This window comes from Micromonospora sp. NPDC085948, from assembly GCF_040686315.1.
GTDB lineage: Bacteria > Actinomycetota > Actinomycetes > Mycobacteriales > Micromonosporaceae > Micromonospora.
Map to the genome: position 1 here is coordinate 1 of NZ_JBFBJW010000002.1, position 111,446 is coordinate 111,446.

111 protein-coding genes, 3 tRNA genes, 1 other RNA gene and 1 pseudogene (1 of these 116 running past the window's edge) are annotated in these 111,446 nt (G+C 70.3%); 58 read left to right on the forward strand and 58 right to left on the reverse strand.

The genetic code is table 11. From position 1 onward, the window contains the following. Positions 1–214: 214 nt before the first annotated feature. A complete protein-coding gene (locus AB0O48_RS05695) occupies positions 215–463 on the forward strand; it encodes a hypothetical protein (protein ID WP_357255585.1) in 249 nt (82 codons plus the stop codon). Between the two features lie 20 nt (positions 464–483). Here the strand turns inward: AB0O48_RS05695 and AB0O48_RS05700 are convergent, their stop codons facing one another. Beyond that, on the reverse strand, positions 484–2,298 hold the full coding sequence (locus AB0O48_RS05700; protein ID WP_365063359.1) for a VanW family protein: 1,815 nt from the start codon (positions 2,296–2,298) through the stop codon (positions 484–486). Positions 2,299–2,479: 181 nt separating this feature from the next. Here AB0O48_RS05700 and nudC point away from each other — a divergent pair, with 181 nt between their 5' ends. From nudC to AB0O48_RS05715, 3 genes are all read left to right on the forward strand, one after another. Then, positions 2,480–3,397: an NAD(+) diphosphatase gene (nudC, locus tag AB0O48_RS05705; protein WP_357255581.1), complete on the forward strand. Its 918-nt coding sequence runs from the start codon at positions 2,480–2,482 to the stop codon at positions 3,395–3,397. Positions 3,398–3,738: 341 nt separating this feature from the next. After that, complete coding sequence (locus AB0O48_RS05710) at positions 3,739–4,362, forward strand: DUF6230 family protein (RefSeq protein ID WP_357255580.1); 624 nt, start codon at positions 3,739–3,741, stop codon at positions 4,360–4,362. 77 nt (positions 4,363–4,439) lie between these two features. Then, positions 4,440–5,888 (forward strand): DUF6114 domain-containing protein, encoded by a 1,449-nt coding sequence (locus AB0O48_RS05715; RefSeq protein WP_365063364.1) that lies wholly within the window; start codon positions 4,440–4,442, stop codon positions 5,886–5,888. A 61-nt stretch (positions 5,889–5,949) separates the two neighbouring features. Here the strand turns inward: AB0O48_RS05715 and AB0O48_RS05720 are convergent, their stop codons facing one another. Then, positions 5,950–7,620: a DUF885 domain-containing protein gene (locus AB0O48_RS05720; RefSeq protein WP_365063367.1), complete on the reverse strand. Its 1,671-nt coding sequence runs from the start codon at positions 7,618–7,620 to the stop codon at positions 5,950–5,952. 131 nt (positions 7,621–7,751) lie between these two features. On the opposite strand from AB0O48_RS05720, the gene AB0O48_RS05725 reads away from it, so the two are divergent. Next, a complete protein-coding gene (locus AB0O48_RS05725) occupies positions 7,752–8,756 on the forward strand; it encodes a DMT family transporter (protein WP_357255575.1) in 1,005 nt (334 codons plus the stop codon). 278 nt (positions 8,757–9,034) lie between these two features. Here AB0O48_RS05725 and AB0O48_RS05730 read toward each other — a convergent pair whose 3' ends face one another. Together AB0O48_RS05730 and AB0O48_RS05735 are read right to left on the reverse strand one after the other, a co-directional pair. Then, positions 9,035–10,105 carry a PHP domain-containing protein gene (locus AB0O48_RS05730; RefSeq protein ID WP_357255573.1) on the reverse strand — a complete coding sequence of 357 codons (1,071 nt, stop codon included), beginning with the start codon at positions 10,103–10,105 and terminating at the stop codon, positions 9,035–9,037. 29 nt (positions 10,106–10,134) lie between these two features. Next, positions 10,135–10,911 (reverse strand): peptidoglycan DD-metalloendopeptidase family protein, encoded by a 777-nt coding sequence (locus tag AB0O48_RS05735; protein ID WP_357255571.1) that lies wholly within the window; start codon positions 10,909–10,911, stop codon positions 10,135–10,137. 70 nt (positions 10,912–10,981) lie between these two features. Between AB0O48_RS05735 and AB0O48_RS05740 the strand changes: the two genes are divergently transcribed. The 3 genes from AB0O48_RS05740 (at position 10,982) to AB0O48_RS05750 (ending at position 12,864) form a co-directional block, all read left to right on the forward strand. Then, the gene (locus AB0O48_RS05740; protein ID WP_365064337.1) at positions 10,982–11,365 is read left to right on the forward strand and encodes a hypothetical protein; all 384 of its coding nucleotides are present in this window, start codon (positions 10,982–10,984) and stop codon (positions 11,363–11,365) included. A gap of 379 nt (positions 11,366–11,744) precedes the next feature. Beyond that, positions 11,745–12,272: a tRNA adenosine deaminase-associated protein gene (locus tag AB0O48_RS05745; RefSeq protein WP_357255569.1), complete on the forward strand. Its 528-nt coding sequence runs from the start codon at positions 11,745–11,747 to the stop codon at positions 12,270–12,272. A gap of 145 nt (positions 12,273–12,417) precedes the next feature. Then, positions 12,418–12,864 (forward strand): nucleoside deaminase, encoded by a 447-nt coding sequence (locus AB0O48_RS05750; protein WP_357255594.1) that lies wholly within the window; start codon positions 12,418–12,420, stop codon positions 12,862–12,864. Positions 12,865–12,874: 10 nt separating this feature from the next. Here AB0O48_RS05750 and AB0O48_RS05755 read toward each other — a convergent pair whose 3' ends face one another. Both AB0O48_RS05755 and AB0O48_RS05760 read right to left on the reverse strand, forming a co-directional pair. Further along, on the reverse strand, positions 12,875–14,029 hold the full coding sequence (locus AB0O48_RS05755) for a HAMP domain-containing sensor histidine kinase (RefSeq protein WP_365063371.1): 1,155 nt from the start codon (positions 14,027–14,029) through the stop codon (positions 12,875–12,877). Further along, complete coding sequence (locus tag AB0O48_RS05760; protein ID WP_357255565.1) at positions 14,026–14,682, reverse strand: response regulator transcription factor; 657 nt, start codon at positions 14,680–14,682, stop codon at positions 14,026–14,028. The genes AB0O48_RS05755 and AB0O48_RS05760 overlap by 4 nt, the downstream gene beginning before the upstream one ends. A 143-nt stretch (positions 14,683–14,825) precedes the next feature. Between AB0O48_RS05760 and AB0O48_RS05765 the strand changes: the two genes are divergently transcribed. The 4 genes from AB0O48_RS05765 to AB0O48_RS05780 are packed head-to-tail and all read left to right on the forward strand — an operon-like array spanning position 14,826 to position 18,311. Then, positions 14,826–15,338: a hypothetical protein gene (locus tag AB0O48_RS05765; protein WP_357570718.1), complete on the forward strand. Its 513-nt coding sequence runs from the start codon at positions 14,826–14,828 to the stop codon at positions 15,336–15,338. After that, the gene (locus tag AB0O48_RS05770; protein ID WP_357570719.1) at positions 15,335–16,420 is read left to right on the forward strand and encodes a peptidoglycan-binding domain-containing protein; all 1,086 of its coding nucleotides are present in this window, start codon (positions 15,335–15,337) and stop codon (positions 16,418–16,420) included. Before AB0O48_RS05765 ends, AB0O48_RS05770 begins: the two co-directional genes overlap by 4 nt. Next, positions 16,417–17,112 (forward strand): ABC transporter ATP-binding protein, encoded by a 696-nt coding sequence (locus AB0O48_RS05775; RefSeq protein WP_357255559.1) that lies wholly within the window; start codon positions 16,417–16,419, stop codon positions 17,110–17,112. The genes AB0O48_RS05770 and AB0O48_RS05775 overlap by 4 nt, the downstream gene beginning before the upstream one ends. Continuing rightward, complete coding sequence (locus AB0O48_RS05780) at positions 17,112–18,311, forward strand: ABC transporter permease (protein ID WP_357255557.1); 1,200 nt, start codon at positions 17,112–17,114, stop codon at positions 18,309–18,311. Before AB0O48_RS05775 ends, AB0O48_RS05780 begins: the two co-directional genes overlap by 1 nt. A 159-nt stretch (positions 18,312–18,470) precedes the next feature. Here the strand turns inward: AB0O48_RS05780 and deoD are convergent, their stop codons facing one another. Further along, positions 18,471–19,178 carry a purine-nucleoside phosphorylase gene (gene deoD / locus AB0O48_RS05785; RefSeq protein WP_030328147.1) on the reverse strand — a complete coding sequence of 236 codons (708 nt, stop codon included), beginning with the start codon at positions 19,176–19,178 and terminating at the stop codon, positions 18,471–18,473. 75 nt (positions 19,179–19,253) lie between these two features. Between deoD and AB0O48_RS05790 the strand changes: the two genes are divergently transcribed. The 3 genes from AB0O48_RS05790 to AB0O48_RS05800 all read left to right on the forward strand — a co-directional run bounded on the left by AB0O48_RS05790 (position 19,254) and on the right by AB0O48_RS05800 (position 21,575). After that, positions 19,254–19,340: transfer RNA gene (locus AB0O48_RS05790), tRNA-Ser, on the forward strand. Positions 19,341–19,621: 281 nt separating this feature from the next. Beyond that, positions 19,622–20,398 carry a phage Gp37/Gp68 family protein gene (locus AB0O48_RS05795; protein WP_365063378.1) on the forward strand — a complete coding sequence of 259 codons (777 nt, stop codon included), beginning with the start codon at positions 19,622–19,624 and terminating at the stop codon, positions 20,396–20,398. An 82-nt stretch (positions 20,399–20,480) separates the two neighbouring features. After that, entirely contained in the window at positions 20,481–21,575 is a 1,095-nt protein-coding gene (locus AB0O48_RS05800) for a three-Cys-motif partner protein TcmP (RefSeq protein ID WP_365063381.1), read from the forward strand. Positions 21,576–21,641: 66 nt separating this feature from the next. Here the strand turns inward: AB0O48_RS05800 and AB0O48_RS05805 are convergent, their stop codons facing one another. From AB0O48_RS05805 to AB0O48_RS05870, 14 genes and pseudogenes are all read right to left on the reverse strand, one after another. Further along, on the reverse strand, positions 21,642–22,859 hold the full coding sequence (locus AB0O48_RS05805; protein WP_365063384.1) for a tyrosine-type recombinase/integrase: 1,218 nt from the start codon (positions 22,857–22,859) through the stop codon (positions 21,642–21,644). A gap of 16 nt (positions 22,860–22,875) precedes the next feature. Then, on the reverse strand, positions 22,876–23,085 hold the full coding sequence (locus AB0O48_RS05810) for a helix-turn-helix domain-containing protein (protein ID WP_365063387.1): 210 nt from the start codon (positions 23,083–23,085) through the stop codon (positions 22,876–22,878). Between the two features lie 481 nt (positions 23,086–23,566). Next, the gene (locus tag AB0O48_RS05815) at positions 23,567–25,126 is read right to left on the reverse strand and encodes a hypothetical protein (RefSeq protein WP_365063390.1); all 1,560 of its coding nucleotides are present in this window, start codon (positions 25,124–25,126) and stop codon (positions 23,567–23,569) included. Continuing rightward, the gene (locus AB0O48_RS05820) at positions 25,123–26,094 is read right to left on the reverse strand and encodes a bifunctional DNA primase/polymerase (protein WP_365063393.1); all 972 of its coding nucleotides are present in this window, start codon (positions 26,092–26,094) and stop codon (positions 25,123–25,125) included. Before AB0O48_RS05820 ends, AB0O48_RS05815 begins: the two co-directional genes overlap by 4 nt. A gap of 32 nt (positions 26,095–26,126) precedes the next feature. Next, positions 26,127–26,426: a hypothetical protein gene (locus tag AB0O48_RS05825; protein ID WP_365063395.1), complete on the reverse strand. Its 300-nt coding sequence runs from the start codon at positions 26,424–26,426 to the stop codon at positions 26,127–26,129. Continuing rightward, positions 26,426–26,680 (reverse strand): hypothetical protein, encoded by a 255-nt coding sequence (locus tag AB0O48_RS05830; protein WP_365064340.1) that lies wholly within the window; start codon positions 26,678–26,680, stop codon positions 26,426–26,428. The genes AB0O48_RS05825 and AB0O48_RS05830 overlap by 1 nt, the downstream gene beginning before the upstream one ends. 38 nt (positions 26,681–26,718) lie before the next feature. Continuing rightward, positions 26,719–26,958 carry a hypothetical protein gene (locus AB0O48_RS05835; RefSeq protein ID WP_365063397.1) on the reverse strand — a complete coding sequence of 80 codons (240 nt, stop codon included), beginning with the start codon at positions 26,956–26,958 and terminating at the stop codon, positions 26,719–26,721. 147 nt (positions 26,959–27,105) lie between these two features. After that, positions 27,106–29,286, reverse strand: coding sequence for a cell division protein FtsK (locus AB0O48_RS05840; protein WP_365063400.1), 2,181 nt, complete (start codon positions 29,284–29,286; stop codon positions 27,106–27,108). Between the two features lie 98 nt (positions 29,287–29,384). Then, a complete protein-coding gene (locus AB0O48_RS05845; RefSeq protein ID WP_365063403.1) occupies positions 29,385–29,594 on the reverse strand; it encodes a hypothetical protein in 210 nt (69 codons plus the stop codon). Positions 29,595–29,909: 315 nt separating this feature from the next. After that, positions 29,910–30,710 (reverse strand): DUF2637 domain-containing protein, encoded by an 801-nt coding sequence (locus AB0O48_RS05850; RefSeq protein WP_365063406.1) that lies wholly within the window; start codon positions 30,708–30,710, stop codon positions 29,910–29,912. Positions 30,711–30,726: 16 nt separating this feature from the next. Further along, a complete protein-coding gene (locus AB0O48_RS05855) occupies positions 30,727–31,395 on the reverse strand; it encodes an NUDIX domain-containing protein (protein ID WP_365063409.1) in 669 nt (222 codons plus the stop codon). Continuing rightward, a pseudogene (locus tag AB0O48_RS05860) lies at positions 31,395–31,707 on the reverse strand (hypothetical protein). The gene AB0O48_RS05855 and the pseudogene AB0O48_RS05860 overlap by 1 nt, the downstream one beginning before the upstream one ends. Before the next feature lie 26 nt (positions 31,708–31,733). Continuing rightward, positions 31,734–32,108: an RRQRL motif-containing zinc-binding protein gene (locus tag AB0O48_RS05865; RefSeq protein WP_365063412.1), complete on the reverse strand. Its 375-nt coding sequence runs from the start codon at positions 32,106–32,108 to the stop codon at positions 31,734–31,736. Continuing rightward, positions 32,108–32,353, reverse strand: a complete 246-nt coding sequence (locus tag AB0O48_RS05870; RefSeq protein ID WP_365063414.1) for a DUF6284 family protein — start codon at positions 32,351–32,353, stop codon at positions 32,108–32,110. The genes AB0O48_RS05865 and AB0O48_RS05870 overlap by 1 nt, the downstream gene beginning before the upstream one ends. Before the next feature lie 400 nt (positions 32,354–32,753). On the opposite strand from AB0O48_RS05870, the gene AB0O48_RS05875 reads away from it, so the two are divergent. The 3 genes from AB0O48_RS05875 to AB0O48_RS05885 all read left to right on the forward strand — a co-directional run bounded on the left by AB0O48_RS05875 (position 32,754) and on the right by AB0O48_RS05885 (position 35,689). Next, positions 32,754–33,167, forward strand: coding sequence for a helix-turn-helix transcriptional regulator (locus tag AB0O48_RS05875; RefSeq protein WP_365063417.1), 414 nt, complete (start codon positions 32,754–32,756; stop codon positions 33,165–33,167). 73 nt (positions 33,168–33,240) lie between these two features. Continuing rightward, positions 33,241–34,728, forward strand: coding sequence for a helix-turn-helix transcriptional regulator (locus tag AB0O48_RS05880; RefSeq protein ID WP_365063420.1), 1,488 nt, complete (start codon positions 33,241–33,243; stop codon positions 34,726–34,728). Between the two features lies 1 nt (position 34,729). After that, positions 34,730–35,689, forward strand: coding sequence for an NAD-dependent epimerase/dehydratase family protein (locus AB0O48_RS05885; RefSeq protein WP_365063423.1), 960 nt, complete (start codon positions 34,730–34,732; stop codon positions 35,687–35,689). An 87-nt stretch (positions 35,690–35,776) separates the two neighbouring features. Here AB0O48_RS05885 and AB0O48_RS05890 read toward each other — a convergent pair whose 3' ends face one another. From AB0O48_RS05890 to AB0O48_RS05900, 3 genes are all read right to left on the reverse strand, one after another. Then, entirely contained in the window at positions 35,777–36,049 is a 273-nt protein-coding gene (locus tag AB0O48_RS05890) for a hypothetical protein (protein WP_365063426.1), read from the reverse strand. Positions 36,050–36,190: 141 nt separating this feature from the next. Next, on the reverse strand, positions 36,191–36,604 hold the full coding sequence (locus AB0O48_RS05895; RefSeq protein WP_365063428.1) for a hypothetical protein: 414 nt from the start codon (positions 36,602–36,604) through the stop codon (positions 36,191–36,193). Positions 36,605–37,192: 588 nt separating this feature from the next. Beyond that, complete coding sequence (locus tag AB0O48_RS05900; protein ID WP_365063430.1) at positions 37,193–38,062, reverse strand: YDG/SRA domain-containing protein; 870 nt, start codon at positions 38,060–38,062, stop codon at positions 37,193–37,195. A gap of 271 nt (positions 38,063–38,333) precedes the next feature. Between AB0O48_RS05900 and AB0O48_RS05905 the strand changes: the two genes are divergently transcribed. Further along, complete coding sequence (locus AB0O48_RS05905) at positions 38,334–39,833, forward strand: hypothetical protein (protein WP_365063434.1); 1,500 nt, start codon at positions 38,334–38,336, stop codon at positions 39,831–39,833. A gap of 230 nt (positions 39,834–40,063) precedes the next feature. On the opposite strand, the gene AB0O48_RS05910 is transcribed toward AB0O48_RS05905, so the two are convergent. From AB0O48_RS05910 to AB0O48_RS05920, 3 genes are all read right to left on the reverse strand, one after another. Next, positions 40,064–40,552 (reverse strand): SLATT domain-containing protein, encoded by a 489-nt coding sequence (locus tag AB0O48_RS05910; protein ID WP_365063438.1) that lies wholly within the window; start codon positions 40,550–40,552, stop codon positions 40,064–40,066. After that, positions 40,549–42,051: an RNA-directed DNA polymerase gene (locus AB0O48_RS05915; protein WP_365063441.1), complete on the reverse strand. Its 1,503-nt coding sequence runs from the start codon at positions 42,049–42,051 to the stop codon at positions 40,549–40,551. The genes AB0O48_RS05910 and AB0O48_RS05915 overlap by 4 nt, the downstream gene beginning before the upstream one ends. A 745-nt stretch (positions 42,052–42,796) precedes the next feature. Further along, entirely contained in the window at positions 42,797–43,261 is a 465-nt protein-coding gene (locus AB0O48_RS05920) for an SUKH-4 family immunity protein (protein ID WP_357255555.1), read from the reverse strand. Between the two features lie 150 nt (positions 43,262–43,411). Here AB0O48_RS05920 and AB0O48_RS05925 point away from each other — a divergent pair, with 150 nt between their 5' ends. Together AB0O48_RS05925 and AB0O48_RS05930 are read left to right on the forward strand one after the other, a co-directional pair. Then, positions 43,412–44,029 (forward strand): hypothetical protein, encoded by a 618-nt coding sequence (locus AB0O48_RS05925; RefSeq protein ID WP_357255553.1) that lies wholly within the window; start codon positions 43,412–43,414, stop codon positions 44,027–44,029. After that, entirely contained in the window at positions 44,026–45,144 is a 1,119-nt protein-coding gene (locus tag AB0O48_RS05930; protein WP_357255551.1) for an NYN domain-containing protein, read from the forward strand. The genes AB0O48_RS05925 and AB0O48_RS05930 overlap by 4 nt, the downstream gene beginning before the upstream one ends. Here AB0O48_RS05930 and AB0O48_RS05935 read toward each other — a convergent pair. Continuing rightward, positions 45,111–46,238, reverse strand: coding sequence for an ice-binding family protein (locus tag AB0O48_RS05935; protein WP_365063445.1), 1,128 nt, complete (start codon positions 46,236–46,238; stop codon positions 45,111–45,113). The genes AB0O48_RS05930 and AB0O48_RS05935 overlap by 34 nt on opposite strands. Before the next feature lie 124 nt (positions 46,239–46,362). Then, positions 46,363–47,307, reverse strand: coding sequence for a TetR/AcrR family transcriptional regulator C-terminal domain-containing protein (locus AB0O48_RS05940; RefSeq protein ID WP_357255546.1), 945 nt, complete (start codon positions 47,305–47,307; stop codon positions 46,363–46,365). 180 nt (positions 47,308–47,487) lie between these two features. On the opposite strand from AB0O48_RS05940, the gene AB0O48_RS05945 reads away from it, so the two are divergent. Then, entirely contained in the window at positions 47,488–49,113 is a 1,626-nt protein-coding gene (locus tag AB0O48_RS05945; protein WP_365063449.1) for a carboxylesterase family protein, read from the forward strand. 33 nt (positions 49,114–49,146) lie between these two features. On the opposite strand, the gene AB0O48_RS05950 is transcribed toward AB0O48_RS05945, so the two are convergent. Together AB0O48_RS05950 and AB0O48_RS05955 are read right to left on the reverse strand one after the other, a co-directional pair. Beyond that, positions 49,147–49,641, reverse strand: coding sequence for a hypothetical protein (locus AB0O48_RS05950; protein WP_365063452.1), 495 nt, complete (start codon positions 49,639–49,641; stop codon positions 49,147–49,149). Between the two features lie 69 nt (positions 49,642–49,710). Beyond that, positions 49,711–50,367, reverse strand: coding sequence for a TetR family transcriptional regulator (locus AB0O48_RS05955; protein ID WP_365063455.1), 657 nt, complete (start codon positions 50,365–50,367; stop codon positions 49,711–49,713). A 90-nt stretch (positions 50,368–50,457) separates the two neighbouring features. Here AB0O48_RS05955 and AB0O48_RS05960 point away from each other — a divergent pair, with 90 nt between their 5' ends. Continuing rightward, positions 50,458–51,330: an SDR family NAD(P)-dependent oxidoreductase gene (locus AB0O48_RS05960; RefSeq protein WP_365063458.1), complete on the forward strand. Its 873-nt coding sequence runs from the start codon at positions 50,458–50,460 to the stop codon at positions 51,328–51,330. Between the two features lie 51 nt (positions 51,331–51,381). Here AB0O48_RS05960 and AB0O48_RS05965 read toward each other — a convergent pair whose 3' ends face one another. Then, entirely contained in the window at positions 51,382–51,936 is a 555-nt protein-coding gene (locus AB0O48_RS05965) for a hypothetical protein (protein ID WP_365063461.1), read from the reverse strand. Positions 51,937–52,026: 90 nt separating this feature from the next. Continuing rightward, complete coding sequence (locus tag AB0O48_RS05970) at positions 52,027–52,722, reverse strand: alpha/beta hydrolase (RefSeq protein WP_365063464.1); 696 nt, start codon at positions 52,720–52,722, stop codon at positions 52,027–52,029. 85 nt (positions 52,723–52,807) lie between these two features. On the opposite strand from AB0O48_RS05970, the gene AB0O48_RS05975 reads away from it, so the two are divergent. Continuing rightward, the gene (locus AB0O48_RS05975; RefSeq protein WP_365063467.1) at positions 52,808–53,377 is read left to right on the forward strand and encodes a TetR/AcrR family transcriptional regulator; all 570 of its coding nucleotides are present in this window, start codon (positions 52,808–52,810) and stop codon (positions 53,375–53,377) included. Positions 53,378–53,480: 103 nt separating this feature from the next. Here the strand turns inward: AB0O48_RS05975 and AB0O48_RS05980 are convergent, their stop codons facing one another. Beyond that, a complete protein-coding gene (locus AB0O48_RS05980; protein WP_357570726.1) occupies positions 53,481–53,675 on the reverse strand; it encodes a DUF397 domain-containing protein in 195 nt (64 codons plus the stop codon). Continuing rightward, entirely contained in the window at positions 53,666–54,433 is a 768-nt protein-coding gene (locus tag AB0O48_RS05985) for a helix-turn-helix transcriptional regulator (RefSeq protein ID WP_365063470.1), read from the reverse strand. Before AB0O48_RS05985 ends, AB0O48_RS05980 begins: the two co-directional genes overlap by 10 nt. Before the next feature lie 200 nt (positions 54,434–54,633). Between AB0O48_RS05985 and AB0O48_RS05990 the strand changes: the two genes are divergently transcribed. Beyond that, positions 54,634–54,873 (forward strand): flavin reductase, encoded by a 240-nt coding sequence (locus AB0O48_RS05990; protein ID WP_357255530.1) that lies wholly within the window; start codon positions 54,634–54,636, stop codon positions 54,871–54,873. Between the two features lie 76 nt (positions 54,874–54,949). On the opposite strand, the gene AB0O48_RS05995 is transcribed toward AB0O48_RS05990, so the two are convergent. Then, positions 54,950–55,786 carry a class I SAM-dependent methyltransferase gene (locus AB0O48_RS05995; RefSeq protein ID WP_357255528.1) on the reverse strand — a complete coding sequence of 279 codons (837 nt, stop codon included), beginning with the start codon at positions 55,784–55,786 and terminating at the stop codon, positions 54,950–54,952. Positions 55,787–56,173: 387 nt separating this feature from the next. After that, positions 56,174–56,258: transfer RNA gene (locus AB0O48_RS06000), tRNA-Ser, on the reverse strand. Positions 56,259–56,340: 82 nt separating this feature from the next. On the opposite strand from AB0O48_RS06000, the gene ffs reads away from it, so the two are divergent. Next, positions 56,341–56,430, forward strand: an RNA gene (gene ffs / locus AB0O48_RS06005) — signal recognition particle sRNA small type. Between the two features lie 203 nt (positions 56,431–56,633). Continuing rightward, positions 56,634–59,564 (forward strand): DNA polymerase III subunit gamma and tau, encoded by a 2,931-nt coding sequence (locus AB0O48_RS06010; RefSeq protein ID WP_365063474.1) that lies wholly within the window; start codon positions 56,634–56,636, stop codon positions 59,562–59,564. A 58-nt stretch (positions 59,565–59,622) separates the two neighbouring features. Here AB0O48_RS06010 and AB0O48_RS06015 read toward each other — a convergent pair whose 3' ends face one another. Next, positions 59,623–60,294: a DUF998 domain-containing protein gene (locus tag AB0O48_RS06015; RefSeq protein ID WP_365063477.1), complete on the reverse strand. Its 672-nt coding sequence runs from the start codon at positions 60,292–60,294 to the stop codon at positions 59,623–59,625. A 202-nt stretch (positions 60,295–60,496) separates the two neighbouring features. Here AB0O48_RS06015 and AB0O48_RS06020 point away from each other — a divergent pair, with 202 nt between their 5' ends. The 8 genes from AB0O48_RS06020 to AB0O48_RS06055 all read left to right on the forward strand — a co-directional run bounded on the left by AB0O48_RS06020 (position 60,497) and on the right by AB0O48_RS06055 (position 68,191). Next, the gene (locus AB0O48_RS06020; protein ID WP_238433593.1) at positions 60,497–60,805 is read left to right on the forward strand and encodes a YbaB/EbfC family nucleoid-associated protein; all 309 of its coding nucleotides are present in this window, start codon (positions 60,497–60,499) and stop codon (positions 60,803–60,805) included. An 8-nt stretch (positions 60,806–60,813) separates the two neighbouring features. Then, on the forward strand, positions 60,814–61,407 hold the full coding sequence (recR, locus tag AB0O48_RS06025) for a recombination mediator RecR (protein WP_357255522.1): 594 nt from the start codon (positions 60,814–60,816) through the stop codon (positions 61,405–61,407). 96 nt (positions 61,408–61,503) lie between these two features. Continuing rightward, a complete protein-coding gene (locus AB0O48_RS06030; RefSeq protein WP_357255520.1) occupies positions 61,504–61,956 on the forward strand; it encodes a hypothetical protein in 453 nt (150 codons plus the stop codon). A 239-nt stretch (positions 61,957–62,195) separates the two neighbouring features. Next, positions 62,196–63,866, forward strand: coding sequence for an ABC transporter substrate-binding protein (locus AB0O48_RS06035; RefSeq protein WP_357255518.1), 1,671 nt, complete (start codon positions 62,196–62,198; stop codon positions 63,864–63,866). Positions 63,867–63,962: 96 nt separating this feature from the next. Then, positions 63,963–64,970, forward strand: a complete 1,008-nt coding sequence (locus AB0O48_RS06040) for an ABC transporter permease (RefSeq protein WP_357255516.1) — start codon at positions 63,963–63,965, stop codon at positions 64,968–64,970. Between the two features lie 65 nt (positions 64,971–65,035). After that, a complete protein-coding gene (locus AB0O48_RS06045; protein WP_357255591.1) occupies positions 65,036–65,995 on the forward strand; it encodes an ABC transporter permease in 960 nt (319 codons plus the stop codon). Between the two features lie 112 nt (positions 65,996–66,107). Further along, a complete protein-coding gene (locus AB0O48_RS06050) occupies positions 66,108–67,094 on the forward strand; it encodes an ABC transporter ATP-binding protein (protein WP_357570733.1) in 987 nt (328 codons plus the stop codon). Beyond that, positions 67,091–68,191, forward strand: a complete 1,101-nt coding sequence (locus tag AB0O48_RS06055; protein ID WP_357255513.1) for an oligopeptide/dipeptide ABC transporter ATP-binding protein — start codon at positions 67,091–67,093, stop codon at positions 68,189–68,191. The genes AB0O48_RS06050 and AB0O48_RS06055 overlap by 4 nt, the downstream gene beginning before the upstream one ends. 86 nt (positions 68,192–68,277) lie before the next feature. Here the strand turns inward: AB0O48_RS06055 and AB0O48_RS06060 are convergent, their stop codons facing one another. After that, positions 68,278–68,667 carry a hypothetical protein gene (locus tag AB0O48_RS06060; protein WP_357255589.1) on the reverse strand — a complete coding sequence of 130 codons (390 nt, stop codon included), beginning with the start codon at positions 68,665–68,667 and terminating at the stop codon, positions 68,278–68,280. Next, positions 68,661–69,302 (reverse strand): HNH endonuclease family protein, encoded by a 642-nt coding sequence (locus tag AB0O48_RS06065; RefSeq protein ID WP_357255512.1) that lies wholly within the window; start codon positions 69,300–69,302, stop codon positions 68,661–68,663. The genes AB0O48_RS06060 and AB0O48_RS06065 overlap by 7 nt, the downstream gene beginning before the upstream one ends. Before the next feature lie 107 nt (positions 69,303–69,409). Between AB0O48_RS06065 and AB0O48_RS06070 the strand changes: the two genes are divergently transcribed. Beyond that, positions 69,410–70,903 (forward strand): MFS transporter, encoded by a 1,494-nt coding sequence (locus AB0O48_RS06070; protein WP_365063486.1) that lies wholly within the window; start codon positions 69,410–69,412, stop codon positions 70,901–70,903. A 30-nt stretch (positions 70,904–70,933) separates the two neighbouring features. Here AB0O48_RS06070 and leuA read toward each other — a convergent pair whose 3' ends face one another. Both leuA and AB0O48_RS06080 read right to left on the reverse strand, forming a co-directional pair. After that, positions 70,934–72,685: a 2-isopropylmalate synthase gene (leuA, locus tag AB0O48_RS06075; RefSeq protein WP_365063489.1), complete on the reverse strand. Its 1,752-nt coding sequence runs from the start codon at positions 72,683–72,685 to the stop codon at positions 70,934–70,936. 237 nt (positions 72,686–72,922) lie between these two features. Beyond that, the gene (locus AB0O48_RS06080; RefSeq protein WP_365063492.1) at positions 72,923–74,194 is read right to left on the reverse strand and encodes an MFS transporter; all 1,272 of its coding nucleotides are present in this window, start codon (positions 74,192–74,194) and stop codon (positions 72,923–72,925) included. A gap of 77 nt (positions 74,195–74,271) precedes the next feature. Here AB0O48_RS06080 and AB0O48_RS06085 point away from each other — a divergent pair, with 77 nt between their 5' ends. Beyond that, positions 74,272–75,258, forward strand: coding sequence for a DUF5937 family protein (locus tag AB0O48_RS06085; RefSeq protein WP_365063495.1), 987 nt, complete (start codon positions 74,272–74,274; stop codon positions 75,256–75,258). A 13-nt stretch (positions 75,259–75,271) separates the two neighbouring features. Here AB0O48_RS06085 and AB0O48_RS06090 read toward each other — a convergent pair whose 3' ends face one another. Both AB0O48_RS06090 and AB0O48_RS06095 read right to left on the reverse strand, forming a co-directional pair. Beyond that, positions 75,272–75,823: a nitroreductase family protein gene (locus AB0O48_RS06090; protein ID WP_365063497.1), complete on the reverse strand. Its 552-nt coding sequence runs from the start codon at positions 75,821–75,823 to the stop codon at positions 75,272–75,274. 85 nt (positions 75,824–75,908) lie between these two features. Continuing rightward, complete coding sequence (locus AB0O48_RS06095) at positions 75,909–76,697, reverse strand: hypothetical protein (protein WP_357255500.1); 789 nt, start codon at positions 76,695–76,697, stop codon at positions 75,909–75,911. A 256-nt stretch (positions 76,698–76,953) separates the two neighbouring features. Here AB0O48_RS06095 and AB0O48_RS06100 point away from each other — a divergent pair, with 256 nt between their 5' ends. Together AB0O48_RS06100 and AB0O48_RS06105 are read left to right on the forward strand one after the other, a co-directional pair. Then, the gene (locus AB0O48_RS06100) at positions 76,954–78,219 is read left to right on the forward strand and encodes an aspartate kinase (protein WP_357255498.1); all 1,266 of its coding nucleotides are present in this window, start codon (positions 76,954–76,956) and stop codon (positions 78,217–78,219) included. 5 nt (positions 78,220–78,224) lie between these two features. Beyond that, positions 78,225–79,286, forward strand: a complete 1,062-nt coding sequence (locus AB0O48_RS06105; protein ID WP_357255496.1) for an aspartate-semialdehyde dehydrogenase — start codon at positions 78,225–78,227, stop codon at positions 79,284–79,286. 205 nt (positions 79,287–79,491) lie between these two features. On the opposite strand, the gene AB0O48_RS06110 is transcribed toward AB0O48_RS06105, so the two are convergent. Further along, entirely contained in the window at positions 79,492–80,856 is a 1,365-nt protein-coding gene (locus AB0O48_RS06110) for a sensor domain-containing diguanylate cyclase (RefSeq protein WP_365064346.1), read from the reverse strand. A 250-nt stretch (positions 80,857–81,106) separates the two neighbouring features. Here AB0O48_RS06110 and AB0O48_RS06115 point away from each other — a divergent pair, with 250 nt between their 5' ends. The 6 genes from AB0O48_RS06115 (at position 81,107) to AB0O48_RS06140 (ending at position 84,349) form a co-directional block, all read left to right on the forward strand. Continuing rightward, on the forward strand, positions 81,107–81,448 hold the full coding sequence (locus AB0O48_RS06115; protein ID WP_365063502.1) for a helix-turn-helix domain-containing protein: 342 nt from the start codon (positions 81,107–81,109) through the stop codon (positions 81,446–81,448). Beyond that, positions 81,449–81,676, forward strand: coding sequence for a hypothetical protein (locus AB0O48_RS06120; RefSeq protein ID WP_357255492.1), 228 nt, complete (start codon positions 81,449–81,451; stop codon positions 81,674–81,676). Next, positions 81,673–82,263: a CDP-alcohol phosphatidyltransferase family protein gene (locus AB0O48_RS06125; RefSeq protein WP_357255490.1), complete on the forward strand. Its 591-nt coding sequence runs from the start codon at positions 81,673–81,675 to the stop codon at positions 82,261–82,263. Before AB0O48_RS06120 ends, AB0O48_RS06125 begins: the two co-directional genes overlap by 4 nt. Further along, positions 82,260–82,760: a hypothetical protein gene (locus AB0O48_RS06130; RefSeq protein WP_357255488.1), complete on the forward strand. Its 501-nt coding sequence runs from the start codon at positions 82,260–82,262 to the stop codon at positions 82,758–82,760. Before AB0O48_RS06125 ends, AB0O48_RS06130 begins: the two co-directional genes overlap by 4 nt. A gap of 147 nt (positions 82,761–82,907) precedes the next feature. Continuing rightward, positions 82,908–83,687 (forward strand): phosphodiesterase, encoded by a 780-nt coding sequence (locus AB0O48_RS06135; protein ID WP_365063508.1) that lies wholly within the window; start codon positions 82,908–82,910, stop codon positions 83,685–83,687. An 11-nt stretch (positions 83,688–83,698) separates the two neighbouring features. After that, positions 83,699–84,349, forward strand: coding sequence for a histone deacetylase (locus AB0O48_RS06140; RefSeq protein WP_365063510.1), 651 nt, complete (start codon positions 83,699–83,701; stop codon positions 84,347–84,349). A gap of 60 nt (positions 84,350–84,409) precedes the next feature. On the opposite strand, the gene AB0O48_RS06145 is transcribed toward AB0O48_RS06140, so the two are convergent. Continuing rightward, complete coding sequence (locus tag AB0O48_RS06145; RefSeq protein ID WP_365063513.1) at positions 84,410–85,207, reverse strand: alpha/beta fold hydrolase; 798 nt, start codon at positions 85,205–85,207, stop codon at positions 84,410–84,412. 282 nt (positions 85,208–85,489) lie between these two features. Here AB0O48_RS06145 and AB0O48_RS06150 point away from each other — a divergent pair, with 282 nt between their 5' ends. Next, positions 85,490–87,196, forward strand: coding sequence for a bifunctional metallophosphatase/5'-nucleotidase (locus AB0O48_RS06150; RefSeq protein ID WP_365063516.1), 1,707 nt, complete (start codon positions 85,490–85,492; stop codon positions 87,194–87,196). 450 nt (positions 87,197–87,646) lie between these two features. Here the strand turns inward: AB0O48_RS06150 and AB0O48_RS06155 are convergent, their stop codons facing one another. Next, complete coding sequence (locus tag AB0O48_RS06155) at positions 87,647–88,930, reverse strand: MFS transporter (protein ID WP_357253037.1); 1,284 nt, start codon at positions 88,928–88,930, stop codon at positions 87,647–87,649. Positions 88,931–89,081: 151 nt separating this feature from the next. Between AB0O48_RS06155 and AB0O48_RS06160 the strand changes: the two genes are divergently transcribed. Next, entirely contained in the window at positions 89,082–89,555 is a 474-nt protein-coding gene (locus AB0O48_RS06160) for a hypothetical protein (protein ID WP_357253034.1), read from the forward strand. A gap of 67 nt (positions 89,556–89,622) precedes the next feature. Here the strand turns inward: AB0O48_RS06160 and AB0O48_RS06165 are convergent, their stop codons facing one another. From AB0O48_RS06165 to AB0O48_RS06175, 3 genes are all read right to left on the reverse strand, one after another. Next, positions 89,623–90,447, reverse strand: a complete 825-nt coding sequence (locus tag AB0O48_RS06165) for a class I SAM-dependent methyltransferase (protein ID WP_357570747.1) — start codon at positions 90,445–90,447, stop codon at positions 89,623–89,625. Positions 90,448–90,557: 110 nt separating this feature from the next. Beyond that, the gene (locus tag AB0O48_RS06170) at positions 90,558–92,018 is read right to left on the reverse strand and encodes a hypothetical protein (protein ID WP_357570748.1); all 1,461 of its coding nucleotides are present in this window, start codon (positions 92,016–92,018) and stop codon (positions 90,558–90,560) included. Beyond that, positions 92,015–92,581: a SigE family RNA polymerase sigma factor gene (locus tag AB0O48_RS06175; RefSeq protein WP_365063522.1), complete on the reverse strand. Its 567-nt coding sequence runs from the start codon at positions 92,579–92,581 to the stop codon at positions 92,015–92,017. The genes AB0O48_RS06170 and AB0O48_RS06175 overlap by 4 nt, the downstream gene beginning before the upstream one ends. Before the next feature lie 258 nt (positions 92,582–92,839). Here AB0O48_RS06175 and AB0O48_RS06180 point away from each other — a divergent pair, with 258 nt between their 5' ends. Both AB0O48_RS06180 and AB0O48_RS06185 read left to right on the forward strand, forming a co-directional pair. Next, entirely contained in the window at positions 92,840–93,598 is a 759-nt protein-coding gene (locus tag AB0O48_RS06180; RefSeq protein ID WP_357570750.1) for a DUF2071 domain-containing protein, read from the forward strand. Between the two features lie 62 nt (positions 93,599–93,660). Further along, complete coding sequence (locus AB0O48_RS06185) at positions 93,661–94,017, forward strand: DUF1731 domain-containing protein (RefSeq protein ID WP_357570751.1); 357 nt, start codon at positions 93,661–93,663, stop codon at positions 94,015–94,017. A 15-nt stretch (positions 94,018–94,032) separates the two neighbouring features. Here the strand turns inward: AB0O48_RS06185 and AB0O48_RS06190 are convergent, their stop codons facing one another. The 3 genes from AB0O48_RS06190 to AB0O48_RS06200 all read right to left on the reverse strand — a co-directional run bounded on the left by AB0O48_RS06190 (position 94,033) and on the right by AB0O48_RS06200 (position 96,138). After that, on the reverse strand, positions 94,033–94,965 hold the full coding sequence (locus AB0O48_RS06190) for a GNAT family N-acetyltransferase (RefSeq protein ID WP_365063526.1): 933 nt from the start codon (positions 94,963–94,965) through the stop codon (positions 94,033–94,035). A gap of 97 nt (positions 94,966–95,062) precedes the next feature. After that, positions 95,063–95,139: transfer RNA gene (locus AB0O48_RS06195), tRNA-Pro, on the reverse strand. 105 nt (positions 95,140–95,244) lie between these two features. Continuing rightward, the gene (locus tag AB0O48_RS06200) at positions 95,245–96,138 is read right to left on the reverse strand and encodes a metallophosphoesterase (protein ID WP_357570753.1); all 894 of its coding nucleotides are present in this window, start codon (positions 96,136–96,138) and stop codon (positions 95,245–95,247) included. A gap of 25 nt (positions 96,139–96,163) precedes the next feature. Here AB0O48_RS06200 and AB0O48_RS06205 point away from each other — a divergent pair, with 25 nt between their 5' ends. After that, complete coding sequence (locus AB0O48_RS06205) at positions 96,164–96,619, forward strand: GatB/YqeY domain-containing protein (protein ID WP_357253009.1); 456 nt, start codon at positions 96,164–96,166, stop codon at positions 96,617–96,619. Between the two features lie 119 nt (positions 96,620–96,738). Here AB0O48_RS06205 and AB0O48_RS06210 read toward each other — a convergent pair whose 3' ends face one another. Continuing rightward, positions 96,739–99,159, reverse strand: a complete 2,421-nt coding sequence (locus tag AB0O48_RS06210; protein WP_357570754.1) for a transglycosylase domain-containing protein — start codon at positions 99,157–99,159, stop codon at positions 96,739–96,741. A gap of 407 nt (positions 99,160–99,566) precedes the next feature. Here AB0O48_RS06210 and AB0O48_RS06215 point away from each other — a divergent pair, with 407 nt between their 5' ends. Further along, positions 99,567–99,887: a WhiB family transcriptional regulator gene (locus AB0O48_RS06215; protein WP_365063532.1), complete on the forward strand. Its 321-nt coding sequence runs from the start codon at positions 99,567–99,569 to the stop codon at positions 99,885–99,887. Between the two features lie 6 nt (positions 99,888–99,893). Here AB0O48_RS06215 and AB0O48_RS06220 read toward each other — a convergent pair whose 3' ends face one another. From AB0O48_RS06220 to AB0O48_RS06230, 3 genes are read right to left on the reverse strand one after another with little or no spacing between them, the layout of a single operon-like run. Beyond that, on the reverse strand, positions 99,894–101,042 hold the full coding sequence (locus tag AB0O48_RS06220; protein WP_357253000.1) for an ArsA-related P-loop ATPase: 1,149 nt from the start codon (positions 101,040–101,042) through the stop codon (positions 99,894–99,896). A 56-nt stretch (positions 101,043–101,098) separates the two neighbouring features. Beyond that, on the reverse strand, positions 101,099–102,076 hold the full coding sequence (locus tag AB0O48_RS06225; RefSeq protein WP_357252996.1) for an ArsA-related P-loop ATPase: 978 nt from the start codon (positions 102,074–102,076) through the stop codon (positions 101,099–101,101). A gap of 26 nt (positions 102,077–102,102) precedes the next feature. Continuing rightward, positions 102,103–102,798: a hypothetical protein gene (locus tag AB0O48_RS06230; RefSeq protein WP_357570952.1), complete on the reverse strand. Its 696-nt coding sequence runs from the start codon at positions 102,796–102,798 to the stop codon at positions 102,103–102,105. 435 nt (positions 102,799–103,233) lie between these two features. On the opposite strand from AB0O48_RS06230, the gene AB0O48_RS06235 reads away from it, so the two are divergent. The 7 genes from AB0O48_RS06235 to AB0O48_RS06265 all read left to right on the forward strand — a co-directional run bounded on the left by AB0O48_RS06235 (position 103,234) and on the right by AB0O48_RS06265 (position 111,148). Beyond that, positions 103,234–103,716 carry a hypothetical protein gene (locus AB0O48_RS06235; RefSeq protein ID WP_357570756.1) on the forward strand — a complete coding sequence of 161 codons (483 nt, stop codon included), beginning with the start codon at positions 103,234–103,236 and terminating at the stop codon, positions 103,714–103,716. A 45-nt stretch (positions 103,717–103,761) separates the two neighbouring features. Continuing rightward, on the forward strand, positions 103,762–103,917 hold the full coding sequence (locus AB0O48_RS06240) for a DUF4177 domain-containing protein (protein WP_007466198.1): 156 nt from the start codon (positions 103,762–103,764) through the stop codon (positions 103,915–103,917). After that, positions 103,914–104,375, forward strand: a complete 462-nt coding sequence (locus AB0O48_RS06245; RefSeq protein WP_357252990.1) for a RidA family protein — start codon at positions 103,914–103,916, stop codon at positions 104,373–104,375. Before AB0O48_RS06240 ends, AB0O48_RS06245 begins: the two co-directional genes overlap by 4 nt. Before the next feature lie 122 nt (positions 104,376–104,497). Then, positions 104,498–105,334 carry an MBL fold metallo-hydrolase gene (locus AB0O48_RS06250; protein WP_357252987.1) on the forward strand — a complete coding sequence of 279 codons (837 nt, stop codon included), beginning with the start codon at positions 104,498–104,500 and terminating at the stop codon, positions 105,332–105,334. Then, positions 105,331–108,948 (forward strand): adenylate/guanylate cyclase domain-containing protein, encoded by a 3,618-nt coding sequence (locus AB0O48_RS06255; RefSeq protein WP_365063540.1) that lies wholly within the window; start codon positions 105,331–105,333, stop codon positions 108,946–108,948. Before AB0O48_RS06250 ends, AB0O48_RS06255 begins: the two co-directional genes overlap by 4 nt. A gap of 169 nt (positions 108,949–109,117) precedes the next feature. Next, a complete protein-coding gene (locus AB0O48_RS06260) occupies positions 109,118–109,621 on the forward strand; it encodes a hypothetical protein (protein ID WP_357252982.1) in 504 nt (167 codons plus the stop codon). 30 nt (positions 109,622–109,651) lie between these two features. Continuing rightward, the gene (locus AB0O48_RS06265; protein ID WP_357252979.1) at positions 109,652–111,148 is read left to right on the forward strand and encodes a serine/threonine-protein kinase; all 1,497 of its coding nucleotides are present in this window, start codon (positions 109,652–109,654) and stop codon (positions 111,146–111,148) included. Here AB0O48_RS06265 and AB0O48_RS06270 read toward each other — a convergent pair. Next, positions 111,135–111,446: the 3' portion of a hypothetical protein gene (locus AB0O48_RS06270; protein ID WP_357252976.1), read on the reverse strand. 30 nt of this gene lie beyond the right edge of the window; only the last 312 of its 342 coding nucleotides appear in the window; its start codon lies beyond the right edge, outside the window — the gene reads right to left on this strand; its stop codon occupies positions 111,135–111,137. The two genes, AB0O48_RS06265 and AB0O48_RS06270, sit on opposite strands and share 14 nt — an antisense overlap.

Sequence of the window (111,446 nt, forward strand, 5' to 3'; positions counted from 1 at the left end):
GGCAAGGTCACGCTCGAACCAGAATCTGGTGCTGTCCCCGACGTGCTGACCCCACTACAACCAGGATGTTGCGCGACCCTGCGGCCTGCGGCCGGTCTTGCCCAAAACCGAACAGCCGCCAGGCGTCGACGTGTTGCCGCACGTGCCGACATCGGCGCAGCTGGCCGACACCGGGGCACCGGCGAGGGCTGAGGCTCGCCGCTACGCTCAGCGGGTGGGCGACGCGCTGATACTCCTGGTCTTCTCCGGCTGCGTGGCAGCGATCCTGGGGATCCTGTGGTGGCTGGCGTCCCGGGTACGGCGCCGCGGTATCGGTGGTGAGGTCATGGGCCCGTTCGAGGAGATCTGGCATCCGGCCGCACACCGTTTCCGTGCCGAGATCCGAGTGCAGGACGCACGGGTGGTGCCCATGCCACCGCAGGGTGGCCGGCGCCACGGCCAGGGCCGTGACGCCGGCGAGTAGACCTCGGAGCGGGTGCGACGTCAGGAGGGCTTGGGCCCGCAGACGTAGCGGGGTTCCGCGTCGTAGCGCCAGGTGAACTTCTCCCGCTTGACCACCGCGCCGTCCTTCTTGATGACCCGGAAGGCGTCCTGGGTGAAGCCGTTGATGCCATTGGTCGCGATGCACGAGGGACCGGGTTCCAGGTGGATCAGCTTCGGCGTGGTGATGTTGCGACGCGGCCCGTACTCCGTTTTCACGCTGTCGTAGATCTTCGTGCTCCAGATCGACACGGTGATCGTGCTCGACGTGTACGAGGTGTCGATGAGGACGCCGTACTCCGTGTTGTTGCGGAATTTGAAGTCCAGGTCCGGCCAGAAGATCGTCGACTCGATGACCGCCGGGTAGCGGTCGAACCAGTACGAGTGGGGCTTGTGCTCGACGTCCTCCAGTCCGGCGTAGTACGTCGCGTTGAACAGCGTGGTGGTGAACTGTGAGGTACCGCCGCCGACACCCGGCACGAGCTTGCCGCCGAGGATGACCGGAGCGTCCCGGTAGCCCTGGGCGTAGCCGCGCTCGCCGGTGTGACCGTTCAACGAGAACGTCTTCCCGGGCAGGACGACAGTGCCGTCCACCTGCTTCGCGATGGTCGCGATGTTCTGGCTGCGCGACGAGGCCATACCGCCGGTGAAACGGGTGGTGAAGGTGGACACCCGCTCCTTGATGCCCAGGCCGGCCAGCTTCTCCGCGGTCAGCTCCGGCGGCGTCGGCTTCAGCTCGCCGGTCACCTCGCGGCCGTCCGCCTTCGGCAGGACCGCCAGCAGGTCCCGACCCAGGGCCGCGGTGTCCAGCTGCTGACCAGGTCGCCCATCCTTGGTGGTGGGCCGCCCGCCGGCGATGGCCATCGTGGCGTTCTTCGGTGGCGCCTCAATGGCGGCCAGGCCGTCGCCGAGCGCCGCCCGCAACCGCTTGACGTCCACCGACGGAGTCAGCTTGCCGGCCTTGTCGGCCGTGAATCGCAGGCTCTTCGCGATGGCGGCGGGCGGGACCTGCACGGAACCCTTGTCGGTACGCAGGATGACCGGTTTGGCGACCGCAGGCTTGGCCAACTCGGTGACCAGCCGGTCCAACTCCTCCGGGGTGGTCGCCGGGTGGCTCTCCACGAGTGGCACGGTGACCGGGGTGCCGGCCAACCAGCCGGCGCGCACCACCTCGGCCGAGCGTTGCGGTTCCAGGCTCAGCCCCGGCTTGGGCTGCACGACCTTCGGCGTGGTGCCCTGGTAGGTGATGGCCGGCATCGTCATTCCCTGGGCCTGGTTGCCGAGCACCTTACGGAGCGCGTCGTCCAACCGGTCCACGTCGACGGTGACCACCGGGTCGACCGTGCGGGAGCCGACCAGGCGGCTGACCGCGTGCGCGTCGGCGGCAGCCGCTGCCGCGACGGTCGCCGGCACGTCGACCGCCAACCCCACCTCGGCCGGGTTGATCTCGGCGGTCCGCCCGTCGACAGTGATCTTCAACGGGCCGGCTAGAGCCGCCGCCCGCCGGTCCAGCTCGGCCCGCAACTCCCGGTCGGCGTCCGCGCGGCTCCGGCCACCCAGTTCGGTGCCGAGCACGGTGGTGCCACGAGGAACGTCACCGGCGTACGCCCAGGCGCCGGCACCCGCCACGGCGGCGAGGACGCCACCGGTGACACCGGCGGCGAGCAGCATCCGTACCCGGCGGGGCCGGCTCGGGCCACCCTCCGGCTCGCCCGGGGCGGAGGTCGTCACCGAACCGTCGTCCGGCCAGGTGACCGCGGTGACCTGCACGGTGGGCCGGTCGTCGGCGGGGGGACTGTTTTCGCCGTACAGCGTCACTGCAACCTCGATCGCCAGGGTGCCGCGGGAGGTACGCCCTCCCGGAGGCACCTACGGTAACCAATACCCGGCCGTCCCTGCGGTTGCGCCCATCCGGTGCTGCTGGCGCGTGTCGCCCGGCGTGTCGTCGGGGCGCGGGGGCGGTGCCGGCGGCGAACCGCAGACGTGGCACGGTGACCGGGTGGACACTGCGGAGCGGGTGTTGGCGTACGGCGGCGGTTGGTTGGACCGGGCGGGTCCCCTGCGCACCGATCCGGCCCGGTTGAGCGCGCTGCTCGCCGAGTCGGGCACCGTGGTGTTGGCCCTGTGGCGGGACCGCTGTCTCGTCGACGCGGACGGGCCGGTCCGCCTGAGCGCGGAGCGGGCTGCGCTCGTCCGGTCCGCCGCGGGTGAGACGGTCTTCCTGGGGCTCGACGGTGACGTGGCCACGTTTGCCGTGGACCTGTCCGCACTCTCCGAGCGGGCCGCCGTCGAGATGGCCGGTGCGGCACGTTCCGTCGACGTGCGGGCCCTGGTCGGGCGGCTCGAACCGGGTGACGCGGCCGTCCAGGCGTACGCCCGGGGTTTGTTGCACTGGCATCGGCAGCAGCGATACTGCGGGGCGTGCGGGTCGCCGGCCGTCGCGGACGGCGGCGGACACATGCGCACCTGCACCGGCGGTGACTGCGGGCGTCTCCTCTTCCCCCGGATCGAACCGGCGATCATCGTGCTGGTCGAGGCGCCCGGCCCACCGGGTCGGTGTCTGCTGGCCCGGCACGCGGGCGCGGCCGAGGACGCGTTCTCGACGCTGGCCGGCTTCGTGGAGGTCGGCGAGAGCCTGGAGGACGCGGTTCGTCGGGAGATGGCCGAGGAGGCGGGCGTGACCGTCACCGACGTGACCTACCAGGGGTCGCAGGCGTGGCCGTTCCCCGCCGGCCTGATGGTGGGCTTCCGGGCCACCGCCACGTCCGACGAGGTACGCGTCGACGGTGAGGAGTTGCTGGAGGCGCGCTGGTTCACCCGGGCGGAGTTGCGGGAGCGGGTGGCCTCCGGCCGTACGCTCGGGCGGGTGGACGCCATCGACCACCGCCTTCTCGAGGACTGGTTGGCCGGGGTCTGACCGGTTGGACCGCTCCTGAGCTGCGTCAAACCACCCGCTGCGCGGTCGTTACATTATTGTAATCGGGCGATGTCTCGTCACGCTCCGCAGCAGTTCCGGCGAATCGCGCCGCTCTCCGTCCTTTTTGCCTTCTTTATCGACGGCTTCCGCAACCCAGCGTGATGCGGTGCCGGTGTCGACGCGGGCCTCTATTACTGCCCGGTAATCGGGGGGTTGTGACCTACGCCCCAACGGGTGCACCATCAACCCCGATCGTTACCCGCCGGTAACAGTGCCGAGCCCGGCACGGGGCCGCCAGTTCGTCACCGGCAACCGCGCGCATCCACCTCGAGGAGGAACCCGTGCAGGATCGGTTGAACAATCAGGGTCGTACCCGGTGGCGGCGGTTCGCCGCGATGGCGGTACCCGCCACGGCCGCCGCGGGCGCCATCCTGTTCGGAATGTCGACGGGCGCGATCGCGTCCGACATCACGGTCTCCGGCCAGACCTTCAAGATCGGCGCCGAGCGCCTCGAGGGTGACGGCTTCAAGCAGTACGGCGGCATCGTCCGGGAGAAGGGCAAGGACGGAAAGGCCGGTCAGGTCCACCCGATCGCGCTCTCCGAGATCAGCAGCGCCGAGTTGTACAGCCTCTGCCAGTCCGTCCGCGCCGACCTGCCGGGCCTGCCGGTGGTGCTCACCATCAACGCCGGCGAGGGCAAGGAGCCCGCGCGGGCCAAGGACCTGCTGATCGCAATGGACTCGCTCAACGGCAACGCGACCTTCACCAACATCAAGATCGGTCGGGACGCCACCGACCTGAACCCGACGGCGCAGGCCGGCTCGTTCGGCCAGAACTCCGACCACGTCACCATCACCAACCTGCAGCAGGTGTCCCGCTACACCACGGCGGCCACGTTCAACCTGGTCGGGCTTCGACTGAAGGTCAACGTGGGCGACGACGCCAAGGGCAAGGAGTGCTTCTGAGGTGAGCCGAGGCCCGCGGCGCGCCACCGCCGCGGGTCCGGCCCGTGTCCGTTTCCCCGCGTGGCCAGGAGGAGTACGTGACAACCGCGAACCCGTCCCACGCCCGGCCCGGCGGTCCGGCTCAGGCGTGGCGGCTCTTCCGCCGATGGCGGCGCAGTCGACCGTTCTACGGAGGCCTGCTCACCGCCCTGGCCGGGCTGGAGATGCTTGCGTCCACCCGGATGACCCTCAACGGCCTCAGCTTCCACAGTGGGGCGAGCGGCCTGCTCTCGCTGCTGATCCCGGTCATCCTGGTCACCTGCGGTCTGCTGCTGTGGTTCACCCCGGCGCAGCGCCTGTTCTACTCGGTCGTCGCGGCGGTCACCGCGGTCTACTCGCTGATCGGGCTCAACCTCGGCGGCTTCTTCGTCGGTCTGCTCCTCGGCATCGTCGGCAGCGCCCTCGCCTTCGCCTGGACGCCGGCCACGCCACCGGCTGGCGATGAGCGGTCGGCTGGTGGGCTTGGCGGCGTCGAGCCGGCTGACGATGAGCGGTCGGATGCCGAGCCGGCTGGCGTCGAGCGGGCCGTTCTCCCGACGACGGCCCAGGTGGCCGACGACGGCGAGCCGCCCGCGCGGCCGGGACCGTCGACTGACCCCCACCGGACGTACGGCATCGTTCTCGTGGTGCTCGGCCTGGCCGCGGGTGGGCTGGCGATCCAACCCCGAGTGGTGCGAGCCGCCCCGAGCCGGCCGGCGGCGACCGCCTGCCCCACCCCGTCCCGGGAGGCCAGCCCGTCGCCCAGCCACACCCCGGCCACACCGACCCCGAGCCCGGACGGCAACGTGGTCACCGACCTCCTGGACGGCATCGGTGATCTGCTGGGTGGTGGGCGCCGCGAGGAGCCCTCGACGAGCCCGGCCGCCCCGCCCACTCTGGGACCGACCGGCACCCCGACGGACGGCCCCGGCAACTGCCCGCCGCCGGCCCCGGGCGGGCCGGGCACGGCGACCCCCGAGGGGCCGGGCGGACCAACCCCCGACCGGCCGGGTACGCCGAACCCCGACAGGCCGGGCGCGGTCGAGCCGGGCAAGCCGCTGCCGCGCATCGCCGCCGATCCGACCCTGCCGACGGTGGCGCAGACGCCCTCCAAGCTCACCGGATCGTCGGTCCGGATGACCGGGCTGCGGTTCGAGGGAACCACCGACCTGCGTACCGTCAAAGGCGACCTCAAGGTGCTGAAGTTCAGCATGCGTGAGGCGGTGACCGACGACTTCCTGCTCAGCGCCGACGGCCCCGCTGGGCGCAACCAGCGGTACGCGACGGACCGGCTGACCGTCAGCGGAGACGTGGCGTTCTACGCCACCCGGTTCGTCGGCCGGCTACTCGGCATCAAGATCACCCTGACGCCGGATCTGCCGCTGCCGGACGGTGTGCCGGTCACCTCGCCCATCCCGATCACGTTCACCGACCCGGTCATCGACCTGGCGTACGTCACAAGTGACACGCTGACCGCCCGACCGGCGTTGGCGCTGACCCTCGGCTGAACGGCACGGCGGGAAGCGCCGGCGGTACGTCGTACCGCCGGCGCTTGAAGCCTTTGCTGGCTCAGAGCCGGGCCAGCGCCCGGCGCAGCGGGTCGAGACCCAGCGCGCCCAGGTCCAACGCCTGGCGGTGGAACTCCCGCAGGTCGAAGTCGGCGCCCTTGCGGGCCTTGGCGTCCTCGCGGGCCTGGAGCCAGATCCGCTCACCCACCTTGTACGACGGCGCCTGCCCCGGCCAACCCAGGTAGCGGTTCAGCTCGAAGCGCAGATTCTCGTCCGGAACCCGGCAGTGCGCCCGCATGAACTCCCAGCCCAGCTCGGGCGTCCACCGCTCGCCCGGGTGGAAGTCGAACGGATTGTCCTTGGGGATCTCCAGCTCCAGGTGCATGCCGATGTCGACGATCACCCGTGCCGCGCGCATCGCCTGGCCGTCGAGCATGCCCAGTTTGTCGCCCGGGTCCTCCAGGTAACCCAGCTCGTCCATCAGCCGCTCCGAGTAGAGAGCCCAGCCCTCGCCGTGCCCGGAGACCCAGCAGAGCAGCCGCTGCCAACGGTTGAGCAGGTCGGCGCGGACGGCGGTCTGCCCCACCTGGAGATGGTGACCGGGCACGCCCTCGTGGTAGACCGTGGTCACCTCTCGCCACGTCGAGAAGTCGCTGATGCCCTGCGGCACCGCCCACCACATCCGACCCGGGCGGGAGAAGTCCTCACTGGGGCCGGTGTAGTAGATCGCGCCGTCGCTGGTCGGGGCGAGGCAGCACTCGATGCGCCGGACCTGCTCCGGGATGTCGAAGTGGGTGCCGTGCAACTCGGTGATCGCCTTGTCGGCGAGGGCCTGCATCCAGTCCCGGAACGCCTCCTTGCCCTGGATGGTCCGCGCCGGGTCGGCGTCCAACCTGGCCACGGCCTCGTCGACGGTGGCACCGGAGCCCGCGATGCGTCCCGCGACGACCCGCATCTCCGCCTCCAGGCGGGCCAGCTCCGCGAAACCCCAGGCGTACGTCTCGTCCAGATCGACCTTGGCACCGAGGAAGTACTGCGAGGCGAGCTCGTAGCGCTCCCGGCCAGCGGCCTGCTTGTCCCGCCCGTGCGGGGCCAGTTCGGTACGCAGGAACTGGCCGAACTCGGCGGTCGCCGCGGTTGCCGCCGCCGCGCCCCGCCGCAGTTCCGCGCCGAGCGAACCCTCAGCGCCCAGCCGCTCGACCAGCCCGTGGAAGAAGTTGTCGCCGGTCGGGTCGACCCAGATGTCGCACTGCTTGGCCACCTCGACCAGCTGCACCTTCGAGCTGACCTGACCGGAGGCGAGCGCCTCACGCAGGGTGGTCTTGTAGCCGTCCAGCGCGGCGCCGAAGCCGTTGAGCCGGGCGGCGATGTTCGCCCGATCGTCGCTGGTCGCGGTCGGCATCAGGTCGAACACCATGCGGATCTCGTGCAGCCCGCTTTCGATCACGCTGATGCCGCTTGTCGTCTCGCCGGAGTCGTACCGGGCCAGGTCCAGGCCGAGCCGTTCCTGCATGGCCTCCTTGGCGATCCGCTCGGACTCGGTCTGCGGCTCGGTCACCTCAAGCTCGGTAAGCGTCCGGCGGGTGAGGTCCGCGCGCGCCCGGTAACCCTCAGGTGAGAGATCGTCGAGTTGGTCTTCATGGCCGGCGATGCCGACGAAGGTCGCGCCGGTGGGGCTCAACGGCGCCCACTCGGCCACATAACGGTTGGCGATTTCATCGATTCGTCCCACGCAGCGACCCTACGTGACCACCCCGCCCTCGTGTCGACGACGTTTGGCGTGTTCAGACCACTGACGTGACGAGCGGCGCAACGGCCGAAAGGCGCGCGACTTTGTCGGAGGGGTCCGGCAGAGTGTCAGGGGTGACTGCCGATACCACTCCTGACAAGGCACCGGTTCGCGCCTGGCTGCCAGGCTTCGTCGCCCTCGCCGTGATCTGGGGTTCCAGCTTCCTGTTCATCAAGGTCGGGGTGGCCGAGCTGCACCCGGTCCAGCTCACCCTCTACCGGGTCGTCGCCGGCGCGTTGACCCTCTTGGTCGTCCTCGCCGTGCTGCGCGACCGGCTGCCTCGCGAGCCCCGGATCTGGGCGCACCTGACCGTCGGCGCCGCGTTCGGCGTGGCCGTGCCGTTCACCCTCTTCGGCTACGGCGAGCAGCGGGTCGAGTCGATGCTCGCCGGGATCTGGAACGCCACCACGCCCCTGATCGTGCTGCCGCTGGCGGTGCTCGTCTTCCGCACCGAGCGGCTGACCGTGCGCCGCGCGATCGGGCTCGGCCTCGGCTTCCTCGGGGTGCTCGTGGTGCTGGGGGTCTGGGAAGGCATCGGCGGTGCGCACTTCACCGGGCAGTTGATGTGTTTCGGCGCGGCCGCCTGCTACGGCGTCGCCATCCCGTACCAGAAGCGGTTCGTCGCCGGCAGCTCCTACTCCGGCCTGTCGCTCTCCGCGGCGCAACTGCTGCTGGCCGCCGTGCAACTGGCCATCGTCACCCCGTTCGTCGCCGGCCTGCCGCCGCTGCCCACCGAGTTGTCCGCCGGGGTGGTCGCGAGCGTGCTGACCCTCGGCGCGCTCGGCACGGGGCTCGCCTTCGTCATCAACATGCGCAACATCCGGGTGGCCGGCGCGAGCACCGCGTCCACCGTCACGTACCTGATCCCGATCTTCGCGGTGCTGATCGGAGCCATGGCGCTCGACGAGCGGCTCAACTGGCACCAGCCGGTCGGCGCGCTCATCGTGCTGCTGGGGGTCGCGGTCGCGCAGGGCGCGTTCGGGCGCCGGAAGTCCCGCCCGGTGGTCGGTGTCGGCGCTCCCGCCGCCCCAGCCGCCGAGCCCACCGCCACCCCCGCCGCCGAGCCCGCCCACCACTGACCGGCCCGGCCCGGCTCCGCGCGGCGCGTGATCGACTCGGCCCGGCTCCGCGCGGCGCGTGATCGACTCGGCCCGGCTCCGCGCGGCGCGTGATCGACTCGGCTTCATTGGAGTCGGGGTGTCCAAGGCAGTAGGACAGGCCGATTTCCTTGAAGTCGAGTCGATCAAGGCCGAGCGGCCGGTCGGGCGATCTGCGCCGAGCGGCCGGGTCGGGCGATCTGCGCCGAGCGGCCGGGTCGCCGGGCGAGCAGAGCCGCCGTGGTTGGACGCGACGTTGGTCAGGCTCGCTCGTGCGTCCAGGCGACCAACTGTTTCGCCGGCCAGGTGTTGACCACCGAGTCGACGGGGACGCCGCAGAGGGCGGCCCGCTCACAGCCGAACCGCTGCCAGTCGAGTTGGCCGGGCGCGTGCGCGTCGGTGTTGATGGCGAACCGGCAGCCAGCCTCCAGCGCACGGCGGATCAGGCGCTTCGGCGGATCCTGCCGTTCCGGCCGGGAGTTGATCTCGACGGCGGTGTCGTACTCGGCGCAGGCGGCGAAGACGGCATCCGCGTCGAAGTCGCTCTCCGCCCTGGTCCGGGCGCGGTGCCCCCGGTCACCCGGCCCGGTCACCCCGGCCGGGCGGGACGAGACCATCCGGCCGGTGACGTGACCGAGGATGTCCAGGTGCGGGTTGGCGACCGCGGTCAGCATGCGACGGGTCATCTTCGACCGCTCGTCCTTGAGGCCGCTGTGCACCGAGCCGACCACCACGTCCAGCCGGGCCAGCAGCTCGTCGTCCTGGTCGAGGGAGCCGTCGGCGAGGATGTCCACCTCGATGCCGGTGAGGATCCGGAAGCCCTCGGGCAGCGCCGCGTTCACCTGCGCCACGTGGTCGAGCTGCCGGCGCAGGCGGTCGGCGGTCAGCCCCCGGGCCACCGTCAGCCGTGGTGAATGGTCGGTCAGCACCAGGTATTCGTGGCCCAACTCGACCGCGGCCAGTGCCATCTCCTCGATCGGCGAGCCGCCGTCGGACCAGTCCGAGTGGGTGTGGCAGTCGCCCTTCAGGGCGGCGCGCAGCGCCGTGGCCTCGGCGTCGAGGTCACTGCCCTCGGTCGCCACCAGTCGGCGCAGGTAGACCGGCTCCTCACCGGCCAGCGACTCCGCCACGCATCGGGCCGTGACGTCGCCGACCCCGGCCAACTCGGTGAGCGTGCCGTTGTCCGCCCGCGCGGCCACCTCGGTCGCCGGCAGACCCGCCAACGCCTTCGCCGCCGACCGGAACGCTCGAACCCGGTACGTCGCCTCGTTCGCCCGCTCCAGCAGGAAAGCGATGCGGCGCAGGTCGGCGATGGGGTCCCGGGCCTTCATCCCACCGAACCTAGTCGCTGCGGGGCCGGTCAGGGAGCCTTCGGGCAGCCGTTTTTGCGCTGCCACGCGACGACCTCGGCGGCCGGTTCCCGATTGCCACCACCGCGCCAGGAATCCAGGTACCGAGCCGGCCAGAGCACTCCACGCCGGATCCACCAGCCGTCCTTGCCCTTGCACGGTGGCGAGATGCCGAAGTGCACGTGGCAGACGTTGTTGGCGTTGCCGGTGCGGCCCACCTTGCCGAGCTGCTGCCCGGCGCGGACCCGCACGCCGGCGTCGACGCCGCTGGACACGACGCTCAGGTGCGAACCGTAGTAACGCACCCCGTCGTCGCCCAGCAGGGAGACCGACAGGCCGCCGTTGTCCGGACCCTGCGGCCCGCCCTTCGTGTACCTGTCGACGCGACTGACCTCAAGCACCGTCCCGTCGGTCACCGCGACGAACGGTTCACCGCAGTTGGCGAAGAGATCCGTGGCGGGGTACGCGCCGTGTGTCGGGTGGTAGTCCACGTTGCCGGCGCGTACCGGAAAGACATGCCGCACCCCGGCGCGGGGTGCCGTGGCCGACGGGCTGGCCGACGACGGCTTCGGGCGGGCCGGACCGGTCGCCGTCGGCGTGGCCTTCGGCGCGGCTGTCGGCGACACCGCCTGGTCGGCGGTCGCCCAGACCGCCGACGGCGTCGTCGGAGCGGCGTCGGTCGGCGCTCCCGGTCGGGTGGTCGCGCAGCCGGCGGCCAGCACCGGGGCGAGAAGCAGCAGGATCGGGTACACCGGACGCGCGCGGCGGCTGATCGTCGGCGAGGGCATCCGGTCATCCTTCCAGAGCCGGTACCGTGAGCACGAGTGGCGCGCGTGAGGGAGGGCAGCGACGGTGACCATCGCCCGACCCGATCCTGGCCCGGATCCTGGTGCCGCGCACCAGGTGGCGCGTCTCCCGTCGGGGCTCTTCCCGGCCGGTCCCCCGTCCCGCCCCACCTACCGCGAGCCGCACCCGGTCAGCGGCGGTGGCGTCGCCGCCGGCGGTGGCGCGGCGGCCACCTGGCTGCTGCTGTTCGGCCTGCTCGGCACCGATGTGACGAGCTACGCGTGGTGGACGGTGTTGGCGGGTCTGCTGGCGTGGGTGACCGCGTTGGTGCTGGTCCGCTACGGCGATCGTGGGGTCGCCACCGGGGTGGCCATCGTCACGGCGGGTGGCTGGAGCATCGCCGCTGCCGTGGTGGCGGTCCGCTGGGCCACCAGCGGTGACTGGCCGCTGTGGTGATCCGGGGGTTGCAGACGATTGCGCCGTGTGCCCGGTTGGCTGCGTAGCGAACGCTGTCTTGACGTAGCCGCCGAGACTCGGCACGCTCGGGACCATGGCCTGGACCACCCCGCGACAGGACCCCGATCGCAGTCGACGCCGCCTGCAGTTGCTTGCCGAGTTGGCGGGCGCCCGCGCGGTCCGTCAGCGCAGCCGACCCCAGCGGCAGCGCACCGAGCGTCTGCGCGAGCTCATCGCTACCCGCCGTCGAGTAACCGGCTGATCCGACTTTGTCAGGAATGACCGACCTCTCGGGGCGTTGACGAGTCGCCTGCCGACCCGACCGGCTAACGTGCACGCGTAACGAGTCGACGCTGTGTCGAGGGCTATTGGGGGGACCGTGTCGTACTTCGCTGCGGCCGTGGTGCGCGACGACAGTGGCTGGACCGCCGCCGAGGTCAGCCTGCGTGGCGCCACCGACATCGACGAGGTCGCCGAGCGGCTGCGTGACGTCGACCAGGAGGCCGACGTGTCGCTGCTCTTCGTCGAGGCCGATGACGCGTACCTGGTGATCCTGCGTCTCGACGAGGGCGAGGACCTGCGGGTGTTCGGTTCGGATTCCGCGTACGCCGAGGAGTCTCCGCTGGGCGCGCTGCTGGTCGGTGACCTCAAGACCTCGGTCACCGGGCTCGACGGCGACGAGGAACCACGCCCGGCGTCCACCGGTGACGAGGAGAGCGAGCAGCCCGCCGTCGATCCGGAGGCCGATCCGGTGGGTGAGGCCGACCTGCTGACCAACCTGGGCATCTCCGCGCAGAAGCTGCTGACCCTGTGCACGCACGAGGGGATGCTGCCGGCGGATGTCACTTCCGAGATCTGCCAGGTGCTCGGCTGCGCCGACGAGGTCGAGGAGCTGCGTGAGGTCTGAGCCGGCGGACGCCACCGACCCGGCACTGGAGACGATCCGGCCGGGGCAACCGACTCCCGGTGTGGTGGGACGTGCCGGACCGGGCGCGCACGAGGGCCTGGCCGACCCGGGTGCGGTCGGCCGTCGCCAGCGGCACGAGCTGTGGATGCGCCGCGCCCTGGAGGTCGCCGTCACCGGCACCGCCGGCGCGGCGGCGGGCACCACCGACGTCGACGACGTGCCGGTGGGCGCGGTGCTCTACGGGCCGGACGGGACCGAGTTGGCCATCGGGCGCAACGAACGGGAACTGACCGGCGACCCCACCGCCCACGCCGAGGTGCTGGCCCTGCGCCGGGGTGCCGAGCGGGCCGGCCGCTGGCGGCTGGACGGCTGCACCCTGGTGGTCACCCTGGAACCGTGCACCATGTGCGCGGGGGCGCTGGTGCTGGCCCGGGTCTCCACCGTCGTCTTCGGCGCGTGGGAGCCCAAGACCGGCGCGGCCGGATCGCTCTGGGACGTGCTCCGCGACCGCCGGCTGAACCACCGCCCCGAGGTCTACGGCGGGGTGCTGGAGACCGAGAGCGCCGCCGTCCTGCGCGCCTTCTTCCGCTGAGGTCGCCGGCTCAGGCCGCGGGCAGGGTGACCGTGACGATCAGGCCGCCCGCGGGGCGGGGCTGTGCCTCGACGGTGCCACCGTGTGCGCGGGCCACCGCGCGGACGATGGACAACCCCAACCCGAAGCCCCGCGCACCGGCGACCCGCTCCCGCGACAGCCGGCGGAACGGCTGGAACATCGGTTCGATGTCGTAACCGGCGATCGCCGGACCGGTGTTGGTCACCGTCAGGGTGACCTGGCCGTCGGCCCGGCCGGTGCGCACCTCGACCCAACCGTCGGCGCGCAGGTTGTGCCGTACCGCGTTCTCCACCAGGTTGACGGTGAGCCGTTCCACGAGCACCGGGTCACCACTGACCGGGGCCGGTGCCAACGACCGGCGTATCGGGACGTCGGGTGCCTGCTTCACGGCCTGGTCGATGACGTGCGCGCAGACCTCGGCCAGGTCGATCGGCGTACGGTCGGTCAGCTCGTTCTCCGAGTCGGCAAGGGTCAGCAGGCCGTCGATCAGCCGTTCGTGCCGCTCGTTGATCGCCAGCAACGACTCACCCAGCCGACGCGTCTCCGCCGACGCCTCCGGCCGGCTGACCGCCAGCTCCACCAGGGCACGGTTGAGCGCCAGTGGGGTACGCAGCTCGTGCGAGGCGTTCGCCACGAACCGGCGCTGCCCGTCGAAGGAGCGGTCCAACCGTTCCAGCATCTCGTCGAACGTGTCGGCGAGTTCGCGTACCTCGTCGCGGGGGCCGGTGAGCGCGATCCGCTCGTGCAGACCACGGCCGGCGGTGTCCGCGCCGGCGATCCGCCGGGCCGTGTCGGTGACCTGGTGCAGCGGCTGCAACGCTCGGCCGGCGAGCAGCCAGCCGAAGGCGACCGCCACCGCCGACACCACGATCAACGCGATGCCACCCTGGGTGAGCAGGGACTCCAGGGCGTTGCGCTTGGCCTCGTCCTGCGCCTCCTGCAACAGGGCGCGCACATTGTCGATGTTCTGCCCGCTGGGCGTCGTGGGGGCGGTCTTCGGCAGGTCGCTCAGTTTCACCCCGAACGGCTGGGGCATCCGCTGATCCACGAGCACGTACGTGACGGCCAGCAGGACCACACCGGCCAGCAGGAAGAGCCCGCCGTAGATCAGGGTGAGTCGGGCGCGGATGGTCAGGCGCTTCATCGGATCTGATACCCCGCTCCGGGCACCGTCTCGATCACCGGCGGGTCGCCGAGCTTGCGGCGCAGCTTCATCACGGTGACCCGGACGACATTTGTGAACGGGTCGATGTGCTCGTCCCAGGCACGTTCCAGCAGGTCCTCGGCGGAAACCACGGCGCCGTCGGCGCGCAGCAACTCGACGAGCACCGCGAACTCCTTGCGGGACAGCGCCACGTGCCGGTCGTCGCGGCGTACCTCGTGCCGGGCCGGGTCGAGCTGGATACCGGCGCGACGCAGCGTCGGCGGGGCCGCCGGACGGGCGCGCCGGGTCAGCGCGTGCACCCGCGCCGACAACTCGACAAGGGCGAACGGCTTGGTCAGGTAGTCGTCGGCGCCGAGCGCCAACCCCGCCACCCGCTCCCGGACCGCTGCCGCCGCGGTCAGCATCAGGACCCGGGTCTCCCCGCCCGCGTCCACGATCGCCCGGCACACGTCGTCGCCGTGCACCACCGGCAGGTCCCGATCCAGGACCACCACGGCGTACTCGTTGACGCCGAGCCGCTCCAGCGCGGCGTCACCGTCGTACGCCACGTCGACCGCGAACGACTCCCTACGCAGCCACTCCGCGATGGCGTCCGCCAGCACGGTCTCGTCCTCGACAACCAGCACTCTCACCCCTCCATGGTCCTCGGGGTGCGGTAACGGCGGCATAACCGCTGACGGTAACGCCGGGGATACGCCCGCTGCCGTGCACTGGGTGTCGACGTCCGACGAGTCGCGTCGGACCCACAGCGGAGGCGGACACCATGCGGCGACAGATGCTCGCGATACCCGTCCTGCTCGCCCTGGCGGTGGCCGGGTGCGGTGCGGGAGGCGACGACGGCGGCGGGGTGGCGACCGCCGGTGGGGCGACGGCGAGCGCCACGGCGAGCGGCGCACCGGTCAGTGATTCGGACAAACAGCTCGCGTTTGCCAGGTGCATGCGGGAGAACGGAGTGGACCTGCCCGACCCGGAGGCGGGCGGCCGTCCCGGCTTCCGGTTCGGCGCGGACGTGGATCGGCAGAAGGTCCAGGCGGCCATGGAGAAGTGCCAGGACAAGCTGCCCAACGGTGGGCAGGGACCGCAGCTCAACCCCGAGCAGGCCGAGCAGATGCGCGCGCTCGCGAAGTGCATGCGGGAGAACGGGGTGCCGGACTTCCCGGACCCGGACGCCGACGGGAGGGTCCGGATCGGGCAGGGCGGCAACGCGATCGACATCAGCGACCCGGCCATGAAGGCCGCGATGGAGAAGTGCCGGCAGAACGCACCACAGTTCGGGGGCGGCCGGTGACCGGCGTTTCCCGACGCGGGCGGCTGCGCGCCGCCGTCATCGGCGGCGTCGTCCTGCTGCTCGCCGCCGTGGGCGTGAGCGCCGCGGTGGGCTTCGGCGGCGGCGGAGACCGTGCCGAGGCCGGCAGCCCACCACCGGCCACCGCGACCGTCACCCGGCAGACCCTGGCCGACTCGGAAACCGTCGAAGGCGAGTTGGGGTACGGCGCGACGCGTACCGCCACGGCGAAGCTCGGCGGCACCGTCACCGCGTTGCCACCGACCGGGTCGACGGTGCAGCGGGGGCGGGCGCTCTACTCGGTCGACAACGAGAAGGTGGTGCTCCTCTACGGCGGGTTGCCCGCGTACCGGACCCTCGCCCCCGGGGTGGAGGGCGCCGACGTCGCGCAGTTCGAGCGGAACCTCAAGGCGTTGGGATACACCGGCTTCACCGTCGACGACGAGTACACCGGCTCCACCGCCGACGCCGTCCGGGACTGGCAGGAGGACCTCGGCCTGCCCGAGACCGGCCGGGTCGAGGCGGGCCGGATCGTGTACGCCGACCGGGAGGTCCGGGTGGAGAGCCACCAGGCGGACGTCGGTGATCTCACGCAACCCGGCCAGGCGGTGCTCGCCTACACCGGTACCAGCCGCCTGGTCACCGTCGAGTTGGACGTGGACGACCAGCGGCTGGCCAAGCGCGACGCGAAGGTCACCGTGCGGCTGCCGGACGCCCGGACGGTGGCGGGCACGGTCAGTACGATCGAGACCGTCATCCAGGCCGGCGCCGCCGGAGAGAACGGGCAGTCCGGCGACGCCGAGACGAAGATCGAGGTGACCGTCGCGGTCGCCGACCCGAAGGCCCTGGCCGGCTTCGACCAGGCCAGCGCCGACGTCGTGTTCACCGCCGCGGAGCGCCCGGACGTCCTCACCGTGCCGGTGTCGGCGCTTCTCGCGCTCGCCGAGGGTGGGTACGGCGTCCAGGTCGCCGAGGGGGAGGCGAGCCGGATCGTCGCCGTGACCACGGGCCTGTTCGCCGACGGCCGGGTGGAGGTCACCGGCGCGGACCTCACCGAGGGCACGACGGTGGTGGTGCCGAGATGACCGGCGAGGTGATCGTGCTCGACCGGGTCAGCAAACGGTACGCCGGCGACGTCGTCGCGTTGGACGACGTGTCGTTGCGGATCGGCCACGGCGAGCTGGTGGGGATCGTCGGCCCGTCCGGGTCGGGCAAGTCGACGATGCTGCACCTGATCGGCACCCTGGACCGGCCGTCGTCGGGCAGCGTGCTCATCGACGGGTACGACGCGGCGAAGCTGACCGACCGGGAGTTGTCCGCCCTGCGGGCCAGCCGGATCGGCTTCGTGTTCCAGCAGTTCCACCTGGCCCCCGGCGTTCCGATCGTGGACAACGTGGCCGACGGGTTGCTCTACTCCGGCGTACCCCTGCGGCGGCGGCGCGAACGCGCGCAGGCCGCGTTGGTCCGGGTTGGCCTGGGCCACCGGCTTGGGCACCGGCCGCACGAGCTGTCCGGCGGGGAACGGCAGCGGGTGGCCGTGGCGCGGGCGGTGGTCGGCGAGCCGACGGTGCTGCTCGCCGACGAGCCGACCGGCAACCTGGACTCCGCGTCCGGTGCCGGGGTGCTGGAGTTGCTGCACGAGCTGCACCGGTCCGGCACCACCGTCCTGGTGATCACCCACGACCGGGAGATCGCGGAGGGGCTGCCCCGGCAGGTGCGGATGCGCGACGGCGCGGTGCGGCACGACTCGGCCGGTACGCCGGGCGGGGTCGGCTGATGGCGACGTTGACGCCGGCCCGGCTGGGACCGGCGGACATCCTGCGGGTCGGCGGGGTGGGCCTGCGGACCCGTCCGCTGCGGGCGTTCCTCTCCGCGCTGGGCATCGCCATCGGTATCGCCGCGATGATCGCGGTCGTCGGGATCTCGTCGTCGTCCCGGGCGGAGCTGGACCGCGCGCTCGACGCGCTCGGCACCAACCTGCTCACCGTCGAGCCGGGCAACACCCTGTTCGGGGCGGACGCCCAACTGCCCGACGAGTCGGTCGCCATGATCGGACGGATCGGCCCGGTGACCGAGGTGTCGGCGACCGGGCAGGTCGCCGACGCCAAGGTCTACCGTTCGGATCGGATCCCGGCCGCGGAGACCGGTGGCATCGCCACCCGGGCGGCCCGTCTGGACCTGCTCGGCACCGTCGGGGCCGAGCTGACCAGCGGTACGTGGCTCAACGAGGCGACCGCCCACTACCCGGCGGTGGTACTCGGCGCCACCGCGGCGCAACGGCTCGGGATCATCGCGGCCGACCCGCAGGTGCAGGTGTGGCTGGGTGGGCGGGGGTTCACGGTGGTCGGCATCCTCGCCGCCGCGCCACTGGCTCCGGAGCTGGACACCGCGGCGTTGGTCGGCTGGCCGGCGGCGACCGACTACCTGGGCTTCGACGGGCACCCCACCACCATCTACACCCGGGCGCAGGAGGCGCAGGTCGAGGCGGTCCGCTCGGTGCTCGGCGCGACCGCGAACCCCGGGGCGCCGAACGAGGTCGAGGTGTCCCGTCCCTCCGACGCGCTCGCCGCCGCCGAGGCGACCGACGACGCGTTCACCGGGCTGCTGCTGGGCCTGGGCGCGGTCGCCCTGCTGGTCGGCGGGGTCGGCGTGGCGAACACCATGGTGATCTCGGTGCTGGAACGGCGGGCCGAGATCGGCCTGCGCCGTTCGCTCGGCGCGACCCGTGGACAGGTACGGACCCAGTTCCTCGCCGAATCGCTGCTGCTCTCCGCACTTGGCGGGATCGGCGGGGTGTTGCTGGGCATCCTGGTCACCTCGGGGTACGCGTTCTCCCAGGACTGGCCGACAGTGGTGCCGGCCTGGGCGATGCTCGGCGGCGTCGGCGCGACCCTGGTCATCGGCGGTTTCGCGGGCCTGTACCCGGCGGTGCGCGCCGCCCGTCTCGCGCCGACGGAGGCGCTGGCCGCCGTCTGACCGCCGTGCCGGCGTGCGGGTCGGGCCGGGGTGGCGCGGGTCGGGGTGGCGTGGGCGGGGCCGGCGCGGGTCGGCCCCAGGCAGAAAAGCGTGATGACTGTGAGGCATCAATATGCCCCACAGTCATCACGCTCTTCGCGGTGACACCCGACCGACGGGTCAGGCGATGATCGTGTCGAGGGCGATCTCGACCATCTGGCTGAAGGTCTGCTCCCGCTCCTCCGAGGTGGTCTTCTCGCCGGTCTTGATGTGGTCGCTGACGGTCAGCACGGTCAACGCGCGGGCCTTGAACCGGGCGGCGATCGTGTAGAGCGCCGCCGACTCCATCTCCACCGCCAGCACGCCGTAGTCGGCGAGGGTGTCGTAGAGGTCCGGCCGGTCCGTGTAGAAGGCGTCCGCCGCCAGGATCGGCCCGACGTGCATGCTGATGCCGCGCCGCTCGGCCACCTCGACCGAGGTACGCAGAAGCCCGAAGTCGGCCACCGGCGCGTAGTCGATCAACCCGTCGAAGCGCATCCGGTTCATGTTCGAGTCGGTGGACGACCCGATCGCGGCCACCACGTCGCGCAACTGGAGGTCGGTGCTGAGGGCGCCGCAGGAGCCGACCCGGATCAGCGTCTTCACGCCGTACTCGTTGATCAACTCGTGGGCGTAGATGGAGGCCGACGGCATGCCCATGCCGGAGCCCTGGACGGAAACCTCGACGCCGTTCCAGCGGCCGGTGAAGCCCAGCATGCCCCGGACCGTCGAGTAGCAGGTAGCGCCCTCGAGGTAGGTCTCCGCGATCCACTTGGCCCGCAGGGGGTCGCCCGGCATCAGGACCCGCTCGGCGATCTCGCCCGGCTTCGCGCCGATGTGCGTACTCATGGCAAAGATCCTGCCAGGCCGGCGCGGGCGATACCGGTTCGGCGTCCGAACCGGCGGTCCTGTACCCTCGTCGGCGGTGGCGTGTCCGAGCGGCCTAAGGAGCACGCCTCGAAAGCGTGTGAGGGTTAACGCCCTCCGAGGGTTCAAATCCCTCCGCCACCGCTCTGAGATGCAGGAACGCCCGGTTGATCCGCGAGGATCAACCGGGCGTTCCGCTTGTGGTCTCAGTTTCGGTCTCAGTTGGGATCCTTCGGCGCCAGACCCCGCCCGCCTGCTGCTTCGGCCGGCCGTATGGCTAGTCCGGTCGAACGCGCTGCCCTCGGCCCCGTGAGGCGTTGTACGGATGACAAAGCCATCTCACACCCGCATGAGACGTGACGGTAGGTGACCCTTCCGTTCCGTACGGATGTTCGACAAGATGTGTGATCAGAGGAGGTGATGACGTGGCGGATCGTAGTTCCATCGAGTGGACAGAAGCTACGTGGAACCCTACGACCGGATGTGATCGCATCTCCGCGGGTTGCGACAACTGCTACGCCCTCGCCCTGTCCAAGCGCCTCAAGGCCATGGGCTCGGCTAAGTATCAGAATGATGGCGATCCACGAACGTCTGGGCCGGGATTTGGCGTGACGGTCCATGCGGACGCGTTAGAGATCCCGCGTCGGTGGCGAGACCCGCGGCTCGTGTTCGTCAACTCGATGTCTGATTTGTTCCATGCCCGGGTGCCGTTGAGTTACGTGCAGCAGGTGTTCGAGGTTATGCGTGAGACGCCTCGCCATACATACCAATTGCTCACCAAGCGGGCCGCAAGGCTGACGAAGGTGGCCCACCAGCTCGACTGGCCCTCAAATGTATGGATGGGCGTTAGCGTCGAGGACGCCAGCGAGGTGGGTCGCATTGATGGCTTGCGGGAGGTGCCCGCCGCCGTGCGCTTCGTCTCCGCTGAGCCCCTGCTAGGCCCGCTCCTTGATCTGAATCTGGACGGTATCGATTGGCTGATCGCCGGCGGCGAGTCTGGGCTCAACTGCCGTCCGGTGGACGCGGCATGGGTGCGAGCGCTGAGAGATCAGTGCGTCGCAGCCGGTACTGCCTTCTTCTTCAAGCAGTGGGGTGGCCGCACGCCGAAGGCCGGCGGCCGGCGTCTCGATGGGCTTGAACACTCTGCGATGCCCGCGGTTGGCTGTAGGGGTGCTCAGGAGATGGAGGCTGCCCGCAGCTGAGACGTGCAGCCCTAATCGGGAGTTCCATCGGAGCGATTGCGGTGGGACACTGATCCATGACCTTGAGTAGTCAGGAGGGCTGATGCCGGTCAGCGGTGAGGTTCCATGGCCATGTGCGCCGCATACGGGTGCTAAACACGACATCTACCGCCGCTATCTTGAGCGATGGTTCCCGATCCTGCTCGCCGGCTCTAACGCATACCCGTCGGTCACCTATGCGGAGGGCTTCTCTGGCCCAGGCGTCTACAGCGGTGGCGAAGACGGTTCGCCCGTCATCGCGATGCGGGCGCTCATTGAGAAGGTCCCGCCGAACAAGGGTGTTGCTCGCTTCGCCTTCGTCGACGATGACCAGCGCTGCGTCTCGATGCTGTGGGACACCCTCAGGGCCGCCTTCCCTGACCGTCCGCGGCCTGGCGAGGCGATGCCAGTGAAGATCGTCGAGGGAACGTGTGCCACACACTTGGAGGCGACTCTCGACAGCATGAAGGCATGGGGCCAGCCGATTTTTGCGAACCTTGACTCCTGGGGCAACGCCCCTGTGCCGTATCGGCTTCTAAGGCGTCTCGCCGCGAACGTCTCAAGCGAGGTCATCGTCACCCTGTTCCCTCAGCACTTCGTTCGCTTCGTCAGCAACCTGGGCGAAGCGGCTGATGAGGTGTTCGGGGGAGATTCAAGCTGGCGAACGGTCGCCGACCTGGCTCCCGCAGCAAAGAGTCGGCATATCCTCACCTGCTATCGCCAAGCACTGCACAACGCGGGCTTTCCGTACTTACTGGACTTCGAGCTCATCCCCCAGAAGGGGCAACCTCTCTATCTCGTCTTCGGCACTCGCCACCGTCTCGGGATGCAGAAGATGAAGGACAGCCTCTGGGAGGTCGACCGTGCCCAAGGCGTCGGCTTCCGCGATCCTCGGGACGAGCAGGCCGAGACGTTGTTCGCCTTTGATGAACCCCAACTCGGGCCACTGACCCGGCTGCTTGCTCACAAACTTCGGGAGAGCGGACCTGTGCGGGTGCAGGAACTGCGCGACTTCGCACTGTTTGAGACCGTTTACCGACCGGAGCACGTCATCGAAGCGTTGAAGCCGCTTAGGGACCAAGGCGCGCTCAACGTCGATGGTGGGGGCCCGTTGCGGATAGCATCACTGGTCTCGCTGGCGCCAGCACCGTCCCGCTAGGCCCTAGCCTTACCGCTCCAGTGGCCTGGGCTAGCACCAACGCTGCCAGCCCAGGCCGCCCTTCTGCTAGTCGCCGGGGGCTTCGGCGTCCCAGAGCAGGCCGCCAATCCGTTGAGCGATGTCTCGTCGGACTTGAGCAGTGAGGTGCTGATATCGGGTCGCCATTGCAGAGTTGGACCAGCCCATGATGCCCATGACGGCCCGCTCGGCGACGCCGAGAATCAGCAGCACCGTGGCCGCGGTGTGCCGAGCATCGTGTAAACGGCCGTCTCGCAGCCCGGCAAGCTTGAGCAGCCGTTTCCACTCGTCATAGTCGGTGCGTGGGTTGACAGGGGTGCCGGTCGGCGTGGCGAACAGCCAGTCACCGTCCTCCCAGAGTTGGGCGGCGGTGAACCGCTCCTGGTCTTGCTCATCACGGTGCCTGCGGAGCAGCGCCACCAGCTCGTCGGGGAGCCCGATGCTGCGCCGACCTGCCCGAGACTTGGTCTCGGCGGTGTCCGCGCGCACCTGGCGACGGTCGGGGCAGTGCCCGCCGTGCTTCCGGCCGCATGGTGAGCGGCACCCGTGCTCCCACCTTGGCCGCTGCCGGCCACGCCGTACGGTCAGGGTTCCAGCGCCGAGGTCGACGTCCGACCAACGCAGGCCGAGCGCTTCCCCTTGGCGTAGGCCGAGGGCGAGTGCGACCGCCCACCGCACGCTATTGCGCCGGCCACGGGTGGCGGCCATGAGCCGCTGCACTTCGGCGACCGTGTACGGCTCGATCTCGCTTTCTGGCAGGCGTGGTGCCTTGGCGAGGCTGGCCGGGTTCTTGGCCAGGTGGCCCCGGCGCACTGCCTCGTTGAGCGCGGTCCGGACCGTGCGGTGTACTTGGTGAGCGGTCGCCGGGGCGCTGCCAGTCTCTTGCATCCGGCGGTAGAACCGTTCCAGATGCTCGGGCTCCAAGCGTTCGATCCGGTGGGCACCGAGACCGGGAATGAGGTGCCGGTAGACAGCAACGCGGTAGCCGGCGAGGGTGTTCTCTCGCACGGCCGGGGCAGCGATGTTCTCTACCCAGTGAGTGAGCCAGGTCTTCACCGTCCAGCGCTGGCCGGCCTTGCGGACCGTGCCGCTGTCCCGCTCCCGTTCCAAGAGTCGGACCTTCTTGATGACCGCAGCTTCCGTCTTGCCCCGGACGTGGCGGCGATCCGGCGATCCGTCGTCCTTCACGCCGACCGTGACCCGGCCGTGCCACGAGCCATCCGCACCCAGGTAGATACTGGATGCGCCGTTCGGCTTGCGTCCCATTGGCTGGCTCCTTTCGTCAGGCGGCGTGATCGAGGTGGGTCGGCTCGGCGAGCAGGTTCCGCACGTACTCGTCCAGGCAGAAGGTTGGTACTCGGCGAAGACGGCCGATGGTGATGGTGCGAATCTGGCCGGTCTTGATGAGGGCGTACATGGTGGTACGGCCGATGCCGAGGCGGTGGGCGGCTTCTTCGATGTTCAGGACGACGCGAGTTTCTGGCGTGGGCACGGCTTCTCCCCGTGGTTCCGATGGGTTGAGAGCGCCGGTGGTGGGCGTTCTCGTCGGGCGAGGGTCAGTTGCTAGGCACAGCAGGCGAATCGATAACGGCCGTTGGAACGGGCGGCTGAGATTGCCGTAGGGCCAAGATTTCGAGCGGGCCGAGGTGATGGCATGGGCCGGTTCGGCTCAGGGGCTCTCAGCGGGCCGGTCTGCGCGGGGTCGGTTGCGGTGGTCGGCGCTCGTTGTGGGAGGGGCTGAACCATCTCCGCATCTCCGCATCTCCGCAAATATGGCTGTGAGCTGGGCAAATGCTTGCGGAGATGGTCGGAGGTGGTGAGGGGTCATCTCCGCAAAGAGGTGGGATCTCCGCAGTTGGTTGCGGAGATGCGGAGATTGATGATCCTCTTGGTTCTGATCTCCGCAGGGTGTTTCCCCTGGTGGTGAGGGGTTGGTGCGGCGTTGCGGAGATGCGGAGATGGTTCAGCGGGTTTTACCCCTCGTGGTGCTCGACCCAGAACACGGACCGGTCGCCGCGGTCGTTGCGGCCGGCGCGGACGACGTGTTCACCGCGCCACCGCCCGGCCTGCCCGGTAAGCAACCGTCCAAGTTGCAGGGGGTTGGGTAGCCGGCCGTTGTGGGTGGTGATGAACTGCCCGTCCCACGGGTCGTTGACGTCGCTGCCGAGGTGCATGGGCTCGCCGTCTTGGCGGAGTTCGGCGGCGGTCATCGCACGGCCGCCGTGGCGGTCGTGCCAGCAGGTGAGGAACGCGCGCCAGCGCGTTTCGTCTTCATCGATCTCACGAATGTCAGCGGCGTTGGTAAGGAACCCGTCGATGCCGTGATGGGCGAGGAACCCGCCGAGTGCTTGCGCCCACGGGGTGAACTGCCGCATCGACAACCCCGACACCCGAGGTGCACCCTGCCGCGTCCAGTCGAGCACCAGCACGAGCAGGTGCCACAGCACGGTCAGTTGGTTAGCGGGGTCGGTGATCCACTGGTCAAGGTGGGGGATGCCGAACCCGCGCTGGTCGCGCAGCTCGGGGCGGGGCATGTCCGGGTCGAGGCGCACCCGCACCGTGCGGGAAGCCATGTCCCCGCCAACCTGGAGGTTGTTGCCGGTGGCCATCCAGAGCCTGTCGTTGACGGTGGCGACGTTGCGCGACGCGCCGAGTTGCCGGTCGGACCAGACGCCGGAGGTGACGAGTTGGGCGAGCACGGCGGAGTCGATGACGGTTCCCTCGGCCAGGTTGTCCCAGATCACCACGCCCACCTGCTCGGCCAGCACGGCCGTGATGGACTTGCGCAGTTCCTCGTCTGAGTAGGCCCAGGTCATGACGCGCTGCCCGTAGAGCATTCCCGGCCCGGCCGTGAGGATCGTCTTACCGCTGGATGGCATGGTCGCGTCGATCAGCGCGAACGGCGTCAGGGAGCGGGTGAAGTGCCGCAGGATCGGCGTGGCCAGCAGCGCCACGTAGTTGGCCCGGTCAGCGGCAGATGCCCACGGGAAGTCCCGCAGGAACCGGCCGAGCAGGAACGTGCGCGCCTCGTCAACCTGCTCCGGTGTCGGTTCGTCCGGCACCGAGGGAAGCGCCACCTTGGACGCCAGATACAGGCCGGTAGCCGGGTCGTAGCCGGGCTGCTGGAGCAGGGTGCCGTCCCGGCGCAGCACCGGGGCACCGATGATCCCGCGCAGCGGCGGCACGCCCGGCCACGTCTTCCCAGCCAGTACCGACGACAGGATGTCGCGGGGCGGGGTCACCTCGTCTTCGTACATCTCGGGGTCGCCGGTGTCGCTCTTGCGGGTCTTGAGCCGGTACACGTAGGCGTGTTCGGCCAGCAGTCCGGCCAGGCCGGCGGGGTTGACCATGCTGGCCGACACCGGCAGTGGAGAATCTTCGTCGGCGGCGGTGGCCAGTCCGCCGGAGACGGCTTCCATGTGCACGAGCGCTCCGGCGGACACGTAGGTGTCGGGTAGCAGCCCGTCGACCAGCGCGGCTTTGAGCACGCGGATCGTTTCGGGGCCGGAGCCGATCTGCAACCGGGTCGTCATGCCGCCGCCCTCCCCACTCCGGCAAGGGTGCGCGGGTTGTTCGCCCCGGTCCGCAGCCCTGACGCGATCGTGCGCACGACCTCCCCGGCGGGCAGGCCGAGCGACAGCGCGGCGGGTTCCAGCACGGCGTTCACGTCGGCGTCGGTGAGCGCGCCCCCGGCCACGAGCTGCCCGAGCGCTACCGCCGAGGTGAACAGGGCGTGATTGCGCTGCCCCTCATTTGCGGCGGTGAGGTGGGCGACCTGCCGGCGGATCGCTGCCGCGAGGTACGCGCCGCGCCGGTCCGGCGGCAGCGCCACCGGGGCGGGCCGGTGCGCGGGCCGCGGGGCGGGTGCGAGCAACCTGGCCACCCACGCGGGCAGCGGCGCGGGGTCGCAGTTCAGCGTCACCGCGTACGGGTGGCCGGCGGTGCTGCCGGCGGCGACGACGTAGCCGCCGTGGGCGCGGGTGTCGACCTTCCAGCCCAGCCCGCTCCGGTCGCCGGTGGTGTTGCGCAGCCGCGGCCCGGCGGGGTGGCGGTAGTAGAGGTGACTGCCGCCGCTGGCCGTGGTCACGGTGTAGGTGGCGTCGATGCCGCCGTGCGAGCTGGCGAGGGCGGCGAACACGTCGAGGCCGTCACACGCCCTGGCCCACCGTGGCGGCGGGGTGTCGTCGGCGTGCTTGGGCACGTCGAGGTCGACCACGACCAGCCCGGACGGGCCGCAGGCAATGCCGATGCCGTAGGGGCGGGTCGACCACGCCCGGCGGATGCGCTCCGGGTCGGTGGTGGCCCGTTCCTCCCAGCCAACGTGACGGCCGGCCGCGCGGCAGCGCGGGTCGGTGCGGGGGCAGTGCTCGGCGGTGCAGCGGTTGGGAAACGCGGGCCGCTTGGCGTGGTCAGGGTCGTCGGGTCGATCGTCGGGACGCAGGGGGAAGACGTGCCAGCCGCGCGCAGCGTGCGCGAGCGCGGCGGTCAACAGGTCAGGCATGGGGCACCTCCCAAAGGTTCGGGGAAATCGGGTCAGGCCGGGCGACGCTGGGCGCGGGCGGCCGTGAGGTCGATCAGCGCACCGCCGGAGGCGTCTGGGGTGCCGGTGGGCCGCCGCCGGTCGGCGGCGACGCTGAGGCGCAGATAGAGCCGGTAGCGGCCGGCGTCGCTGCCGGTCAGCGGCCGGCGGGTGCCGTGCTGGGTGAGGTGCCCGGCGTCGACCAGCGCGGCGGTGGCGGCGTCTAGCTCGGCGGGCGTGCCCGTGAGCCACACCTCCAACCCGGACAGCCGGGCGTCACGCGGCGAGGGGCCGTCGCGGCGCGCGCCGGGCATCAGGCGGGCCGCCTCAGTCGCGGCCGGCCCGCGATGGCGGCGCGGGTGACGGCCTGGCGCAGGTCACCGAGCAGCCCGACCAACTGCCGCCGCGCCGCCAACTCGGATGGCGCGAGCGCCACGCGGACGCGGACCTCGGCGTGCTCCCGCCCGGCGGCGGTGCGCACCCGCACCAGCACGGCGCGGGCGCGGCCGGGCAGGTCGACCACGATTTCGTCGGATCGGTGCTCACCGAGGTTGCAGCGGTGGTCCATCCCGCACCACTCGGTGTGCCCGTCGCGGGTGCGGCGGGTCACGGGTGGCCGTCGCGGTACTCGGCGCGGATGAAATCGATCAGCCGTCGGCCGGCGCGGACGCGGATGCCGGTGCCGTCGCAGTGCCGGCAGTCGCGCCGTGTGCCGATCGCGGTGCGGTGTGAGCGGGCACCGTGGCAGCGTCGGCAGCGTCCCCACGGGGACGCGGCACACACCGCCAGGTAGCACGCTGAGTAACCGAGGGTGGCGAGGCTAGCGAGCAGCAGGATGGGGGTCATGGAATGCCTCCACAGGCCGGATCAAGGGCGCAGAGGGCTGACGCCGCTAGGAACTAGGGCGCTGGCCAGGATCGGGGTTGGTTGCTAGCGGGGCCGCTAGGTCTAGCGGAGGGTGGTGCTAGACCTAGCGGCCGATCGCTGTCCGGGTTAGGCGGCTTTGTCTCCCCGGCGCTTGTTACGCTCCGCGACGGCGTTGGTGATGTCGGTCCGGTCGATGCCGCGCCGGTTCGCGCCCTTGCCGGTGGCCGGGTCGGTGCCCCACACCTGCCCGGTGGTGATGCCGTAGGGCTTGAGCGCGGCGGTGAGCTGATCGCGGGTCAGCTCCCCGTACGCCTCGCCGTTGAGGTCGGCCAGGCGCTCGGTCAGCGTCTCGGCCCACACCTTCGGCTCCGTCGGGGGCAGGACGGTGAGGATGTCGTCGAGCAGGGTGTCTCGCCGTGCCGCCGGGGTGGCCGGGGTCTGCCCGATCGCGTGTCCGGTCAGGGTGCCGGCCGCTTCCCGCAGGGCGCGCGCCCGTTCAGTGATCTTCTCGGCGGTCGGGCCGTCGACGTAGAAGGTGCGCACGATCTGCGCGTCGTCGGCCGCGCCGACGAGGTAGCCGACGCCCTTGTCTTTCTTGGCGAACATGGTCGCCCGGATGCCGTTCTTGTAGGCGGAGGTTCCGAGGATCATGTCGTTTTCGATCTGGCCCATGACCCGCAGGCAGAACCGCGTGCCGGCGTTCGCGCTGACTCCGGTGGGCAGGCTCTTGGCGTCCGGCCGCTGGGTGGCGACCACGAGGATGACGCCCAGGGCGCGGCCGAGCTTGATGATTTTCTCGGCCAGCTCTCCGGCTTCCTTGCCGAATTCCGGGTGGCTGAACAGCTCTTGCACCTCGTCGAGGGCTACCACCAGCCAGTGAAGGCCGAGCTTCTTGCGCCGGGCCAGCTCGGGGGTGACCTTGTTGTCCGGGCACACCGCCTTGGGTAGGCCCTTGATGATCGCGGCGCGGCGCTGGCACTCCTTGCGCAGCTCCCGCAACGCGATCAGGCCCTCTTCGGCGGTGTCGTCGTCCTGCCCCGACGCGTACCGGGCGGACACCTTTTCCAAGGGATCGAGTCCGCCGGTGCCCTTGAAGTCGAAGCACCACAGCTCGGCGTACGGGTCGAGGGCTGCGGCCAGCATCGGGACCTGCGTCGCGGCCGTCTTGCCGTAGCCGGGAATCGACCCGATCAGCACGTTGGTGTACGGCAGCTCGAAGGAGATGACCCGGCCGCGCGGGTCGGTACCGAACGGCACCGGCCGACCGAGGTCGAACCCACCGGATGCCTTGAGCAGCGGCCAGACGGCCGGCTTCGTCGCGGCCATGTCCTGATCGCCCACCCAGAGCAGCAGGCGGCCGGGGTGCACTTCCGGCTGTCCCTCGGGCCACACGCAGCCGAGGGGGCGGGTGAGGCCGCCGGCGAGCCGGTCGCGGCGCTCGATCACGTCCCCGGCCGTCACGCCGGGCGGCAGGTCGATGTCCGCCCGCCAACCGGGGCCGTCACGCACGATCGGGGCGGTAAACCCGATCGCCCGATGGCCCTGCTTCGCGATGGCCTGACTGATACCCGAGATCCCGAGCACCGCCAGGGCACGGACCACCACATCGGAGGTCAGCCGCGCCACACGCGGGACCACCACGGCAGTGTCCAACAGCGGCTTGTCGGCTGGCTGTCCGAGCAGCCCGCACAGCGTGACCAGCATCGCCAGCACCGCCCACCGCGCCCACAACGGCGCGAGCGCCACCGCGACACCACCGGCCAGCATGACCGCGATTGAGAACGTGACCACGATGCCGCGCCACCGCACCCGCCGGTCCCGCTGCTTGGACAGCTTCAGGTACAGCTCTCCGTCTTTGCTGGTGGAGGTGGCTTGCCGGTGCGGCTCACCTTCCCAGTCGAACAGCCACCGGGTAGCCCCGGACACCATCCGCCACCCGCCGTTCGGGGCGCGCAACGCCAGCTTGGCGGCGTACTTCGGCAGCCGCGTGGCGTGGTAGCCGGTGGTGTGCAGCAGGTGCCCGACCGCCCAGCGCATCACGTCGCGCAGCTCGGCGCGCGAGCGCAACCAGGCCGGCAGGATCGGGCGCCGCTGGCCGGCGCGAACGCCGTCGAGGGCGAACCGCGGGGAGCGCTGCGCGTCCGGCGAGTCGACCAGCAGTGGCCCGCTGTCGTCGTCGGGGTCGGGGGTGCGGGCGGCGCGGGCGGCGTCGAGGTCGAGCACCTCGGCGTCCGGCGCGGCCGGGTCGGTCAGGTCACGCTCGGCGGCGTGCCAGTCGAAACGGTCGTCTCCTTGGGGGGAGGTCATGATGGGTGTTCCTCCATCTGATCCGTGAGGGTCGGGGGTTGAGGGCCGGCGGCGCGGCCGGGTTGTCGAGGCCGTGAGGCCGCGCCGCCGGGCAGGGGTTACCAGCGGATGGTGATGTCGCCCCGGATCTCGTCGGCCTGCCGGCCGACGGTGGCGTTGCCGGAGCGGGTGTTCTCGGTCCGGCCCGGGATGGTGTCGGCCGGCGGGGTGGCCTTCGGGGTCTTGCTGGTGTCGCGTCGGCTGACGACCTGGCCGACCTGCACGTCAACGCGGTCGTTGCCGGATGCGACGTTGCGCTTGCTGCCCATGACGGGTGTTCCCTTCCGGCGGCCAGCGGGTCTGGCTGCCTCCGCGCGCCACCGGGTGATGAGCCGGTGGCGACGGGGGCGGTCAGCGACCGCTACGGGCCGGAGGCGGGCAGTCGGCGCAGGCGGTAGGCGGGGTCGCGTTGCCCCACAACGTGGCGTAGTGCTGGCCACAGGGCAGCAGGACGGTTCGGGAGTGCGCGGAAGCCGCGCGGCGGGGGATCATGGATGTTCTCTCCCTGATGTCTGCAAGACGGATGGGGTGAGACCGGCGGCACGGCACAGGTTGCGAGCCAGGGGCCGTGCCGCCGGGCGGGGCTACTTGCGGTGGTTGGCGGCGATCCGGCCGCCCAGTTCCACCAGGCAGATGGAGGCGACGACCACGAGGCCGTCGACGGACAGCGGGAGCAGGTACTGCGCGCCGTTGGTCTCGCCGTAGCGGGCGGCGACGGCGGCCATGTGCCAGTAGGAGACCCACGCGGCGATGCCGGCGATCAGTGCGGTTGCCGCCCACCGGCCGATCGCGAGGCGGCGGGAGTGCACCGGGACTCGGGAGATGAGTTCGATGGTCAGCAGCAGCGCCAGCGGGGACCACGCGGAGATGACCTGGCTGATGAGTTCGTCTCGGGCGTGTAGCACGTTGCCGGCGATGGATGCGGCTACCCCGAGGGCGAGCACGAGGCGGACCGCCCACCGGATGCGCTTGAGCGACTTGAGTTGTGCGGCGTCGGCCGGGGCCGGCGCGGGCGGGATCTTCGGCCCCGGGTGTCCGTCCGCCCGGACCTGCGGCGACTTCTCGTCGGCCGGGCGGCGGCGGAACCACTTCCGGTGCGGCTCAACCGGCGCGGCCGGGTCGGTGGGCTCGGGTGTGATCGGCAGCGGGGCCGGGTTCGGGCCGATCGGCTCGGCGTAGTCCAGCGCGACCGGCGCGGGGGTGACGGCCGGCTCGGTGCGGGTAAGCAGTCGCTCCCGCAGCTCGGTGGCCTTCGGAGCGCCGATCTTGAATTCCTTCTGGAGCCGGTTGCGTGAGGGAACCTCGCCGAGCTGGTCGGTCAGGGCCAACGCGCCGGGGTACAGGTCGTCGATGCTGCGGGGGTGGATGCTGGCGGGGGCAGTCATAGCGGGTGACCTCCGGTCAGTGGTCGAGGATGTCGGCAAGCAGGTCACGGTGAGCGGCGAACACGACGCCGCCGTAGATGTCGGCCAGGTGGCGCACCAGGCACGGGTAGTCGACCGCGGGCACCCATGCGGCGCAGCGGGCGTCGTCGCTGCCGGTCACGTCGGGTAGGACGCGCCACCCGTGGCCGAGGTCGATGCGGACGGGGGTGGTGACCATCCATGCCTCGTCGGAGGCGCGGGGGTCGGGCACGTAGCGGGCCGGCAGCGTCGTCACCCACGGGTCGGCGGGGTCGGCAGTCAGGCCGGTTTCCTCGGCCAACTCCCGGAACGCGGCGGCGGTGGGGTCCTCGCCGGGGTCGACGTGACCGCCGGGCAGCGCCCATCCGTGGTTGTCGTCGCGCTTGATCAGCAGCAGCCACCGGCCACCGTGGGAGTCCGAGGCGGTGACGATCGCGTCGGCGGCCTGCGCCTCGCCCCAGTGGCCCAGCTCGTTACGCCCGTACCGGATACCGGTCGGCGCGAACGGGTTGACCGGTCGGCCGTCGACGAGAGGGAACGGGATCGCGGCAGCGGCCCGGCGGCCCGTCCAGTCGATGTCGGCGGGATTCATGGTCGGATCTGCCCAACCCGCCCCGGCGGCGATGCCGGCCAGCACGGACGGGTGGGTGAAGGTGCGGTCGGTCATCAGGCCACCGCCAGCGCGGCAAGCTGCTCGGCGGTCGCCAAGGTCGAGGGTCGTGCCGCTGTCGATGTACTCGCGGGCGCTGGCGTAGAACTCCCAGCCGTGCCACGTCGGGTAGGCGTTCATCGACCGGTACGGGCGGCCGTCATCGGTGGTGCCCTGGCGCTCACCGACCAGCATGTCCGGGTCGTTGAGCCCGGCCAGGTGAAGCCACGACTTGAGTTCGGCGACGCTGTCGAAGGTGACCGACAGCGACACGTCGGGGGTGTGGACGGAGACGGCGGTCGGGTTGGCCAGCAGGATCAACTCGGCCATGACGGCGCGGCGGTTCTTCCGTGCGCTCAACGAAACTCCTTCAGTAGCGGGGAACAGGTCAGGCACTCGCCAAGCGAGCGCGGAATGAAGTACGGCCGCACCTGGCGGCAGGTACGGCAGGTGCGACGGGCCAGAAGTGCCTTGCCGATCGCGGCGCGCTGCGCGGGGGTCGCGGTGCGCTTCGGCGCGGCCAGGTCGACCCGGTACAGGTAGGCGGTGCGGGTGCCGCCGACGCCGCGCCAAAGCACCTGAGCGGCGACGGGTTGACCACCGGGGCGTAGGCCGGCGGCGGTCAGTTGGCGGCGGGTGGCGTAGCCGGGCGGGGCACCCTTCCACCAGTAGGTAGGGATTCCGTACCGCGCCCCGTCCGGATCGAAGTAGGCGGCGCGGATGCGGGCCATCAGGCCGCGCGGCGCGGGTCGGTGCGGGTAGCGGTGTCGGTGGCGGCGCGGGTGACGCGGGCCTCGGCCCGGCGCAGCCGCCGCCAGTCCAGCTCGGTCGGGCCGCCGTGGTCCTCGGCGTAGATGAGCGTGATTTCGGCGTCCAGCAGGTCCAGTTCGGCCGCGATCAGCGGCCATTCCGCGTCGATCGCGGCGAGGTCGTCGGCGGTCGGTTCGTCGGTGACGGGAGCGAGGTGCGTGCGCACGGGGGAACCTCCGGTGAGTCGATGAAGTGGGGGAACACCCGGGGTGCGACCAGATCGGCCGCACCCCGGGGCGAACAGGAATGAAGGCAGAAGTCCATGCCGCGCGCCAGATCCGGCCCGCTCGCCCCGCTCGCCCGGGAAGTCACCGGGGTCGGCCACCAGGTGGCTCAAGGCGGGGATGCCGCAGACGGATCCACGCGGCGCTCCTGCTATTCGGTTGTCAATGAACGACCGCACGGAGGCTCGTGGGCGCGCAGCTCCGTGAGGGGCTGCCTTCCCCGGCTGCCTGCCGGCTGATGTAGCTAATTTCAGCGCTAAAATTAGCGCTGAAGTTGTGCGATGTCAACGAGGTGAGGGGACTAGGATCAGCAGATCAAGCAGTCAGACAGGGAGGCGTCGGGTGGAGGATTGGCAGGCTGTGGCCAGCGCAATCAACGGCCGGATGGCCGATTTGCCGCTGTCACAGCAGGAGTTGGCCGAGCGGTCCAAGGTGTCGGTTGCCACCCTGCGTGAGCTGCAAAAGGCGACCGCGACCCGCAAGCGGTCGGCGCGCACGCTCGCCGCGATTTCTCAGGCTCTCGGCTGGCCGGACGACTACCTTCGTGCCGTGCTGACCGGGGCAACACCGCCGGACAGTGGCGGGGGAGTAGGGCGGGCGGACAGTTCGGCGCTGGTACTCACGCGGCTGGACCAGCTTCACGCCGAGGTGCGGCGGCTCGCGGATGCCGTAGAGCGGATGGCGGTCGATGTCGGTCATGGCGATAAGGACACCAGTTCCGAACGCGCACCCGAACGCCGTTCACCAGCCGGGTAATCGCAGTCCACTAGGCATCGACTAGGCGCGGTTGCGCGTCAGCGGGTGTCTACGCCAGCGAAGGAGGGCCGTCGTGCCTGCTCACGCCAGGGATGCCACCCCGAATCTCGCGCTGTATAACCTCCGGGACGCGGCGGGCGAAACTCAGCAGGACGTGGCGGATGGGTTGAACCGCCTGGGGGTGGCGCGCGGGAAGAGGCTGGCCGTAACCGCCAATCAGGTCAGCAGGTGGGAGCGAGGGATCACGTATCCGTCCGCGCTCTACCGGCAGCTCCTTGCCGAGCACTTCGGTGTCTCTGTGCAGGGTCTTGGACTAACCAGGCAGCGCGTCACGCCCCAGCAGCGCGACAGTCCCGAGAACGATTCCGGAGGTTTCGCGATCTACCAAGATCCGGTGTCTCACCCGCAGGCCGAGGAAAGCCAGCAAGAGTGGCGTGCGGTCCGGCGGAAGCTGAACGTTCACCGTGTGCAGCTCGCACGCGAGGCCGCGCGCCTTTACGACCTGGAGCATCGCGTAGGTGACAGCGGCCTGATTGCGGCACCGCAATGGTTGCCGTCGACTCCGATCGAATTGGCGCAGTTCGGAATCGGGCTCGCCCCGGAGGGAACCGTGCCCCTCGTCACTGGGACCGAGGACGCTGCGGCCGGCGTGCGGCCTTTGGCGTCGGACGGGCGGCGACACCAGCGCTACAGCCTCGCCCTGCGGGATGTTGAACAGCCGCGGCTCTTTGAGAACCGGCTCGCGTGGCACCTCGCGGGAGTCGACTGGAGCCAGCCCGATAATGCGCTCATTTTCACCACTGGCACGTACTTCGGTGGTATCGATGTCTCGGAAGCGCTCGCGCACGAAATGGCCATGTACCACGTCGCTGGCGATGGAAGCGGCATCCTGCCGGCGTCCTGGCGAAACCTGGGCTTTCGGAGGCTCGTGGGCGACCCGTTTACGCCCAGCCGTCGACCGACAGCGCCGTCAACCGACACGCTCACCCTGCGGGTAGACGACGACGGAGCGTCCTTCGTGCTGCACAACCGCGCAGCCGGCAACGTCGCCGTAGCCGGGGGAATGCTGCACATCATGCCGGCGGGAGTGTTCCAGCCATCGAGCGTCCTGCCCGCCGCTCAGGTGGCCGACTTCGACCTGTGGCGAAACATGATGCGGGAGTACAGCGAGGAATTCCTCGGCAGCGCCGAGCACGGCGGTGACGGTGAACCGGCGGACTACAGCGCGGAACCGCTGGCAGCCTTCGACCGCGCGTACGCGTCCGGTGGGGTGCGGGTGTTCTGCCTCGGCGTCGCGCTCGACGCACTCACCCTGTGGGGCGAGATTCTGACCGTCGCCGTGTATGACGGTCCCACCTATGACCACCTCTTCGCCGACATGGTCGACTCCAACGATGAGGGAACCGTGGTCAAGACCGGGCGGGTACGGCCAACCTCGGCGCTGCCGTTCACCCGGCACACCATCGACGAACTGACCGCCAGCGGACGGCTGGCACCGGCGGCGGCCGGCTGCCTCGAACTCGCGTGGGAACACCGCCGCACGATCCTGGGGAGAAGCTGACGTGCACGTACTGGTAACCGGCGGCCTGGGATTCCTCGGCCGCGCCGTCGCCCGCGACCTGCTCGCCTCCGGGCACCGAGTCACGGTTATGACCCGGGGTCTCGGTGACCGCACCCCACCGGCCGGCGTCGAGCTGGTGGCGGGGGACATCCGGGACCGTGCGCGGGTCACCGAGATCGTCCAGGAAGGCGGGTACGACGGAGTCGTACACCTTGCCGCCTTGACCAGCGGGCGAGACTCGTTCTCTGACCCTCTGGGCTACTTCGACGTCAACGCGACAGGCACCCTGAACCTGCTCATGGCCTTAGACGCCGCCCGGACGACCAGCCCGCCGGCCTCTCTGGTATTCGCCTCCACCAACATCGTCTACGGGTCACAGCACCATGGCGCATTGTCCGAAGACCTCGCCCCGCACCCCGAGAGCCCGTACGCGGCGTCGAAGGTCGCGGCTGAGCACATGGTCGCGGCGTATGCGGCGACCGGAGCAATCGGGGCTGTCACCCTCCGGCCCTTCAACATCGCTGGAGCCGTCGACGGCGTCACCGATACCGACCGCGCACGGATCATTCCGAACGTCTTCCGCGCGATCACTGGAGAGCTTGACCACGTCACACTCAACGGCGACGGGGCGGCAGTGCGGGATTTCGTGCACGTCGCCGACGTCGCCACCGCAGTCCGGCTCGCACTAACCGTCTGCACACCAGGAACCAGCCAGACCATCAACCTTGGCTCAGGCGTTGGAACGAGCATGGCTACCGTGGTAGCCACCGCCGAACAGGTCACCGGTCGCCGGGTTGTCGTTCACCGCCAGCCGCCCAAGCCCGAGCCACCGGCCCTGATCGCCGAGATCGACCGCGCAAACGCTGCTCTCGGCTGGACCCCGGCAAGGTCAAAGCTGGGTGACATCGTCACGGATGCGTGGAAGGCATGGCTTGTGCCGGGCCACACGCTTGAACCCTGACTACGCCGTACTTTGAGAGGTCGGGTTAGCAGTGATCTGAAACCGGACTGGGGACTCAGGCCCAGTTTCGGGCCTGAGTCCCCAGCGTCACTTTTCTTTTCGCTGGACTTCGAGGCCCACGACACCGATGGCGGCACCAGTAATAGCGCCAATTGCCGTTATCGCCGCGTTTGCAACCGGCCCCAGATCCTGCCAGGCGCTCAGGAGGACGACAGCCAGGATTGCTCCTGCGCCAGCGCAGACGAGAATAGATATCGCATGAAGGGCACCGAAGCGTCCCTTCGAGACTTTCGGTTCGTCTTGACTACTCGGAGTGTTCGAAGCGTCGGGTGGCTTGCCACCTGGTACGGTGGTGGTCATAATGGAGCGCCTCCTTCTTGTCTGATCCTAGCTAGGGGTTCGCTTGAGAGAGGTTGCTCGGTGGCTCCCTGTTCCCGCAGGGAGCCACCGCCTTTCAGGCACCAGTTGGGGCCGTTCGACCCGCTTGCGCCCTTAAAGTCATTAGTCTGCCGCGCCCTCTTCGGCCCGCTTTGGCCCTCTGTTGCTGGTGACCACTGTGCCGGGCTTCTTAAGGTCTAGGCAAAGGACGTCGCCTACCATTTCGGCGTTCCAGCGCTTAGAAACCGCAGTGTCGATGCTGTAGTACTTCGTGAAAGCGGTCCCGGCTACGAGATAGGGACCATCATCCTTCTGCCCTTGCGCTCGGATTGGGTACGCATGTTCGGTTTCCCGAGAAACAGAGCGAAGGCCGACGATTTTTTCCTTCGCGTCGTACAGCAACTCGACAGCTTCGGGCTCGCCCAACGCCGCGAACGCCGCGCGGTTAACAGACAGGGTGCCGCGCTTTTGGATCGTCACAGCGGCTTGCTTGACGAGCGGGACCATCCGCTTCGTAAATACCTCGAAGTTCGGCAAAGCCCACCTCCCGTTCCGCGCTACCGAAAGCTCCACCGTGGAGCCAGAGGGCACAATAGCACGCTTGAACGACAGGTATGAGCGTTGGAACGCTGACCGCGTGTCGTGTGTCGCTCCTGGCGTTACTGGCGCAACTGACGCGGCTGTCTCCTCAACCCTCGCTTCCGACGGTCGGCAAGCTCCGGGGACCGGCGAAGTTGTAGGTTTCGTAGGTTTCGTAGGTTTCTCTGCTGTCCGGTCTGACCGGACTGACGGGTTGGCAACCGTGGCAAGCCTGGCAACCGTGGCAACCATGGCACCCTTGGCGCTCTTGGCACCCTTGGCGCCTTTGGCTGTCGAGTTAATCTGTCGGGCTTGATCCTCCAAGTCGGGCCGACTTGCTCTGACAGCGACATCTAGAAGGTCCCCGAACGCTTCTAAACGCTTCTAACTGACGGCGTAGCTCCTCGTGCCCCTACCCCTGCTCCCAAGGCCATGAGCTGCCTGCTAGCGCCGCTGGCTGCACTGCGTCCCCAGCCAACCCCACGCTCGGTACGGGTACGGCTCTCCGCGGACGTGCGGCGACAGAGTTGGAAAAGTGTGTAGGGCCTACGGCTTGTGGTGCTCCCGGTGGTAGGCCAGCTGCGCCCAGTCCACGAGGTGTCCCGCCACAAGCCGCAGCTCACCTAGTTCAGCAGCTGTCCCTGACTGCCTGACAGCCCCGTCGGCGTCCACATAGATTGCTCCGGTATCGAAGAGCAGGTGATCGTTGGGGCATAGGCACAGGACGTTGCTCGCCACGTCAGGGCCGTTGTGTGGCTTCCCCAGCGCACGTATGTGCGCTGCTTCGGCGTATGGGCCAGCTGGCGTCGCCAGCTGGATGCCGCAGGCCTGGCACTGGTATCCGTGCAGGCGCTTCACCCTGTTGGCGACAGCCGTACTTCTAACCAAGCGTTGGATCGTTGCTTCGGTGCGTGCGGCCGGCTCGCCAGCAGCGCCGGGGACGACGGGCGGCGGGTCGGCGTTGTCAAGCGTGACCAGGCGGTAACGCCAGATTTGGAAGCCGTCCTTGCCGGTATCGCGCCAGTGGTCCACTACGCGGAACAGTCCGTCGTAGCGGAGACCGAACTTAGGGGAGTACTTCGGGTCTCCGCCGGCACCCCTGACCACGCGGACCGGGTTGCCGTCGATCTGGCTCCGTGCGAGTCCGAGGTTGCCCCGGGTTAGCTGCTGGTCAGCGATCTGTCGCTTGGTGGCCGGGTCATTGCCACCCTGACCTGTATAGACGACCTCGGTGCCGTAGTCCTCATCGTCCACGTAGCCGCCCGAGACCACGATTGACTCAGCGCCGTCTTTGCCGCCGCAGATGCCCGCCTGATTGGGCCGGTGCACACCAGAACCCGCTAGCTCATCCCGGTTCTTGAAGGTTGAGCCAGGCGGGTAGCCAGGGATCTCGCCATAGATTCGGTCGGAAGCCATGGCGGCACGATAGGGCAAGGGGCCGACGCCCGCGGGGCGGCAAGGCGCCAGGGTGGCCGAGAAGACCTAAGCTGCGGTCCCGCCCCGGACCCGCAGGTGCATGCTGCCATTCAGGATGAGCGTCCATCAGGAGGTCCTGACAGGTAGCGAGTGGGCCGCACGAGCCGGATCGCCTGATGTGTTGACGCCGAACCCAGACAGCGAGGAGCGCGCCGGGTTCGTGCAGGGTGGAGCAGGTGGCTTGCGTGCGATAAGAACGTAAGTTGTGGACATGTCCCCCGCCGGCCGCTCAACCGCCAGCCAACCTACCGCCCTGCCCTCGCCCGAGGATGCTGGCATACCCGAGCTCAAGCTATGGTCCCTCAAGCGATCGATCAGTCTCGCAATAAGCATCGCTGCGATTGCTGTCTTGGTCCTCTTTGTTGGGGCTCTTTGGTATGCGGGATTCCCTGCCATACGGCGTGATGGAACAGTTAGCGCTCGCACGCTCTTCGATCTACTGAAGCTAGTCTTCGCCGTTGTGGCCGGGATCGGCGGTGTGGCGGCCCTGGTCGTTGCCTACCGGCGGCAGCGCGTTGCTGAGCATGCCAACGAACTAGCAGAGTTTGGCCATAAGCTTAATCACGCTGCCGACGTCCGCGCCGAACTAGCAAGCTCTCTGGCAAGGGCTGCGGAGGAGCGAGCGAAAAGTGAACACACGCGTAGTGAAACCCGACTCTTCAACGAGCGCTTCACCAATGCGTCGGAGCAGCTAGGCTCGGAAAAAGCTGCGATAAGGTTGGCTGGCGCCTATGCAATGGCAGGCCTTGCGGATGACTGGAATGATGGTCGGCAGACTTGCATCGACGTCCTCTGCGCTTACCTCCGTATGCCCTATCAGCCCGTTCGTGAAGTGCGGCCCCACGCGGCAGTCTCCGTTGACCACGAAGGTCTTAAGGGTGTTCATGAGGCGAAGGAGCAGCGCGAGGTCCGGCATACAGTCATTCGTTTAATAGGTGACCGGCTGCGGGAGGTGGGCCCCGAGGCAAAATCGTGGCGCGGATGCAATTTCGACCTGAGTAGTGTGGTTTTCGATGGCGGGAACTTTGAGGGGGCCCAATTCATTGGTGGCCGTGTCTCCTTCGCTAGGGCTGTATTCGAGGGCGGCTACACCACTTTTCGGGGAGCTTCGTTCTCCGGAGCGGAGGTTCTATTTGACGGAGCCGTAGTCATGCCTGGAGCCGCTGTCTCGTTCGCGGCCTCGGAATTCCGATCGGGCAATATTGGGATGAACGTTTATCTCAAGGGTGGGTTCCTAGACTTTGAAAGCACAATATTTAGCGGCGCCGAAGTTGAATTCGGGGTAGAAGTATTGGAGCCTGGCTCCAGCCTTTCTTTCGAGTGTGCGCATTTCAAGGCCGGCAAAGTTCACTTCTACGAGACTGATGAGATCGTGGGAATATCCTTTCCAGTGTGGCAGCCGGCCTCCTTTAACGAGGGGTCTGTGCGCTTCGACTCTGGCTGCTTTGACGGCGCCGACGTGTCGTTCGAGACTGTCAAGTTCGCAGGGTCTAAGGTCTCCTTTGATCGCGTCGAGTTCAACGACGGGCGTGTCTCTTTCGAGAATTGCAACTTCAATGCTGGTGACGTTGATTTCCGAAGTGCGAGATTCTCTGAAGGGTGTGACGTGAGCTTCGCTGGCGCCAGGCTCACCGTTCGGCCGAGATTCCCACACGACTTGGACCTGAGTCGACTTCGGATGCGCGAGCTCGGATTGTTTGATGACGAATAAGAGAAGTCGCCGCAGCCGATCTTTCAGGACCTCGTTCGCGTAAGTGCCCGCAAGTAGCGGTGCAGCCAGCGTCGCTTCGGCTTCGGGCGAGGCTAGATCCGGTCGCCGTCCTGGGAAAGCAGCTCTCGCGCTGGCGCCGGCTGACCTCGGCCGTGGTGTCCGAGGCGTCAGCATGGGTGTGGTCGCGAGACCTGCGAGGTTCTGGGAAAGCGTTCGCCTCCGTAGCTTAATCAATCATCTACTTCGTACTTCAATACGCCCGCACCAATGCGCGTGTGAGCCTTCTTGAAAAATCGGCTAGCTACTACCTCATTGGTCGAAACGATGAGGCTGTACTGCTCTCGCAGCCCGCGGACCACTGCATCGAGGTCATCGTCACTTCGACTTGCAGAAAGCTCCTTCTCCAGCCGGGCAGAATGCCGTAGGGCCGTATACTTCCGAGCCGTATCCTTGAGGGAATTAGCCTTCCGATCGGCACCAAGAAAGGCAGCGGTGGCCGCGATAGCGCCAGCGACCGCACCTACCGCGCCCCATTGCTTAGACTCACCCAAGGCAACTAGGAACGAAGCAAGGGCACTTGCAAGGGCCGGGCCAAAAACCATCGACTTACCCCAAGCCTCGGCAGACTTAGCCGCCTCGAAATAGGTTTGAGCAGAGTAGCTTGCGTCCTCGTAGAGTCTATCTAGCTCCCGCACGTATGGGGATTCTCTCTCACTCACTTAGTCACTCCATGAAAAGAGGGCAGCGGGATTTGATCCGGATTGGTCTTCAGGTATCGGGCAGTGATACGTAACTTGGGCGCGGAACTCTCTATAGAAGTTAGGAAGTGGTTCGAGCAGTGCCTAGCTTCATAACAAGCCACGAGAAGTGCTCGCCGGACTCTCATGTCAGGCTCCTGGTCGAACTCTTGACGCAAACGTGCCCCGTCTCCCAGGTGTGAATGGCGCCCAAGGAATCGAGCAGCAAACTCGCGAACAAAACTAGCGACATTACGATCGATAAGCAGCTTCCAGGCCGCATCTATCGCTGCTGGCTTGGCAACGCCATGGAAAATTAGGTAGATCAAGATATGTTGCTGAGCATAAGGGTAGAATGCCAGTTTGCTATTCGTCAGTGAGTCAGCCACTACGTCCCCAATTTCGGCACGCTCGGCGTGAAAGTGACTGAGGTAGGACAGCGCTTCTCTCGTAAGATGCGGGATCTCTCCTATGTTAGAGAGCAGCCAGCCGACGCCATAAGAATCCCTTACCCTTTTGAGCTGAGTGAGACTGTAGCGCAAGTCTCTGGGAGAGACAGGCTCCTTAGATATGGTGCGGCTAAAAAAATCCTTCAATTCATCAACTGCTCCGGGCAGGCCAACGCGAACCCCGTAAGAGATCGCATCTTTTTCTATATCTTCGAATTCGGCAGGGACAGAATGTCTGTCAATAATCCGGGTCTTTCCTGAGGACAGAATGAGCCGCCGTCCGCGGAGAGTGCGATTGACTTTAAGAATCGAGTCTCGCAACGTCAACCAGTCGCGACCAAAGATTAGGATATCATCGGAGTACCGGTAATGAGTGAAACCAAGATCCCTAAGCTGTAGGTCAACTGGCCGGAGATAGAGATTCGCCAAGAGTCCTGATGAATCCGGGCCCTGCGGAATGCCAGATACGTTGTTTAGGTTGTTGAAGGCCGATAAGAATCCATTCAGAACGCTGGACGCCCATGCGGGTGAATCCAGGGAGACGAGATCGTCGATCAGCTTCCCAACGTCAATATATTCATAGAACGAACTAATGTCCGTCCGCGCCAAGAGCCAAGTGGGATGATTTTTATGGAACTGCTTGGCATCTCTTTGCATTTGAATCCAGCTGGTGGTAGGAGCCAAAAACCGGCGTTGATTCCGCCACCAACGAGAGCTGTAGACAGCTTGAGGGATTAGAGGCGCGATTGTGTTTGCCAGTCCGTATATGGCAGCGTCATAAACGAGTCGATGACGCAACTGCAAGCGCGCTAAAGGGCGTACCATAAGCTGATTCTTGGGCACGTCGACAATCTCGACCTGCGTGGGCTGGTACTCGTCATCGCGTATTTTTCGTATAGTTTCGTCCCTAAAGACTGGCCACGCAGCGTCCACATCGGCGAACGCAATTGGATCCGGAAGGTCAAGGTCCCCCCCGCCGACGCCGATCTGGGACCACGCAAGATCCAAGTTTTCGGCGACAGCCCGTTCCACTGAGGACATATTATTCCGAACTCCGGAGACTCATAGCCAGGTTGACGACCGCGCTGGACATCGGGCGGCGATCCTGACAGAGGGATGCAGGGTCCAAGCCAGCAGCCTAGCCGTCGATGTCTCTGCCAGTTGTCTCAGAAGTCGTCTCATTCGCACCCGTCCGGCAGGGCATGGCCCCGGTTGGCGACGCTCCGCAACCCGAGCCAGGGAACCCGGGGTGGGTGGTAATGAAACAGCGCCGAGCAGACTTGGAAAGCGTGCGAGGCGCACGGTCGCAGCAGGTGAGCTCTCGCGGATCTCGGCGTACGCCCGCCATAACCTGCGTGCTAAGGGCTCCCGGAGTCGGTGCCCGCCGTGCCCTTCGCCGTCCGAAGGGCTCCGGAACGGGCCTACTGGGCGTCGAGGCGTAGCACGACTAGCGTCACGCAGCCTGCGCGCACCTCCTGCATGTACCCGTCGAACATCCACCCGCAGATGTGGAGCGCGTCCTCTTCCCGGCACGCGTGGTCTCAGTTTTGGTCTCGTCCACGGTCGTTCGCGGGCGACTGTCCGAGTCCCGTCGGGTACGCGCGGTCCTGGTCACGGACCATCCCGACACAGGCTGAACGGTAAATCTCAGACCTCGAAAGCGTGTGAGGGTTAACGCCCTCCGAGGGTTCAAATCCCTCCGCCACCGCTCTGTAGTGCAGAAACGCCCGGTTGATCCGCGAGGGTCAACCGGGCGTTTTCGGTAGGTTGCGCCAGTTCAGAGCTCCGACTGGTCGGCGTAGTTGCCGCCGGCGATCTCCCACGAGATGAAGTCCCAGTAGTTGTCCCCGATCATCGCCGGCGCATCCCACTCCTCGATGACCCGCCGCATCTCCTTCTTGGCGTCTTCCCAGCGGTCCGGGTCGCCACCGACGATCGCGGGCGCAAGGCTGGCGACCAGGCGTGACGAGCGGGCATACAACTCAAGCGACGAGTTCACGAACGTCTGTGACGGGATTTCGTCGACGACCAGCACCGCACCCGTGCCTGGATCGAGAAAGAATTCGCCCCCCAACCCGTCGGTGGCGTATCCGAACCGCACCATTCCCTCCCGCATGGTGAGAGCCGGGCCGAGGAGAAAGAGGTCATATTCGTCGAGCCGCAGCGCCTCTGGCAGGTCGACGCCGGCCAGCCGTTCGCGCAGCTCCGGCGACAGCGAATCCCACCCGTCGAGTTCGTCCAAGGATGCCATGGAAGGCAATCTATCGAGCGCCGGCCAGCCGCGCCGGCTCCCTTGCTGGGGGGACGCGGCTGGCTCGCCTGAGGGATTCGGCCGCACCGGCGTCTGGTGATGCTGGAAGGCGTCAGCGACGGATGGTCAGGCAGGAGCGACATGTTCGGATCGGGTTTGCGTGCGACGACATTGGCGGCGGTCGCGGCGGTGGGGGTGGGGGTGGCACCCACTGTCGCCCAGGCCCAACCGCCCAAGGCGACAAGCGCCGCCGCCGGGCGGTCGTCCGTCGCCGGGATAGGGCATTTCGTGTACGACGAGCCCAACACGGTCGGACACCGGATCTGGTTCGGCGTCTACGCGGTGACGACCCTCGACGAGTCGGCGCACGGTCAGTTCCTGTACCGGCACGAGCGGGCGGACGGCACGCTGGCAGCGCAGGGACGGGCCGACGTGACGTGCCTGCGGGTCACCGGAAACGTCGCGATATTCACCGCGATCGTCCCGGAGGGCCAGGGCAGCGCCAAGAACCACGGCTTCTACGTGAAGATCATTGACGGGGGAAGAGGGCCGGATCAGATCGTCGACGCGCAGGCGACGAATGGGAGCGAGCGACCGCCCACCGGCTGCGTCGACCCGGAGACAGACCTTCCTCCGGAATCGGCACCGAGGCCTCGGTACCCGGTTCTCGCGGGCGGATTTGTCGTCCATGCCGCCGCGCCGAGCCGAGCGGGTGCCGACGATCTCCCGGTGGAGCGCCAGGAACGGTCGCAACCGTGATCTGGCGTTTGTGGGCGCACTGGCCGACGTGGTCCGGTTACGCGGCCACGGCCTTCTCGCTCGTGTACGGCGCGTTGGGGTTGTACTGGTGGGCCGGTGGGGACGGGTTCCCCTTCGCGCCGATCGATCCGGAGCGCGTGTCGGGGTCCGTCCTGGAGGGCAGTCGCGTCGAGGTCGTCGCACCGGTCATCGCCGTACTCGGGCTGGCTGGCGCGGTCATCGCGCTGGTGATGACGCGACGTGCCCGGCCCGGTCGCCTGTCCGTGGGGCTGGCTGTCTTCGGATGGCTCATGGCGGGCGGGCTGGTCCTGATCATTCCCGACTACACCCTGATCGTTCTGGTGGCGTTCGCGCCGCTGCTGCTGGTCTTCGCCTTCACCGGCGTGCCCGGCGACCAGGGCGGAATTGGTGACATCCTCTACTGGCACCGGACGAACCTGATCATCATCTTTGTCGGTGGTCTGCTGTGGGCCGCCGCGACCGTCGCCTACCGTCGGCGGGTCCGGGGCGCCTGTGTCCACTGCGGCCGCCGCCACGGGGCCGGTGACGGGCCGTCCCGGCAGACTCTGCTGCGGTGGGGACGGTGGGGCGTCGTGGTCGCCTGCCTCGCCCCGCTGCCCTACGAGATCACCAGGATCGCCTGGGCCCTCGGTTATCCGCTCGGCGTCCCCGCGGACTTCCTGCGGATGATGCGGGAAACGCCAGGGATGCTTGCGGTCGGGCTGGGCTGCGCTGTGGCGTCGGCGGTGGGTGGGGTGCTCACCCATGGTCTGGTGGCACGGTGGGGCGAGGTGTATCCCCGCTGGATCTGGTTCCGGGCCGGCAGACGCGTTCCACCCGCCCTCGCCGTCATCCCAGCGTCGATCGTCGCGGTAACGATCATCCCGGCTGGACTGATGTTCCTCTGGACGCCCGAAGCCCGGGGCACCTGGGCCATGCACGTCCCGAGCCTCTTCTGGATCGCGTGGGGGATCGGGCTCGGCGTCGCCACCATCGCCTACCACCTGCGCCGACGTGGAGCCTGCCGCCGCTGCGGCCAGGGCCACGAACTGGTCGGGTCTGTCCCGTCCGGGGCGGCCGTTCAGGCGACCGAGAACGTCACGGTTCCGGAGTAGGCGCCCGCGACGGCGGTCAGCGGGATCTGGACCGAGACGACGGGGTCCCAGGTCGCTGCGTTGTTGCCGATGCCGTTGGTCAGGGTGAACGCGGTCCGTTCGACATTGATGATCTCCGCGTCACCGGCGGTGGGCTGGCCCGAGGTGAAGGTGCCGATACCGCTGGTCGAGGTGGCGGGCCCCGACCAGTAGGAGACGTTGGCGTTGGAGATCGTGTGGACCGGGATGCCGCCGGTGACGAAGTTCGTCGCGACGACGGTCGCGGTCCAGGTCGGCGCGGACAGCAGGCGCTCGTCCGTCACCGTGACCGGGCCCAGGTTGCCGGACACGACTCCGCCGAGGCTGGCGCTGCCCAGATCGGCTGTCGTCGGCGCGCTGACCGACAGATCCCCGGGTACCGCGCAGGTCGAGCGGGTGATCGTGGCGGTGTCCATGGTGACCGCGCCGTTGATGGCGAGGGTTCGGCCGTCCACCTCGAGCGCCGCGCCCACGGTGATCGAGGTGAAGGCCAGCAGGTTGCCGCGGAGCGTGGAGTTGGCGCCGAGCGTGGCGGAGCTGCCGACCTGCCAGAAGACGTTGCACGCCTGGGCGCCGTTGACCAGGTTCACCATGCTCGCCGCACCCGTGATGAGCGTGGTGGTGGTCTTGAAGATGAAGACGGCGTTCGGGTCACCCTCCGCGTCGAGGGTCAGGTCACCGGTGATGTCGAAGGTGCCCGCCACTGATTCGTACACCCCGGTGGTCTTGGTGGTCCCACCGAGCTGGTCCGAGACGACGTCGGTGGTCGTTCGCGAGACGGCGTCGTTGTACGCGATGGCCAGATCACTCTGACCAGCCACGGCGACTGCGTCGTTGGCGTGCAGGGACCCGTTGAGCTGGCCGGGAGGGAAACCGGTGACCGCGGTACCCGGGCTGACCCCGATGTCACCGTTGACCTCGCTGAGCCCGGTGCTGGTGATCGTGGTGCCGGCGAGGACCGCGAAGGTGGCGGCGGCGCCCAGCGGCACCGGCGGCTCCGCAGCGCTCGCGCTGCGTGGGACGGCCAGCACGGCCAGGATGGTGATCGCACTGACCAGGGTCAGAGCAGTAGCCACTCGGGACATCCCGGTGATCTTGTGGGACGCGTCCGTGATGCCGCAGGTCGCCATGTTTCCTCAGGACACTCGACGGTTGAAAGCCTCTAGCGCCCCATATTGGCATGAACTTCTACAAAATGGACTAAATCGGTCGGTGTTCGAGGAGCTCTGCCATCCCGTCGAGCAGGCGCTGTAGACCGAACTCGAAGAGGCTGTCGGCGTTGAGGTCGATCTCCGAACGGGACAGCCGCGCCAGGTGCGGGAACTCGCCGGCGGTGAGCAGGCCGGCAAACACCTCGGCCTGCGTCACCATCCACTCGTCGTCGGTCAGACCGGTGTCCTGTTGCGCCTCGGCCCCCTGTTGCAGGTTGACCGCCGTGCCGCGTACGTGATTGGCCAGAGTGGCCACCAGGTGGAGCTGGGTGTGCTGGTCCAGGCCGTACCCGGCGAGGGCGCGCAGAGCCCACTCGGTGTGCGCGACGGCGTGTGGCGCCATCAGCGGACGGGTCACCGAGATCACCTGGGCCAGCCAGGGATGCCGGCGGTAGATCGACCACTGGAGCCGGCAGAGCACCTCCAACTGGGCCCGCCACCCGGCCGGGAGCGTCCGGGGCAGACGGTGGGCGGCGAAAGCGGCGTCCGCCATCAGCAGCAGAAGCTGCTCCTTGCCCCGCACCTGCCGATACAGCGACATCGTCGGCACGTCCAGCTCGGTGGCGATCCGGCGCATGCTCAGCCCGGCCAACCCCTCGGCGTCGGCGATCTCGGTGGCGGTGCGTACCACCTGGTCGCGGGTCACCCCTCGGGCCGGACGCTGGCGTGCGTCGACCCGCGCGCCCCGACCAGCCGGCGTCGATTCGGGGCCGGTCACCACCATGCCGACGCCGGGCACCGCCCGGACCAGCGCCTCCTGACGGAGCAGGGTGAGCGCCCGGCTGGCGGTCGCCATGGCGACCCCCCACTCCCGGACGATCTGGCGGGTCGACGGCACCCGGTCACCGGGGCTCAGCTCGCCGGCGGTGATACGCCGCCGTAACTCTCCGACGATGCGCAGGTAGGGCGGAGTGGACTCGTCGAACTCGGTCACGGCGCGCCTCCCCGCGGTCGCCAGTGACCGTAGCGCACTAGAGCGCCGACGGTCGTCCCCGTCGATGATCAGCGGTCGTGTGGCTCGGCGCACTAGAGCTCTCTGGGCGAACGATGAACGGATCGGCAGGCTCAGCGCAACGGCTCGTACGCCGTACCGGCTTCGACTTGGAGGAGAGCCATGACCAGGATCCCGTACCCCCGATGGGCCGTCGTGCTGAGCGCGGTCGCGCTCCTCGCGCCGGCGCTGGCCGTCGGCCCGGCCGCGGCGGCCGACGACCGCCGGAGCGCGGCCGTCGTCCGAACCGATCAGGGCGCGGTACGCGGCACCGTCGCGGCGAGACACCTGTCGTTCCAGGGCATCCCGTACGCCCGTGCGCCGCTGGGGGCGCTGCGCTGGGCTGCACCGCAGCCGGGTCCGGTCTGGACCGGCGTCCGCGACGCGACGAGGCCCGGTGCTGCCTGCGCCCAACTGCAAGGGCTGCCGATGGACCGTGCCTCGGTGGCCGAGGACTGCCTCCACCTGAACGTCACGACCCCGCGTACCGCCGCGCGGACGCCCCGACCGGTCATGGTGTGGCTGCACGGCGGGGACTTCCGGTTCGGCAGGGGAGACGTGTACGACGGGCAGCGACTGGCCGCCGACGGTGACGTCGTGGTGGTCACCGTGAACTACCGGCTCGGCGCGCTCGGGTTCCTGGCCCATCCGGCGCTGGCTGGCCCCGATCGCGTCACCGGCAACTTCGGCTTGCAGGATCAGCAGGCCGCACTGCGGTGGGTGCGGCACAACGCGGCCGCATTCGGGGGCGACCCGGGCAACGTGACCCTGTTCGGCCAGTCCGCCGGGGCGACAAGCGTCTGCGCACACCTCGCCGCACCGAGCTCCGCCGGCCTGTTCCATCGCGCGATCCTGCAGAGCAACTCGTGCGCCAACCCGATCCAGACCCGGGCCGAGGCGGCCAGGGCGGCTGAGGAGTTCGCCCAGAACATCGGCTGCACCGACGCGGCTACGGTCGCCACCTGCCTGCGCGGGCGGGACCCCGGCCGGTTGGTCGCGACGGCCGGCTACCCGGGTGCCGGTGTCGACCTCGGCCCGGTCGTCGACGGCCGCACGTTGCCGGTGGACCCGGCCGCCGCGCTGGCCGCCGGCAGACTGCATCCGGTGCCGGTGCTGACCGGGATGAACCGGGACGAGTCCCGCCTCGTGGTGTGGGGCATGGAGCGCAGCGGACTGAACTGCCCGGAGCCAGAGCCTGGGTCGGAGCCGCAGCCGGGGGATGAGGCCGAGTCGTGCCCGCTCACCGACGACCAGTACCGGGACCAGGTACGCGGCATGTTCGGTGACCGCGCGGAGGAGGTGCTGGCCCGTTATCCCCGCAGGGGCACGCAGTTCCCCAGCGAGACGTTGGGTGCCGTGCTGACCGATCACGACTACGCCGAACCGATCTACTCCGCGGCGTTGGCCTTCGCCCGACGCGTGCCGACGTACCTGTACGAGTTCGCCGACGACGACGCGCCGTTCTTCGCCGAGGGACCCGAGTCGACCTTCCCCACCGGCGCGTACCACTGCGCGGAACTGCCGTACCTGTTCGCTGTCGACTACGCCGAGGCGCTCACGCCGGCTCAGCAGCGGCTCGCCGACGACATGGTCCGGGTCTGGAGCGACTTCGCCCGGACGGGCCGGGCCGGTTGGCCCCGACTGCACGCTGCCGCCCCGTACGTGCGGGTGTTCGCCGATGGCGGGGCATCGGGCACGACGAGCTTCGCCGCCGCCCACTCGTACGACTTCTGGCGGTCGTTGCGCTGACGCCGTCGCCCGGACGCGTGTGACCGGCAGCGGTCAGCATGGGCCTGCACCCTCCTCGAAGAGGCGGCGGGCCCAGTCGGCGTACCCGGCGATGGTCTTTCGGACCGTGCGGCCGTCGTGCAGGAAGAGGTACGCGCGGTCGCCGCTGCGGGCGAGCAGCCCGTCCAGGCGGTGTGTCCCCTGTGGAGCACGCAGTCGGGTGACCTGCGGGTACCGGGTCCAGACCTGGCCGATGGGCGAACCCGCGGTGATGCCCTCCGGTGTCCGCATCGGGTCACCGACCCAGAGCAACACCAGTTTGTCCTCTACGAAGACCGGACTGACCGTGTCGTGGCCGGCGAGCGTCGGCCCGCAGGCGTCCAGATTGGTCAGCAGGATGCCGCGTCGGGTCAGTTCCTCCTCGGTGTCACCGAACTCGATGTTACGCAGGCCGTTCAGGTCGATGATCTCCACGTTGCCGGCGGGCCGGCCGTCCGGGATCGGCCCGGTCGGCGGCACTCCGCTGCCAGCGATCGAGGCAGCCGTCATCAACGTGGCAATAAACGCAAATTGTCGCAATTTCATGGAATCCCCCAGTCCCCAACGGGACGGGAGCGCTCAGGTTGCTGCCGGTCCCCGTATTTCTGAGCGGCCTGCGGGATGTGTCTCGAATGGGCCGGCGTTCTGTCCACGGCTGGTGGCCGCCGGGCGCAGGAATGCGAAGGCGTGGTCCAGTAGCGCAGCCCGGTCGGCGGTGCCGTCGGACCGCAGCCATTCCTGCGAAACCGTGTCGAGGGCCGCAGCCGCGGCGTTGGTGAGTAGTTCCGCGTCGAACGAGTCCAGCTGTACGCCCGGTCGATCGCGCAGCGCGTCGCTGACGTGTCGGCGCCACTGTGCCCGTTTCTGGTGCAACCGGGCACGCAGCGACGGGGTCGATTCGATCAAGCGGAGGCTCGTCAGCGCCTGCTCGGACGTGTGGATCTGCTGCTCCCACTGGCGTAGCACCTGGTGCAGGGACTGCCACGGGTCCTCGTCGGCGGGCCGTGCGCGGATGTCGTCGACGACCTGTTCGCCGGTGACGTCCACCCCGCCGAACACGGCGTCTTCTTTCGCCGGGAAGTAGCGGAAGAAGCTCCGTTTGGTCAGCCCGGCGGCCTGGGCGATCTCGTCGACCGTTGTCTCGTCGAACCCGCGTTCCGCGAACAGGTCCAGTGCCACCCGGGCGAGCTCTGCGCGAACCGCGCGTCGCGTACGTTCACGTAGTCCGTCAGCCACGCACCGAAGTATACTTAACAACATTGCATGTCGATCCTGTCACTCGGTGTCGTATATTGATGACGACCTGAGCAGAGGGAGGCGACCGCGATGACGCTGAACGGCAAAACCGTCCTGGTGACCGGCGGCACGGGTGGAATCGGCAAGGAGACCGCCCGCGGGTTGGCTCGGCTCGACGCCCGTGTCGTCCTCGTCGGGCGCGACCCTGGTCGGGCAAGCGCCGCGGCCGTCGAACTCCAGCGCGACACCGGCAACGGCAACATCGACACGCATACCGCCGACCTGACCCGGCGACGCGATCTGCACCGACTGGCCGACCGGGTGACCGCGCGGTACGGCAGCGTGGACGTGCTGATCAACAACGTCGGCGTGACCAGGGAACGACGCGAACTGACCGAGGACGGCATCGAGACCGCCTTCGCCGCCAACGTCGTCGCGCCGTATCTGCTGACCCACCTGCTGCTGCCGGCGCTGAAACGTGTCCCGGCGGCCCGCGTCATCAACATCACCGGCGGCATTCCGCGAGGACGAATCGACCTCGACAACCTGCAAGGCGAGAAGTCCTACGTCGGGCTGTCGTTCTACAACCAGACCAAGCTGGCGCTGATGGCGATGAGCTACACGTTCGCCGAACGCCTGACCGGGACCGGCGTGACCCTCAACGTGGCCTACCCCGGCCACGCGTACACGTCGATGAACCGGGGCCTGACCAGCAACACCTACCCGACGCTGGCGCGGCCCATCATCCCGCTGCTACGTCTGGTGTTGCCGGTCCTCTACGGACACCGAGCGGTGGTCAAGGCGTCGGAATCAAGCATCCACCTCGCCTCCAGCCCGCAGGCGCACGGAATGCACCGGACCTACGTCAACAGCCGGTCCCGGCGCACCGCGTGGCCCGAAGCGGTCCTCGACAAGCGCAACCGCGACACCATCTGGGCGCTCTGCGAGAAGTTGGCCGGCTAGGTCGACATAGTTTCTCAGTCACCACCACGCCGGTCGGGTCAACTCGTACGGTCAGCGGTCCTCCCACTGCTCGACCAGTTCGTCCCAGTAGTCGGCGCTGAGCCGACGCCGCCCGTGCGCCAACCAGCCGTCGGTGTTCCGTTCCAGGTGCAGCCCCAGTTCGGCGAACGGGTCGATCCACGCGCCCGGCTCCGCGCCGAGCCGAGTCAGCGCCGAGTTGATCGGCCACTGCTCGCGCGGAGCATCGAAGACATCGTCGAACTGTGGACCCCACGACAGCGTCCCGCCCAGCCACACCGCCGCCGACTGGTAGCCGTCGCCGCCGAAGAACTCCGCCTCCAGGTACGCCACCGGCCCCGACGTGGACCAGGCCGCCAGCAACTCGGCAAGCGGCGGCGACAGCACCAGCCCGAACGGCTGCTCGGCGCTCGGATCGTCCGCCGCGTAGTCCGGCAGCGACCCGGTCAGCTCGATCATCAACTGCGGGGTGACCGGCAGCAGCGCGAAGTCCTGCCGCAACTCGCCGAGGACCGCGTGATCCAGCTCGCCGGTCTGCTCCCGGAGCAGCTCGGCGTCCGCGACCACCGCGCTGAGCTGGTAACCCATCGATCCCTCCGCCGTCCACAGCCTGTGGATAGAACATGTGTACGACGGTCGTGTGGTCCGTCGGTGCCTGGCACCGTACCGGTGTTGTGGTCAGACCCGCCCCGGCGGCACCGCGACTGTCCGCACCGCATCGGCGAGCAGGTGCGGATGGGACAGCATCGGGTGATGGCCGCTGGGTAGCTCGACAGTCCGGGTCGCGCGGGCCGCCTGGGACCGTTGCAGGGCGGGTGGGGTGGCCCGGTCCTCGGCGCAGACGATCGCCGTCGACGGCAGGTGACGCCACCCCGCGTACCGGACCGGGGCGGTGAGCACCGAAGCGGCCTGTCGGGTCAGGCGGGCGATTGCGCCCTCGACCGCCTGCTCGTCGCAGTCCTGGAGAAACAGGTCGCGCACCGACTCGCGTCGCGCGCCAAATGTGCCGTCCGGAAAGAATTCCAGGTGAGGGGCCGGCTCCGCCGGGCCGAGGTGGGCAAGGGCCTGTCCGACGTCCGGCAGGAAAGAGCTGACGTACACCAGATGAGCGACCTCGCCCGCGTCGGCGGCCTCGGTCGCGACCACCCCGCCGTAGGAGTGCCCCACCAGCACCGCCGGACCCACCTCGCGCAGCACCCGTCGGGTCTCGGCGACGTCGGCCGCGAAGTCGGCGGCGGCACCCGCCACCTCGCCGCAGCTCGGCAGCCGGACAGCGACGCTGCCCAGCCCGTCGGCTCGCAGCGCATCCGCGACCCGCGACCACCACCACTCCCCGTCGCGGACGCAGGCTCCGTGCACGAACACCACATTCATCGCCATCTCCCGTCCGGTGGACCCGCGCCGGTCCACTCCGTCATCGACGTTAGACGTAGCGATCGTTACGTGAAAAAGTGGCGGCATGGGACGCCGTCCGCAGCCGGAGATCCGCGAGCGGCTCCTCGACGGGTGCGTCGACCACCTGCTGGAGCACGGACTCCCGGTCACCTCGTTGACGCCGGTCGCGGCGGCGGTCGGAGTCAGCCCACGCATGCTGATCTATCACTTCACCACGAAGGATCGGCTGGTCCGGTCGGCGCTGATCGAGGCCCGGCGGCGGCAGCGGGCGCTGTTCGAGGATGCCCTGCGGCACCGCCCCGACACGCCCTACGTCGACACCCTGGCCGCGGCCTGGGCGACCCTCTCCGGGCCGGCTGCCCGACGCTACGTCCGCCTGTTCAGCGTCGTGCACGCGCTGCCGCCGGCCGAGACGCCGTGGCAGGACTTCCCGGTGATGGCGGTACACGACTGGCTGCCCACGATCGCCGATGGGCTACGCGCCGACCGTCACCCCCAGGCGGATGTGCTGGCCACGTTGGTCGTCGGAGTGACACGCGGGCTCCTGCTCGACGATCGATCGACAGGTGAGCACGACCGTGTCGGTGAGGCGTTCGCCGCCTTCCTCGGCCTGCTGGCCGGCCACCGGCGATGAACCCGGCTGAGGCCGCGCCCAGCTCGGTGACCTCGACCGTGCTCGCACCGGAGCTCGCTGGGCGCGCGCTCAGCCGGAGAGGCCACCGCGCCGTCGGAGCCGTTCAGGCCCGTCGGGCGAGCTGACTGACGAACGCGCGCCAGGCCGTCGGCGCGAAGGTGAGCGCCGGGCCGCTCGGGTCCTTGGAATCCCGTACGCCGACCACGTCGGCCAGGTTGTCGGCGACCTCCACACACGCGCCGCCGTTGCCGCTGCTGCGGCTGCTCTTGCGCCACCGGGCGCCGCCGTTCAACTCCATGACTCCGCCACTTCCCTGATGAGATCGACCGACTGCCAGTGGGACAGTGCCTCCCCGCGCACGTTCTCCCATGCCGCCATCATGGCCGCGATGTCCTCGGGGTCGCTAGCGACTTGGCCCTGGAGTTGGTTGTCCAGGTAGCCCGCGACCCGGTGGTCAGGACTGTGCGCGATCACGAACGGCCCGTTCAGGCCGGCGTAGGCGCCGACCGCGCTGGGCACGACATGGACCCGGATGTGCGGCTCGGCGCAGGCTGTCGCCACGGCCAGCAGTTGCTCGTGCATCGTCGACCGGCCGCCCACCGGGCGGCGGAGGATCCCCTCGTCGATGACCGCCGTGAACTGCGGCGGGTCGTCACGCTTGAGCACTCCCTGTCGGCCGAGCCGGACCGTGAGGTGCCGCTCGATCTCACCCCGGGGGATCAGGCCCGCGCCGCCCAGGACGGCGCGGGCGTACGCCTCGGTCTGGAGCAACCCCGGCAGGACGGTCGACTCGAACCAGCGCAGTGACACCGCCTCCCGCTCGATCTCCTGCCACGGACGAAACCAAATGGGATCACGACGTCTTGAAGTGTCCGGCCAGATGTCCGACACGTTCTTCTGAAGGGCCTCGGCAGCCGCCAGGCGGTGCCGAGCATGCGGGATGCGGCCCTCGGCCAACCACCGCCCCACGGTCTTCGGGTCGACGCCGACGGTCTCGGCGAGAGATTCGGTGGTGTGCCCGGTGTCGCTGAGCGCCACTCGCAACGCGTCGTTCACGGCCCCTCCATCGAGATGTTTCAAATATCTGAGGACCATATCGCTACGCGGTGTATCTGTCTGGTGACGCACCCGAGGGTGGCCTGTAGAAGACGGCGCGACCGGTGGAGGCGCAGCAGCCCGGCGGTGGGCGTCAGTCAGAGGGTCGCCCCGGCGGGGAGGGCGGGGCGACCCTCTTCCACCGCGAAGGAGGCCCGCCCATGCCCCGCCGCCACCGGGATCACGTACCGACTCGCCCCACCTGGCGTTGCGCGGCATGCGGCATCGCCTGGCCCTGCTCGGCGGCGAAGCTGCGGTTGCTCGGCGAGTATCGACACGACCGGCTGGCGTTGACCGTCTACCTGGCGACCCTTCACGCCGAGGCCGGCGAACACCTCACCGACATCGACCCGGCCCGCCTGACCGAACGCTTCCTCTCCTGGGCGCGCGCCCGCACCTGACCGAGCTGCCTCCCTGCGGCGGCTGCGGCGACCCCGCCGACCCCGCTGACCGTGGCGACCGCGGCCACCGCGGCTGTCAGGGTCGCCAGATCGCCACTTCGATGTCCCCTTGCCGCTCGGCGAAGCGGCCGTCTGGTGCTGCCGTCGTCAAGAGCCGCCGCAGCTCCGCCGAGAAGGCCGGGAGCCGGTCGCCGAACAGGTGCGGCGCCGAACTGGACAGCGAGAACACCGCCGAGGTGACCTCGTCCACCGAGCGTTCCACGACGGTCCCCTGTTCGACAGTGATGCGGGTCGGGTCGGTGAAGCCCGCCGCGCCCATGATCTCGGCCTCTCCGGAGGGGGTGCCCGCTGGCAACAACCCCTGGCCGGCCCGACGGATCGGCCCCAGGTAGCTCGCGACCAGGTCGTTGATCTGCTGCCAGGGCGCTCGGGGATACGGCAGGGGGTCGTCCCCGGTCGCGCCCTGATGCGTGTTGGCGCCCACGTGGACCCAGGCTCCGTCGGGCGTGAGCATGTCGCGGACGCGACGAGCTACGAGCGGACGGTCCATCCAGTGGAACGACTGGGCGAACGTGGCCACCCGGAAGGTGCCCAGGTCGGCCGGCAGGGCCTCGGCGCGCAGGTGTCGCCACTCGACGTTGATCACACCGACACCGTCAGCTCTGCGCCGCCCCTCCGCGAGCATGTCCTGGTCGGCGTCGACGCCCACCGCCGCCTCGAACAGCGGCGCGAGCAGCAGCGTCAACGATCCGGGTCCGCAGCCCACGTCCAGGAGTCGGCCGGTGCCGTCGAGGTCGAGCGCGGTACGGATGGCATCGGCGAGGGCAGCCGGGTAGGGCCGCCGTCCGACGCTGTAGTGGCGGGCGCTGCCCGCGTACAAGGTCTCGTCCCACTGCCAGGTCGCCTCGGTCACGACGTCGATGAGACCACGGAACGCGTTGTGGCGTCTCGCGTAAAAGGTTGCGTACGTCGACCCATGTTAATCTCCCTCAGCTCACATGATCACCTTGAGCGACCGAGGGGACACCTGGCTGCCGAGGTCCCGTGCGCCGTGGCGGCCCGGGCGAGCAGCACGGCCGGTGGTGAGCGGTTCGATGAGCGGATACAAACGGACCAGCGGTGACGTCGTTCGGCCCGGTCCTCGTCGACGAGGGCGCGACCCGGACCCTCGGCGGCGACGACCTCGAAGCGTGGCTCTCGGCACAGGGCGCGGAGAGTGTCCGGGTGGTGGGCTGACGCCGAGACGACTCAGGGCCGGTCCCGTGAGGGCCGGCCCTGTCGTTGGTGCTGCTCGGACGAGCGGAGGATACGAGATTCGAACTCGTGAGGGTGTAAACCCAACACGCTTTCCAAGCGTGCGCCCTAGGCCTCTAGGCGAATCCTCCGCGAGCCAGGATACAGGCCCCCGCGGGCAGGGCCACCCCACCACCCCCTGAAGATCGACCGGCGGTCGGGTAGGCTTGGCGACACCTCCCGTGCGGCGGTATCTCGTGAACCTCCCCAGGGCCGGAAGGCAGCAAGGATAAGCGAGCTCTGCCGGGTGCACGGGAGGCCTTTTTGTCTGTGGGCCGGTTGATCCACTCGACATCCATGATGTCGGGGCATCCCGGGCCTGCGGACACCCCGATTTCCAGGAAGCCGAGTCGATCAAGCGCGGCGGCCAGGTCGATCAAGCCCGAGAGCCCAGGTGCCCCGGCGGGGTGGGTGGTCACCCGCGCCCGACCGGCGCAGAATGGCTCGGTCGAGAGGAGGCGGGACGAGTGACGCTGGCGCTCTACCGCAAGTACCGGCCGCGTACCTTCGCTGAGGTCATCGGCCAGGAGCACGTGACCGAGCCGCTGTCGCAGGCGTTGCGCAGCGGGCGGCTCAACCACGCCTACCTCTTCTCCGGCCCTCGTGGCTGCGGCAAGACCACCAGCGCCCGGATCATGGCCCGCTCGCTCAACTGTGAGCAGGGCCCCACCCCCGAGCCGTGCGGCAAGTGCGCGTCCTGCCGCTCGCTGGCCACCGACGGTGCCGGCTCGATCGACGTGATCGAGATCGACGCGGCCAGCCACGGTGGTGTCGACGATGCCCGTGAGCTGCGCGAGCGTGCCTTCTTCGCGCCGGCCAACAGCCGCTTCAAGATCTACATCATCGACGAGGCGCACATGGTCTCGACCCAGGGCTTCAACGCCCTGCTCAAGCTGGTCGAGGAGCCACCGGAGTACGTCAAGTTCATCTTCGCCACCACCGAACCGGAGAAGGTCCTCGGCACGATCCGGTCGCGGACCCACCACTACCCGTTCCGGCTGTTTCCGCCGAAGGTGGTCCGCCCGTACCTGGAGCAGCTCACCCAGGCCGAGGGCGTCGCCGTCGAGCCGGCGGTCTTTCCGCTTGTGGTCCGCGCCGGTGGCGGCAGCATGCGGGACAGCCTCTCCGTGCTCGACCAGCTCATCGCCGGCGCCGGCCCGGAGGGGGTCAGCTACGCCCGGGCCGTCGCGCTGCTCGGGGTCACCGACTCCGCGCTGATCGACGAGATGTGCGACGCGCTGGCCGCCGGTGACGGCGCGGCCGCGTACGCCACCGTCGACCGGGTCGCCGAGGCCGGCCACGACCTGCGCCGGTTCGCCGCGGACCTGCTCGAACGGCTCCGCGACCTCATCGTGATCCAGCAGGTGCCGGACGCCGCCGCGAAGGGCCTGATCGACGGCCCCGCCGACCAGATCGAGCGGATGGCCGCCCAGGCCGCGCAACTCGGGCCGGGCACGCTCTCCCGCTGCGCCGACATCGTGCACGACGGTCTGATCGAGATGCGTGGCACCACAGCGCCCCGCCTGCTGCTGGAGCTGATCTGCGCCCGGATGCTGCTGCCCGGCGCGGACGACTCCACAGGTGGCCTGCTCCAACGCCTCGAACGCATGGAACGCCGGCTCACCCTGAGCGGCACCGACGCGCCGCCGGCCACCGCCGGCTCCGCGCCGGCCGCCCACCCGGGAGTACGCCCACAGCCGAGCCCCCCGGTCCCGGCTGCCGCACACCCCGCACCCGTCAACGCCCCCACCTCCGCGCCGCCGTGGGCGGTCGACCCGGCCGCGTCCCCGACCCAGAGCGCCGGGGGTGCTCCCGCGTCGGCTGCTGCGGTCTCCGGCGCACCCGCCTCGCACGGCCCGGTCGGTGGCGCACCGGCTCCGACCTCCGGCGCACCTGCCTCGTACGCTCCGACCTCCGGCGCACCTGCCTCGTACGCCCCGACCTCCGGCGCGTCTGCTTCGCACGCCTCGGCCGCCGACTCGCCGATCCCGGCGTCACCCGGTGCGTCGGCTGTCGCCGGGTCGGCACCCGTTCCGCCCGCCGCGGCCCCGCGTCGTGTGGTGCCACCGTCGGCGGTGCTGCCCGACCCGGCCACGCCCCAGCCGCCCCGACCGGGAGCGCCGGCCGCGGCGCTGGACGCCGTCGCGGTCCGCCGCGTCTGGCCCGATGTGGTGGGCAAGGTCAACCGCACCAACAAGCGGATCGCCGCCCTGATGCGCGACGCCGTGGTGCGTGAACTCGACGGCGACATGCTGGTGCTGACGGTGAAGTCCACCGTGCTGGCCAAGATGATGGCCGATCACGCGGCGGTGCTCACCGACGCGCTCTACGAGGAGTTGGGCGGGCGCTGGCAGATCCGCTGCGAGGTCGCCGGCGAGCGCGGTGGCGTCTCGTTGTCCGGTCCGCAGCGCGCGCAATCCGCCGCGCCGACCCGACCCGCCGCCCCGGCCCCTGCGGCGAATCCGACCGCCGCGCCGAACGCTCCGAGCGGGAACGCCGTTGCCGGCCCGCCGAACGCACCGCCTGCCGCGCCGAACCCGTCGGCCGCGGCCAACCTGCCGGGTGGGCCGCCCAGCGCGCCCTACCCGAGCAGCGCCGCCAGCCCGGCGACTGCGCCGCCCGTCGCGCCGAACTCGACAAGCGTCGCCGGCTCGGACGCCCGTGGTGGCCTGCCGGGAGGCGCGGTTGCGCGTGCCGGTGGGGGCGGGGAGGGCTACGGCGCGCACGGCTCGGGTCGGCAGGGCGGAACGCAGCCCGGGCCAGCGGACGCCTCGGCAGACGACGAGGACGACTGGCCGGCGGCGGCCCGCCCTGGCGGTGGCGAACCGACCGCCGAGGCGACCGATGACGAGGACTGGCCGGAGGCCGCCCGTCCGGGTGGCGCATCGGCGGGGAACGACCCCGGCCCGGATGCTGGACCGGGTGGCCCCGGCACGGCACCAACCCCGACCGGCCCGAACGGCAGTGGCCCGAACGGCAGTGGCGCGAACGGCCGTGGCCCGAACGGCCGTGGCCCGAACGGCAGTGGACCAGGCGGCAGCGCTAACGGCAGCGGCACTAACGGCGGCGGCGCACCGGTGAGCAGCGCCATCGCCGCGGCTCGCGCGGCGGCGGCGGGGCGCGGTGTGCGTACCGGATCGGCGGCCCGGCCCGTCGCGGACGCCGAGTGGGCGGGCGAACCGCCCTACGACCCGGACTTCGACGGCCCGGTGCGGGGTGGTCGACCGGGTGGCGCGGCGCCGGCGACACCGGTCTACGAGGGGTTCGATCCGGGCGACGAGCCGTTGGACGAGGTCATCGACGAGAAGACCGCCCGGGAGTCCAGCGAGGAGCAGGCGGTACGGCTGCTGCGCGAGACGTTCGGCGCCGAGAAGATCGACGAGGTAGACGCCCGTTAACCCGCCCCCGGCTCGGCGATCTTGCACTTTCGGTCGCCGTTTCGTGGAGAATCACCTCTTATTTCGGGGCAGAAAATGCAAGATCGCGCACGGGGCGGGTCTCGGCCAGCAGGACGCCCAGGCAGCAGGCCCAGAGGGGGAAGGGCAGCACGGCCACCCGTTCCATGCCGCCCACCCCGATCCCCATGCCCTGCTGGGCGAAGAACAGCACCGTCCCGACCAGCGCGATGATCCCGGCGGCGAGGGTGATCCGTCGCCACCGGCCGAGCGTCGTGCTGGCCGGTGCGAAGCCGGCGAGGAGCAGACCGACGTTGCCCGTTCCCATGATCAGGAACGCGCCGAGGACGTGCAGGTTCTCGTCCACGTCGGCCGGGTAGCGGGCCGCCAGGGCGTACCCGCCGGTGGCCAGCAGCAGGAGGATCTGCGCCGTGCGCACCACGCCGCCGCGACCGAGGAGCCGCCAGGTCAGCAGGAGCCCGGCGGCGAGCAGCACGGCGGTGACCAGCATCGCGGCGTTCATCAGCGGGTGCCAGGGCGAGCACACGTAGCGGGGTCGGGTGGTGTCCCAGATGCCGCAGTGGGCGTTGCCGAGGTCGCTGATGTTGTGGGTGGCCCAACTGTAGGCCGGCTGCCGCCAGCGCAGTCCGGTGATCAGGCTGGCGACGAGGAAGACCGGTGCGGCTGCCACCCAGCACAGCGCGCCGGCCCGGCCGGTGCGGTTGAGATTCATGCCGTTGAGCACACCAGCGCGACGGGTCCCGGCGCACTACCGACAGATGGCCGTTTCGGGGTAGTGACAGCCGTACCCGGAGGGCTCGCCGTGTGGCACACACCGGACGGGGGCGTGGTCGGTCCCAGCGGATAGGCTGGGCGGCGGCCGAGCAGACGAGTGCGAGAAGGAGCCATCCGTGCGCCCAGGTGGACAGCCGAACATGCAGCAGATGCTGAAGCAGGCGCAGAAGATGCAGCAGCAGATCGCCGCCGCGCAGGCCGAGCTGGCCGAGGCCGAGCTGACCGGCACCGCCGGCGGTGGGCTGGTCACCGCGACCGTCTCCGGCGCCGGTGAACTCAAGGCCATCAAGATCGACCCGAAGGCCGTCGACCCGGACGACGTGGAGACCCTTGAGGATCTGGTCGTCGCGGCCGTGCACAACGCCGCCGAGGCGGCACGGGAGCTGACCGAGCGCAAGATGGGTCCGGTCGCCGGCGGCATGGGCGGCCTCGGCCTGCCCGGGTTCTGAGCCGGCAGATGTACGAAGGTGCCATCCAGGACCTGATCGACGAGTTGGGCCGGTTGCCGGGCGTGGGTCCGAAGAGCGCTCAGCGGATCGCGTTCCACGTCCTGTCGGCGGATCCGGCCGACGTCAACCGGTTGGCCGGCGCGTTGCGCAAGGTCAAGGAGCTGGTCCGGTTCTGTACGACCTGCTACAACGTGGCCGAGTCCGAGCAGTGCCGGATCTGCCGGGACCCGCGACGCACCGACGAGGTGCTGTGCGTGGTGGAGGAGCCCAAGGACGTGGTCGCCATCGAGCGGACCGGTGAGTTCCGCGGTCGCTACCACGTGCTGGGCGGCGCGATCAATCCGCTGGAGGGGATCGGTCCGGACAGCCTGCGCATCCGGGAGCTGATGATCCGGCTCGGTGGTGGCGGCATCCGGGAGTTGATCCTGGCCACCGACCCGAACACCGAGGGCGAGGCGACCGCCACCTATCTGGCGCTGATGGTGAAGCCGATGGGTATCTCGGTGACCCGACTGGCCAGTGGGTTGCCGGTCGGCGGCGACCTGGAGTACGCCGACGAGATCACCCTCGGCCGGGCCTTCGAGGGGCGCCGGGCCGTCTGACGGAGACGCCAAGGATGCGTGCCACTGGCGGACGGTCGCCACACTCGGTGGGATACGACTGAGTGGTCGGCGTACCCCTGGGGGTGGCGAGTGGCGATGCGGCAGCCGGTCCAGCAGTCCTGGACTCCGGCGGTGCTGGTGGTCGTGGTGGCCCTGGCCATCGCGGGCCCCGTCGTGGCGGTCGAGGTGTGGATGCGGCGAATGGCCGCGGACAGCCGCGTGGAGCAGGCCGAGGCCGAAGCAACCATGACTCGCGTCACACAGGCGTACGCCGACGCGGTGGTGGCCGACGGTGACCCGGCGCCGACCGACGACCGGTTGGCGGCGGCCGCGGAGGGCATGGGGATGCAGGTGCGGGAGGTGCGAAGGCTGCCCGACCTGATGGTGATCGTGTACCGGGAGGAGCCCGTCAGCGCGATGATCTCGGTGAGCATGGTCTACGTCTGCCACCGCGTGACCTTCCACGACCTGGGCACGGCCGCGGCGGGTTCGGTTTCCGAGCGGCTGGCGGACTGCCCACCACCCGTGCCCTGGCCGACGCCCTTCTGACGCGTCCCGACGTCGCCAACGCCGGCTTTCGATGGCCGACCGCGCGACGTCCGGCGCCCAGCAGATCTATGTCGCTCCCTGTCTGCGTCGTGCCGTCGACTGTCAGACCTCGGGACCAAGGTGTCGGCTTGGTAGCGATTGCCTAACGCCCGTTCCGCTTGACGTGTGACATGTCATAGCCTCCCGCACACGGACCGAGCCACAGCTCGGCGTGGTCATGCGCATGACAGAGGTGAGAGATGCAGGCGAGAAGGCTTAAAACGGCCGTGGCCATCGCGGCCGTTGCCGCTCTGGCGGTCGGTGCGGCCGGCTGCGCGGAGAGCGAGCGCGGCGACAGTGGCGAGGCCAAGACTGGCGGCACCTTCATCTTCGCGGGTGCCGGTGACCCGAAGAACTTTGACCCGATCTTCAACGATGACGGTGAGTCGTTCCGGCCGGTCCGGCAGATGTTCGACACCCTGGTGAGTCACAAGCCGGGCACCGCGGAGCTTCAGGGCGGCCTGGCGGAGAGCTGGGAGCACGACCCGGAGGGCAAGGTCTGGACGTTCAAGCTCCGCCAGGGCGTGAAGTTCCACGACGGTACGCCGTTCAACGCCGCCGCGGTCTGCTTCAACTTCGACCGCTGGTACAACATGAAGGGCGCTGCCGCCCAGTCCCAGATGATCTACTACATGGACGTCTTCGGGGGCTTCGCCAAGAACGAGAGCGAGTCCGCCGGCAAGCCGCTCTACAACAAGTGTGAGGCGCAGGGCGACGGCACCGCGGTCGTCACGCTGAACCAGTACAAGGGCGCCTTCCCGGGTGCCTTCGCGCTGACCTCGCTCTCGATCGCGAGCCCGGACGCGCTGAAGAAGTACGACGCCAACACGGTGAAGCAGAACGGCGACTCGTTCGAGTACAGCGCCTTCGCGACCACCAACCCGGTCGGCACCGGCCCGTTCACCTTCGGTGGCTGGGACAAGGCCAAGAACGAGATCACCCTGAACCGCAACCCGGACTACTTTGGCGACAAGGCCAAGGTGGACAAGATGATCATCAAGATCATCAAGGACGAGAGCACCCGCAAGCAGGAGCTTCGTGCCGGCACCGTCCAGGGCATCGACTTCCCGGCCCCGGCCGACCGCAAGGCGCTCGAGGGTGAGGGCTTCCAGGTCGTCAACCGCCCGGCGTTCAACGTCCTCTACCTCGGCCTCAACCAGAAGAACCCGAAGCTGAAGGACCTGCGGGTGCGCCAGGCGATCGCCTACGCCCTCAACCGCCAGCAGCTGGTGCAGACCAAGGGTCCGGGTGGCGCGAAGGTCGCCGACGAGTTCCTGCCGGACACCGTGCTCGGCTACGCCCCGGACGTGCAGAAGTACGAGTACAACCCGGAGAAGGCCAAGCAGCTCCTCAAGGACGCTGGCGCCGAGGGTCTGACGCTCAACTTCTACTACCCGCCGGACGTCACCCGGCCGTACATGCCGAACCCGCAGGAGATCTTCACCGTCCTCGCCAACGACCTGCAGGCCGTCGGCATCAAGGTCAACGGTGTTCCTCGCCCGTGGAACGGTGGCTTCAAGGACGACGTGCAGCAGTTCGGCAAGCACGACCTGCACATCCTCGGTTGGACGGGTGACTACAACGACCCGGGCAACTTCGTCGGCACGTTCTTCGGCCGGGGCAAGATCGAGTTCGGCGACCAGTCGATGACCGAGATGTTCGACGCCATCGCCAAGGCTGACGGCATCGTCGACGAGGCGGGCAAGAAGGCGGCCTGGGAGCAGGTCAACCGCGACATCGCCGCCAAGTGGCTGCCGGCCGTTCCGGTCTGGCACGCTCCGCCGGCCATCGTCGTCACCAAGGACGTCAAGGGCCTGGTGGCCAGCCCGTTGACCGACGAGCGATTCAACACGGTCAGCATCAGCAAGTGACGTCCCTCGGCTGAGGCCGTAGGCGTGATCGGCCCGGTCCGGGGTTCCTCCCGGCCCGGGCCGATCCGCGATCTTTGAGAGTCTGGTGTGTGAGAGATGTTGCGAGTCATAGTTCGCCGCCTGTTGCAGCTGGTGGTGACCCTCATAGCGCTGTCGGCGCTGATCTTCATCTGGCTGCGGAACCTGCCCGGCGGCCCCATCGAGGCACTGCTCGGCGAGCGGGCGACGCCCGAACGTCGCGAGCTGCTGACCAAGGCGCTCGGCTACGACCAGCCGATCCTGGTGCAGTACGGCAAGTTCATGCAGCGGGTGTTGACAGGCGATTTCGGCAACTCGATCCGGACCGGTGACCCGGTCACCGAGGTGATCAGCCGCGCCTTCCCGGCCACCATCGAGCTGGCCGTCGCCGCGATGATCATCGCCGTCGGCCTCGGTGTGCCGCTCGGCTACCTCGCCGCCCGCTGGCGCGGACGGTGGCCGGACAACCTCACCATCGCCGGCACCCTGCTCGGCATCTCCATCCCGATCTTCTTCCTGGGCTACCTGCTCAAGGACGTCTTCACCCAGAACATCCACTGGTTCCCGCCGTCCGGGCGGCTCACCACCGGACTGGAAAACACGAACGTCACCGGCTTCTTCGTGCTCGACGGCCTGTTGACCCGCGAGTTCGACGCCAGCGCGGACGCGTTGTGGCACCTGATCCTGCCGGCGATCACCCTCGCCACCATCCCGCTGGCGGTGATCGTGCGGATCACCCGCGCCAGCGTGCTCGACGTCCTGGACGAGGACTACGTACGGACCGCCGAGGCGAAGGGCCTGCGTCACCGGACGATCCGCGGCCGGCACATCCTGCGCAACGCCCTCCTGCCCGTGGTCACGACCATCGGCCTGCAGACCGGTGCGCTGCTCTCCGGCGCGGTGCTCACCGAGAAGGTCTACAACTGGGGCGGCATCGGCACCCTGATCACCGACTCGATCAGCGGCGGCCGCGACTACCCGGTGCTCCAGGCGATCATCCTGCTGGCGGCGCTGGTCTTCGTGGTGGTCAACCTGCTCGTCGACCTCTCCTACGCCTTCATCGACCCGAGGGTGCGTGTGCGATGAGTGACCCGATCACCCAGGCCGGCACTCCGGCTCCCCGTTCCGGGGACGACAAGCCACGTCCCGGCATGAGCGAGCGCAGCATCGGCCTGCTCGGCGACCGCAAGAAGGCACGGCTCGACGAGTTGGCCCAGGCGAGTGCCTCCGACCGGGGCGGGATCAGTCTCGTCCGCGACGCCCTGCGCCGGCTGCGGCGCAATCCGGTCGCCGTCGTCGGGGCCGTGATCGTGGGGCTGTTCGTCCTGGTGGCGATCTTCGCCCCGCTGATCGCACCGCACGACCCGGTGCAGCGCTTCGACGAGTTGACCAAGGGCCTCACCGTGGACACCATCCCGGGGGCCAGCAGTGGGTTCCCGTTCGGCTCCGACCCGCTCGGCCGGGACTTCCTGTCCCGCATGATCTACGGCGCACGGCAGACGCTCTTCGTGGGCGTACTCGCGACCCTCATCGGTCTCGCGCTCGGGGTCCTGATCGGTGCGATCGCCGGCGCCTTCGGCGGCTGGGTCGACGTGGTCCTGATGCGACTCACCGACGTGATGCTGGCCCTGCCGAGCCTGCTGCTCGCCATCACCCTGGTCGCGATGGCCAGCCGGTCGAGCCAGTGGACGGTCATCTTCGCGGTGGCAATCGTGAGCGTGCCGATCTTCGCCCGGCTGCTGCGCGGCTCGATGCTGGCCCAGCGGGAGAGCGACCACGTGTTGGCCGCCCGCGCGCTCGGCGTCAAGGAGCGCAACATCGTGCTGCGGCACATGTTGCCCAACTCGTTGACCGCCGTGATCGTGCAGGCGACCCTGACCTTCGCGGTGGCCATCCTGGACGCCGCGGCGCTGTCCTTCCTGGGCCTCGGCGACCCGGACATCAACCGGGCCGAGTGGGGCCTGATGCTCGGCGTGGACGGCCAGCGCTACTTCGAGGTCCGCCCGGAGTTGGCGTACTACCCCGCGCTCGCGATCATCGTGGTCGCGCTCGGCTTCACCCTGCTGGGTGAGGCGATGCGCGATGCGATCGACCCGAAGAACCGGCGGTGACCACGGTGAGCGCTGTCAGCGCGCCCGGACCCCGTCTCGGGCGAGCGCGAGGAGTGAGCTTGCGAGCCCCGCAGTCGCGAGCGAAGGACCAAAGCAGTGAGGAAGTGACTCGATGAGCCTGCTCGACGTCCGTGACCTGAGCGTCGTGTTCCAGCGGCGCGGCGAGCGGCCCTTCACGGCCGTGGACAAGGTCAGCTTCACGGTGGAGCCGGGGCAGACGGTCGGCCTGGTCGGCGAGTCCGGCTGCGGCAAGAGCGTGACCAGCCTGGCCATCATGGGTCTGCTGCCCAAGCGCGGTAACAAGGTCACCGGGGAGGTGCTCTTCGACGGCACCGACCTGCTGAAACTGCGACCGGACGACATGCGCGACCGACGCGGCCGGGAGATCAGCATGATCTTCCAGGACCCGCTCTCCTCGCTGAATCCCGTCATCCCGATCGGGGTCCAGGTGGCCGAGGTGTTGGAGCGTCACCAGGGCCGGGACCGCAAGCAGGCGCTGCGCGAATCGCGGGACCTGCTCGACGCGGTCGGGATCCCCGACCCGCAGCGGCGACTCAGCGAGTACCCGCACCAGATCTCCGGCGGGATGCGCCAGCGCGCGCTGATCGCCATCGCGCTGGCCTGCAAGCCTCGGCTCCTGATCGCCGACGAGCCGACCACCGCGCTCGACGTGACCATCCAGGCGCAGATCCTCACCCTGCTCAAGCAGTTGGTCGACGAGACCGGCACCGCGCTCGTCATGATCACGCACGATCTGGGCGTGGTGGCCGGGCTCTGCGACACCGTCAACGTTCTCTACGGCGGCAAGGTGGTCGAGCGGCAACGGCGGCACGAGCTGTTCGCGCACGCCCGGCACCCGTACACCCACGGGCTGCTCAACTCGGTGCCCCGGCTGGACTCACCGCGCGGTGAGCGACTGCACGCGATCCGCGGTTCGGTCGCCGACAACATCCCGTGGGTCGAGGGGTGCGCGTTCGCGCCGCGCTGCGACAACGTTGTGGACGCGTGTCTCGAGGGACCGCCGCCCCTCGAACCCACCGCGACCGGCGGCGACCTCCGCTGCAACAACCCCGTCTCCGAGGAGGTGGCGGCCCGATGACCGAACAGACCGGACCCCTGATCGAGCTGCGCGACGTCAAGGTCCACTTTCCGATCAAGAGCGGCCTGCTCTTCGACCGCACCATCGGGTACGTCTACGCGGTGGACGGGGTGTCGCTGAGCATCCGCAAGGGCGAGACGTACGGCCTGGTCGGCGAGTCGGGCTGCGGCAAGTCGACGTTGGGTCGCGGCCTGCTGCGGCTCGTCGAGCCGACCGAGGGCGAGATCGTCTTCGACGGCATCGACGTGCGCTCGCTCAAGGGCGAGGCCATGCGGCAGGCCCGCCGCCGGATGCAGATGATCTTCCAGGATCCGCTGTCCAGCCTCGACCCCCGACAGTCGGTGGAGTCGCTGTTGGTGGAGGGGCTCAAGGCGCACGGGTTGGCCGGCGACAAGGCCGAGACGAACCGGCGGCTGCGCGAGACGCTGGAGGCCGTCGGCCTGCCCGCGTCGGCCCTCGGCAAGTATCCGCACGAGTTCTCCGGCGGCCAGCGCCAGCGGATCGGCATCGCCCGCGCGTTGGTGCTCAACCCGGACCTGATCGTCGCCGACGAGCCGGTCTCCGCGCTTGACGTGTCGATCCAGGCCCAGGTGCTCAACCTGCTGGAGGACCTGCAGAACGAGCGTGGCCTGACGTATCTGATCATCGCGCACGATCTGGCGGTGGTGCGTCACATCGCCGACACGGTGGGCGTCATGTACCTCGGCGGGCTGGTGGAGGAGGCGTCCAGCGACGACCTCTACCGCGAGCCGATGCACCCGTACACCCGGGCGCTGATGTCCGCGGTGCCGGTGCCCGACCCGCTGGTGGAGGACCGCCGGGAGCGGATCCTGCTCGCCGGTGACCTGCCGTCGCCGACCAACCCGCCGTCGGGCTGCCGGTTCCACACCCGGTGCCCGTGGGCGCAACCCACCCGGTGCGCCGACGAGCGGCCGGAACTGCGCGACGTCGTCGGCGGACACCGGGTGGCCTGCCACTTCGCCGAGGACATCGCTGCCGGTCGGATCCGGCCGCACGAGGTCGAGGTGGAGCTGGTCCGCCCGAGCGAGGGCACCGGCCCCGTCGACCCGCCGGGCGAGTTGATCCCCACCCCGTGACGCAACCAGGGGCCGTCCGGGAACGGACGGCCCCTGGGCGGCGCGTGCTCCGGGTGACTCAGCCGACGGTACGTCGCTCGGGTGGCTCAGCCCTCGGGGCGGTGCAGCAGGCCCACCGCGACGCCGTGTACCGCGTCCAGTCCCGCCGGGTCGGCCAGCGCGACCGACGTGCCGGTCACCGTGTACCACTCGTCGGCGTCCTTGTACTGCACCCGCAGGGTGACCTTGCCGTCCGCGTACTCGGTGCGCAGCGTCAGGTCACCGGTGACCACGCCGACCTCGTCGGTCATCACACCGCCGGGGCCGGGCACGATGTCGGTGGTGCGGCTCTGCGGGCCGGCCGCGCCCCCCGAATCCGCGACCATGCCGGCGCCCGGTACGGCGGCGGGGGTCTCGGCGGTGCCGTCCGCGGTCATGCCGGCGGCGGCCGGGACGCCTTCCCCGGCGGCGGTCACGTGTCGCTCCCCACTCAACAGCCCTCCAACATGTCGGTCAGGGCGGTCTTCTCGGCGCTTGTCACCGTCAGCCGCCAGTAGTGCTTGACCGTCACCCAGTCCTGGGCGTACTTGCACCAGTACGATCGGTTTGCCGGCTTCCACTGGGACGGGTCCTGGTCACCCTTTGCCCGATTGGAGGACGCGGAAACCGCGAAGAGCTGCGGACGGGTGGTGTCGTTGGCGAAGTCACCGCGCTTCGCGTCGTCCCACTCGTCGGCACCGGAGCGCCACGCGTTGGCCAACGGCACCATGTGGTCGATGTCCACGTCGGAGGGATCGGAGAAGCTGCGACCGTCGTACACGCTCTCCCAGCGCCCACCGACCACGTTGCAGCCGGAGAGCTTCACGTCCTTGCCGTCGCGCTGGAGGATGCTGTCCCGCACGTCGCAGTTCTTGCCGGTGTCCCGCCAGTGCGGGAAGTGGTCCCGGCTGTAGCCCTTCATCGAGCCGGCGGTGGCCACGGTGAGCTGGCTCAACTGCTCTGCCGCGTTGCCGCCGTCGTTCGACGACGGTGGTGTGGTCGGCTCGTCCTGCGGGACACAACCGGCCACGCCGAGTGCCAGCGCCGCGGCGAGCGCGATCACCGCCGCTCGCGGTCCTGATCTGGTACGCACAGACGACACCTCTCCAGCTTGCGGTCTCCCGGCGATTGCGCACAGTACCCGGGAATGGTTTCGGCGTTTCGTGGCGTCTCCCACATGATGCAAGGCAGATTGGTGGGATGACCGCACCCGTACCGGCGCCCGCCCTTCGGATGGGCACCACCGCCGGCCGGGGCACGCTGCTCGCCGCCGTGCTCGCCTCTGGCATGGTCTTCCTCGACAGCACCGTCGTCAACGTGGCCCTGCCGAAGCTCGGGCAGGATCTCGGCGCGAACGTGGCCGATCTTCAGTGGACCATCAACGGCTACCTGCTGATGCTGGCGGCGTTCGTGCTGCTCGGCGGCGCGCTCGGGGACCGCTTCGGTCGCCGGCGGATCTTTCTCATCGGGGTGGTCTGGTTCACCGCCGCCTCGGTGCTGTGCGGGCTGGCCCAGGACACCGGCATGCTGATCGCGGCCCGGTTCCTCCAGGGCGCCGGTGGCGCGCTGCTCACGCCCGGGTCGCTGTCGGTGCTCCAGGCCAGCTTCCACCCCGACGACCGGGGCCGGGCGATCGGTGCCTGGGCTGGGCTGTCCGGGGTGTCCACCGCGCTGGGACCGTTCATCGGGGGCTGGCTGATCGACACGCTGTCCTGGCGCTGGATCTTTTTCCTCAACCTGCCGATCGCCGTGCTCGTGGTGCTGGCCACGCTGCGCTGGGTGCCGGAGAGCCGGGACGAGAGCGCCTCCCGGACCGCGGGGCCGGGTCGGAACCGACGGCGCTTCGATGTCGGAGGAGCACTGCTCGGCGCGCTCGCGCTGGCCGGCGTCACGTACGCCCTGATCGACGCGCCGGCACGTGGCTTCGACTCCGCCCCGGTGCTGATCGCCGCGCTGGTCGGGGTGCTGTCCGCGGTGACGTTCGTGCTGCTGGAACGACGGCGGGGCGACGCCGCGATGCTGCCCACCGGGCTGTTCAGCAGCCGGCTCTTCTCGGTGCTGAACATCTTCACCGTGGTCGTCTACGCGGCGCTCGGCGGCTTCACCTTCTTCTTCGCCGTCTACCTGCAGAACGTGGTGGAGTGGTCGGCCTTCCGCACCGGCATCGCGTTGCTGCCGATGACCCTGCTGCTGTTGGTCGGGTCGGCCCGAGCCGGAGCGTTGTCGGCGCGGATCGGGCCGCGGCTGCCGTTGACCATCGGGCCGGTGGTGGCCGCGGTCGGTCTGCTACTGCTGCGCGGCGTCGGCCCGGGCGCGTCCTACTGGATCGACGTGCTGCCCGGGGTGCTGCTCTTCGGCATCGGGCTGACCCTGGTGGTGGCACCGCTCACCGCATCGGTGCTGGCCGCCGTGCAGGACCGGTTCTCCGGGGTGGCCAGCGGCTTCAACAACGCCGCGTCCCGGGCCGGCGGACTGCTCGCGGTGGCGGCGCTGCCGCTGCTCGTCGGCCTGTCCGGCAGCGGCTACGCGCAGAAGGCCGAGCTGACCGACGCGTTCCGGGGCGCCATGGTCTGGTGTGCCGGGCTGTTGCTGGCCGGGGCCGTGCTGGCCCTCGTGCTCGTGCACCGGCCGCCCCGCGCGGCCCCACCGTCGCAGCCCTGCCACTCGATGCCCGCGGCCACACCCCCGAGATAGGCAACCACCTCGGGGGCGCGGCGCGTGCGGTCAGCCGCGGGCGCGGTTGACGGCGCTGGTGACCGCCTTGATCGAGGCGGTGACGATGTTGGCGTCGGTGCCGACACCCCAGACCGTCCGACCGTCGACCTCGCACTCCACGTACGCGGCGGCCTGCGCGTCCCCACCCGAGGAGAGCGCGTGCTCGTGGTAGTCGAGCACCCGCACGCCCACCCCGACCGACTGGAGCGCGTTGACGTACGCGTCGATCGGGCCGTTTCCGATCGCGACCAGGGACCGCTGCTCGCCGCCCACACCGACCTGGGCCTCGATCTCGACCTTGCCGTCGGTGGTGCCGATCGTGTAGCTGTTCAGTCGGACCGCCGGGTCGGGCTGGTGGTCGAGCAGGTAGTGCGTCGCGAAGATCTCCCACATGGCGCTCGGGTCGACCTCGCCGCCGTCGTGGTCGGTGACGTGCTGCACCACCCCGGAGAACTCGATCTGGAGCCGGCGCGGCAGGTCCAGTTGGTGCTCGCTCTTCATGATGTACGCGATGCCACCCTTGCCGGACTGCGAGTTGACCCGGATGACCGCCTCGTAGGTGCGGCCCAGGTCCTTCGGGTCGATCGGCAGGTACGGCACGGCCCAGGTGTGCTCGTCCAGCGGCACCCCGGCGGCCTTCGCGTCGGCGGCGAGGGCGTCGAAGCCCTTCTTGATGGCGTCCTGGTGGGAGCCGGAGAAGGCGGTGTAGACCAGGTCGCCCGCGTACGGGTGGCGCTCGTGCACCGGCAGCTGGTTGCAGTACTCGACCGCGCGCCGGATCTCGTCGATGTTGGAGAAGGAGATCATCGGGTCGATGCCCTGGGAGAACAGGTTGAGCCCCAGCGTCACCAGGTCGACATTGCCGGTGCGCTCGCCGTTGCCGAACAGGCAGCCCTCGATGCGGTCCGCGCCGGCGAGCAGGCCCAGCTCGGCGGCGGCGACCCCGGTGCCGCGGTCGTTGTGCGGGTGCAGGCTCAGCACCACACTGTCGCGGCGCGGCAGGTGCCGGTGCATCCACTCGATCGAGTCGGCGTACACGTTGGGGGTGGCCATCTCGACGGTGGCCGGCAGGTTGATGATCAGCGGCCGGTCCGGCGTCGGGTCGATCACGTCGATCACCCGGGAGCAGACCTCCAGCGCGTACTCCAGCTCGGTGCCCGTGTACGACTCCGGCGAGTACTCGTAGAAGATCTCGGTGTCCGGGGTGTGGATCTCCGCGTACTTCTGGCAGAGCCGCGCGCCGGTCGTGGCGATGTCGGCGATGCCGTCCCGGTCCAGCCCGAAGACCACCCGCCGCTGGAGGGTGGAGGTCGAGTTGTAGAAGTGCACGATGGCCCGCTTCGCGCCGCGCAGCGACTCGAACGTCCGCTCGATCAGGTGCTCCCGGCACTGCGTGAGCACCTGGATCGTGACGTCGTCCGGGATCATGTCCTGTTCGATGAGCTGCCGGACGAAGTCGAAGTCGGTCTGGCTGGCCGACGGGAAGCCGACCTCGATCTCCTTGTAGCCCATCTGGACGAGCAGCTGGAACATCCGCCGCTTGCGCTCGGGCGACATCGGGTCGATCAGTGCCTGGTTGCCGTCGCGCAGGTCCACGGCGCACCAGCGCGGCGCGGCGTCGACGTGCCGGGTGGGCCAGGTGCGATCCGGCAGGTCGATCCGGAACTGCTCCCGGTACGGCTGGTAGCGGTGGTACGGCATCCGGCTCGGGCGTTGCCGGGCGATCGGATCGGTCTCGGCGTCGGTGACAGGTTGAGCCATCTCAGAGTGCTCCCTGGAACATGTGGCGTCAGCAGATCGGAAGGTGTCGGCGAGATGCCGGGCAACGGTGCGCGGCGGTGCCGAGAAGAAAATCGGATGTGCTGGACGGCGCGATGCGACTCCGCGACGAGGTGCCGGCCGGTCAGGCCTCGTCGCGGCGGCTAAGGAGGAGCAGCGCCCGCCACATGACCACGTCACCCTACGTGATGAAACGGAGGGGGGAAAGGCAGGTCCGGACTATGGGACCAGTGTTCCGGCCTGTTCCGGGGCCTCGGCCCCCAGCCGTGGCGTGCGTCCGGCCCAGGCCACCACGGGTACGACAGCCAGCCCGACGAGCACGAAGATCGCTGCGGCCGGTAACCAGCCCCACCCGCCGGTGGTCACCCCGAGCGCGGTCAGACCGGCCGGGGCGATCAGGTACTGCACCTGGGAGCCGAGCCGGAACGCCCCCACGTACGCGCCGCGCTGGGCGGCCGGCGGCAGGGTGGCGGTGAGCCCCCAGGCGCCCGCTGACTCGATCAACTCGGCCAGGATCAGCACCAGGGCGGCGGCCACCAGCACCACCACGGTGAGCAGGCCCCGGGTCAGCCCGGAGAGCGGCAGGACCAGACAGAACAGGGCGATCAGCAGGGCACCCCGGCGGGAGGCTCGGGCCGCGCCCGGCGCGGTGTCGGCACCCCGGCTCAGGCGTACCTGGAGCAGCACGACCAGGACCGTGTTGAGCAGCACCAGCCCGGCGATCACCGTCTTCGGGGCATCGGTGTGGGTGAGGATCCAGAGCGGCAGCACCGTCAGGTAGAGCGTCTGGTGTGCGGTGAGCAGCCCGGACAGCAGGGACACCGCCACGAACGGGCGGTCGCGGAGCACGGCGAGCCGACCCATCGGCTCCACCGGCCGGGTGACCTGCGGCAGCCGGGGCAGTCGCCGCACGAAGAGAGCCGTCACCAGGAAGACCGTCGCGATGAACCAGACCATTCCCCGGTACGCCGCCATCGTGTCCACCGTCAGCACCACGCCGCTGAGCACCGCACCCAGCCCGAAGCCGACGTTCAGCGACGAGCGCTGGTACGCCATCGCGGTGACCCGTTCGGCCGGGGGCAGCGCGTTGATCGAGTAGACCTGCACGGCCACGCCGCTCGCGGCCTCCACGGCGGCCAGAGCCACCACCACGGCGAGGAACCCGGCGAAGCCGCCGACGAACGGGTACGTCGCGAAGAGCGCCGCGTTCAGCACCAGTCCGACCACCCAGACCCGCTGCGGTCCGTACCGGTCGGTGAGTCCGCCCAGCGGCACCGTGCCCAACAGCGACACCCCCGCCGCGATAGACAGCCCCAGCCCCACCTGGGCGGCGCTGAGCCCGAGCGCCCGGGTGAAGAAGACGGCGCTGCCGGCGTGGAACAGCCCGCTGCCGACGGCGTAGACCATGGCCTGCACGGCCAGGGCGCGGGTCAGCCCGGCCGGCGGTACGACGTCTCGGACGGCGGTGCGGATCGATTCTCTGGTCCCCATGCTCGGGGAGTGAATCGGGTCCCCAAGACCTCGGTCGAGTCTTTTAGGCTGGACCGAATCCTGCTCCTGGGGGGCGTGTGTCCGAGTTGCGGTTCAGCCTGGCCGACGTGGCGGGAGTGCGGCTCGCCGTGTCGCCGGTCAACGAGACGGTCATGAGCATGTGGGCGCTGGCCAACCCGGCCCGCTACGCGGTGCACCTGCCCTGGATCGACCGGGCCCGGGTGACGTTGCGTCGTCCCGAGGTGGCCGACCGGGTCCGACCTCTGGTGGGGTTGGCCGTGCCGGGTCGCTGGCTGCCCGACTTCCTCACCCCGGCGGCCCGACCGAACGTGGAGATGGCCGAGCAGCTCGACCAGATCGCCGCGACGCCGCCGGCCGTGGTCGCCCAGGACCTGCTGGCCACCACCTGGCAACGACCGCTGAGCCTGTTCGGGCAGGCGCTGCTGGCCGACCCCGCCGGGCTGCTGCCGCAGGTGGTCGACGCGGTGCGGGTCTGGCACGACGAGGCGATCGCCCCGGACTGGCCGCGGATGCGGGCGCTGCTCGACGCCGACGTGGCGTACCGGGCCGCCCAGCTCGCCGAGAGTGGCGCCGGTCGGTTCTTCGAGCAGCTCCACCCGAGCCTGCGCTGGCACGGCGACCGGGTGGTCAGCGACGACACGTTCGAGCGGGACTTCGACCTCCGCGGTCGTGGGCTGGCGCTGAACCCGACGGTCTTCACCGAGCAGCACGTGCTGTGGAACCTGCTGGAAGATTCGCTGCCGGCCGGCGCGTACCCGGTCCGTGCCGTCGGGACGCTCTGGGAGGCGACCGGGCCGCCGCCCGGCGACCCACTGGCCCGGGTGATCGGCCCCGGCCGGGCCGCGCTGCTGCACCTGCTGGTGACGGCGTCGACCACCACCGACCTGGCCCGACTCACCGGGATGTCCGCCGGAAACGTCTCCCAGCACCTGGCCGCGCTGCACGCCGCCGGCCTGGTCTCCCGGTCCCGCCAGGGTCGGCACGTCCTCTACCGCAACACCGAGGTCGCGGCCGTCCTGCTTCGCGCCAGCGGCGGCGAGTAGGCCCGCCGACCGGTCAGCCGAGCAGGAGTTCGGCCAGCGGTCGACGGCGGCGCAGACCGGTCTCCTCGGCGACGAGGTCGGCCGGGAGGCTGAGTGGATCACCGAGTTGCCCCACCGCGAGCACCGCGTACGGCCGCACGTCGGCGGGCAGGTGCAGGTCGGCGCTGAGTCCGACGCGATCCACGGTGAGGACCTGGCGCACGTGCAGCCCGAGCGCGGTGGCCTGCACGGTGAGATGGGCGACCGCCTGACCCAGGTCGTACGCGAGCCCGTCGGGTGGCGTGGCGTCGGGCGCGGTGTCGTCGTCGACGTGCGCGGCGAGCAGCAGGGCGGCGGCACGGTGTGCCCAGCGTTGGTCGCGCTCGGGCAGGTTGACCAGAATCCGCTTCCAGGTCTCGTCGTCGCGGTGGCCGAGGGTGAACCGCCAGGGTTGGCGGTTGCCCAGGGACGGTGCCCAGCGGGCCGCCTCCAGGAGGAGGGACGCGTCCGTGGCGTTCAACTCCTCGGTGGGGTGGAACGCCAGCGGACTCCAACGGTAGGCGAGCAGCGGAGTGAGATCGGCCATGCTCCGGATCGTCCCGTATGGGCGATTCGCCCTCCCAGGGTGGGGTGACCAAATGTGGGCAAGGGCACCCGTAACGGGATGAAGATCAGGGCGTTCCCGCGCTTGGGCTGTCCGACGGGTCAGGGGTCGGCGGCGCGGCGGTGTCCAGCGGATCCCGGTCGACCACCACCGGGCCGGCCAACTGCACAGTGGCCGGCGCCGGGCCCGGCGGTCCGGCCAGCCGCAGCGTCCCCGACCCGGTCCGCACCCCGGTCGGAGTGCCGTCCCGCTCGTAGCAGTAGATGCCCACCTCCACCGGGGCGTTGAGCGACGCCGAGGTGGAGTCCACCGAGTAGCAGGTGCCGGTGAGGCCCTCGGGTGGGCTGGCGGGAGCCACCGCCAGCGGTGCGCGCCGGTCGGTGAGCACGTCCAGCCAGTCGGTGAGCGGATGCTGGACCCGGGGGTCCGACCGGCGGGGGATCGCGTCGTCGCGCTCGCCGAGGCGTACGCAGCTCGCCGACTCCGGTCGCCCGGCCGACGGCAGGGCGCACTGGAACAGCCCGTCGCTCGTGGCGGCTATCGAGACGTCGGCAGTGCCACCCCACGCGCCACCCGGCACGTCGACCCGCCAACTGCCGTCGTTCGCGCTGGTGAACGTGATGGTGCGAGCCGGCTGACCGGTCTGGCTGTACGCGTACTGCGCCACCAGGTGGCGATCCTGGGCGGCCGCGGCCAGGGCGGCCAGGTCGTCCCGCGCGGTGTCCACCGCGACCGGCCCCGGATCGGCGGGCGGCGGGGCCGGGGGGCGCGCATCGGCGCAGGCGACCAGGAGAGCCGGCAGGGCGAACACGAGCGGCCCGAGCACGCGGACGGCCGGGCGGATGAGGACGGGCACCGGCCCATTCTGGTGGGTCCGGACTGCTGGTGGGCGCCAGCGGGTGACGGCTCGCGCCGGCGTGTCGGACGGTTCGTCGCCGCGTACCGCCGGGGTTGGTGGGAGCGGCCCGGCCGCCCCGCGCGGGCCGGATGGTGGGATCACCTGACCCGGCATCGTTACCCGCCGGATACCCTCAGGGGGACTGACATGCGCCGCCGGCCCCGGTTCCGGCGGCGTCGGCACGCTCAGGGTCGCTGGGAGGGAGTGCACCGTCGTGGCACTCGTGGTGCAGAAGTACGGCGGGTCCTCCGTCGCCAACGCCGAGCGGATCAAGCGGGTGGCCGAGCGCATCGTCGCCGCCCGCAAGGCCGGCGACGACGTGGTGGTGGTGGTCTCCGCGATGGGGGACACCACCGACGAGCTGCTGGACCTGGCCAACCAGGTCAGCCCGCTGCCTCCGGGCCGCGAGCTGGACATGCTGCTCACCGCCGGGGAGCGGATCTCCATGGCGTTGCTCGCCATGGCCATCCACAACCTGGGGTACGAAGCCCGCTCGTTCACCGGCTCGCAGGCCGGCGTCATCACCACCTCGGTGCACGGCCGCGCGCGGATCATCGACGTCACCCCGGGGCGGCTCAAGGGCGCGCTCGACGAGGGTTCGGTGGTCATCGTCGCCGGCTTCCAGGGTGTCTCGCAGGACACCAAGGACGTCACCACGCTGGGCCGCGGTGGTTCGGACACCACCGCCGTGGCGCTCGCCGCCGCCCTGCACGCCGACGTCTGCGAGATCTACACCGACGTGGACGGCATCTTCACCGCCGACCCACGGATCGTGCCCAACGCCCGACACATCCGGCAGATCACCTACGAGGAGACGCTGGAGTTGGCCGCGTGCGGCGCGAAGGTGCTGCACCTACGTAGCGTGGAGTATGCCCGTCGGGCGGGGTTGCCGATCCACGTCCGTTCGTCATACTCGACCAACACCGGCACGATGGTCACCGGATCGATGGAGGACCCTTCCGTGGAGCAGGCACTGATCACCGGCGTCGCGCACGACCGCAGCGAGGCCAAGATCACGATCGTCGGGGTGCCCGACGAGCCGGGTGCCGCCGCGCGGATCTTCGACACCGTCGCCGGCGCCGAGATCAACATCGACATGATCGTGCAGAACGTCTCCACCGAGGGCACCGGTCGGACGGACATCTCGTTCACCCTGCCCAAGGCCGACGGCCCCACCGCGATGGCCGCGCTCAGCAAGATCCAGGAGCCGGTCAAGTTCAAGGGCCTGCTGTACGACGACCACGTCGGCAAGGTCTCGCTGATCGGTGCCGGCATGCGTTCGCACCCGGGTGTGGCCGCCGGCTTCTTCGCCGCGCTCGGCGCCGCCGGAGTCAACATCGAGATGATCTCCACCTCCGAGATCCGGGTCTCCGTGGTCTGCCGCGACACCGACCTCGACGCCGCCGTCCGCGCCATCCACGACGCGTTCGAGCTGGGCGGCGACACCGAAGCCGTGGTCTACGCGGGGACGGGTAGGTAGCGCCGATGACGGCGCTGCCCACCCTCGCCGTGGTCGGAGCGACAGGTGCCGTCGGCACCGTGATGTGTGAGCTGCTCTCCGGTCGTCGCAACGTCTGGGGTGAGATCCGCCTGCTCGCCTCCGAACGCTCGGTCGGCAGGCGGGTGCGCTGCCGGGGTGAGGACGTCGTCGTCCAGGCGCTGACCCCGGAGGCGTTCGACGGGGTCGACGTGGCGATGTTCGACGTGCCCGACGAGGTCTCCGCCGAGTGGGCGCCGATCGCCGTCGAGCGCGGTGCGATCGCCGTCGACAACTCCGCCGCGTTCCGGATGGACCGGGACGTCCCGCTGGTCGTTCCGGAGATCAACCCCGAGCAGGTCCGCAACCGGCCCCGGGGCATCATCGCCAACGCCAACTGCACCACCCTCGCGATGATCGTCGCGGTCGCGCCCCTGCACCGCGAGTACGGCCTGCGGGAACTGGTGCTCGCCTCCTACCAGGCGGTCTCCGGTGCCGGCCAGGCCGGCGTGGACATCCTGCACGACCAGCTCACCAAGGTCGCCGGGGATCGCGCGCTCGGCTCGCGCACGGGCGACGTCCGCCAGGCCGTCGGCGACGACCTCGGTCCGTTCCCGGCCCCGCTGGCGCTCAACGTGGTGCCCTGGGCGGGCTCGTCCGCCGACGGTGGCTGGTCGTCGGAGGAGATGAAGATCCGCAACGAGTCGCGGAAGATCCTCGGCCTGCCCGACCTCAAAGTGTCCGCCACCTGCGTCCGGGTGCCGGTGGTCACCGCTCACTCGGTGGCCGTGCACGCGGTCTTCGGCACCGAGGTGGATGCCGAGGGCGCCCGCGAGGCGCTGCGCAACGCGCCCGGGGTCATCCTGGTCGACGATCCCGCCGCCGGGGAGTTCCCGATGCCGATCGACGCCGTCGGCACCGACCCGTCCTGGGTCGGCCGGATCCGCCGCGCCCTGGACGACCCGCGCGCTCTGGACTTCTTCGTCACCGGCGACAACCTCCGCAAGGGCGCGGCCCTCAACACCGCCCAGATCGCCGAACTCCTGGCCAAGGAGTTCCGCACCCCCTAACAACCCCCCACCCCGCCCCACCCCACCCCACCCCACCCCACCCCACCCCGCCCTGCCCGCGTGCGCCCCGCGCCCCGCCATCGCGGTCGATCATGGAGTTGTGGTGGGCGAATTATCCAGCTCTAAGCCTTTTGCGGGGCACCACAACTCCTTGATCGACGCCGGTAGGGGGCGGGGGTTGGGGGTTGGGGGGGTTGGGGGTGGGTCAGGCTGCGGAGAGGTGGACTCCGTCTCGGCCTTGGCGCTTTACCGCGTAGAGGGCCTGGTCGGCTCTCTTCAGGGTGCGGTCGGGGGTTTCGCCGGGGCGGGGCAGTGCGACGCCCACGCTGATTGTGCGGCCGATGCGCCGAGCCGCCTCGGTCAGCCGTTCGGCGATCCGGACCGCCTCCTCGGGGCGACTCACCTCGATCACCGCGACGAACTCGTCGCCACCGATCCGGTACAGCTCGTCGCCGTGCCGGAGTGCCTCCTCGAGAGCGCGGGCCAACCCGACGAGCACCCGGTCACCGGCCTGGTGGCCGTACGTGTCGTTGACGATCTTGAAGCCGTCCACGTCGATCGCCAGCAGGGCCGTACGTCCCGGGGTGGCCGCCGCGATCCGCTGCCCGAACGGGCCGGTGTGCCGCAACCCGGTCAGCGGGTCGGAGCTGGCCTGCTCGCGCAGTCGGGCCAGCGTGCGGAGGCGGTCCAGGTTGGTCCAGGCCTGCCCGGCGAGCAGTTCCATCAGGCTCACCGTGGTCGGGTCCGGGCGCAGGGCACGTTCGTCGGCGACCAGCAGCATCCCGCCGGCCTCCGGTGACCCGACCGGAACGGCGACCACGGTCTGCACCCGCGCCTGGGTCAGTGGTCGGTAGTCCTCGGTCGGGGGGTGCCCCGCCTCGCCCAGCGTGTACCCGGCGCCGTAGCGGTGTGCCCGGTCGACCATCCGGGCCAGGGCCGCCGGGCCAGCCTCGGTCAGCTCGGCGCGGATCCGGGTCTCCAGGTCGCTCGGCGTTGCCGGGGGAGGGCCGAGTTGGCCGGCGACGAGCAGGAGCGCGGTGGAGAGGGTGGAGACCTCCCGGGCGGCGCGGGCCGCCGCGTTCATCAGCTCCGCTTCGGTGAGTGCGGAGGAGAGTGCGGCGGTGTGCCGGAGCAGCTTCTCGCTGCGGCTCTCCTCCGGTGGGCCGCCGAGTGCGGCGATCCGCGCGCCGAGCCGGTCGGCCAGCCACTGCGCCGTCTCCCGCCACAGCTCCAGGTCGGCTGGCTCACTCCACTGCAGGTCGAGTACGCCGATCGCCCGTCCGGTCGGGTCCAGCACCGGGACGCACAGCTCGGCGGTCACGTCCGGGCGTACCGGAAGGTAGTCCGGGTCGCCGGTGACGTCCGGGACGACGGCGGGGGCGCCGGTGGCGTACACCCGCCCGACGATGCCGGTTCGCTCCGGCACGGTCGCGAAGACCTGCCAGGCCCCGGTCGCCGCGACGCAGCGCAGACGGTCGTGGGCCGCGAGCAGCACGGAGATCGTCGCGTGGGTGTGCCGGGACAGCGCGGTGACCGTCCACCGACAGGCCTCCGGCACGCTCGACGCCATCGGGAGGCGGGCGATGACGTCACGGCTGACTCGCTGATGATCCACTCGCACGTCGTTCCAGGTAGGGGAGGGGCCGGCCGGCGCCGAGCCGCGCGATCAAGCGTACTCACGGTGGCGGGATCCTCAGGGCTTCGTACACACGTGCTATCCACAGGCTGTGGACACAGCCTGTGGGCGGTGCCACCGGGTGTCGGAGTTGACGATCGCGTTTGCGCCTGCCAATAATAGTTGGCATGAGCCAAGGTGAGCTATGGGAGAGCTGAGCGGCGACCGGCTGGTCGAGGTCCTTGCCACGCTGGCCAGCCCGCACCGACTGCGGGTGCTCGCCGCGCTGACCGGTGGACGCGCGTACGTCTCGCAGCTCGCCCGCGATCTGGGCATCAGCCGCGCGCTGCTGCAGGTGCACCTCAAGAAGTTGGAAAAGGCCGGGCTGGTCACCGCCCATCTGGAGTTGTCCGAGGACGGCAAGGCACTCAAGTACTACGAGACCGCGCCCTTCTCGTTGCACCTCACGCCCGACATGGTGGCGGCCGCCGTCACCACCCTGAGCACCGCCGGAGACGGCGATGCCGTATCGAAAGGAACAAGTTAGATGGACGTCACCGCCTCGGTCTTCCTCGTCGTCGTCGCCGCCCTGCTCATCTCGGTCGTCTGGTACGCGGGCGTCCGCACGCGGACGGCGGTCGCCGGCGAACTGCAGCGGCAGTACGCCGAGCAGGCCGCCGAGACCCAGCGGCTGCTCACCGACGTGAGCGCGCAGTTGGCCGACCTGAACCGGCGCACCGCGGACATGCAACGCATCCTCAAGGACGCCGAATGACAGCCCTCGGCCTCAGCCCGCCGGTCACACTCCTCAACGTCCCCAACGCCATCACCGCCGTACGCACGGCGGGTGCCGTCGGGCTCGCCGTGGCGGCGCTGACCCAGCGCAGCGCGTACCTGCTGGTCGCCGCCTACCTGCTCTACTGGATCGGAGACATCCTCGACGGTGCCGCCGCCCGGAGCCTGGGACAGGAGACGCGTACCGGCGCGGTCTTCGACATCGTCGCGGACCGTGCCTGCACGTCGGCCTGCGCCGCCGCACTCATCGTGCTGCGGCCCGCCACGGCCCTGCCGATCGCGGTGTTCCTGGTCCAGTTCATGGTCATCGACCAGCTGTTGAGCCTGATGTTCCTGCGCTGGCCGCTGCTCAGCCCGAACTACTTCGCCCGCGTCGACAGGCGCGTCTACCTGTGGAACTGGTCTCCGCCGGCCAAGGCGCTGAACACCGCCGCGGTGGTGCTGCTGGCGATCTTCGCGCCGATGCCTGTGGCTGTCACGTTCGCCCTCGCGGTCGCCGCGGTGAAGATCGTCTCGTTGGTCTGCGCCGCCAAGCTGCCGGCGGGACTCCCGCCTGCCCGACCATGATCGCCGTTCTGGTGGCCGCAGGCGTCGGGCTGCTGTCGGCCTTCCTGCCGTTCACCCCGGCCGAGCCGTACCTGATCGCGACCGTGGCCACGACAAGCGCGCAACCCGTGGCGCTCGGCGTGGCCGCCGCTGCCGGGCAAACTGCCGGCAAGGTCCTGATCTTCCTCGGCGCGCGCGGCGCGATCCGCTCGACGTGGCTGCAACGGCGGCTCCGCGGACGTCCGCCCGCCGCGCCGGCCCGACCGGGTCGACTGAGCACGATGCTGGCGCACCCGAAGGCGGCCGGCGCGCGACTCGTCGAGGTGCTGGAACGCCCCCACCAGTCGACCGGGATGCTGCTGGTCAGCGCCGTCAGCGGCCTGCCTCCGCTGCTGGCCGCCAGCGTCTACCTGGGACGCACACCCATGCGTCCGGTCACCTTCGCGGTGACGTGCCTGCTGGGCCGGGCGATCCGCTTCGTAACTGTCGCGCTGGCCCCGCAACTCGCCGGCTACTGAAACGGTGGCCGTCGGCCCGACCTCGACGACGGGCCGGAACGCGCCGGACTGCCCATCGGACCGGCCTCGCCAGGCGTCTCGTTCCGGGACCCGGAAACACCGCGCCCAGCGATAGCGTGAAGCTCCCGACGCCGAGGAGGCGAGCCCATGCTCATCGCTCAGCTCAGCGACCCGCACCTGACCACCGGTCTGCTCGCCGCCGCACCGGCCGCCGGGCTGCACCGTGCGCTCGGCCGGGTGCTGGCAGTCCGGCCGCGGCCGGACTGCGTCGTGATCAGCGGCGACCTGGTCGACCACGGCCGACCCGACGAGTACGCGGCGCTGCGCGAGCTGATCGGCCGGTTCCCGGTGCCGGTGCACCTGGCCGCCGGCAACCACGACGACCGCGAGGCGCTGCTCGACGCCTTCGGCGGCACACCGTGGCTCGGGGGCGGGTTCTCAACCCATTACCACGTCGATCACGAGGCGGCGTCGGTCGTGGTGCTCGATTCGCTCGTCCCCGGCAGCAGCAGCGGCCAACTCGGCGAGGAGCAACTCGGTTGGCTCGACGGGGTGCTGGCCGGGCGATCCGAGGTGCCCGCCGTGGTCTTTCTGCACCATCCGCCGGTCGCGGTCGGCATCCCCGCGGCCGACTCCCTCCGGCTTGCCGACTCCGACGCGTTCGCCGAGGTGATTCGTCGGCACCCGCACGTCGTCCGAGTCGCCGCCGGCCACCTGCACCGCCCGGTCACCGCGGCCTACGCGGGCACGGTGCTCACCGTGGCACCCAGCACCTGGAAGCAGAGCACGCTCACCATGAGCACCGACGAGCAGATCGGCTGGGTCGACGAGCCAACCGCCTTCCTGCTGCACCTGGTCGAGGCGGGCGGGTGCGTGACGCACACCGTGCAGGTGAGTCACTCGGCCGGTCAGACCTGCACCTCCTGAGGGAGCCCGTCGTGGTGGTCTGGTACGTCGCGTACGGCTCGAACATGCACGCCGCGCGCCTCGGGTGGTACATCGGTGGTGGCTGCCCGCCCGGTGGGAGGCGCACGTACCCGGGCTGCCGGGATCGGCGCCCACCGAGCCGGTCGGTCCCGGTGTCGCTGCCCGGCGGGATCTATTTCGCCGGTGAGTCCCGGGCCTGGACCGGGGGCATGGCCTTCTACGACCCGCACCTGCCGGGCGAGGCCGCCGCCCGCGCCTATCTGGTCACCGAGGAGCAGTTCGCCGACATCGCCGCCCAGGAGATGTACCGCCCGGCGGGTGCCGCCGCCGACCTGATCCCCGCGACCGGGGCGGCGATCGAGGCGGCCATCACCGACGGACGGGCCACGCTCGGCCCCGGCCGGTACGAGACGTTGGTCTGCCCCGGCAGCCGCAGCGGCGTCCCCCTGCTCACCTTCACCGCGCCCGAGGGGGCGTCGGCCACCCCGTGCCGGCCGCCCGCGCCGATCTACCTCGGCATGATCGCCCGTGGTCTGCAAGAGGCACACGGCTGGCCGGCCGAGCGGATCACCAGCTATCTGGCCGCCCGGCCCGGCGTGGCCGACGGATGGCGCCCCGACGCCGTCGCCGCCCTGGTCAGCGAGGTGCTGGTCGACGTGTGACCGCCGGGCGGTCCCAGCCCGCAACTCGGCCCGGCACGTGGCCCGCTGGTGGGCAGGCCGTCAACCGAGCAGGAACTCCCGCAGCGCGGGAGCGAGCGTCGCCGGCGGCACGTCGTGGTAACCACCGTCGAGGCTGATGGATCGGCCGCCCGGGACCGCCTCGGCCGCGGCCACACTCGCGTCCCTGAGCCACTGTGGACTGCCGGTGCTGTGCACCCCGAGAGTCGGCACCGTGATGGCCGCCAGCCGGTCGGTGGGCAGTCGCCCTCCGGCGGTGACGATCGAGTCGTACACCAGGGTGTGCGCGATTGCGGTCAGTCCGCCCCACATCGGCTGCGACCGCATCCCGGTGATCTGCTCGGCCGGCAGCCCCACCGCGTCGCTGAGGAAGAGCCCCACCGCGGCGTCCCGGTCGTCGGCGGCGATCAGCTCGATGAGCTGCGGGGTGATGTCCTGGCGGACGCCCACGTGCGGGCCGACCTGGAACGGTGGCTCGAACAGGACCAACCTGGTCACCGGAAGGCCCTGCGCGGTGGCGAGGGCGGCCAGGACCGCCCCGGAAGAGATGCCGTAGACGGCGGCGGAACCACCCGCCGCGGCGATCAGGGCGGCCAGGTCGTCGATCTCGCGACCGATCTCGTACGGTGCGGTGTCGCCGCTGAAGCCGCGCCCCCGACGGTCGTAGCTGAAGGTGGTGAAATCCGTCGCCAGTGCCGCACCCAGGTCGCGCGTCGCGTTGCGATCGCTGAATGCGCCACCGACCAGGATGATCGCCGGCCCGGCACCTGACCGTTCAAACGCGATGGGTGTGCCGTCGGCTGACCGCACCTGCTCCGCCACCGGTGTCGTTCCGCTCACGATGTCGCCCCCAGCCCTCGTTGGTCGTCCCGTCCTTTCTAGACCCTGCGTACGACGATGTCCGGCAGACCGCGGCAAACGACGCTCGATCCGGGGTGCGGGCGTACCCGCAGCTCCGATCCGCCGCCTGGGTCGCCCCGGCGGCGTCCGGATGAGAGGCTGTCGGGGCAGGCGGCCATCCCCAACCGCCGCCAACCGCGACCCTGACGACGGTGTCGCTCGACGGCCCGGTCGACCCAGAGGCCGGGCCCCGCGCGGGCGCCGATTCTTCCGAGGAGATCCATGTCCACAACCGGGATGCGACGGGCCGCTGTCGGCCTGACCGCGCTCGCGGTGGCCGCGTTCGGCGCGGTCGCCACCAGCCCAGAACAAGCCGACGCGCGACCGAAACCGGTCGACGTCACGCTGCTGGCCCTCAACGACTTCCACGGCAACCTCGAACCGCCGACCTCGTCCAGCGGCACCATCGCCGGGCAGACCGCGGGCGGCGTCGAATACCTGGCGACCCACCTGGCCGAGATGCGGGCCGCCGCCAAGAAGAAGAACACCATCACGGTCGCCGCCGGTGACCTGATCGGCGCGTCCCCGCTGCTCTCCGCCGCGTTCCACGACGAGCCGACGATCGAGGCGCTGAGCATGGCCGGGCTGGACTACGCCAGCGTCGGCAACCACGAGTTCGACGAGGGCGCCGCCGAGCTGCTGCGGATCCAGAACGGCGGCTGCCACCCGGTGGACGGCTGCGCCGACGGCACCCCGTACCGGGGCGCCGGCTTCAAGTACCTCTCCGCGAACGCCTTCAAGACCGCCACCGGCAAGCCGCTGCTGGCACCGTACGCGATCCACAAGGTGCAGGGCGTCAAGGTCGGCTTCATCGGGATGACCCTGGAGGGCACCCCGCAGATCGTCAGCCAGCAGGGCGTCGCCGGCCTCACCTTCGCCGACGAGGCGGACACCGCCAACCGGTACGCTCGCGAGCTGCGCCGCAAGGGCGTGGAGACGATCGTCGTGCTGCTGCACGAGGGCGGCGCCCAGGCGTCGACCGGTGGGATCAACGACTGCGTCGGCATGACCGGGCCGATCGTGGACATCGCCAACCGGATGGACCCGTCGATCGACGTGGTGGTCAGTGGGCACACCCACCAGGCGTACAACTGCGACATCAACGGCAAGCTGGTCACCAGCGCCAGCTCGTTCGGTCGCCTGGTCACCGACATCGACCTGAAGATCGACCGTCGGAGCGGTGACGTCGTCTCCGCCGCCGCGAACAACGTCGTCGTCACCCGCGACGTGGCCAAGGACCCGAAGCAGACCGCACTGATCAACCACTACAAGACGGTGCTCGGTCCGGTCGCCGGCCGCCAGGTCGGCGTGACCAGCCAGGCGATCACCCGGAGCCAGGAAACCCTCTTCGGTACGAGTCTGGGTGAATCCCCGCTGGGCAACCTGATCGCCGACGCCCAGCTCGCCGCCACCGACGACGAGGAGGGCGCGGTCGCCGCCCTCATGAACCCGGGCGGGGTCCGCGCCGACCTCGACGCCGGCCCGGTCACCTACGAAGAGGCGTTCACGGTGCAGCCGTTCGCCAACAACCTGGTGACGCTCGACCTGACCGGCGCGCAGCTCTACTGCGTACTGGAACAGCAGTTCGTCACCAACCGCACGCTGTACCCGTCGTCGACCGTGGGCTATGTGGTCGACCCGAACGGCACCACCGGCACGGTGGCCGACCCGTGCGCCGGCACCCGTGTGGTCCGGGGCAGCCTCACCCTCGGCGGGACCGCCGTCGACACCGCCGCCACCTACCGGGTGACGGTGAACAACTTCCTGGCCGGCGGCGGCGACGGCTTCAGCGCCCTCACCGGCGGGACCAACCAGGTCACCGGCCAGATCGACCTGGACGCGTTCGTGGCGTACCTGACCGCGCAGTCGCCGGTCTCCGCCCCGACGCTGGACCGCATCCGCACCACCGCCGAGGTCCCCGCCGCCTGACGGCCGACCCCCGCGACATCGGGCCCCGGAGCACCCGCTCCGGGGCCCGACCCGTCCCAAGCGCCACCGTGTCCCCCGCAGCCCTGAGTCCGCGCGCTCGCGTCCCGCGCGCTCGCGTCCCGCGCGCTCGCGTCCCGCGCGCTCGCGTCCCGCGCGCTCGCGCTCGCAGCCTGCGCCCCGCGCCCCGCCGCGCCCCGCCGCGCCCCGCGCCCCGCCGCGCCCCGCGCCCCGCGTCGCGCGCCGCGCGCCGCGCGCCGCGCGCAAGATCGCGCTCGAACATGGATGTAGTGGCATCGAGGCGTGATGAGGCCACTACATCCCGGATCCAGCACGATCTTGGGGCGGCGCGGTGGTGCGGGGCGGCGCGGCGGTGCGGGCGGCGCGGGGCAGGGCGGCGCGGGGCAGGGCGGCGCGGGGCAGGGCAGGGCGTGAGGCGTGGGGGTGTGCGGGTCAGGCGGCGACGGGGGTCGGGCCGGGAGACACCGCGGCGGCTGTCGCGCGGCCGTCCTGCTCCGCGGTGAGCAGTCGGCGCAGGGAGAGCGCGATCAACGAGGCGACCAGGCAACCGCCGACCACCGTCGCCACCCAGACCCTGCCGTCGGCGGCGGCGATGAGCGGTCCCGCGGTCACCGGGCCGATCACACCGCTGATTCCGAAGATCATCGAACTCATCGCGTTGTACCGACCACGAAGCTCGTCCGTCGCCAGGGCGTTCGTCAGGGCGGGCATCACCGGCGACAGCATCGTCTCACCGAAGCCGAAGATCGCCGAGCAGGCCACCACGCACAGGGCAGCCAACACGGCGCTCTCCCCGGTGACCAGGCCGGCCGCACCGAGGACCAACCAGGCGGCGGCGAACACCGCCCCCACCACCGCCAGTGCCCGGGTACGGCTGCGCCCCTCGATCCGGCGGATCACCAGCAGTTGCGCGAGCACGATCATCACGGTGTTGGCCGCGAGCGCCCAGGCCACCACGCGGGGGTTCACCTCGACCACCCGCACGGCGTACGCGGCGAAGCCCACCTCGATCTGCGCGTACCCGCAGGTGGTGAGGACCAGCCCGAAGATCACCAGCCGCCGGAACGGGCGGTCCCGCAGCACGGTCAGGTAGCCGCCGGGCGACGGATCGTCGACCCCTCGACGGTTGCCGAGTCGGTGGCCCACGCTGGGCAGGGTGAGCAGGATCAGCGCCGGCAGCAGGTACGTCACCGCGTCCAGTAGGTAGATCGCCTGGAAGGTGCCGGGTCGGGCGGTGTCGACGATCGCGCCGGAGGTCATGCCGCCGACGCCGATACCGAGGTTGAGCAGGGCGAAGTTCAGCCCGAACACGCGTTGCCGCTCGTCGTCGTCGGTCAACGACGCGAGGATCGTGTTCTGCCCGGACCAGATCGCCGAGCTGCCGATGGCGATCACCGTCATCACCAGCAGGGCCGAACCGGTCGAGTGGACCAGCGCGAGCGAGCCCGTGCCGATCGCCTCCAGCACCAGGCAGGGCACCACCACCCAGCGGGCGCCGAACCGGTCGATGAGCGTCCCGCCCAGCGGTGACAGCGCCAGGGTGACCGCGCCGTACCAGCCGATCACGAGCCCGGCGCGGGCGTCGGTGAGCCCGCGTACGTCGGTCAGGTAGATGAACAGGAACGGCAGGGTCAGACCGCGCCCGATCGCCGACAGCAGAGTGCCGAGCATGATCCGGCGGGCGTCCGCTCGGCGGGGCAGGGCACGACGCAGCATGTCCGGCATTCTGATCCCCAGGTGTGACACCGCGCGAACCGTTTCGGCCGCGCTCCGCCCTCGCTGGTGTCCTCGGGTGACCAATCCCACGATGATCCACTGGTCTCGGTGGCGGTCGGTCGTTGTCCCCCGGGTCTGCGATGCTGGCTCGATGACCGGCACCTGGCGACACCTGCCCGCTACCGCCCGCGCCATCGCGGTGACCGCCACCGCGGCCGTCGCCGCCGCGCAGGCGCGCGACGGTCAGGCGTACGACGAGGCGGTCGGTGGCCTCGCCGCCGACGAGCGATCCGGCCTGGTGCTCGGCGCGGTGGTCCGGCTGCTGCTGGAGGAGAGCCATCCGGAGGGGCTGACCGGCGACGACATCCGCCAGGTGTTGACTCGATGCGTGCAGAGCGCGACGCGGTGGCGGTCGGACGTGGACCCGCACGTGGTGCTCGTGCTGCTCGCCGGCGCGCTCGGCGTGTACGACCCCGAGGGCGACGAGTCCCGTCCGGACGCGTCGGCGCTGGCCCGGCATGCACCGCTCCTGGTGGCCGACCTGTTGGCGACGACAGGCGTGTCGTTCGACGACTACCTGGCCGCCGCGTTCGCCGAGATCGAGCGCACCGAACGACAGGACTGACCGGCGGGGCGGCCACCTCGGTGGTGGCCGCCCCGGTGGCGTACGGCAGGGGCCGGCAGTTGTCGTGTCAGTTGGAGTTGGTGAGCCGTTGCGCCACGACCTCCAGGTACTCGGCCGGGATCCGTACCGTGCCGTCGGTGGCCCGGTTGTGCGTACGCGCCAGCTCGACCAGGTCGGCGTGCAGGTGCGGTCGCCGTTCCTCGGGCAGCGCCTCGAACGCCTTGAGCGTGGGCCCGTAGTTCGCCCGGAAGAAGTTGGCGAACTCCTCGGGTGTGCCGAAGCGGAAGACGAACTCCCGGCGTACCGCCCGCAGGTCGCCCACGGCCTCGCCGAGCAGCTCGCGGACCCGGGCCTCGTCGCCCCACTCGACGGGCGGGCGCAGTCCCGGTGGCGGGGGCACATGCCGGGCCACCGTGCGGAACAACTCGCCGATGAACCCCTGCGGCGTCCACGAGACCAGCGCCACCGTGCCGCCGGGGCGGCAGACCCGGACCAGCTCGGCCGCCGCCCGCTGCTGGTCCGGGGCGAACATCACGCCCACGACGGAGAGCACCGCGTCGAACGACCCGTCGGGGTGCGTCAGGCGCTCCGCGTCCCCGGCCACGAAGGTGACCGCGAGCCGTTCGGCCGTCGCCCGCTGACGGCCCCGTTCCAACAACTCGGGTACGTAGTCGACGCCGGTCACGACGCAGCCGCAGCGGGCGGCGGCGATGGCGGCGTTGCCGGAGCCGGTCGCGACGTCCAGCACGCGGGCACCGGCCGACAGGTCGGCCGCCGTCACCAGCAATTCGGAGATCGGATGGATGAGTGCGGCGACCGCGCCGTAGTCGCCGCTGGCCCACGTCACCTGCTGGCGTGTCTTCACGGCGTCGAAGTCGAGTGCGGTGCTCATGGGCGTCCCCCTCGGACGGTAGTGGTGCCCTTGACGCTAGGTGACCCACCGCCTCTGGGGATCGGCTGAAGTACGTATGTTGGCGGCGGTTTCCGCAGGCAGCGTCACGATCAGTCCTGGTTCCAGGTGTCCGTCTCAAGTGTCGACGGCGCACCGTCGGTGGCCACCTGACCGGTGGCGAGCGTCCGGCCGGACGCGTCGAGCGCCTCGACGACGAGGTCCGTCATGGCGGGGGGCACGCGCACCACCGCCCCGGAGCCGCTCACCGCAGCCGTCGCCACCTCGCGCCCGTTCTGCGCCACCCGTACCTGGGTGGCTGCCGCAGGCGTCACCACGAGCAGGGACCGAAGGGCTCCTTCGCCGATGACGCCGTTGTCGATCGACACCGCCAGGACGCTTGCGGGGTCGGTCGGGTCCGCTGCGACGCTGAAGGAGGTGCCGGTGCCGACCACGCCGTTGGGTCGTGGTTGATCGAGGTCGATCGTCACCTCGCCGAGCCAGCCGCCGCCGGCTGCGGGAGCAGCCACGATCATCGTCTTGCCGCTCTCCACCGAGGGCCAGCCGGTGGGCGGCGAGCCGTCGTCGGAACGGGCGGGAAGGAGAGCGGCGTGCCCGCCCCACACCACGCTCGGCAGGGCGGTCAGTTGGTATCCCGACGACTGGGCGTACTGCGACACCAACAGTCGGGCACGCGGTTCCGGGACACTGCCGCGTACGCGGGACATCGCGGTCGCGAGCTGCGCGTCGGTGATCGGCTCCGACGCCAGCGAACCCGGTCCCGCGGTGATCTTGCGCGTCACCCCGCCGCAGTCGACCCGCCACCACTCGGGCCGCTGGGTCTTCGGGGTGCGGATCAGGTACGACCCGGTCGGCTCCGGCGCCCACTGGAACGCCCTGCCGTTGGGCAACGGTGAGGTGAGGAAGACACACCCGGCGGGTGCGATCGCCACGTGGATGAGCTTTCCCGGGCCGGAGGGGTCTTCCACGGCGCGGCTCTCGTAGGGTTCCAGCCCGTCGCCGACGCCCCGATCGGCGTTGGTGCTGGTCAGCTTCTCGGCGCTGGCACCCTCCTCGGCGGCCAGCCAGATCGCGGCGCTCGGCCAGCCGGTGCCCGGATCGGGCTGGTCGCGGACGAAGGCGGCGAGGGCGATCCGCTGGCCGCCGACGTCGTCGACGAACAGCACCTTCACCGCGGTCAACGGCACCCTCAGGCGGGGAAAGTCTCCTCGGCGCTGCGCGGCCAACAGGAGTTCGGAGAGCTGGCGGACGTAGCCGCTGTCCTGGCCGACGACGCCGCGCGGTGGCGACTGGAGGAGCTTGTTCGACCAGGCCAGCACGGGCGCGTTGGACTCCGTCGCGTCCGCGGGTGGTGGTGGGGTGGTCCGGCCCGGGTCGGCGATCGCGAAGGCGGTTCCGCCCAGGGAGAGCACCAGAGCGAGGGCCAGTCCGCCGAGGCGGCGCTGCCGGTCCCGTCGGTAACGCGCCCTGGCCCGACCGTACGGATCCGGCTGTGGGGTCAGGGTCCTGCTCAGCTCGGCCAGCGCCCGACCCACTTCGTCGTCGGCAGTCATGGTGTTACCCCTGTCATCGTCGTCGTCCCGGTCGGTGCTGGATCGGTTGCCGCTGGGGTCGTCGTCGGCACCTGGTTCGGCGTCGGCGCGTCCGACGCCAGCGCCAGACGCAGGCGAGCCAGACCTCTCGACGCGCGGCTCTTGACCGACCCCACGGAGCAGCCCAGAGTGGCGGCGACCGCCGCCTCCGGCAGGTCGACCACGTACCGCAGCACGATCACGGCCCGGGTTCGCGGCGTCAGCTCCCGCATCGCCTCGTACAGGGCGTGCCGTTCCGTCACCGCCTCCGTCATGTCCCGACCGGACCGGTCCGGCAGGAACGACGTCACCACCTCGTGCACCCGGTGGCGACGCCAACTGCTGATGTGGTGGTTGATCATGACCCGTCGCAGGTACGCCATCGGATCGTCGATCCGACGCCATCGACGCATCACCTTCACCAGCGCCGTCTGCACCAGATCCTCGGCATCCTGCGCCGACCCGGTGAGGTGGTACGCCACGCGCAAGAGATCCATGTAGCGCGTCTCGACGAACTCGCGAAAATGCTCGTCGTCAACTGCCATAAGCCCCCGCCTCGATTGGTTACCCAGCACGACTCTGGTGGGGCCGTGAAGGTTGAAGGCCCGCGGGTGGCAATCCGCACACGACGCGGGCAACGACGACCATCACCTCTCGCGCACCTGACACCGGCGTCGTAAGCTTCAGTTTGAGCGACTGCTCAACTCGGTCGAGTGCGTGCGCCCGACCAGGTGTTACCCCGGCATGTCAGCGGCGCGCCGGAGCAAGGTGTTCCGGCACGCGGGACCACGGAAGGCGGCCAGATGAGAGCCCCCCGATTGGTGAGCGTCGTCCAGCGCCGCCTCCTCGTGAACTACCGCACGGAACCGGAGGTCACCGCGCGGCTGCTGCCCGCCCCGCTGCGACCGCAGGTCGTCAACGGGTGGGCCGTGTCGGGCATCTGCCTGATCCGGTTGAGCGGAGTCCGTCTCCCCTCCGTGCCCGCACCCTTCGGCCTGCGTAGCGAGAATGGCGCGCACCGGATCGCGGTTGAGTGGGACACACCTGACGGCGTCGCACAGGGCGTCTACATCCCACGCCGTGACACCGGTTCCCGGCTCAACTCCTGGGTCGGCGGCAGGCTTTTTCCGGGGCGGCACCACCTCAGCCGCTTCGACGTCAGAGAGAGCGCGGACGAGCTGCGGATCGCCCTCGCCGATCCGGTCGACAAGGTACGCGTCGGTGTCCACGTCCGCGTGGCAGCCGCCCTGTCGGGCAGCCACCTGTTCGATGACGTCGACCAGGCCTCGGAGTTCTTCCGGCGCGGTGCCACCGGCTTCTCGACCACCCCCGATCCGAGCCGCCTCGACGGAGTGGAGCTGCTCACCCGGGGCTGGCAGGTCACGCCGGTGGACCTGGCCTCGGTGCAGTCCACGTTCTTCGACGACCCGGTCCGGTTCCCTCCGGGATCCGCGATACCCGACTGCGGGCTGCTGATGCGCAACGTCCCCGCCACGTGGAATCCGCTGCCGCCGATGGCGGTGCGGCCCACCGGTGGCCCGGTCGCCACTCGCAGCCGGTGAAGGTCGTCCTCGCCGGCGGTTCCGGGGCGCTCGGATTCGTACGGTGGGGTATCGGTGGCCGCATGGGCAGCGGCCGACAGTGGATCAGTTGGTTGCACATCGACGACCTGTGCGCGATCGTGCGCCACTGCACGGACGACCCCACGCTGTCGGGCATCGTGCATGCGACCTCCCCCAACCCCGTACGCAACAGCGATCTCATGGCCGCGCTCCGCCGGGCGATGGGTCGTACCGTCGGTGTTCCCACCCCTGCGCCTCTGGTCCGGGTCGGATCGGTGTTCCTGCGCGCCGATCCGCTGTTGGTGTTGACCGGCCGTCGGTGCGTCCCGAACCGGCTGCGCGATGCCGGCTTCGAGTTCACCCACCCAGAGTTGGGACCCGCGGTCGCCGACCTGCTCAGCGGAGCGGCCCGCCGATGACCGGCCTCTCCTCGTCTAGGGCTGGACGTCGTTGGACAGGTTGATCCGGATCTCCGTGTTGCGGTAACCGGCGCGACCGAAAGCGGCCGCCATCGGCGCGTTGCCCATGTCGGTGGTGGCGGTGATGCGCGACTCCCCGTTGGTCGCGTGCAGGCGGGTGATCTCGGCGAGCACCTCGTCCACGTAGCCGCGCCCGCGGAACTCCGGCACCACCCCGAGATAGCCGACGTTCACGTTGTACGGGGTCGCGGAGGGAATCGCCATGCCCGCCACCTCGCCCTCGCGCGTGTAGGCGATCCGCCACCATTCCCGCTTGCCCGGCGCCCCGAGATAGAAGTCCATCTCCTCGCGCGCGGTCGCGTCCACGCCCTTGGCGGCCAGGTTCGCACGGGTCTGGGCATCCAGGCTGCCCTCGGCGATTCTCCTGAACACCGCGAGGAACTCCTCGTCGGAGGCCGCGCGGAACCGCAGCCGGCCGGCTGCGGGGGGCACCCCGTCGGCGGGTGCCCACTCGAACTGCAGCCGCTCCACCTCGCGGGTGAGGCCCGCCGCATGCGCCGCCGCCCGCCGCCACTCCACGGCCGCCAAAATGGCCGGATCGTCACGCCAGCCACCGGTGACCTTGATCATGTACTCCACCGGCTCCGGGAACCCGGCCAGCGCCGCCCTGATCAGCTCGGCGGCGACGGCGGCACGGTCTCCCACCGCTGGATCCACGTCGAGGCAGTCGAGCGCGACCGGATGCGGGCTGCCCTTCGGCCCCCACCACAATGCCCGTCCCACGACCTGGCCGTCGTGCTCGGCGATCCATGTCCATTCCGGCCGGTACATGCCTTCGGCCAGTTCGGCCAGGTAACGGTCGGCGGGGATCCACCCAACGGGCTCGGTCACGATCCACGGGGTCACGCGGTCGAGGTCCGCGGGGGCGGTAGCGCGGTAGGAGATCACGTGCAGAGGCTAGCGAAGCGCAGCACCATCATTCGTGCGCGCCGGGGGAATGACAGAAGGCCAGGTGAGAGTCGATCTCACCTGGCCTTCTGGCCTCTGGTCGGGGTGGCCGGATTCGAACCGACGACCTCTTCGTCCCGAACGAAGCGCGCTACCAAGCTGCGCCACACCCCGAGGCGTGCCGACAAATAGTAGCCCACCCGCCCGGAGGGTCAAACTCGGTACCCCCGCCGCCCGGCCCCGCCCCCGACCATCGACAGGCGGGCGGGAAGGAGCCGCTCAGCGGGGGATGAGGGTGAGGATGCTGGCCTCCGGGGGGCAGGCGAAGCGGACCGGGGCGGTCGGGTGGGTGCCGAGACCGGCGGAGACGTGCAGCCAGGAGTCCGAACCGGGCCAGCGGTGCAGGCCGCGCGCCATCGACCGGGGCAGGCCGCAGTTGGTGACCAGCGCTCCGTAGCCCGGTACGCAGACCTGACCGCCGTGGGTGTGCCCGGCGAGCAGCAGCCCGAAGCCGTCCGCGGCCATCTGGTCGAGCACCCGCGGCTCCGGGGAGTGCGTCAGCGCGATGGACAGGTCCGCCGAGGACGAGACCGCGCCGGCCACGGTGGGGTAGTCGTCCCGCTCGATGTGGGGGTCGTCCACGCCGACCAGGTCGAGCTGCCGGCCGCCGGCCTTCAGCGTGGTCCGGGCGTTGTTGAGATCCGCCCAGCCGGCGCCGGTGAACACCTGCCGGAGCTCCTCGTAGGGCAACTCGACGCCCTCGGTGTACTCCCGGTCAGGCAGGAAGTAGGTGAACGGGTTCTTCAGGACCGGCCCGGTGTAGTCGTTGGAGCCGAACACGAACGCTCCCGGGTAGTCCAGCAGCGGTTGCAGGGCCCGCAGCACTCCGGGCACCGCGCCCGGGTGGGCCATGTTGTCGCCGGTCACCACCACCAGGTCGGGGTCGAGAGCGGCCAGCGACGCCACCCACCGCTGCTTGCGCGCCTGGTCGGGCATCATGTGCAGGTCCGACAGGTGCAGGACCCGCAGCGGCTCCGCGTCGGCCGGCAGCACCGGCACGTCGTACCGCCGGAGGGTGAACATGTTGCGCTCGATGAGCGACGCGTACGCGAGGGTGGCCGCGCCGACCGTGGCGGTTCCGGCGGCAAGCCGGAATAGTGTGCGCTTTCGCATGGCGTTCAGGGTAGTTTGACCGTCCATGAGCACGCTGAAGGACCGCCTCACCGCCGACATGCGTTCCGCGCTCAAGGCGCGCGACGAGCTGACCACCTCCACGCTGCGGATGGCCCTGGCCGCCGTCGGCACCGCCGAGGTCGCCGGCAAGGCCAAGCGCGAGCTCACCGATGACGAGGTGCTCGCCGTGTTGACCAAGGAGGCCAAGAAGCGCCGGGAGGCGGCCACCGCCTTCGCCGACGCCGGCCGCGCCGAGCAGGCCGCGAAGGAGACCGCCGAGGGTGAGGTGCTGGACCGCTACCTGCCCCGGCAGCTCTCCGACGCCGACCTGGCCGAGCTGGTGTCGGGGGCGCTCGCCGCGGGCGGCTTCACCGGGAAGGCCCAGATGGGCCCGGCCATGAAGGCGGCCCAGGCCGCGGTGGCGGGCCAGGCCGAGGGTGGTCGGGTGGCCGCCGAGGTACGCCGACAGCTCGGCCTCTGATCCACCGGCATCCCGGTCTGCGCTCTCCGGAGCGTGGACGGGTAGGCGGTGGTCCCGGACAGACGGAAACGGGCGGGCACCCGTGGTGGGTGCCCGCCCGTCGTGTCCTGATCGTCGGCTCAGCCGCCGGGGCGGCCACCGGGTCGACCGGTGTTGCCGGGTTGGCCGCCACCGGGGGTGCCCGGCGTGGCGCCGCCGCCACCGTTGCTGACCTGGATGGTGACCACGCCGCCCTTGATGGTGCGCCCGTCCGGGCTGGTGCCGTGGACGGTGTTCGGAGGACAGGACGACTTCACCTTGGTGTCGGAGACCACCGGCTCGAAGCCCGCATCCTTGAGCCGGGACTTCGCCTGATCCACCGAAATGCAGCTCACGCCGGGGATGCTCTTCTGGTCACCCTCGGAGATCTTCTGGCCCGGCGGCTCGAACTGGATGCGGTCCTTGCCCCTCATGGCATCCCGCAGCGTCTCCTGGACCGGCGGGTTGATGCCGTTGGGGACATCGTGGCCCATCTCGACGTTCGTCTGCGGCCAGTCCGGGTCGGCCATGATGCCGGCCACCGCGTACTGCTTGGTCATCGCGACCAGGGCTGCGGTCTTCTCCGAGTCGGTGGTGCCGGACTTGCCGGCCACCGGCGCGTCGACGATTCCCTTCACCCGGCTGGCGGTGCGGCTGCTGCCGCACTTGCTGGTGCTGGAGTTGTCGCCGACCGGGCAGCGGGCGGCGTCCACGGCGGCTCGGGCCACCTCGGTGCCGAACCGCTTCTCACAGCGCGGTTTGGCGATGTCCAGTTTGTTGCCGTCCGGGTCCTTGATCTCCTGCACCGGGATCGGCTCGCAGTACGTGCCGTCCGCCGCCAGGGTCGCGTACGCGTTGGCGAGGTCCAGCGGAGTGGTCTGCGAGACACCGAGGGTGAAGGCGCCCCACTGGTGCGCCCCCTTCTCCAGGGTCAGATCCTCGTCGGTGCGGAACTGGATGCCGGCCCGCTTGGCGACGTCGACCACGTTCTCCGCGCCGACCTGCTGCTGGAGCGGGACGAAGAAGGTGTTGATCGACTGGGCGAACGCGGTCCACATGTTCTGCACGCCACCGGGCTTCAGTCCGGAGTTGGTCGGGCAGTACAGGTTGGTGCCGGGGCAGGCGGCAGGGCCGGGCTGGATCTTGTACTCCGACCGGAACTGCTGCGGCGCGTTCATGCTGTAGCTGAGCGGGATGCCCTTCTCCAGCGCTGCCACGATGGTGAAGATCTTGAAGGTCGAGCCAGCCTGGTAGCCGGTGATGCCGTCACCACCGGTGAGCAGCGGGTTGACCGTCGCCGGGTAGTTGCCCCGGATGCCCTTCCGGCTCTTCGCCGGATCGCTGGAGATCTTGTTATTCGGCTTCTTCGGGTCGTCCAGCTTGAACTGTCGGTTGACCGCGAGCGCCCGGACCCGGCCGGAGCCGGGCTCGACCACCGCGACCATTGCCGCTTCCTTGCTCTTCTCGCTCTTGGCCTTGCGAACCGCCTTGTCGGCGCCCCTCTGCGCCTGCACGTCGATGGAGGTCACCACCGTGTAGCCGCCGCTCTTGAGTCGCCGCTCCCGGTCGTACGTGGTGGAACCGAACGTCTCCTGCTGCATCCACCAGCGGTAGAAGTAGTCGCAGAAGAAGCCCCAGCTGTTGACGTTCGCGGCGACGCAGCCGTTCGGGGTCCGCTTGTCCAGCACCTTGAGCTCGACGGCCTTGGCGGCGTCCGCCTCCTGCTGGGTGATGGCCTTGATCTCGACCATGTTGTTGATGACGTAGTCACGTCGTTCCAGCGCGGCCGGGTAGCCCGACTCGGTGGTCGGGTCGTTCGTGGTGGGCGCCTTGACCATGCCGGCCAGCAGCGCCGCCTCCTCGATCTTGAGCTTGCTCGGCGGCTTACCGAAGTAGACCTGGCTGGCGGCGTAGATGCCGTACGCGCCGTTGCCGAACGCGGCGAGGTTGAGGTAGCGGGTGAGGATCTCGTCCTTGGAGAATTCCTTGTCGACCTGGAGGGCCAGCCGCATCTCGCGAAGCTTGCGGGCGCTGGTGTCCTCGGTCGCCGCGACCACGTCGGCCGGGTGGGTGGCCGAGTAGGCGATGGCCAGCCGGACGTACTGCATGGTCAGCGTCGAGGCGCCCTGCCGGCCGCCGTCGCCCTGGTTGTTGACGAACGCGCGGGCGACACCGTTGATGTCGACGCCGTTGTGCTTGTAGAAGTCGTGGTCCTCGGCCGCGATGATGGCCTTCTGCATGTACGGAGAGATGTCGGCGAGCTTCACGTCGCGCCGGTTCTCGTCGTACATGGTCGCGAGCGGTGTCTTGCCGTCCGACGCCAGTAGATAGCTGATCTGTGGCGCGCGGGCCACCGTCAGCTCTGTGGGCAGGGCGCCGAACGTCTCGGCGCCGGCCTTCGCGGCCAAGCCGGACATCGCCACCGCGGGGAAGGCCGCCGCAGCGACCACCACGCCGGCCAGCAGGCCGCACACCAGCAGCGATGCGGCGTTGGTCAGCACATTGTGGTCACGTTTCCGCATCCAGGTCACCTCGGCATGGTACGCGAGTAGGGAACGAGGGGCGCCTGGGCATTCTTTCCCCATTTCCTGCACGCGCTGCCCTCGTTGTGCTAAACGCACGACCCCCGGTGCTTGGTTGCGTGTAGCCCGGCGCGAGTCTCCTCCAATTTCCGGAGGTGGCGCAGCGTTATCGCCGACCTCGGCGGGGTAACCGGCGGGCGAAGGCCCGGGAAGCCGGGAGTGTCCGGAATGATGGATTTCGCCGACAACGTTGCGTAATCAGTCGACTACAGAGCATGATGGGGGCGGCGACAGCGCCACATGTCGTCCGTGCCGCCTTGGGGAAGGCGAGCCGGGCGATCGGGGGGAATTGCCGGCTGGCGTGCATCGACGAGGTCGGTAGGTACTGCAAGGGGGGACGTGTACACATGGGCATGATCACTGACTGGCCGTCGCTGGCGGCGTGTCAGAACGGGGACCCGGACGCGTTGTTCGTACAGGGCGCCGAACAGAACGTGGCGAAGCGGATCTGCCGGAGCTGCCCTGTTCGGTACGAGTGCCTGGCCGACGCGTTGGACAACCGGATCGAGTTCGGTGTGTGGGGCGGCATGACCGAACGCGAACGGCGGGCACTGCTGCGTCGACACCCGCAGGTGACGAGCTGGCGCAAGATGTTCGAGGCCGCGATGAAGAAGAACAGCAAGGAAAAGGCCGCAAAGGACAAGATCCTCGTCAGTGCGACCAACTGACGACGGTCACGGCCGGCTGATCGCCGCGCCGATCGTCCGCAGCCCGTCGACGTCGTGCACGTCGGCGGGCTGTGCCGTCACCGACACCGTCGGCACCGCCGGGAACGCCTCGGTGAACCGCGCGGCCACCTGCTGCTCGCGTACCGCCTGGCGAGCCAGCGCCGCGTGTGCCCGCAGCACGTCGGCGGTGGCCTCGTGCCCACCCAGGTCGGTCAGCCGCTCGGCGGCGACCCGGCTCTGCTCGGCGTCCAACTCCGGTGCCGCGAGTCGGTGCACCCGGTTGAGCACCAGGCCGGCCAGTGGCATCCGCTCCTCCCGCAGGCGGCCCGCGAAGTAGGCAGCCTCCCGGACCGCGTCCGGCTCCGGCGTCGCGACCAGCAGGAAGGCCGTCTCCCCAGCCTGCAGGATCCGGTACGTCTGCTCGGCTCGCTGCCGGAAACCGCCGAACATCGAGTCCAGTGCGGCCACGAAGCCGGACAGGTCGGTGAGCAGTTGCGCGCCGAGGACCTTCTGTACCACCTTCGAGAACATCCCGAACGAGGCGGTGACCAGGCTGAACATGCTCCGTCCGCCGCTGCGCGCCGGGGCCAGCAACAGTCGCAGCATCCGGCCGTCGAGGAAACGGGAGAGCCGGGCCGGTGCGTCCAGGAAATCAAGTGCCGAGCGGGACGGTGGGGTGTCCACCACGATCAGGTCCCATTCGCCCCGGGCGTGCAGCTGGCCGAGTTTCTCCATCGCCATGTATTCCTGCGTGCCGGCGAAGGTCGAACTCATCGCCTGGTAGAACGGGTTCGCGAAGATCTCGGCGGCCTTCGCCGGATCGGTGTGCTGCAACACCACGTCGTCGAAGGTGCGCTTCATGTCCAGCATCATGGCGTGCAGCTCGCCGCCGCTGCCCTCGACGTCGATCCCCTTGACCTGGCGGGGCGTGTTGTCCAGCTCGGTCAGGCCCAGCGACTGGGCCAGCCGGCGGGCCGGGTCGATGGTGAGCACCACCGTGCGTCGGCCGTGGTGCTCGGCGGCCCGCAGCGCCAGCGCCGCGGCCGTGGTCGTCTTTCCCACCCCGCCGGCACCGCAGCACACGACGATCCGTACGCCGGGGTCGGCGAGAATCTGGTCGACGTCCAGCAGCGGCGCCGCGTCTTCGGAAGGCACCAATCGAGCGTATCGGGCTGGTGGGTCCGTGCGCCCGTGCTGCGCTCAGGTGTGAGTCAATCGGCGCGGACGAGGGCCTGGGCCAGCGTCGTGAGCCCCGCCCGGTCCACTCCGTCGGGCAGCAACGGCAGCTCGACCATCGGCAGCCCCAACTCCACCAGGTCGGCGCGGAGCGAATCTTCCAGTTCGCGCCGGATGAGCTGGTCACGTGCCTCGTCGTGCAAACCGGCCACGGTGTCCCGATCGGCCGGCAGCCCGGCGGCGACCAGCCCTCGCCGCAGCTCCCCGGCGGTGACCGGCTGGCCGGCCGGCAGCGCCGGTCGGGTGCCGTTGACGATCACCTTTCCGGTGCCGAAGCCGAGGGCGGTCAGGTCGGCGATGGCGTCCACCGTCTCCTGCACCGGCATCTCCTCCAACAGCGTGACCACGTGGACCGCGGTCATCGGGGAGCGCAGCAGGGCAGCGACCCCCTCGCTCTGGGTCTTGATCGGGCCCACCTTGGCCAGCCGGGCCGTCTCCGCCGTGACGTTGAGGAACCGACCGATCCGCCCGGTCGGCGGGGCGTCCAGCACCACCGCGTCGTACGCGCGCCGCTGCCCGGTGGTGCGGGTGGTGGCCTCCTTCACCTTGCCGGTGAGCAGCACGTCCCGCAGACCCGGCGCGATGGTGGTGGCGAAGTCGATGGCACCGAGCTTGCGCAGCGCCCGGCCCGCCGCGCCCAGCTTGTAGAACATGTCCAGGTATTCGAGCAGCGCCTCCTCGGCGTCCACCGCGAGGGCGCGCACCGCACCGCCGTCCGGCGCGTCGGCGAGGTGCCGCTCCTCGTACGGCAGCGGGTCGATGCCGAAGAGTTGGGCGATGCCCTGCCGCCCCTCGACCTCGACCAGCAGGGTGCGCCGACCGCCGGCGGCGAGCGCGAGGGCCAGGGCGGCCGCCACGCTCGTCTTGCCGGTGCCACCCTTGCCGGTCACCACGTGGAGGCGGGCCGACCATCCGGTACCGGCCGGGTCGAACGGCCGCTCAGCTGCACACACCCGTCGAGCCTATCCACGCCTGGCGGTCAGGCGACCTCGCAGACCCACCAACCCGTCTTCTGTACCACGGTGAACCGCAGGTCCTGGTCGGCAACCTTCTCGTCCGCGGTGGTCATGGTGACCCGGGTGGAGACGGTGGCCCGGTCACCGGTCTGGTTGTCCACCTTCGGGGTGGTCCACCTGAACCGGGGGTTCTGGTACTCGGACGCGTACTTCTGCACCTCGGCCACCTTCGCGGCGATCTTTCCGTCGTCGCGGGAGGCGGCGCACACGCGGGTGGCCGCCTTGGTCGCGTCGCGATCCTTGTAGACCGCGGTGAGGAACTCGTCGACGGCGACCGCCGGCTCCTTGGCGCCCTCGCCGGTCTCGGTGTTGCGCAGGGTCAGGAACGCCAGCACGCCGCCGCCCACGCAGAGCACCATGATCACGACGAGTGTGACCGCCGCGATCAGCAGACCACGCTTCTTCTTCGGCGCGGCCGTCCCGGGATAGGGCGGGTACGCCGGCGGGGGTGGCGGGATGGTCGACGGACCCGACGTACCGGGTGGTGTCGGTGTCGCGGCCGGCGTGCCGGCAGCCTCAGCCCCACCGGTCGGTGCGGGGAAGGCCTGCTGGACGGGGATCGTGGGTGCGGCGGGGAGCGCCGCCGGTGCGGGCGGCGCGGGGAGCGCGAGCTGCCCGGACGGCGCGGCGGGGGCCGCTGGGGCGGGGGCTGTCGACACGCCGGGCTGATCGGTGGGTTCCGGCTGGGCCGGCGGGAGGGCGGGTGGACCGGCCTGGTCGCCGCTGGGCGGTTGGGTCATCGTCTTCCCCCGGGGGTCCGGCGCCCGCCGCCACCCCTGGCGTCGAGCGTGATCGAGCGGGCTGCCGGGCGCTGCGCGACCGCCCGACCGGAAGGGTAGCGGTCGATGACGGAAGTGGTGTCGCCCGTGCCGCGCGGCCAGCCACCGATCCGGCCGACCGGACTCCGCTTGCGGAGCGCCATCGGGTGTCTTACCTGCCATGTGTCGCATATGTGACTGTAGGTAGCCATTCGGGCGCGTCTTGTTGGCGGGACTGCGGCCCCGGACCTACCTTTCGTCCCGGCGCGGGGGCCGGAACGGACGAATGGGTCCGGACCGGAAGAGCGATCCGAGCGGTACGACCGGAGGCAGTGCATGCGCGACGTGGACAACATCCCTCGCACCCAGTTCCCGACCAACGAACGGCCGCACCGGTCCGGGTCCATGTTCACGGCCGGTGGGCAGATCGGTGGCCAGCCGATCAACGAACGGTCGTACCGACGGATGCCGGAGCAGGCGGAGGCGGGCCGGGCGCCGGGTCACGCCGCCGAGCGGACCCGCGACGACGACGAGCCGGGCTTCGTCATCCACCTGCCGATCCGGGTGCCGAGTCTGGCGGCGGCGACCGTACTGGCCGGCCGGGTCGCGGTGTCGCTGGGCTTCCTGCCCGAGTTGGACGCGGGCGAGACCACCGTGTCCAACGCCGATGATCAGAACAACAGGCACCGGGTCTTCTGCGACCTGCTGCTGCCCGACCGGTCCCGCTGCCCACAGGGATACGGACACGAAGGGCTCTGCGGGGAGGTGCCGGCCGCTCCGGAGCAGCGTCCCGCGCCTCGTCCGGCCAGCGGACCGTAGGCTGTCCCTCGAACAAATTCCGCACCGAGAGGGAGCCCTTCAGCGATGCAGAAGTGGGAATACTCCACGGTCCCGCTGCTGGTCCACGCGACCAAGCAGATCCTCGACAACTGGGGTGAGGACGGGTGGGAGCTCGTCGCCGTGGTCCCCGGGCCGAACCCCGACCAACTGGTCGCCTACCTGAAGCGACCGAAGGCGTGAGCAACGGTCCGCACGCGAAGCTCGCCGAGCTGGGGCTCGACCTGCCCGAGGTCGTGCCGCCGGTGGCCAGCTACGTGCCGGCGGTGCAGTCCGGGCAGCACGTGTACGTCTCCGGCCAGTTGCCGATCGCCGAGGGCAAGCTGCTGGCGACCGGGAAGGTCGGCGCCGGGATCTCCGCCGAGCAGGCGAAGGACCTGGCCCAGCGGTGCGCGCTCAACGCGCTGGCCGCGGTCGACTCGCTGGTCGGCCTGGAAAATGTGGTCAAGGTGGTCAAGGTGACCGGTTTCGTGGCCTCCGCGCCCGGCTTCACCGGTCAGCCCGCAGTGATCAACGGTGCCTCCGACCTCTTCGGCACCGTCTTCGGTGAGGCCGGTCGCCATGCCCGCAGCGCCGTAGGGGTGGCCGAGCTGCCCCTCGACGCCCCGGTCGAGGTCGAACTGATCGTCGAGGTCGCCTGACGCTTCGCGACGCCCCGCGATCTTGCGCTTCCGGCACGGAGAAAAGCCCTGAACGGTGACGAATCAGGGGCCGCGCGGGCAAGATCGTGGGGTGTTGCGGGCGGGGTCGTACGATCGCAGCCATGAGCGGGCACGTGACGGCGCCGGCGGCGGCGGTCGCCGACGAGCTGCCGACCTGGGTGACACTGCTGCGCGCGCCGAACCCGGGGCCGATGACCCTCGACGGCACCAACACCTGGGTGCTGCGCGCCCCGACAGCCGAGGCGGCCATCGTGGTCGACCCGGGGCCGGCCGACGAGGGACACCTGACCCGGATCGCCGAGCACGGCCCCGTCGGGCTGATCCTGATCACCCACGGCCACCCCGACCACACCGAGGGCGCGGCCCGGCTGAGTGAGCTGCTCGGCGGTGTCCACGTCCTCGCCGTCGACCCGGCGCACACCATCGGCGGCGCGCCGCTGACCGAGCCGGGCGAACACTTCGGCGGCTTCGGCCTGGCGGTTCGTCTGCTGAAGACCCCGGGGCACACCGCCGACTCGGTCTGCTTCCTGGTCGAGCACGGCGACGAGCGGGTGGTGCTCACCGGTGACACCATCCTCGGCCGGGGCACCACCGTGGTCGCCCACCCGGACGGGCACCTCGGTGACTACCTGACCAGCCTGGAGCTGCTGTCCGCGTACACCGGGACTGCGGCGTTGCCCGGGCACGGCCCGGCGCTTGCCGACTGCGCCGCCGCCGCCGACTTCTACCTCGCGCATCGCCGGGCCCGGCTGGACCAGGTCCGGGCCGCGGTCGCGGCCGGTGCCACCACGCCCGCCGACGTGGTCGCGACGGTCTACGCCGACGTGGACCGCTCGCTCTGGTGGGCGGCTGAGTGGTCGGTCCGCGCGCAGTTGGAGTATCTGGGTGTCGGCACCGGGGAATCCGCGCCCGGGGTCAGTGGGTTGGAGCACATGTGACCTGCCCCGTGTGTGGAACCGTTGCCGTTCCCGGCGCGCGGTTCTGCCACAACTGCGGTGCCGCGCTGCCGGCCGCCGCCACGTTGCCGGCGGCCGAGCGTCGGGTGGTCACCGTGCTCTTCGGCGACCTCTCCGAGTTCACCTCCTGGTCGGAGGATCTCGACCCGGAACGCGTCGGCGCGGTCACCGACCGGGTCCTGGCCGCCCTCGCCGGTGCCGTGAAGACCTTCGGCGGACACGTCGACAAGCTGACCGGCGACGGGATCATGGCGGTCTTCGGCGCGCCGGTGGCGCACGAGGACGACGCCGAACGCGCGGTCCGGGCCGCCCTGTCCATGCAGCGGGCCGTCCGCCGGGTGCTCGACGACGAGCGGGGCGGCGGCGCGCCGCTCGGGCTGCGGGTCGGGCTGAACACCGGCGACGTCATCGCCGGCATCCAGGCCGCCATCGAATACACGGTCATCGGCGACACGGTCAACACCGCCGCCCGGCTGGCCGACGCCGCCGCCGTCGGCGCGGTCTACGCCGGCGGACGCACCGCCGCCGCCACCCGGCACGTGTCCTCCTGGCGGGCACTGCGCCCGCTGCGGCTCAAGGGCAAGCGTGAGCCGGTCGAGGCGTACGAGCTGCTGGGTCTGCTGGACGCGCCCGGCACCCGTTCCGGGCTCGGCGACGAGGCGCCGTACGTCGGCCGGGAGACGGAGATCGGCCGGATCGCCGGGCGGCTCGCCGAGGTGATCGACCAGGGTGACCCGCGGGTGCTGCTGATGACCGCGGAGGCGGGCATCGGCAAGTCCCGGTTCGCCGCCGAGGTGGAGCGCCTCGCCGCCGGGTACGACGTGGGCGCCGGCCGGTACGCCGCACACACGGGCGCCCGGGTGCTCTCGGTGCGCTGCGCCGCGTTCGGTGAGCGACGCCGCCTCGCGCCCCTCGCCGACCTGGTCCGGGCCGCCGTCGGCCTGCCCAGTGACGCCGCCACCGCCCTGACCCGACCGGCGGTGGAGGAGAGGCTGCGGCGGCTCGGGCAGCGGCTCGCCCGCTCCGGCGGTGAGACCCCGCCGATCGCCACCGAGCAGTTGCTCGCCCTGCTCGGCTACGCCGAACTGTCGGCACACGGCGGCACCGACACCGGCGAGTGGAGCGGATCGGGCACCCCGGCCGCGGATGCCGAGGTGGTGCCGAACGCGGTCGCCGACCTGCTCAGCGGGCTCGCCTCGGAGGCGCCGCTGGTGATCGTGGTGGACGACCTGCACGACGCCACCGCCGAGACGATCGGCGCCCTCGGGCTGACCCTGTCCAGGCTCACCGGCCCGGTGCTGGTGCTGCTGCTCGGCCGTCCCGAGCTGGTGCGTACCGCCGGGGCGCTGACCCGGGTCGCGGACGCCGAGGTGCACTCCCTGCCGCCGCTGCGGGGTGCCGACGCCGCGCGGCTGCTCACCAGCTACCTCGGCGGCGGCAAGTTGCCACCGGCCGACGCGGACCGGCTGCTCGCCACCGCCCAGGGCAACCCCTTCTACCTGGCCGAGTTGGTCACCCTGCTCATCGAGCGGGGGGCGCTCACGACGGAGACAGCGCGGGGTGCCCGCGCACCGTCGGAGCGGGACCAGAGCTCCTCGGCCGGCTGGCGGTTGGTGCCCGGTTCGCTGGGCAGCCGGCTGCTCTCCCGTGACCTCGCCGCCGTACTCGCCGCCCGCATCGACGCGCTGCCGCCGGACGCCCGCTCGGTGCTGCGGGACGCCGCGGTGATCGGTGACACGGTGCCGACCGGCGCGCTGGAGGCGCTGCGTGAACAGCGCGCCGGCCGCGACGGCCGGCCGTCGGCAGTGATCGCCGTGGAACTCGACCGAGCTGTCGAGGAGCTGCTGCAGCGTCGGATGCTGCACCGCTCCCGGGTCGGCTACTCGTTCGCGACCCCGCTGATGCGGGAGGCCGCGTACGCCGGTGTGAGCAAGGCGGAGCTGGCCGAGCGGCACGCCGCGTTGGCCCGCTGGGCGGCACCGGCGGACGGCGCGACGGCCGGGTCGCCGGGAGGGTTCACCGACGAGGCCCGGGACGACTTCGTGGCGACGCACGTCGAGCGGGCCGCCACGCTCGCCGACGCGGTGAAACTGCGCCCGGACGCGCCCGCCCGGGCGGTGGTGCCGCTCGGCATCGCCGCGCTCGGCCGGGCCGCCCGCCGGTCACTGTCCGCCGGTGAGCCGGTGCTGGCCATCGAGTACGCCGAACGCGCCACCGAGTTGGCCCGCGACGGGCTGTCGGCGGCCGACCGGGTGGTGCACGCGCGGGCGCTGCTCCAGGTCGGTCGCGTCGCCGACGCGCTGGCGTACGCGGAGAAGATCGCCGCGAACGCCGGGGACGAGGCCACCCGCGTCGGTGCCCTGCTGCTCGCCGGGCAGGCCCAGGAGACCCTCGGTGACCAGGTCCGGGCGATGACGGCCTGGCACGAGGCGTTGCAGGTCGCCACGGCCGCTGGGTTGCCCGTGCAGCGGGCGACGGCGATGCGCCGGCTCGGCATGGCCGACTTCGTGGCCGGGCGGCTGAGCCAGGCGAGCAGCCGGTTGGCTGCCGCGTACCAGGTCAGTCTCGGTGCGCAGGACCGGCGCGGGCAGGCGTGGTCGTTGCAGAACCTGGCCTGGGTGACCACCACCCGGGGTGACTTCGCCGGCACCGACGCGGTCCTCGGCCGGGCCGCCCGGCTCTTCGCCGAGCTGAAGGACCCGTACGGGCGGGCCTGGCTGCGCGGCACCACGGCGTTCGCCCGGCTGCTCGCCGGCCGACTGCGCGAGGCGTGTCGGATGGCGCAGGTGTTCCTGCCCTTCGGGGAGCGGGTCGGTGAGGCGTGGGCGGTGGGCACCTTGCGTGCGGTCGCGGCGTTCGCCACCGCCGAGCTGGGTGACCTGGCCGAGGCGGACCGGGAGGCCCGGCGGGCGTACCGGGAGTTCGCCGCCGCCTCCGACGACTGGGGACGCGGGTTCGCGCTCGTGGTCCGGGCGGTGGTGGCGCGTGGGCTGGGCGAGCCGGAGCACGCGGCGGACCTGCTCACCGACGCCCTGGCGTACGCCGAGCGCACCTCGCACCCGCTGCTCACCGGGATGGCCGGCACGTTGCGCGGCTTCGTGGCGTTGGACCTGGGCGACTGCGAGACCGCCGAGCGGGTGGCCCGCTCGGTGCTGACGGCCGTGGAGCCGCACAACCCGCAGGCCCCGGCCCAGGTGGCACCCCGGGTGCTGCTGGCGACGGCCCGGCTGGCCGCCGGTGACGCGGCGACCGCCGTCGGGCTGCTCGCCCCGGTGGCGACGGCCGCCGCGAACGCACCCTCGTTGCTCCTCTCCCGCCGCCAGACCATGGCCCAGTACGCGGCGGCCCTGCTCGCGCACGGTCAGCGGGAGCAGGCGTTGGACTGGGCCCGGCGGGCGGTCACCGCACCGGCCGAGGACGTACGGAGCCAGGTGATCGCGGCCGGTGTGCTGGCCGAGGCGCTGGCCGCCTGCGGCTACCTGGCGGAGGCGCAGTCGTGCGCGGACGAGGCGGTCCGCCTGGCGTACGCGACCGAGCAGCGCAGCGAACGCGCCGCCGCCAACGCTCTCCGCGCCCGTCTGACCACCTCTGCCTGACCCTTGGTGACGCCTCCCTGACCGAAACCTCTGGTCGGCCGGTCAGGGGTGTTGACGGCACGGTTTTTGCCGGTTCTGGGGATGTGGCGGTCGGGGTGAGGGGCTAGCGTGTCACCACCGTGTGCCGGTCCGCAGTGGTGACCGTCGCCGTGCCTGGGGAGGCCTCTTCATGAAGCTGCCGCGCTCTATCGCGGGCTGGACCATCGCGGTCTTCGGCGTGTTGGCGCTGGTGCTGGGCGCGGTCGGGCTGCTCTGGCCGGAGGCGCAGTTGCGCATGCTCGGGCTCGAGGTGCCGGAGACGCGTGCCGTCGGTGACCACACCGGCACCTTCCTGCTGGCGTCCTCGATGGCGGCGTTCAACATGGGCGTCTACTACCTGCTCGCCACGATCACCGAGTGGCGGGCGTTCTACCGGTTCACCGTCGTCTTCCGCCTTGTCACGTTCACCGTGTTCACCATCGCCGTGCTCTCCGACATCGCTCCGGGCCGGTTCTTCGGGGTGGCGGTGTGGGAGGGCCTGGGGGCGGTGGCCACCGCCGTCGGTCTGCGTCTGGATGCCCGCCGGAGCGCGTCGGCGGGCGGAGTCCCCTCGTCCGACGGCGCCGGGGCGGCTGCGCCCGCCGAGGAGGGTACCGGCCCGTCCGGTGCCGCTCCGGCGGACACGGTGCGCTGAGCCGCCGGCCGGGTTGGGTATTTTCGAGCGGTGACCGACACCCCGACCGGCGGCCCACCGGTGCCGATCGTGCCCGGTCTGACCGATTTGCGGGTCTTTGCCCGGGGCGGGTACGCGACCGTCTACCAGGCCACCCAGATCTCGGTAGGCCGCGAGGTCGCCGTCAAGGTGGAGAACCGGACGCTGGACAGCGAGCGGGACCAGGCCCGTTTCCTGCGCGAGGCGCGGGCGGCCGGCCGGATGTCGTCACACCCGCACGTGGTGGACCTCTTCGACGTCGGGGTCACCGTCGACCAGCACCCCTACCTGATCATGGAACTCTGCGACGGCTCGTACGCCGAACGGATGCGGACCTCGCCACTCGACCCGGTGGAGGCCCGCGACCTCGGCATCAAGATCGCCGACGCGCTGGCCCACTCACACGCGGCCGGGGTGCTGCACCGGGACGTGAAACCGGCGAACATCCTCCACTCGGCCTTCAACTCGGCGGTGCTCGCCGACTTCGGGCTGGCCGTGCTCGCGGAGCACCGCGACGCCTCGGTCACCCTGGAGGTGCTCACCCCGGCGTACGCGCCGCCGGAGATGTTCAGCCACAGCCCGCCGTCGCCGGCCGTCGACGTGTACGCGCTCTGCGCCACCCTCTACGCGGTGATGCACGGTCGGCCGCCCCGCTGGCAGTCCGAGCGCAACCCCAGCCTGATCACCGTCCTGGAGATGTTCAACCAGCCGCTCCCCGCCCTGCCCGGCGTCCCGGACGAACTGATCGACGTGCTGCGCGCCGGCATGGCCAACGACCCGGCCGAGCGTCCCTCCGCACTGGAACTGCACGACCTGCTCGCCAACCTGCCACTCGGTCCACCGTCGGCCCCGGTCAGCGGCGCCCCGGTCAGCGGTGGCGCGACCCGCCCCGGCCCGTACCCGCCCAGCCGGCCGGTGCCCCGACCGCCCATCGAGGACACCCAGCAGGTGGTCCCCGGCGTCCGACGCTGGCGGCGCTGGTTCCTCGGCGGTGCCGGCGTCCTCGCGCTCGCCGGCTCCGCGACCGCCGGGGCGTGGTTCGCCGACCATGCGGCACCGCCGACCCCGAGCCCGACGGCCACCCAGGTCGCCGCCCCGGCGACCGGGCCGCTGCCCGGCTGCACGACCGGCAACGGCACGCCCACCGTGCTGCCCGAGGGCGCCCGGTGCCTGCCCGAGCTGGAATGCTTCGGCCCGATGCGCATCCGCGGCGACCGCGCCGAGGCGGCTCGGCTGTCCTGCACCGGTCGGCACACCTGGGAGACGTACGCCGAAGGCATCCTGCCGGTGTCCCTGGTCGGCGCCAACTACGACGACGTGGTCGCCGCCGCGCAGGTGCGACAGGTGTGCAGCGCCACGACGTTCCGGTTGACCACCGGGATCGCCGAGCCGAGTGGCTGGCACCTGGAGGTGCTCCCACCGGTCGACGGGAGCATCGACCGGACGTACCGGTGCCTGGCTGGGCGGGGCGTGGACGCGCTCGCCGCGCCCACCCTCACCGGCCGCTGATCCCGTCCGACCCGCGCCGCCGGTCCCGCACCGCCCGCAGGGCATCCCGACTGTCCAGGGCGTCGAGGGTGTCCGCGTCGATCCCGTACGGCATCAACTCCGCCGGCCCGGTGGTCGCCGGCCGGTCCTCCGGCTCCGGGTCGTCGGCCTGACGGGCGGCGGAGAAGGCCACCCCGGCGACCATGGCCAGCAGGACGCAGAGCAGGGCGAGAACCACGCCGACCAGGTCCTGTCGGCGCCAGACGACCAGCAGGGCCAGTGGCACGAGGGCTCCGAGTGCCGCGAGCACCGCCACCGT

Coding starts and splice junctions, on each gene's coding strand:
- AB0O48_RS06175 (WP_365063522.1), bottom strand. CDS start 92,581: ATGGCAGTTGACGACGAGCATTTTCGCGAGTTCGTCGAGACGCGCTAC.
- AB0O48_RS05965 (WP_365063461.1), bottom strand. CDS start 51,936: ATGGGTTACCAGCTCAGCGCGGTGGTCGCGGACGCCGAGCTGCTCCGG.
- AB0O48_RS05780 (WP_357255557.1), top strand. CDS start 17,112: ATGGCGACGTTGACGCCGGCCCGGCTGGGACCGGCGGACATCCTGCGG.
- AB0O48_RS05900 (WP_365063430.1), bottom strand. CDS start 38,062: ATGGCTTCCGACCGAATCTATGGCGAGATCCCTGGCTACCCGCCTGGC.
- AB0O48_RS06185 (WP_357570751.1), top strand. CDS start 93,661: ATGGGCAGCGGCCGACAGTGGATCAGTTGGTTGCACATCGACGACCTG.
- AB0O48_RS06150 (WP_365063516.1), top strand. CDS start 85,490: ATGTCCACAACCGGGATGCGACGGGCCGCTGTCGGCCTGACCGCGCTC.
- AB0O48_RS05975 (WP_365063467.1), top strand. CDS start 52,808: ATGGGACGCCGTCCGCAGCCGGAGATCCGCGAGCGGCTCCTCGACGGG.
- AB0O48_RS05950 (WP_365063452.1), bottom strand. CDS start 49,641: ATGACGGCTGCCTCGATCGCTGGCAGCGGAGTGCCGCCGACCGGGCCG.
- AB0O48_RS05925 (WP_357255553.1), top strand. CDS start 43,412: ATGTTCGGATCGGGTTTGCGTGCGACGACATTGGCGGCGGTCGCGGCG.
- AB0O48_RS06080 (WP_365063492.1), bottom strand. CDS start 74,194: ATGGGGACCAGAGAATCGATCCGCACCGCCGTCCGAGACGTCGTACCG.
- AB0O48_RS05825 (WP_365063395.1), bottom strand. CDS start 26,426: ATGCCCGGCGCGCGCCGCGACGGCCCCTCGCCGCGTGACGCCCGGCTG.
- AB0O48_RS06180 (WP_357570750.1), top strand. CDS start 92,840: ATGAGAGCCCCCCGATTGGTGAGCGTCGTCCAGCGCCGCCTCCTCGTG.
- AB0O48_RS05990 (WP_357255530.1), top strand. CDS start 54,634: ATGCCCCGCCGCCACCGGGATCACGTACCGACTCGCCCCACCTGGCGT.
- AB0O48_RS05805 (WP_365063384.1), bottom strand. CDS start 22,859: ATGGGACGCAAGCCGAACGGCGCATCCAGTATCTACCTGGGTGCGGAT.
- AB0O48_RS06035 (WP_357255518.1), top strand. CDS start 62,196: ATGCAGGCGAGAAGGCTTAAAACGGCCGTGGCCATCGCGGCCGTTGCC.
- AB0O48_RS06125 (WP_357255490.1), top strand. CDS start 81,673: ATGACAGCCCTCGGCCTCAGCCCGCCGGTCACACTCCTCAACGTCCCC.
- AB0O48_RS06250 (WP_357252987.1), top strand. CDS start 104,498: ATGAGCGGGCACGTGACGGCGCCGGCGGCGGCGGTCGCCGACGAGCTG.
- AB0O48_RS06165 (WP_357570747.1), bottom strand. CDS start 90,447: ATGAGCACCGCACTCGACTTCGACGCCGTGAAGACACGCCAGCAGGTG.
- AB0O48_RS05750 (WP_357255594.1), top strand. CDS start 12,418: ATGCGCCGCGCCCTGGAGGTCGCCGTCACCGGCACCGCCGGCGCGGCG.
- recR (WP_357255522.1), top strand. CDS start 60,814: ATGTACGAAGGTGCCATCCAGGACCTGATCGACGAGTTGGGCCGGTTG.
- AB0O48_RS05755 (WP_365063371.1), bottom strand. CDS start 14,029: ATGAAGCGCCTGACCATCCGCGCCCGACTCACCCTGATCTACGGCGGG.
- AB0O48_RS06115 (WP_365063502.1), top strand. CDS start 81,107: ATGGGAGAGCTGAGCGGCGACCGGCTGGTCGAGGTCCTTGCCACGCTG.
- AB0O48_RS05890 (WP_365063426.1), bottom strand. CDS start 36,049: ATGACCACCACCGTACCAGGTGGCAAGCCACCCGACGCTTCGAACACT.
- AB0O48_RS06210 (WP_357570754.1), bottom strand. CDS start 99,159: ATGCGGAAACGTGACCACAATGTGCTGACCAACGCCGCATCGCTGCTG.
- AB0O48_RS06215 (WP_365063532.1), top strand. CDS start 99,567: ATGGGCATGATCACTGACTGGCCGTCGCTGGCGGCGTGTCAGAACGGG.
- AB0O48_RS06135 (WP_365063508.1), top strand. CDS start 82,908: ATGCTCATCGCTCAGCTCAGCGACCCGCACCTGACCACCGGTCTGCTC.
- AB0O48_RS05840 (WP_365063400.1), bottom strand. CDS start 29,286: ATGACCTCCCCCCAAGGAGACGACCGTTTCGACTGGCACGCCGCCGAG.
- AB0O48_RS06110 (WP_365064346.1), bottom strand. CDS start 80,856: ATGGCGTCGAGCGTGCCGGAGGCCTGTCGGTGGACGGTCACCGCGCTG.
- AB0O48_RS05960 (WP_365063458.1), top strand. CDS start 50,458: ATGACGCTGAACGGCAAAACCGTCCTGGTGACCGGCGGCACGGGTGGA.
- AB0O48_RS06200 (WP_357570753.1), bottom strand. CDS start 96,138: ATGCGAAAGCGCACACTATTCCGGCTTGCCGCCGGAACCGCCACGGTC.
- AB0O48_RS06260 (WP_357252982.1), top strand. CDS start 109,118: ATGAAGCTGCCGCGCTCTATCGCGGGCTGGACCATCGCGGTCTTCGGC.
- AB0O48_RS05735 (WP_357255571.1), bottom strand. CDS start 10,911: ATGCCCTCGCCGACGATCAGCCGCCGCGCGCGTCCGGTGTACCCGATC.
- AB0O48_RS05765 (WP_357570718.1), top strand. CDS start 14,826: ATGCTCGCGATACCCGTCCTGCTCGCCCTGGCGGTGGCCGGGTGCGGT.
- AB0O48_RS05815 (WP_365063390.1), bottom strand. CDS start 25,126: ATGACGACCCGGTTGCAGATCGGCTCCGGCCCCGAAACGATCCGCGTG.
- AB0O48_RS06160 (WP_357253034.1), top strand. CDS start 89,082: ATGACCGGCACCTGGCGACACCTGCCCGCTACCGCCCGCGCCATCGCG.
- AB0O48_RS05865 (WP_365063412.1), bottom strand. CDS start 32,108: ATGGCCCGCATCCGCGCCGCCTACTTCGATCCGGACGGGGCGCGGTAC.
- AB0O48_RS05970 (WP_365063464.1), bottom strand. CDS start 52,722: ATGAATGTGGTGTTCGTGCACGGAGCCTGCGTCCGCGACGGGGAGTGG.
- AB0O48_RS06240 (WP_007466198.1), top strand. CDS start 103,762: ATGCAGAAGTGGGAATACTCCACGGTCCCGCTGCTGGTCCACGCGACC.
- deoD (WP_030328147.1), bottom strand. CDS start 19,178: ATGAGTACGCACATCGGCGCGAAGCCGGGCGAGATCGCCGAGCGGGTC.
- AB0O48_RS06040 (WP_357255516.1), top strand. CDS start 63,963: ATGTTGCGAGTCATAGTTCGCCGCCTGTTGCAGCTGGTGGTGACCCTC.
- AB0O48_RS06015 (WP_365063477.1), bottom strand. CDS start 60,294: ATGAATCTCAACCGCACCGGCCGGGCCGGCGCGCTGTGCTGGGTGGCA.
- AB0O48_RS06070 (WP_365063486.1), top strand. CDS start 69,410: ATGACCGCACCCGTACCGGCGCCCGCCCTTCGGATGGGCACCACCGCC.
- AB0O48_RS06020 (WP_238433593.1), top strand. CDS start 60,497: ATGCAGCAGATGCTGAAGCAGGCGCAGAAGATGCAGCAGCAGATCGCC.
- AB0O48_RS05855 (WP_365063409.1), bottom strand. CDS start 31,395: ATGACCGACCGCACCTTCACCCACCCGTCCGTGCTGGCCGGCATCGCC.
- AB0O48_RS06030 (WP_357255520.1), top strand. CDS start 61,504: ATGCGGCAGCCGGTCCAGCAGTCCTGGACTCCGGCGGTGCTGGTGGTC.
- AB0O48_RS05730 (WP_357255573.1), bottom strand. CDS start 10,105: ATGAAGGCCCGGGACCCCATCGCCGACCTGCGCCGCATCGCTTTCCTG.
- AB0O48_RS05820 (WP_365063393.1), bottom strand. CDS start 26,094: ATGCCTGACCTGTTGACCGCCGCGCTCGCGCACGCTGCGCGCGGCTGG.
- AB0O48_RS06055 (WP_357255513.1), top strand. CDS start 67,091: ATGACCGAACAGACCGGACCCCTGATCGAGCTGCGCGACGTCAAGGTC.
- AB0O48_RS05905 (WP_365063434.1), top strand. CDS start 38,334: ATGTCCCCCGCCGGCCGCTCAACCGCCAGCCAACCTACCGCCCTGCCC.
- AB0O48_RS05835 (WP_365063397.1), bottom strand. CDS start 26,958: ATGACCCCCATCCTGCTGCTCGCTAGCCTCGCCACCCTCGGTTACTCA.
- AB0O48_RS05800 (WP_365063381.1), top strand. CDS start 20,481: ATGCCGGTCAGCGGTGAGGTTCCATGGCCATGTGCGCCGCATACGGGT.
- AB0O48_RS06235 (WP_357570756.1), top strand. CDS start 103,234: ATGCGCGACGTGGACAACATCCCTCGCACCCAGTTCCCGACCAACGAA.
- AB0O48_RS05980 (WP_357570726.1), bottom strand. CDS start 53,675: ATGGAGTTGAACGGCGGCGCCCGGTGGCGCAAGAGCAGCCGCAGCAGC.
- AB0O48_RS06050 (WP_357570733.1), top strand. CDS start 66,108: ATGAGCCTGCTCGACGTCCGTGACCTGAGCGTCGTGTTCCAGCGGCGC.
- AB0O48_RS05945 (WP_365063449.1), top strand. CDS start 47,488: ATGACCAGGATCCCGTACCCCCGATGGGCCGTCGTGCTGAGCGCGGTC.
- AB0O48_RS06105 (WP_357255496.1), top strand. CDS start 78,225: ATGACGGCGCTGCCCACCCTCGCCGTGGTCGGAGCGACAGGTGCCGTC.
- AB0O48_RS06205 (WP_357253009.1), top strand. CDS start 96,164: ATGAGCACGCTGAAGGACCGCCTCACCGCCGACATGCGTTCCGCGCTC.
- AB0O48_RS06170 (WP_357570748.1), bottom strand. CDS start 92,018: ATGACTGCCGACGACGAAGTGGGTCGGGCGCTGGCCGAGCTGAGCAGG.
- AB0O48_RS06090 (WP_365063497.1), bottom strand. CDS start 75,823: ATGGCCGATCTCACTCCGCTGCTCGCCTACCGTTGGAGTCCGCTGGCG.
- AB0O48_RS05775 (WP_357255559.1), top strand. CDS start 16,417: ATGACCGGCGAGGTGATCGTGCTCGACCGGGTCAGCAAACGGTACGCC.
- AB0O48_RS05845 (WP_365063403.1), bottom strand. CDS start 29,594: ATGGGCAGCAAGCGCAACGTCGCATCCGGCAACGACCGCGTTGACGTG.
- leuA (WP_365063489.1), bottom strand. CDS start 72,685: ATGGCTCAACCTGTCACCGACGCCGAGACCGATCCGATCGCCCGGCAA.
- AB0O48_RS05830 (WP_365064340.1), bottom strand. CDS start 26,680: ATGGACCACCGCTGCAACCTCGGTGAGCACCGATCCGACGAAATCGTG.
- AB0O48_RS06120 (WP_357255492.1), top strand. CDS start 81,449: ATGGACGTCACCGCCTCGGTCTTCCTCGTCGTCGTCGCCGCCCTGCTC.
- AB0O48_RS06045 (WP_357255591.1), top strand. CDS start 65,036: ATGAGCGAGCGCAGCATCGGCCTGCTCGGCGACCGCAAGAAGGCACGG.
- AB0O48_RS06155 (WP_357253037.1), bottom strand. CDS start 88,930: ATGCTGCGTCGTGCCCTGCCCCGCCGAGCGGACGCCCGCCGGATCATG.
- AB0O48_RS05850 (WP_365063406.1), bottom strand. CDS start 30,710: ATGACTGCCCCCGCCAGCATCCACCCCCGCAGCATCGACGACCTGTAC.
- AB0O48_RS06130 (WP_357255488.1), top strand. CDS start 82,260: ATGATCGCCGTTCTGGTGGCCGCAGGCGTCGGGCTGCTGTCGGCCTTC.